Raw genomic sequence first — 115,343 nt, forward strand, 5'->3', positions numbered from 1 at the left:
ACGTGAATGCCCTTGATACCCACGGCGAAGATGGCCTTGGGGAGAGCTTTTTGCCTGATGTTCCAGAGCAGGATATTCCAGAGCAAAGCGCAGTGGAGTTTATGAGTAAAGCCCTTAAAGGGGGAGATGTTTCAGTTATAGCTCTTGGGCCACTTACAAACCTTGCGAAGCTTATCGATTCTGACCTCGATGCTTTTTTATCCATAGAAAGACTGGTGTCCATGGGCGGTAACTTTAGAAGCCATGGAAACTGTTCCCCGGTAGCTGAGTACAATTACTGGGAAGATCCCGACAGTGCAAAAGTAGTCTTTGATACTCTCTATGACCATCACCGCATGATAGAGATGGTGGGACTTGATGTCACAAGGCCTATCGTTTTAACACCGGAGATTCTTGAGGATATGAAAAAGAAAAATCCGGTAGTTGGAGATTTCGTCGAGAAGATCACAAAGTTTTACTTTAAGTTTCACTGGGAGTGGGAGCACATAAGAGGGTGCGTTATCAACGACCCGCTGGCTGTAGCTCATTTTATAACACCAGATATTCTTTCAGGAATCGAGGCCTTTACTGAGGTTGAGACAGGGGGAATATCCATGGGACAGACAGTTGTGGACTCCATGGGCTTTTACAGGAAAGATAGTAATGCCTGCATCTACACACAGGTAGATACAGCGGCGTTTTGGGATTTGTTTTTACCAAGAATATTAGAAATCAGGAGATAAATTAGAAATGAATAACAACACCAAGAAACTGACATTTATTGCACTTGCAGTAGCCATCAACATTGTGGGAAGTAAGCTGGCTCTTTTCCTTAACCTTCCAATCTTCCTTGACAGCATTGGAACTATCCTTGCAGCTATCGCTTTGGGACCACTTGCAGGAGGAGCAGCAGCTCTTATTGGAGGCCTCATTAACGGAGCCCTTGGAGATGTATATGCGATCTACTTCTCAGTGAGCGGAGTTCTCATGGGCGTTATAGCAGGATTTCTTTTCCATGATAAAAAGAACAGCGCTCCTTCACTTTTCTGGAAAGGTCTTATAGTTACACTTCCTGCATCAGCTCTTTCAGCCTGCATTGAGACTTTCCTCTTTGGCGGAATCACATCAGCTGTAGTAACTACCTTTATCATCCAGGCTCTTTCCCAGACAGCACTTAAACTCTTTGGAAGTGCATTCCTCACACAGGCTGTAACTGATTATGTAGATAAGATGGTTGCTATTTTACTTGTTGTTTTCAGCATGAAAAATCTGCCTTATGAGCTTACACATTTCGAGGAAAAGGAAAGCACTAAGGCAGTAGAAGTTACCAGATAAAATTGGATTTTAGCTGCTCGCCGTTATCGATGAGCAGGTCCTGACCAGTCATGGACTTGTTGACATTGGTCAGATAATAGGATAGATCAGCTATTTCTTCTGCAGATGCCCATCTGCCAAGCAGGGTCTCGTCAAGGCACTGCTGCATTAGCTTTGGATCATCCATAATATGAGCATTCAGGGGTGTGTAGACACCTCCTGCCGAGATGCTGTTAGAAGTTGCACCGTATTTCGCCAGGCGAAGTGCGGTGTTTTTCATATATGTGACCACGCCGCCTTTACTTGCTGCATACTCCGGGAATTCCGCACCATTTGAGGCACTGGAGGATGCCATGAAAAGCACTGAGTGAATACTGTCCTGAAAGGCATACTTTTCAGTAACGGCGATGGTTGCAGAAAGATTCGTCTCGATGACATCAGGTCCCTCCTGGATTCCGGCATTATTAATAAGGACATTAATACCGTCAAGGTCCGGGAGATCTTTTTTAATATCAACGATCATATGGGTGTAGGAAGGAGAGCTTAGGTCACTTTCTGCAACATCAAAGCCAATGACCTCGTGTCCCATCTCCAGGTATTTTTTTGCGCATGCAAGCCCGATTCCGCGGCTTGTTCCGGTAATTAGTATTTTCATGGGTCTAGTATAACACAGCTTGCTATATTACAATTAATTTATGACGGTATTTTTGGAGGGCTTATATGAACTACGGAGCACTGGAAGCTGGCGGAACCAAGATGGTTGTGGCAATTGGAGATGAGAATGGCAGGATTTTGGAGCAGCAGTCCATTCCCACAACGACCCCTGATGAAACCATGCCTAAGATAATAGAGTATTTTAAGGGAAAAGAGATAAGGACCCTTGGAGTTGCCTGTTTTGGGCCAATTGACCTGAACAAGTCTTCAAAGACCTACGGATATATCACTTCAACTCCAAAGACAGCCTGGAAGAACTTCAATATCGTGGGATGTCTTAAGGATGCCCTTAGGATTCCTGTGGGCTTTGACACTGATGTAAACGGCTCGATCCTTGGAGAGATCACCTATGGCTGTGCCAAAGGCCTTACCGATGCCATCTACCTTACAATCGGCACAGGAATTGGCGGAGGCGTGATGTCCAATGGAAGGCTCCTTCACGGAATGCTTCACCCGGAGCTTGGACATATCAGAATTGGGAAAAGAGCTGATGACAAAGGATCTTCAGTCTGTCCCTTCCACGATGACTGCCTTGAGGGCCTTGCTTCTGGAGTATCCATAGAAAAGAGATGGGGCAAAAAAGGAGTAGAGCTCAAGGATAATGAAGAAGTCTGGGAGCTGGAAGCAGACTATATCGCCACAGCTCTTGTTAACTACTGTCTTACCCTTAGCCCGCAAAAGATAATCCTTGGGGGAGGAGTTATGCACCAGGAGCAGCTCTTTCCACTGATAAGAAATAAGTTCAGGGATAAGATGGCAGGCTACATTCAGACAAAAGAGCTTGAAAACCTTGATGAATACATAGTTCCCGCAAGCCTTCATGACGACCAGGGAATCATGGGCGCCGTAAAGATAGCCATTGACGCGGACAAATAAGGGGGAAACATGAGCATTTTAAAACTTAAGCCCACCTGTAAGGACTACCTCTGGGGCGGTCACAGGCTGGTTGAGGAATATGGAATAGAATACGACGGAAGTGTCTGTGCAGAAGCCTGGGAGCTATCCTGCCATCCGGACGGGCCCTCTGTTATCGAAAATGGCCCATATAAGGGAAAGACACTTTTCGAGTACATAAAAGCTGAAGGACCTGACGCCCTTGGAAGTCACTGCAGGAGATTTCGCGAATTTCCTGTCCTTGCCAAATTCATCGACGCAAAAGAGAACCTCTCTGTTCAGGTGCATCCAGGAAACGGCTTTGCCCTTAAGAATGAGGGACAGTATGGAAAAACAGAGATGTGGTACGTCCTTGATGCTGAGGAAGGCGCATTTTTGTACTACGGCTTTAACAGGGAGATATCCAAAGAGGAGTTTGCGAAGAGGATAGCTGAGGACACACTTTTAGAGGTTCTTAACGCTGTACCTGTTAAGAAGGGAGATGCTCTTTTCATAGAATCCGGAACCCTTCACGCCATCGGCAAAGGGATCCTCATTGCTGAGATCCAGCAAAATTCAAATGTTACCTACAGAGTCTACGACTATGGAAGAGTTGGAAAAGACGGCAAAAAGCGAGATCTTCACATTGAGAAGGCGCTGGCTGTCACAAACACTGTGCCCATCGTAAGAAACGGCGCAGGTTACCCTCACATAGCGGACTGTGACTATTTTACTGTTGATAAGTTAAACCTTGACGGCGTTTTGACCTGCAGGATGCAGGGTAACGTGTCGGATAAGTCTTTTTTGTCCATACTGATACTGGACGGCGAGGGAAAGATCTCCAATGAAGGCCAGGAACTGTCCTATAGAAAGGGCGATTCATTCTTCCTGTCAGCAGGAAGCGGAGACTGGCAGATAGAAGGAGCCTGCGATGCTCTTCTTACAACCATAAGGGAGAAGGCAAGCCCTGTAAGGGTTGGAATAAATATCGGATCCTCCAACGTACAGATAGGTCTTGTAAATGACCAGCAGCACCTTATTGCTGAGCTGAAATACCCTACTGAAGCCAAAAGGCCAGCGTCTGAGATAATTAAAGAGGCAGCAAAAAAGACATTGAAGCTCCTTGATGAGAACAACATTCCACTGGATCAGTGCATAGGCGTTGGTGTCGGAGTGCCTGGAACTGTAGACAGAAAGAGCGGTACGGTCATCTATTCCAACAATATCCGCTGGGAGAACGTGCTCCTAACAAAAGAGCTTGAGAAGATAATCCCATGTCCTGTAAGGATAGCCAATGACGCAGACTGTGCTGCCCTTGGCGAAGCCATAGCAGGAGCGGGAAAAGAGTTTAGCGACGTTGTTATGTTTACCCTTGGAAACGGCGTAGGAGGCGGGATCATCCTTAATGGAAACGTCTTTGAAGGCGGTATGATGGGTGGAAGCGAAGTTGGCCACCAGGTGATAAAGGCTTCCGGAAGGCAGTGCACCTGCGGAAGGAAGGGCTGTCTTGAAGCTTACGTTTCGGTTCCGGCTCTTTTATCTAGTGTTTCAGAAAAACTGGGCAAGGAGCTAACTCTTGAGGAGATCTTTGAAAGAGGTGACTCCGGCGATAAAGAGATCAGTGAGATACTTGAGCAGTACTGTCAGATGCTTGGACAGGGCATAGTTAATATCGTAAACATGTTCAGACCTCAGCTTATCCTCATTGGAGGATGGATCTCAAAATATGGACAGAGCCTTATCCCAAGGCTTAAGGAGATCATGACAGATGAGGCCTTTGGCGGAGATCACGGAATGATCCCTGAAATAGCAGTGGCTGAGCTTGGCGAAGACGCCGGAATAATTGGAGCAGCAAACCTGTAAGGAGGAAATATAATATGTGGGCTTATGAAACTAACTTTTACCAGATCTATCCACTGGGCTTTTGCGGAGCACCCTTTGAAAATGACGGGAAGCTTGAGCACAGGATATTAAAGGTAATAGACTGGATACCTCACTTTAAGAAGCTGGGAGTTGGAGCGGTCCTCTTTAACCCTGTATTTGAGTCAGATACCCATGGGTACAACACCAGGGATTACAAGAAGATAGACGTTCGTCTTGGAACCAACGACGACTTTAAGAAGGTGTGCAAGGCTCTTCATAAAGAGGGGATAAAGGTTGTTTTAGACGGTGTATTTAATCACGCTGGAAGAGGATTCTTTGGATTTACTGATGTCCTTGAAAAGAAGTGGGATTCTCCATACAAGGACTGGTTTCACATAAGCTTTGACGGAAACAGTAACTACAACGACGGACTTTGGTACGAGGGCTGGGAAGGAAACTACGACCTTGTTAAGCTCAACCTTAGAAATCCTGCTGTTACTGACTATCTGCTTGAGAGCGTAAAATTCTGGATCGATGAGTTTGGCATCGATGGCCTTAGGCTCGACGTTGCATACTGCGTAGATACTGACTTTTTAAGACGCCTTCGCTACGAGACTGGGAACTGGAAAGAAGATTTCTTCCTGATGGGAGAGATGATAGGCGGTGATTACAACCGCATCATGGGAGATGACCTGTGTCATTCTACCACCAACTATGAATGCTACAAAGGAATGTTCTCAGCCCTTAACAGCATGAACTTATTTGAAATAGTTCATTCACTTCTTAGGCAGTTTGGACCTGAGAACTGGACGCTATATAAAGGGAAACACCTGTTATCATTCGTTGACAATCACGATGTTTCAAGGATTGCCAGCACCCTGGTCAATCCAAATCACTTAAAGCTCATCTACACTTTGATGTTTGGTATGCCTGGAATCCCAACTGTCTACTACGGAAGTGAGTGGGGCACAAAGGCTGATAAGTCCCAGGGTGATCCTGCGCTTCGTCCATGCTTTGATGAGCCGGAGTGGAACGAGCTTACAGATCATATAGCAGCCCTCTGCAAGGCTCAGAGCGGATCAAATGCCCTTAACTACGGCGGATTCAAGTCCCTTGTTCTCACCAACAGGCAGTGCATCTTTGAAAGAGAGACGGCAGAAGACAGAGTCCTTGTTGTGATAAACGCTGACGAGAATCCATTCCATGCCCACTTTGATGCAAGAGCTGGAAGAGCCACAGATCTTATCACGGGAGCTGATATCGATTTTGGCGGAGGCCTTGAGATACCTGGCTACACATCATATCTTCTTCAGATATAAGCACGAAATAATAATTTTTCTTTGACACTTCGTATGATTCTATGAGTTTATTATGGTCTGATGACATAGAATTGGTTTATCAGATCATGGAGGTGGCAAGTGAAGATTTATTTTGACAAGCTTTACAAGGATGACAGGATCAAGGAACTATGCGGAATCTGCGTTCCTTTTCCAAAGGGAGCTCTTTTTAAGCAGGATATTGATACAGTTACGATACTGGATGTGGACAGGAAGGTCCCAGCGCAGGTGCACTTAACTTCCAGCTGGGAGGACGGTTCTGTAAGATACATCTACACTCATTTTCTTGCTGACCTTCCAGGAAACGCCAGAAAAGAGATGCTTCTTACCTACAAGGGTGATGATGACTATGAACTTGCCAGAAGTGCCGCTGAAGATAAGGCTTTTACTGACAGGATCACTGTCTCCAGAGCCGGGGATGAGATCTCTTTAGATAATGGCAAGCTTAGATTCACTGTACGAGACGGGGGAAAAGAGCTTTTTACAACCTTTACTTATAACGGCGTATCCTTTACATCTGACAGGTTCGTTGGCCCATATGTGACTATAGGCGGCGAGAGATTAGATACTGTCTTTGATGAGTGGAAGACTGTTAAGGAGGGAGATATCTTTACAGTTCTCCAGGGAAGCGGAAGATGTATTCCCAAATCCCTTAAACTTACAGGAGATGGAATTAAGTTTGAGATGCGGATCTCTGTAACAGCGGGTAAACCCTGGATGGATATGGGATTTCGCTTCATAAATGCCACAGACGGCGATATAAAACCAGATGATATTGTATTTGCCCTGAAGGCTTCTGATGATGCGGATATGTCCTTTGAAAGTCCTAAGGTTATTAGTGAAGAAGTTGATTCCACAGGCTGCGGTGATACCAAAAAGACTGTGGAGTCTGGCGATATTGTCAGGACAACTGGCACTAAGGACCTTCCAAAATATGAATTTGAAGCAGGTAGTGACCAGGCTGGCTTCAGGACCATGGTTGGCAGCTCCAATTACAGGACTGATTTTGCCATCAGCATGAGCGGAAGCAGGCTTGAAAATACAATAACTGCGGAGACGCTCAAGAAGCAGGCCAATGAGCATTTTGCAGAGGTTTTCTATGGAACATTCTTTGCAGACTACACTGACTCTTCTGAGAATATAGGTGTTTGTGCCACTGTTTTTCAGGCTTTCCAGAACTACCCAAAGGCGGTAAGGAGCGATAGATCAGGCCTTTTGGTATTTCTTTTACCTGACCAGAACATAAACGCTGATAAGACAGCGGCTTCGCCAGTGGTATTCACATCAGGAATGGCGAGAGAGCAGAGATTCATGCTGCACTTCCACAGCGCAGATGAGCCTATATATGAGCTTGATAACAGGAGCATCATCTATCAGATGCCTGATGAGCCATGCCTTGACCCTATGGTATTTGAGAAGGCCGGGGTTATGCCAGAGGTTTTCCTACCTCTTGATGAGCAGGATGATTTTGTTGAGATGTCACTTATCGAGAAGGCTGATGGCCACGCAAGATGCTATGGAATGCTGAATTTTGGCGACGCTCCGGATCCTGGCTACACAGAGCAGGGAAGGGGAGCAGGTAATCTTGTCTGGACCAACAACGAATATGATTTTCCTCACGCCATGTACATGATGTATGCAAGGACCGGTATCAGAAGGTTTTTAGACTACGCCAATGTTGCTGCATGGCACTGGATGGATGTGGATGTTTGCCACTATTCAAGCGACCCATTAAGGATGGGCGGACAGTGGGAGCACACAAGGCGCCACACTGGAGGCTCAGAAGAAGGAAATGGCTGCAAGGGCGAGATGGTATGCAGCCACGAGTGGGTAGAGGGACTTCTTGATCTGTACCACTTTACCGGTGATGAGAGAGCTCTTTCTACAGCTATAGGAATTGGTGAAAATGTCCTCCGCCTTCTGGAAACACCAATGTACCAGGTGGCGGGAGAGAGCAGTGCCAGGGAGACTGGATGGGCATTAAGGACGCTGACAGCTCTTTTCCTGGAGACCCATGATGAGAAGTGGACAGCCAAGTGCCAGTGGATCGTGTCGCAGTTTAAGGCCTGGAATGGGAGATATGACAACTGGCTTGCACCATATACAGACAACACCACCATAAGAGTCGGCTTTATGATCTCTGTGGCAGTCGGTTCACTTATGCGCTATTACAGGGCCTTTCCGTCAGATGAGTTAAAAGAGATGATGCTAAGGGCAATAGATGACCTGACGGAGAATTTCATGACTCCCCAGGGAATATTCGTATATAAGGAGCTTCCAAGCCTAAGTAGGAATGGTACCAATACGCTTTTGCTTGAGGCAATGGCCATTGGCTACGAGCTTACAGGAGATAACAAGTACCTTGAGTTTGGCAAAAAGACCTTTAGAAGATCTTACGGCGAATCCCATTCTCTTTCAGGAAACAAGCGGATTGTGGAGGACGCGGTTATCGTAGGACAAGGCGCTACCAAGAGTTTCGCCCAGAGCTTCCTTCCAATTACCTATTTTTACGTTAAGCTTGCGAAGGCAAATATGTTGTTGTCATAGGGAAAATGTATTATAATCGGTGTATGGAAATCCGTACACCGATTATTGCAATATCAGTCTTAATAATTCTTATGGTTATGTATCTGAGGAAGAATATGCCGCAGGTTTTTTCGACGCGGATATTCTTCTGTTTTCTTGTTTCGGCAGCTGTATGCATGGTGGCGGAGATCGTCGAGTGTGCGGTATTTACCAAGCTTGATGCTTCTTTCAGGGTTCTTAGGCGAACTACCCAGGGACTCTATGTTGGAACTCTCATTTTCTGCGTATTCATGATAGTCATCTATGTATACGCCAAGCTTATGACTGGAAGAGTCGTGTCGAAGTCAATAATAGCTTTTTTAACTATTCCAGCTATCATCTCATTTTTTACCATTATCTTTGGAAAGATATATTATACAAGAAATGCTTCAGGTGAGTACTACAGCTATGGTGTGGCAGTGCTCATATGCTATCTTGTTGGTTTCTTTTATATTGCGTTTTCTCTTGTGCTGACCTTCATCCACAGACACAGGCTTAGAAGAGAAGAATTCAAGGCTATAGTTCTTGGACTTATTCTGTGGGTAGTATTTTCATTCTTCCAGTTCTTTTTCCATGGATATCAGGTATCTTCAGTTGCAGTCATGTTGATGGCGCTGGTTCTTTTCCTGTATCTGGAGAACCCCAATGAATATTATGAAAAGGCACTTCCAAATGTCAGAAACGATGAGGCCTTTAAGGTAACCCTCATCGATATGTTCGGATATAAAAAACATTTCTTTATTGCTTCAGTTATCTTTACAGGAAGGACATCGGTTCTTTCAGGAGAGGACAGACAGCACCTTATTTCTCTTCAGGCCGATATCTCAAATATGATCTCTCAGGATGTTGGAATAGATGCCTATCTTTCAGCCTGGAACACTCTGTCCTTTGTAGTAGTTGATCCCGAGAAGGTTGAGGCTCTCATGTCCATAGTAGCCAACTACAAGGATGACAGCAGTAACTACAAGCTCACCTATGCAGTCCTTGAGATTCCAAAATGTACACAGAATGTTGATGAGGCGCTTCAGATCTTAAGCTACGTATCCGGAGAATATGTATACACCCAGGCTGCACCTTATCTTGTTATCAATAAGACCATCGTTGATAAGATGGTATATAGAAACAGCGTAGAAGACGTGGTTAGACAGGCCGTTATCGACAAGGCCTTTGACGTATACTACCAGCCAATCCTTAGTGTCACAGAGGGCAGATTTACATCAACAGAGGCTCTTGTTCGACTTAGAAGGCCCCAGACAGAGAACTATATTTCCCCTGAGGACTTTATTCCTATTGCTGAGAAGTGCGGACTTATCAAGGATATCGATGATCTGGTGTTTGAAAAGGTATGTTCCTTCATTGCAAAAGAAAATCTCTCAAGCTACGGAGTAAAGACTGTAGAAGTTAACCTCTCAGGACACGAAGTAGTAGACAAACAGACCTATGCAAGACTTATGAACAAGATGGAGAAATATCATATTCCTCCTAAGTTCATCAACTTCGAGATCACAGAGACGGCCTATATCAACAACGACGATGCATTTAAAGAAAATGTTCAAAGGCTCAAAGAGATGGGAAGTACTTTCTCCATGGACGACTTTGGATCAGGATATTCAAATCTCTTAGAGCTTCTTAAGATGGATTATAAGCTTGTTAAGATGGACAAGGAATTCGTATGGAACTGTCTTGATAAGTCAAAACCTGAGAATATGAGAATGCTTGAGTATTCCATCAGTTTCCTTAAGGACTATGGACTCCATATCCTGGCAGAAGGTGTAGAAACTGTAGAACAGGCTGAAATTCTTGTTGAAAAAGGTGTAGAATATTTACAGGGATTCTATTATTCAAGACCGATCCCTGAAGATGAATATATTGAGTTTCTTAAGGCACAGAAAGGAGATAGGCAATGAACGAGGCTCTATATGATGCAGTATTTTCTTATGGTGAAGGTAAGGTTGATCCCTTTGCTCTATGTTACGTGGATTTTGACAGGATCATCTCAGATATGAGACTGGTAGGATATGAGATCAATTCTTTTAATATAGTTCAGCAGATCATGCTGGAACAGCTTGACACGCTCCTTAAGTTCAAAGGCCAGATCATCGAAGTGGCTATGGACCTTGATAACCGTGACCAGTTCTGCAGAGAAAAATATGGAGTTTCCTTTAAGGATATCGATGCCCTTGATCCAACTCACGACATCGAGTGGGATATTAAGAGCGGCCAGGTTATCTTTTACCTGACCCATGAGGCAAAACATAAAGAGGAAGCCTACATCACTCTGTTTAAGAAATCAATGGATCAGTTCACAGCTAGGACTGGATTTAACTACATTACCCTGTAATTCTGGTGAGAAGATGATCTTAGAGACAAGACGACTAATATTAAGAGGCTGGAGAGATGAAGATGCTTCCAGCCTCTTTAAATATGCTTCTGACAAAAGAGTGGGTCCCGCCGCAGGCTGGCTTCCTCACAAGGACGAGAACTACTCAAGGGCAGTGATAAGGACTATCTTTGCAGGACCTGAGATCTATGCCATCTGCTATAAGGGAAAAGAGGATGAGCCCATTGGCAGTATCGGCCTTACCCTTGAGGGAAGCCCTGAAAGACCTCTTGAAGAGGGGGCTGCAGAGCTTGGCTATTGGGTAGGAGTTCCGTTTTGGGGACAGGGTATAGCCACAGAGGCGTCAAAAGAGATGATCCGACACGGCTTTGAGGACCTGTCCATGCAGAAGATTTACTGCGCCTATTTTGATGGCAATGAAAGATCAAAAAAGGTGCAGCAAAAATGTGGCTTTACCTACCACCATACCAATCCTGAGTGCAAGGTTATAATGCTTGGTGAGACCAGGATTGAACATGTTAATTTAATGACATTTTTGGAGTGGGAGAACACAAAAAAGACATAAAAAATTCACGATAAAATATTACAAAAAAAGTAATATTGTGTTATAATCGATATGCTGAAAGCGCTTCCAAACAGGTAGTTTTTTGTTGTTTAAATAATATAAGGAGGAACATATGTTAAAAATTGGAGAATGCGTAATTTACGGCAGTCACGGTCTGTGTAGTGTAAGTGATATACTGGTTCCGTCTTTCCTTGAGAGGGGAAAAGAAAAACAGTATTATCAGATGGTTTCTGCAGTGGATGCAGGAAGTGTTCTCTATGTTCCCGTTGAAGGCGCTGAGTCCAAGATCCGCAAGGCTGTAAGTGCAAGGAAGGCACAGGGACTCATTGACGATATAGAAGATATGATGGAGCTTGAGCTTCCAGAGGGCAAGAAGGCTGAGCCTGCCATCATGGAAGTGATCAAGAGAAATGTAGCAGAAGAGATGATGAGTCTTGTTAAATCCCTTCGCAGGATCAAGGCTATGAGAGAGGCAGAGGGCAAGAAGTTTGCATCCCTCAATGAGAAGCATCTCCTTATGGCAGAGAAGCTCCTTTATACTGAGCTTGCATTTGCTCTTAAAACTGAAAAGGAAGATATAAGGAACAGAGTATTATCTGAACTTTCCGAGATACCATTAGAGACTGCATAATGCAGTCTCTTTTTTTATTGCAAGAAAGGTGCGAGTTTTGTAAAATGTAATCTATGGCGGATACTTTAGAACTTTACTATGAAGATGCATATCTTAAGGAATTTGAAGCTACTGTCACATCCTGTAAAGATGGCGGCGATGGCTCTTTTTTTGTGTGCCTTGACAGGACAGCTTTTTTCCCTGAGCAGGGAGGACAGAGCTGCGATCAGGGCAAACTCATAGATGACAGTGGCAAGGAACACACTGTTAAGTACGTATCCATCAGTGATGGAATAATAACCCATGTTATCGATGGGGCTATTTCAGAAGGCTCCAAGGTTCATGGAGTGATAGACTTTGACCACAGATTCAGCAATATGCAGCAGCACACAGGAGAGCATATCTTTTCCGGAATTGTTCACAGCAGGTTTGGATATGACAATGTGGGCTTTCATTTATCAGACAGCGAAGTGACCATGGATTACAACGGCCCTTTGACTGATGAGGATATTGCCAGAATAGAGCTTTCAGTAAATGAAGCTATCTGGGCTAACTTAGAGGTTAAGTGTGAGTTCCCTTCAGATACGGAACTTGAAACAATAGATTATAGAAGTAAAAAGGAGCTTACAGGAGCTATCAGGATAGTGACAATACCAGGCGTTGATGTATGTGCCTGCTGCGCTCCCCACGTGTTAAGAACTGGAGAGATAGGCCTACTTAAGGTTGTTAAGACCCAGAACTACAAGGGAGGCATAAGAGTCAGCATCCTGTGCGGCAAGAGAGCTCTTGAGTACATAAATGGAGAGCATGGTATAGTTGAGGACCTGGTTGGTATCTTTACCACCAGTCAGGACAAGATCGTAGAATCTGTAGGAAGACTTCAGAGCGACCTTGGTTTATTTAAGAGTCAGGTTGCCGAGCTTCAGGGAAGACTCCTTGACTATGAACTTCAGGAAATAGATAAGAGTTTGTCTTCAGTCTTTTTGGTAAAAGAGTCGTCCTTTGATCAGAACCAGATGCGCAAGACTGTTAATATGCTTGCAGCTGAGCATCCTGGCTTTTGCGGAGTTTTCGCAGGAGATTCTGATAAAGGCTATCGCTATATAGTTGCATCGGGAACAGATGGCGCAGAGGCCAGACTGTTACAGGGAATCTTACGTGAGGAGTTTGGTGCCAAGGGCGGTGGAAACAGCCCTATGATCCAGGGGAGCCTTGTTAGTGATGATATCGAGGCGGTCATTAAGAGGTGCCAGGAGTTTAAGGTATGAGTGGAAGCAGTAAACATGAGTTTTTTGAAGGGTGTCATGATGCGATCCCTATCTGTCTTGGATACATTGCAGTGTCTTTTGCCTTTGGAATTGAGGCTTCCAAGATAGGAATGACAACATTTCAGGCAGCGATAACCTCGCTCCTTAATGTCACAAGTGCAGGTCAGTTTTCTGCCCTTGATGTGATCGCGAGGAACGGAAGCTTTATAGAGCTTGCAATCCTTCAGTTTATTATCAACTTAAGATACATGCTTATGAGTACAGCTCTTTCCCAGAAGCTCTCTTCATCAGTGGGGACCATGAAGAGACTTGCCATAAGCTATGGTGTTACAGATGAGATCTTCGCCCTTAGCGTTTTGAGAAAGGGAGAGCTTAAGCCTCCTTACTCCTATGGCCTTATCGTGACATCAGTTTTTGGATGGGTATTTGGAACTGTTCTTGGAGCTTTTTCCGGACAGATCATGCCTCAGAGACTGATAAGCTGCCTTGGACTTGCCATTTATGGAATGTTCATCGCTATTATCATTCCGGACACCAGGACCAGCAAGGCTGTTCTTGGAACAGTAGTTTCTGCGATGGCTCTTAGCAGTATCTTTACCTATGTACCAGTTATTGCAGAACACATTTCATCCGGATTCAGGATCATCATTATTACAGTCATAGTTGCTGCGGCAGCTGCATATTTTGCCCCTATTAAAGAGGATGAAGGGGGAGATGTGGCATGAGCAGAGTATATCTTTATATCATCCTTATGGCTGTAGTAACATATATAATAAGAGCACTTCCTCTCACCCTTATCAGAAGAGAGATCAAGAGCAGGTTTATCAGATCATTTTTGCATTATGTTCCCTATGCGACTCTTGCAGCAATGACATTTCCTGCTATACTTAGTGCCACAGACTATCTTATTTCATCAGTGGTGGGATTTGCCATAGCTCTTTTACTGGCCTTTAATAAAAAGAGCCTTCTTACGGTTGCAAGTGTTTCCTGCCTTGCAGCGTTTATAGTGGAGCTGTTTTTACGCTGATGATGTTATGTAGAAAGGAATATTGATATGCGTATTGGAATGGGATACGATGTTCATAAGCTGGTAGAGAACAGAGACCTTATTATCGGCGGTGTTAAGATACCTTACGAGAAGGGACTTCTTGGACACTCTGATGCGGATGTTCTTCTCCATGCCATAATGGATGCGATTTTAGGAGCTGCGGCTCTTGGCGATATAGGTAAACACTTTCCGGACACGGACCCAAAGTATAAGGGAGCAGACTCTAGCGCGCTTTTAAAGGCGGTTGCGGATATGGTAGACAAAGAGCACTATGTTATCGAGAACATTGATGCTACAATAATTGCCCAGGCTCCCAAGATGAGACCTTATATAGATGAGATGAGGATCAATATAGCACAGGCCCTTCGTATCTCTTTATCCCAGGTCAATGTTAAGGCTACAACTGAAGAGGGCCTTGGATTTACCGGATCTGGAGAGGGAATCTCATCCCAGGCGATATGTCTTTTGACAAGCCCTATGGATGCCTTCAGTTCAGTCTACGCAGATGATGCCGAGCGATGTAGCAGGTGTCAGGGTTGCGACAGAGGCTGATAATATATAGATTGTGAGGAGTTTACAATGGCGGAGAAATTTAGTTTTTACAATTCATTAACAAGAAATATTGACGAGTTTGTCCCTCGTGAAGATGGCAAGGTTTCAATGTACACCTGCGGACCAACCGTTTATCACTATGCTCATATTGGTAATATCAGAACCTACATCATGCAGGACGTTCTTGTGAAGGCTCTTGGCTATGCTGGATACGACGTTAAGAGAGTTATGAACATCACAGACGTTGGACATCTTGCATCTGACGCTGATACAGGTGAAGACAAGATGCTTGCAGGAGCAAAGAGAGAGCACAAGTCCGTTATGGAGATCGCTAAGTTCTACACAGATGCGTTCTTTAAGGATTTTGAGGCAGTTGGCAATAAAAAACCAGATGTTATAGAACCAGCAACCAACTGCATTCCTGAGTTTATTCACATGGTAGAGGTCCTACTTGAGAAGGGCTATGCTTACCAGGCTGGCGGAAACATCTATTTTGACACAAGCAAGCTTGATGACTACTATGTTTTCTCTTCATCAATTGAAAAGGAACAGCTTGAAGTAGGCGTTCGTGACGATGTTGAAGAGGATACCAATAAAAAGAACAAGACAGACTTTGTTCTGTGGTTTACCAAGTCCAAGTTTGAGGACCAGGCTCTTAAGTGGGACAGCCCATGGGGAGTTGGTTACCCTGGATGGCACATTGAGTGCTCATGCATTTCCATGAAGCACCTTGGTGAGTACATCGACATTCACTGCGGTGGTGTTGATAACATTTTCCCTCACCATACCAACGAGATTGCACAGTCTGAGAGCTATCTTGGACATGAGTGGTGCAAATACTGGTTCCACTCCAATCATTTAAATGACAGATCAGGCAAGATGAGTAAGTCCAAGGGAGCAGTTCTTACAGTTTCTGTTCTTCAGGAGAAGGGCTACGATCCACTGGTTTACAGATTCTTCTGCCTCCAGTCACACTATCGCAAGCCTCTTGAGTTTTCTTATGACGCTCTTGATAATACAGTTCAGGTATTTGATAAGCTGGTTAAGCGTGTGGCTGAGCTTAAGAATGAAGGCGCTGTAGACGAAGCTGTTAAGGCAGAGTTTGAAGGTAAGTTCAGGGACGCTGTTTCAAACGACCTGAACACATCAATGGCTATCACAGTTCTCTATGATGCTCTTAAGGCTGACACTAACGATGCGACCAAGCTTGCTCTTGTAGAGAGCTTTGACAAGGTTCTTTCTCTGGATCTTATCGGACATGCCAGGAAGCTTTCAGAGGGCGGCGCAGATGTTGATCCTGAGCTTCTAAGGTACATTGAGGAGCAGATCGAGAAGAGAGCTGAGGCCAAGAAGGCTAAAGATTTTGCTACAGCAGATGCTATCAGAGATGAGCTTCTTAGTAAGGGTATTGAGATCAAGGATACCCGTGAGGGAGTTAAATGGCAGATAGTTTAAACGAATATATCAATGACAAATTTGGCATTGATTCCAAGGACATAAGGACCTATTCACCTCTTACTCTGGCCTATATCGGAGATGCAGTATTTGATCTGGTCATCAGATCAGTTCTGGTCAACAGAGGTAATACGGCGGTCAATAACCTTCATAAAAAAGCAAGTGCTATTGTTAAAGCGCCCACTCAGGCTGCTATTGCGGCGGCTATTATGGATGATATGACAGAAGAGGAAAGAGATGTTTTCAGAAGGGGAAGGAATTCCAAGCCCCACACCAAGGCCAAGAATGCTTCTACTATTGAGTACCTTGAGGCAACTGGTTTTGAGGCTGTTATGGGATATCTGTACCTTCTGGGCAATACTGACAGAGCCATGGAGCTTATCAAGCTTGGAATCGACAGAGCTGGTTTGAATGATATTTTGTAATTGAGGTTTAATCTATGGAAAAAGAAATGGTCAATCCCGGAAATGAAGAGAAGATCGAGGGCAGAAATGCCGTCATCGAAGCATATCGTTCTGGAAAGACAATAGATAAGTTATATATACTGGATGGCTGCCAGGATGGACCTGTTGCGACCATCAGAAGAGAAGCCAAAAAAAGCGGCACATTGATCAAGTTTGTGAGCCGTGAGAGGCTGGATCAGATGTCTGAAACAGGCAAGCACCAAGGCGTTATAGCTATTGCAGCTGCCTACAAGTACTCAGAAATGGAGGACATCTTTAATCTGGCTGAGCTTCGCGGCGAAGATCCATTTGTTTTTATTCTGGACAACATTGAGGATCCCCACAACCTTGGAGCTATCATAAGGACAGCTAATCTGTCTGGTGCACACGGAGTTATCATTCCTAAGAACAGAGCAGTTGGACTTACAGCCACAGTTGCCAAGGCTTCAGCTGGAGCCCTCAACTATACACCTGTTGTAAAAGTTACTAATATAGCCCAGACTATCGAGGATCTTAAGGATAAGGGACTTTGGTTTGCCTGCGCAGACATGGGAGGAACCAGAATGTATGACCTTAATCTTAAGGGACCAATTGGCCTTGTTATTGGCAATGAGGGCAGCGGAGTATCAAGACTTGTAAGAGAAAAGTGCGACATGATCGCATCTATCCCTATGAAGGGAGATATTGATTCCCTTAATGCATCAGTAGCTGCAGGTGTTCTTGCTTTTGAGGTGGTAAGACAAAGGAGCCTTTGATGAACGAATCCAAGTTTGACAGCATGGATGATGAACAGCTGATCATTCAGATACATGATGGTGGAAGCAATGAAACCATCGACTATATCATGAACAAGTACAAGGATCTTGTCAGGAAGAAGGCAGCATCCATGTACATCCTTGGAGCGGACAGAGATGATCTGATCCAGGAGGGGATGATAGGGCTGTTTAAGGCCGTAAGGGACTATGACAGTGGCAGAGATGCCAGCTTTTCTACCTTTGCGGATCTGTGCATCTCAAGACAGATGTACTCTGCCATCAAGGCGCTTTCAAGAAAAAAGCACACTCCGTTAAACAGCTACATTTCAATCTATGCAAGCCGAGAGGATTCTGAGCAGGGCTCAGATGTATCTCTTGAGGAGATATTGGAGTCTGATTCAAACCTTATCCCGGAGCAGTATGTTCTGGATCAGGAAAACCTTAAGATCTTAGAAGAAAACATAGACAAAGAGCTCAGCGAATTAGAGAGACAGGTCCTTGATCTGTACATCACAGGTATGAGCGTCAAGAATATAGCCAAGGTCCTTGGCAGAGATGAAAAATCCACAGATAACGCCATGCAGAGGGTCAGGGCCAAGCTCAAGAAGTACCTTAAATAAGTGATAAAAAATGTCTTGCTTTGCAGAAGATAGTATGCTATATTTATATAGCTGTTGTGAAACAGTGGTAACTATTGTTGATTTTTGCAAATCACAGCGTCAGGTACGATACGTACTGATGAGATATCTGTCGGAAACAGATATGATAATTTAGATATAGTGAGGTGAGAAGATATGAGACAGGACATCCAGCCAGAATTCCATCAGGCAACAGTTACTTGCAACTGCGGTAACACATTTACTGTTGGATCAACAAAGAGCGAGATTCACGTAGAAATTTGCTCAAAGTGCCATCCTTTCTACACAGGAACACAGAAGGCTACAGCTGCTCGTGGACGTATTGATAAGTTCAACAAGAAATACGGCATGGACAACAAGTAATTTCAGGTTCATAGTTTTAGAAGACAATTTAGAGGTTGAGGCAATAGCCTCGACCTCTTTTTTTACAACATGACATGAGTCGAGGAACAATATGAAGAAACGTAAGATTAGACATTATTCCGGAATCGGCGGACAGGCAGTTCTGGAAGGTGTAATGATGAAAAACAAGGATATGTATGCTGTGGCAGTCAGAAAGCCTAATGGCGATGTGGCTGTTGAGGTAGATGAGTATCACGGAATCGCTTACGGCAGCAAGCTCCTTAATATACCTTTTATAAGGGGAGTATTTGTATTTATTGATTCCCTTATCCTTGGCCTTAAGTCTCTGAACTATTCTTCTTCATTCTATGAGGAGACAGATGAGAAGCCCAGTAAGCTCGATGAAGGCATAGATAAGGTTTCTAGTGGCCACGAGGATACCTTCCTTATGGTTGTTACAACTCTTATATCCTTCGTGTTTGCGATAGCTCTTTTCATGGTACTTCCTTATGCTATTTCAGAGTTTATCTCCAAGTATGCAAGGAATGATTCCATAGTTGCTATTATCGAGGGCGTTCTCAGGATCCTTATTTTTATCCTTTATATCCTTCTTATCAGCAGGATCAAGGATATCAAGAGACTCTTCATGTACCACGGTGCAGAGCACAAGTGCATAAACTGCATCGAAAAGGGAAGACCTCTTACAGTCAAGAACGTTAAGCGCAGCTCCAGACTCCACAAGAGATGTGGAAGCAGCTTTATTTTGTTTGTAATGCTTATCAGCATAGTATTGTTCTTCTTTATCAGAGTTGATTCATATATCTGGCGCATTGTCATAAGGATTCTTCTGATCCCAGTTATCTCAGGTATTTCCTATGAGATAATAAGACTTGCGGGCAAGACAGATTTCTTTTTAATAAGACTTATCTCTGCTCCAGGCCTCTGGCTTCAGAGACTTACTACCAAGGAGCCTGATGAGGACATGATCCAGGTTGCGATCAAGTCGGTAGAGGCTGTATTTGACTGGAAGGATTTCCTTAAGGATTCCTTTGGCTATGAGATCGACGACAGCTGGCTCGATGATGGGGAAGAGAGCAAGGAGTGAATATTCCTTAGTATGAATTATAGAAGTGCCTATGAAAACGCAATATTAGAACTTGAAAAAGCCGGGATTGCTGAAGCTAAGCTTGACGCCCGGCTTCTTTTGGAGCGCGTTTGTAACACAGACCACAGCGCACTTATTGCTCACCCTGACAGAGAACTTACTGAAAAAGAGCTGTCCACCTACCAGGAGTTTATAGACAGGAGATCAAAGAGAGAACCTGTTGCCTATATTCTTGGAGAGTGGGAGTTCATGGGACTTTCCTTTAATGTATCAGGGGATGTGCTGATCCCTGAGCAGGACAGCGAATTCCTGGTGGAAGAGGCTCTTCGCCACTTCGAGGATGGTATGAAGGTAATGGACCTTTGCACAGGTTCTGGCTGCATTGGACTTAGTATCCTTAATTTTACCAATAATACAACTGCGGTTTGTACTGATATTTCCAGTGAGGCTCTTGTAGTAGCTAGGAGTAATGCAGAAAAGCTTGGGCTTTCTGACAGGGTGCAGTTTGTTGAAACTGATATCTTCCCCGAGGCGTGGGAGAAGGTAGACCTGATAGTATCAAACCCTCCCTATATTGCCAGCAGCGTAATAGAGACTTTAGCTCCCGAGGTAAAAGACTATGAGCCAAGACTTGCTCTTGATGGAGATGAGGATGGTCTTACATTTTATCGCAGGATAATAGATAAGGCCCCTGAATATCTCTTTTCCAGTGGCTATCTTATCATGGAGATCGGCTATGACCAGGCGGATGCTGTTACGGCTCTCCTTGAGGATAGTGGAAGATATCATGAGATTGAAGTGGTCAGGGACTTTTCAGGTAACGACAGAGTGATCAAGGCTTGCTTTTACTAGCGGCGCATAATTGCAGCTATAGTAAGTTTTGATTATTTTGGAGGAATGAAACATGGAAATGTTTGACAGATTAGAAGACGTTCTTAGACGTTTCGAAGATATAAATATGGAGCTCACCAATCCTGCGGTGGTTTCTGACCAGGACAAGTACAGAAGCCTTATGAAGGAGCAAAAGAACTTAGAGCCCCTCGTGGATTGCTACAGCGAGTATAAAAAGTGCAAGGAGACCATCGACGACAGTCTTGCTCTTCTTGATGAGGAATCTGATCCTGATATGAAGGAGATGCTAAGAGAAGAGCTCTCTGAATCCAAGGATCTGCTCCCACAGCTGGAGGAGAAGCTTAAGATCCTTCTTCTTCCCAAGGACCCCAATGATGAAAAGAATGTAATCGTTGAGATCAGGGCAGGAGTTGGAGGAGATGAGGCGGCTCTTTTCGCTGCTGATATGTACAGAGTCTACACCAGATACGCTGAGAGACAGGCCTGGAAGGTGGAGACCATGAGTGTCGAGGATATTGGAATTGGCGGCATTAAGGCTGTCAGCTTCATGATAAAGGGAAATGGCGCCTATTCAAGGCTCAAATTCGAAAGTGGAGTTCACAGAGTACAGAGGATTCCAGCCACTGAATCCGGCGGAAGAATCCATACTTCAGCAATAACAGTTGCTATTATGCCAGAGGTTGAGGACGTAGAGGTTGACATCGATCTTAACGACTGCAAGTTTGACGTGTTCAGGGCATCTGGAAACGGCGGACAGTGCGTCAATACCACGGACTCTGCTGTAAGACTTACTCATCTTCCTACAGGAATCGTGATTTCCTGTCAGGATGAAAAGAGCCAACAGCAGAATAAGGCTAAGGCTCTTAAAGTTTTAAGGGCCAAGCTCTACGAGATGGAGCAGGAGAGGCAGCACAACGAGGAATCTGAGCTTAGAAGGAGCCAGGTTGGATCTGGAGACAGATCAGAGAAGATAAGAACCTACAATTTCCATCAGGGAAGAGTTACAGACCACCGCATAGGTCTTACACTTTATAAGATCGATCAGATCATGGATGGGGATATTGACGAGCTTATAGATGGACTTATTGCCGCTGATCAGGCAGAGAAACTGCTGACAATGGCTCAGTGATGGAATTTTCTGTTGAAGCACAAAATTATATGTTGTAAAATCAATATATAGCTATTATTTTATGCGTTAATTCGACAGTAATACAGATGGAGGCTTATGGACGCTGGGTTTAAGTCAGAACTAATTGCATGGGGTGTTGACTGGGATGAGATATTAGACAGATTCATGGGCAATGAGGATCTGATCGCAAAGTTCATGTTCAAATTCCTCAATGATCAGAGCATGAGCAATCTGACTCAGTATCTTGCTGAAGGTAATGTGTCAGAGGCTTTTAAGGCTGTCCATACCCTTAAGGGAGTTGGAGCTAACCTTGGACTTAAGGGCTTTCTTACTCCGGTTTGCGAACTTACAGAGATCCTTAGAGCTGGTTCCATGGAAGGCTACAAGGAAAAATATGATCAGATCAAGCCCAAGTATGATGAGCTTATCGCGATCCTTAACAAGTACAATGGCTAGATCATAACAGATCTGTTTCTATACCGTTTGATTCTAAGAAGCTTGGGACGTAACTGTCCCAGGCTTTTTCTGCTTCTTTGTCCAAAGTAAAGATACTGTAGGACACTCCGGTTGTTATCACAACTTCTCCAGAGGAGAACTTAATATTTATACCAAAATCAGCCTGATCTTTGGAAATATCGCTGTCGATGTTATTAAACAGCTTTTCTTTTTGCTGAGAATTTAATCTTAGGATAAACTTGAAAGAAAGCGGAGTTTGCTTACCTTTTATCAGTTCAAGACATATGGGGCGGAGCTTTTCCCATTTGGAGAATTCTTCTGCTGGAACAGCCTCTCCGGCGCTTTCTGCATCTTTATAAAACTCCTTATGGATACGCCCGTCTATAGTAAATGTATTATAGGTATCTATGGAAATCTCCTCTACCAGGTACTCATCGAAAAGACCGGTAGTAAGAAGTTTTGCCATGAAATTTTTCTGTTTTTGTACTCGTATTGCTATCATTTTGTCCTCCTGACCGCATGGTTAATTATATGATAAAAAAGACTTTCCTGCACGCAAAATTAGTTGTATAATTATTCAAATTAATAGTCTATTATTAAATTGTAGGTTATTTAATCTACCAATAAATAATTATCATAAGCGGGGTATTTATGGCAAAGAGTGTAAGACTAAGGGACATTGCAGAGAAAATCGGTGTTAGTACAGTTACTGTATCCAAGGCTCTTTCAGGGCAAAAGGGTATGAGCGATGCACTAAGAGAGAGGATACATTCTCTTGCCAACGAGATGGGGTATATTCCTTCCATTTCTCGTAAGGCGGATAGCTCTAAAAAGAGCTATACCATCGGAGTAGTAATTGCTGAGCACTATATGAGTGAGTACAGCAACTATTATAACAGGCTCCATCAGCAGGTTTCACAGCTTGCCATGGAAAAGGGATGCTTTACCATGCTAGAAGTTATTTCTGACAAGGCTCAGGCAGACCTTCTGATGCCAAGACTTGTTTTAGATAACAAGGTGGATGGCATTTTGGTTATTGGCAGGATGAGTGAGGATTATCTCAAGGAGATCAAAGCTCAGTCCGGCATTCCAACAATATTCCTTGATTTCTGCAACCACACAGGGGATGAGGATGCAGTTATTGCTGACAGTTACAATGGTGCTTACTGCATTACCAACTATCTGTTTAATATGGGCCACAAGAAGATTGCTTATGTTGGAACTGTTCTGGCATCAGGACCTATTACAGACAGGTATTTTGGATATAGAAAGTCACTTCTTGAGCATGGCGTAGAGTTCAGACAGGACTGGATAATTGAGGACAGAGATCCAGAGACTGGAACCATAGATGGAAGCAGATATTTCAAGCTTCCCGATGATATGCCAACAGCGTTTGTATGTAACTGCGATCTTACAGCCAGTGTTCTTATCAAGAAACTTACTGAAAAGGGCTATAAGGTTCCTGAAGATTTTTCAGTTGTAGGTTTTGATAATTACATGTTCCCTGGAATGTGTGATGTTAAGATCACTACATACGGCGTTGATACTTATGAGATGGCAAGAAATGCAGTATTAAATCTTGTTCGCAAGATAAGCAAAGAACGCTACCGCCAGGGCATTATGATCCTTGAGGGTCACATGATCGAAGGCGAAAGCGTTCGAAGTCTGATCTGATATCCAAATAATAAGATTAGCAGGTAACCACGATACCACCATCGCCAGCGTAAGTAGTAGCAACACCAGCGGCATCTACGATGACAGCATCTTTAAATGGTACCTTGCTCATGATCATATCTTTTACTACAGAGGCTCTTTCGAAGCAGTTTACATGCGTGATGAAGAGCCTTTTATTTTCGGGATTTTTGATCTCGGCAGCTACAATCTCTGTCATTTTAACAAGGGCTTTTCTTATGCCAACGCCCTGGCTTCTCTGAACGATCTCGCCTCTTACGCCGCAGCATATAGGTTTGATGTTTAGAGTAGTAGCAACGAGGGCTTTCATTCCTGTGAGACGACCGTTTTTGCGAAGGGTCTCCAGAGAATCAAGCACAAAGTAGGTATTCATCTCATCTCGGAACTTCTCTATCTGAGTTACAACTTCCTCAAAAGGAAGTCCTTCCTCGCACAGTTCCATGATCTTTAAGGCTATCTGGGCTTCTCCACAGCAGGCCGATAAAGAATCGACGATGTGAATTTTCTTTTCCCCGTGTTCCTCTAAATACAGGTTCTTGCCAAGAAGCGCACTGTTATAGCTGCCACTTAAAGGTGATGAGAGAGTTACTACGTAAACTTCTTCAGCCTCAGTATCATAGGCGTTCATAAACAGCTCTGGTGATGGGCAGGCTGTCCTTGCGCAGTCTGAAGAAGCAGCGACCTTGGCCAGATAATCAGCCTGGTCAAAGGTATCATCATCCACGATAACATAGCTATCTATGCTAAGGATAAGAGGAACTACCTCAAATCTTGGATCCTTTCTGTATTCGGATGGCAGGTCACAACAGCTGTCTACTACGATCTTATATCGCATAAATTTCTCCTTGTTATTTCAATGGAATTTCTATATGTAAAAGATACTTTCAACGTAACGTTATTGTCCATAGTAACTTTCCCGAATGAGGTCTTTTTTATATGGTTAACATTTACGATACCGTAGTCGTTAACGGGGCAGAGCTGTGGGAAAATCTGGCACTGGTCATAGAAATTGACTATGTCCTCGATTATGGATATAACGCGCCCTCCTGTAAGGTGCACATCAAGCTCTGATTTGGTGGGCTTGGATCTGGTGACACAGATAATGTCGTCGCCTTTTGCGTATATGGTCTCTTTCTGGCCTCTAAGTTCAATAGTGGGGATCACAACTCCTGTGAGCTCCTTGATGGTATCCACCATGGCTGTGAGCTCTGATACCTTAAGGGGCTTTTCAAGGAAAAAGACATTGTCCCTATCAAGGCCAGCTTCCTGAGCCAGTTTCCTGTAGTCGATGGAAGAGGAGCACATGATGATTGGACGGACAATACCGACCTCCAGGAGCTTTTTTAGCACTTCAAATCCATTGGTGTCGCCATCTACCATGTCAATAAAAAGGCCGTGATACATCTGAGGACGCTGCATAAAGGCATCAACATTGCCATAGGAGTCAATGTAGATGCGTTCTCCAGTTTCCTTAAAGATGCGGTCGGACTGACGGCCAAGTAGTCTCTCTGTCTGCTTTCTGTCAGCTATATTGTCATCACAAACAGCTAAATGCATAGGATGCTCCCATTTACATGAACTTAAATTCTAAAGGACTAAAGTAGAGTAGTGCTACAACAGCGATCTGTAAAATAAGAATAAGTGGCATTCCAAACTTGAAATACCAGTGCTTGGTCTTGTGATGGAAAAGCCTCATACCAAGTATCGAGCCAAGGCTTCCTCCGATAATTGCGACAGCAAAAAGGGTTGCCTCAGGGATACGGAAGGCGCTGCGCTGCGCCCTCCGCTTATCTATTCCCATTAAGGCAAACCCTACAATGTTTATTATTATTAAAAATCCTGCAAGATAGAAGATGGATTTCATTATTTCTGATTCTTTTCAACTTCCTGCATCTTCATAGCGCGAACCTTGGATGAGAGACCAAACAGATTGATGAAGCCCTCTGCATCGTGGTGGTCATAAAGATCTCCAGTCTTGAATGAAGCGATGCTCTCATTGTAGAGAGAGTATGGAGACTTGGTACCAGCCTTGATGATGTTGCCCTTGTAGAGCTTGAATGTAACTTCACCTGTAACATACTTCTGTGTGGACTCGATAAATGCCTGCTCGGCTTCACGAAGAGGAGTGAACCATTTCCCTTCATATACTAGATCAGCAAACTTGTTGCCCATGTCCTTCTTCATTGTATAGGTATCACGGTCCAAAATCAACTCCTCAAGCTGCTGATGAGCCTCATAGAGGATGGTTCCACCAGGTGTCTCATAAACGCCACGGGACTTCATTCCAACTACACGATTCTCAACGATATCTACGATTCCAATACCGTTTTCACCTCCAAGCTTATTAAGGGTACGAATGATATCGGAAACCTTCATCTCTTTTCCGTTAACTGACTTAGGAACACCGCCTTCAAAGGTCATTGTTACGGTTGTTGGTGTATCAGGTGCATCTTCTGGAGTCTTGCCCAGAACTAAGAGGTGCTTGTAGTTAGGCTCAAGAGATGGATCCTCGAGCTCAAGACCCTCATGGGAGATGTGCCACAGGTTCCTGTCACGGCTGTAGCTTGAATCAGCTGAGAATGGAAGGTTGATTCCATGCTGTCTGCAGTATTCGATCTCGGACTCACGGGAATCCATTGTCCACTTGTCATTTCTCCATGCTGCGATGATCTTGATGTCTGGTGCAAGAGCCTTGATACCAAGCTCGAAACGAATCTGGTCGTTACCCTTACCAGTAGCACCGTGGCAGATAGCAACAGCGCCTTCTTTTCTTGCGATCTCTACAAGCTTCTTGGCAATAAGAGGACGGGCCATTGAAGTTCCAAGAAGGTACTTGTTCTCATATACAGCGTGAGCCATTACACATGGAACGATGTACTCATCGCAGAACTCATCAACTACATCAAGGATGTAGAGCTTGCTTGCGCCACAGCTCTTTGCTCTCTCGTCAAGACCATCAAGCTCTTCTTCCTGTCCACAGTCGATGCAGACGCAAACAACTTCATAATCGAAGTTCTCTTTGAGCCATGGGATGATAGCAGTAGTATCAAGTCCGCCGGAGTACGCAAGGATTACTTTTTCTTTAGCCATTTTTAAATTCCTCTTCTTTCTTTATGATGTGATTTCTGATTGTTGAAATATGGTATACTTTTGTGTGGCAGATTAAAAAACATCAAGTTTGCTGCCCTGAAACATAATATAAACCCAAAATGTATAAAATGCAATAGTTATTTGCATAAATATTTAAAAAAATATATTTTTCTGCATAAATATTTAGATTTCCTATTGCAATATTCATTTCGGAGTTTTATACTGAAACAAGTTATTAAAAGGCAGAAAGGCGAGATACTATGATAAAGGTAGGTATTATCGGAGCTACAGGCTACGCTGGAGCTGAGATCGTAAGACTTATTCAGGCTCATCCTCAGGCAGAGGTTGTGTGGTACGGATCCAGAAGTTTTATTGATGAAAAATACAGTAGTATATATGGAAATCTTTTTAAGCTTGTAGATGCAAAGTGTATGGATGACAACATGGAGGAGCTTGCGAAGGCTGCTGACGTTATCTTTACAGCAACTCCACAGGGACTGTGCGCATCACTTGTTAATGAAGATATTCTTAATAAAGTAAAGATCATCGATCTTTCAGCTGACTTCAGACTTAAGGATGTTTCAGTATATGAGAAGTGGTACAAGATCGAGCATAAGGCTCCTTCCTATATAGAAGAGGCTGTGTATGGTCTTTGTGAGATCAACAGAGACAAGATAAAGGGCGCAAGACTTATTGCTAACCCTGGTTGCTATACTACCTGCTCAATCCTTACAGCTTATCCTCTAATTAAAGAAGGTCTTATTGATCCGGATACACTTATTGTAGATGCTCTTTCAGGAGTATCCGGTGCTGGAAGAGGAGCCAAGGTAGCTAACCTCTACTGCGAAGTCAATGAGTCAGCTAAGCCTTACGGAGTTGCGACCCACAGACACACTCCAGAGATCGAGGAGCAGCTTTCATATGCAGCAGGAAAAGAGATGGTGATAAACTTTACACCTCATCTTGTTCCAATGAACAGAGGAATCCTCGCTACAGAGTATGCAACACTTGTTAAAAAGAATGGAGTTCTTCCTACTAAAGAAGACATCAGAGCTGCTTACGAGAAATATTATGGCAATGAGTATTTCATCAGACTTCTTGATGACGGTGTATATCCTGAGACCAGATGGGTTGAGGGCAGTAACTACGTTGATATCGGATTCAAGATTGATGAGAGGACAGGAAGAGTCATCATGATGGGCGCTATTGATAATCTTGTAAAGGGCGCTGCTGGACAGGCAGTTCAGAACATGAACATTCTGTTTGGTCTTGATGAAGCTACCGGACTTTCACTTGTTCCACTTTTCCCTTGATGAGGTATAGGGGAGGAGAAGTCTTTATATAAAGGGGAATTGATATGGTTAGGACAATGACATGTGAAGACTACGATGAAGTATATGCTCTGTGGATGTCCATTCACGGATTCGCCATGAGATCCATGGACGATTCCAGAGAGGGTATCGAGAGATTTATAAAGAGAAATCCTACCACAAGTGCAGTGTACGAGCAGGATGGAAAGATAGTGGGTGCTATTTTATGTGGCCACGATGGAAGAAGAGCCTGCCTCTATCACGTATGCGTAAGCGAAGAATACAGAATGCACGGTATTGGTAAAAAGATGGTGCAGTTTTGCTGCGAACAGCTTAAAAAAGAGAAGATCAACAAGGTCTGCTTAAATGCATTTGTCACCAACACTGTGGGAAATAAGTTCTGGCAGAAGATGGGATGGACTCTTCGAGATGACATGAACTATTACGATTTTGTACTTAATGATGAAAATCTGACTGTTTTCAATAAATAGGAGGCATTTATTATGAAGGCTATCGAAGGCGGCGTTACTGCTGCAAAGGGATTTGAAGCTGCCTGCTGCGCAGCAGAGATCAAGTATAAAGGCAGGACTGACATGGCTATGGTTTTTTCAAAAAAGCCATGTGTATGTGCAGGAACATTTACATCAAACGTTGTTAAGGCTGCGTGTGTGCAGTGGGATCAGAAGATCGTGGCATCTGGAGAGCCTATGCACGGGGTTGTTGTGAATTCTGGAATAGCCAATGCCTGCACAGGTAAAGAGGGTTTTGATGCCTGTGAAAAGACAGCGAAGGCAGTTGAAAAGAGCCTTGGCATACCATTTTCTTCTGTTGCTGTGGCATCAACCGGAGTTATAGGAATGCAGCTGCCTGTAGATAAACTTGTTAACGGCGTTGAGAGCATGAGTAAGACCCTTGATAGCAGCCTTGCAGCTGGAACAGATGCATCAAAGGCTATCATGACAACAGATACAGTTAATAAGGAAGTTGCTGTTACTTTTGAAGCTGGCGGAACTACTGTTACTCTTGGCGGAATGAGCAAGGGCTCAGGAATGATCCATCCAAATATGTGTACAATGCTTGCCTTCCTTACAACGGACCTTGCTATTGAGAAATCTCTTTTGCAGGAAGCACTTTCTGAGGTGGTTAAGGACTCTTTTAACATGATAACTGTTGATGGAGATACCTCCACCAATGATACCCTTCTTATTATGGCCAATGGAGAAGCTGGCAATGCGGTTATTGCTAGCAAGGGCCAGGATTATGACAACTTTAAGGAAGCTCTTTTCTATGTGTGCACCTTCCTTGCCAAGAAGATGGCAGCTGACGGAGAGGGTGCAAGTAAGCTCTTTGAGTGCAGGGTAGTAAATGCCAAAACTAAAGATGATGCGAGAGCTCTTTCAAGGGCTGTTGTAGGTTCAAACCTGTCAAAGGCAGCAATCTTTGGATGTGATGCAAACTTCGGAAGGTTCCTTTGTGCAATGGGATATTCAGGAGCTACATTTGACCAGAATAATGTAGAACTGTTCTTTGAGAGCGCTAATGGAAGACTTCAGGTCTTTGATAAGGGAACACCTATCGTATTTGATGAGGATGAGGCCCTTAAGATCATGAAAGCTGACGCTGTTACTGTATTCGTAGACATGCACGAGGGTACAGAGGCGGCTACAGCCTGGGGATGCGACCTTACATATGACTATGTGAAAATAAATGCAGATTACAGGAGCTAAGGAGAAGACCATGGACAAGGATATGCAGGATGTACTTAAGAAAGCGGAAGTATTAGTTGAGGCTCTGCCTTATATTCAGAAGTTCAACAGAAAGATCATCGTTGTCAAGTATGGCGGAAGTGCCATGAGCAACGAGGAACTGCAAAAGAATGTAATAACAGATGTTACTCTTTTGAAGCTGGTAGGCTTTAAGCCCATCATCGTCCACGGCGGTGGAAAGGCTATAAGCTCATGGGTTTCCAAGGTTGGAAAAGAGGCTGAGTTCGTAAATGGCCTTAGAGTTACCGACTCAGAGACTATGGAAATCGCAGAGATGGTCCTTGGAAGAGTCAACAAGCAGCTTGTTACCATGGTTCAGGAGCTGGGGGTTAAGGCTATCGGAATCAGCGGAAAAGACAGCGGACTTTTACATGTTACCAAGAAGCTTTCTGGTGGCAAGGATATTGGATTTGTTGGAGAAGTTGATAAGGTTGATCCAAAGGTTCTCTATGACCTTCTTGATAACGATTATCTTCCTATCATTGCGCCTATAGGCCTTGATGATAACTTTGATACCTACAACATCAACGCTGATGACGCTGCCTGTGCTATAGCTAAGGCAGTTGGGGCTGATAAGCTTGCTTTCCTTACAGATATCGAGGGTGTCTACAAGGATATCAATGATCCTTCAACCTTTATTTCAAGACTTACCTGCTCTGAGGCTGATGCACTTATCGCCAGTGGCAACATCGGCGGAGGAATGCTTCCTAAGCTTGGCAACTGCACAGATGCAGTAAGAGGCGGAGTTAACAGAGTCCATATCCTTGATGGAAGAATTGCACACTGCCTTCTTCTTGAGATCTTTACCAACAAAGGTATTGGAACCATGTTTATGGCTGACAATGATGACCTGGCAAGTGCCGCAGTATAACAGGAGATATATGCCATGAGTGAAATGATGAAAGAATACATTGACGAAGCGGAAAAAGCTCTTTTACATACCTATAACAGATATCAGATCGTATTGGACCACGGCGACGGAGTATACCTCTATGATATCGATGGAAAAAAGTACCTTGACTTCGTGTCAGGAATCGCTGTTTTCGCACTTGGATACAATAACAAGAGTTATAATAACGCTCTTAAGGAGCAGATAGACAAGCTCCTTCATACTTCAAATTACTACTACAATGTTCCAGCAATTGAGGCTGCCAAGAAGATCAAGGAAGCTTCGGGCATGGACAGAGTATTTTTCACAAACAGCGGAGCTGAAGCTGTGGAGGGCGCATTAAAGGCTGCAAAGAAGTATGCTTTCCTTAAGGATGGCACCACAGATCATGAGATCATAGCTATGAACCATTCCTTCCACGGAAGGACCTTTGGTGCTTTGTCTGTAACAGGTAACCCTCATTACAGGGAAGCTTTTGAACCTATGATCGGCAATATTAAGTTTGCTGATCTCAACGATTTTGACAGCGTTCTTAACTGTGTTACAGATAAAACCTGTGCGATCATCATGGAGACTGTTCAGGGTGAAGGCGGAATTCATCCTGCCACTGAGGATTTCCTTAAGAAGGTAAGGAAGCTGTGCGACGAGAAGGATATTCTTCTTATTCTTGATGAGATACAGTGCGGAATGGGCAGATGCGGATATATGTACGCATGGCAGAAATACGGAGTTAAGCCTGATATCATGACAACTGCCAAGGCCCTTGGCTGCGGAGTTCCTGTTGGAGCATTCCTTATGACTGAGAAAGTTGGCAGTAATTCACTGGTTGCAGGAGACCACGGAACCACCTATGGAGGCAATCCTTTTGCCTGTGCTGCTATCAGTAAAGTACTTGATTTATTCAAGGAGGACAATATAATAGAGAATGTGAATCAGGTGGCTCCATATTTGGAGAAACGCCTTGACGAGCTTAAGGACAAATATGACTTTATCGTAGACAGACGTGGTATGGGCTTTATGCAGGGACTTGTCTTTAACAGACCGGTTGCTGACGTGATAAATAAGGCTCTTGAAAAAGGACTTATCCTAATTAACGCAGGCTCTGATATAATAAGATTTGTTCCACCGCTTGTTATTACTAGGGAGAATGTTGATGACATGATATCCATTCTGGATTCATGTTTGGAGTCTTTATGAGATTAAGAGTCAGGATCATTTCTATAATACTTGTTGCTTGTGCCTTGGCGGGCACCTATGTGTATGCCCGCTCAGACAGGAGCATTTTCGAGGATTATTCTTTCTTTTCCCGCAATAAAACTACAGTAAGACTTTGGTATACAGATGATTCTTTGACACCATATCTTCAGAGTAAGGCCGTGGCCTATTCTGAGTCTAACAGCAAGGTTCGTGTAGAACCTGTTCTTGTTTCAGGTCTTGAATACCTTGAAGCAGTTAACAAGGCTTCGGTAGAAGAAGACAACTACCCAGATCTTTATATAATAACAAATGATTCTCTTGAAAAGGCCTATCTTGCTGGTCTTGCCAAGGAGATAACTGATGATGGATTTTTGACAAAGGGAGATTTCCCTGCAGCTGCGCTTAACTCTGTTACTTACAAGGATAAGCTGGTTGCCTATCCATTTTATTTTGAGACCAGTACTCTTTTGTACAACAGAACTTACCTGGAGAACATGGCAACTGAGAACCTTCAGTCTGAGATCGATATCCAGGAGGGAGAGGCTGCCCAGGCTGAGATAGATGCAGGGCAGGTACCTGTTGAAGAGGCTGAAGCTTCAGAGGATATTGATGAAGCTGAAGATGAAGATGAATATTATTACGAAGATGATGAGGAAGAAGCAGAGGATACAAGCTCTGTTATCACTCAGTTGATGATCGATGAGGCTGTTGCTGAGAGCCTTCCTCTTAATATTTCTGATATCCTTAAATTTGCGGAAGTTTATAACGCTCCAGAGCAGGTCGAGGCCGTGTTCCGTTGGGACGTTACAGATATTTTCTATAATTACTTTTTTGTTGGTAATTACATGAGCGTTGGCGGAGACGCTGGAGATGATCTTGATCAGTTTGATATCTACAACACAGACACCATCAGCTGTATGAAGATTTATCAGCAGCTCAATCAGTTCTTTGCTATTGACCCTGAGCAGATCGATTATGACAAGATCGTCCAGGACTTCATTGATGGCAAGATAGTATTTACCATTGCAACAACAGATATCATGAAGAAGATTGAAGAAGCCAAGGCTTCTGGTCAGTGCGAATATGAATTTGAAGTTGCAGATATGCCTGGTCTTACAGGCGATTTTGGATCAAGGACCATGTCAGTTACTGAGTGCCTTGTAGTCAACGGATATTCAGAAAATTCACTTGAGGCTGAGGATGTTGCAAGGTACTTCTGCAGTGATAACAGCGGAGACATCTACAAGCTCAGTGGTAAACTTGCAGCTCATGAAGGCGTAAACTACGAGGATACCAAGCTTAACACCTTTGTATCTGTTTACGCTGACTCAGTACCAATGCCCAAGACTATTGAGACCAGCAATCTTTGGATGGAACTTGAGATTGCATTTACCAATATCTGGAACGGAGCAGATTGTAACTCTACACTTAAGGCAGTATCTGAGAGTATCATGACTCAGATAACAGGAACACCTTATACAGAGACCACTATTCCTGATCCTGACGATAAGGCAATCACAGCCGGACTTGTAGAAGATAATGATTAAGCATTGAATTAATCATTTTAATCTAATAGAATAAATACGCATGGATGGGGTCCTTCGTTCGCGGAGGAAACATGCAGAAAAATTTGATCTTGAGTTTTATTTTGGCGCTTTTTCTATGGGGATGTGCGCCAGCTGGCAGGGATGTGGTCCTTGCAGATGTTGCTGATATGGCGGAGACTGCGAATACTGCTGTAGTAGAAGCGCAGGGTGATACGCCAGAGAGCAGTGCAGGTGATATGACACAGGAACCTGAAGTCAGAGAGCCTGTTAGTATTTATGTCTATGTTTGCGGAGCTGTTACAAGCCCCGGAGTCTACGAACTTCCTGAAGGTAGCCGCATAATTGATGCGATTAAGGCCAGTGGTGGCTTTTGCGATGATGCAGATGAGACCTTTGTCAATCAGGCAGCAAGATTATCGGATGGCGTCAAGCTCTTTATCCCTACAAGGGAAGAAGTGGCAAATGCAGTAGATGCAAGCGGGCAGATTCAATCCTTTGACACTGGAGAAACTTTTGTAAGCGAGGAGACTGGCACTTCAGGCAGCGGAGGACTTATCAATATCAACTCTGCCACCAGGGATGAGCTTACCAGTATACCTGGGATAGGGACTGTCACCGCAGATAAGATAGTAAGCTATAGAGAGCAACATGGCTCTTTTATGACAATTGAAGATATTAAGAACGTTTCCGGGATCAAGGAAAAGCTCTTTTCCAAGATCAGGGATTACATAACGGTTTGAGTTACGAAAGTGGTGATGTTATGAGTAAAAAAGCGCTTGTGGTAGATGATGAGAAGGCAATTGTAAAGGGAATCAAGTTCAGCCTTGAGCAGGATGACATAGTTGTTGACTGCGCCTATGACGGACAGGAAGCGCTGGATATGGCCAGAGCTACTGAATATGACATAATCCTTTTAGATGTTATGCTTCCAAAGCTTACTGGTTTTGAAGTATGCCAGCAGATCAGGGAGTTTTCAAACGTGCCTATCATCATGCTCACCGCTAAGGGCGATGACATGGATAAGATCCTGGGCCTTGAATATGGCGCAGACGACTACATCACCAAGCCCTTTAATATTCTTGAGGTAAAGGCTAGGATCAAGGCTATCATCAGAAGAACAGTCAGAACAACTGATGCTACCAAGGTTATGACCTATGGTGACCTTAAGCTCAACGAAGAGTACAGAAGAGTATTTGTTAAGGATAAAGAGATCAATGTTACAAGCAGGGAGTACGAGCTGCTTGAACTTTTGGCGTCAACACCAGGTAAGACTTATTCCAGAGAGGAGCTTCTTGAGACCATCTGGGGAACAGACTATCCTGGAGATGAGAGAACAGTTGACGTTCATATCAGAAGACTTAGGGAGAAACTTGAGAATAATCCCAGCGAGCCAAGATATGTCAGAACAAAATGGGGCGCTGGATACTACTTCCAGGCATAATTTATGGATAAAACAGGCAGTTTTAAGATAAAAGGCGTTTTAAAAAGTCTAAGAGTGCGATTCTTTGTCATAGTTTTCTTAACGGGGCTGATTTCATGCCTCGTTATGCATTCTGTCATTTTGGACAGCTATGAGAATCGTGCTGTCAATGTCAAATCAACTGAGGCACAGACGCAGCTGCGTATTCTTGCCAATCACCTCATTGTTTCCAATTACCTTCAGGACACTTCTTCTGAAGTTATTAATGCTGAGCTGGATATGCTGGCCAATCTCTATGATGGCCGTGTTATTGTTATCAACGATGATCTTAAGGTTGTTAAGGACACTTACAACATAAGTCAGGGCAAGACCATTATCTCTGAAGAGGTTGTAAACTGCCTTAAGACTGGATCTAAGGGCACAGTATCCAAGTACGACCAGGCAAATGGCTACATCGAGATCGTTACTCCTATCATCGAGAGTGAAGTTATCGAGGAAGAGGACGTATCAGTATCTGGCAAGGTCAGTGAGGTGGTAAGAGGAGTGCTTCTTACCAGTGTTTCAACAGAGACAATTGCTGTGACTCTGGATATCTTAAGCAGACGAGCTCAGATTCTTGAAATTCTTATTATTCTGATCATCCTTTTGTTTGCCGCTTGGGTTTCAATAATGCTCCTTAGGCCTTTCGACAGGATCACCACTGCCATCAATGACGTTAAGGCGGGATATACAGACGAGCCTATCGTTGGACCTAACTATCTTGAGACCGAGCAGATCATTAATGCGTTTAATGCGCTCCTTCGGCGAATGAAGGTTTTGGATGACTCCCGTCAGGAGTTTGTATCTAACGTCTCACACGAGCTTAAGACCCCTATCACATCAATGAAGGTGCTGGCAGATTCTCTTTTGGCCCAGGAAGACGTTCCAAATGAGGTTTACAGGGAATTCATGACTGACATCGGAGCTGAGATAGACAGAGAGGATAAGATCATCAACGACCTTCTGGCTCTTGTTAAGATGGACAAAAAAGCTGCTGGCCTTACCATCACTTCTGTAGATGTTGTCAATCTTACTGAGGTTGTGCTTAAGAGGATGAGGCCTATAGCAAGGAAACACAATATTGAGCTTACCCTTGAGAGTAAAAGAGCTATCACCGCGGAGATTGATGAGGTCAAGATCTCACTGGTTATCATGAACCTTGTAGAGAACGCCATTAAGTACAACAAGGACGAGGGATGGGTTCGCGTTGAGCTGGATGCAGACCATCAGTATTTTTATGTGAAGGTCATCGACTCTGGATATGGAATACCAGAGGATTCACTGGAACAGATTTATGAGAGGTTCTACAGGGTAGATAAGTCAAGGTCTCGAGAGATTGGCGGAACAGGCCTTGGACTTGCTATAGCAAGAAATGCTGTGCTTATGCACAGAGGAACCATAGATGTTAAGAGCGTTGTGGATGAAGGAACAACCTTTACGGTTAAGCTTCCACTCAGAAACGGATAAAGATATGATCTTAAGGAATATTCTTAAAAACAGAATAATCTCTTTTGCCTTAGCATCTGTGATGGTAGTTACTGCGCTTACAGGATGTCAGAGGAAAGAGCCAAGTGACCCGGACGCCTTCAAGATTTTCTATGTAAATAACAGCGAGACAGGTATCATGGCTGTGGACTATGAAATACAGAGCAGCCTGTCAGATACAGAGGCGGTTATTGCTGAACTTATCGAGCAGCTTGGAAGGATGAGTGAGAGACGTCAGTACGAAGCACCTCTTACAGGAGAGGTGAATCTTATAGGCTATTCCATAGCAGATAAGCTTCTTACTCTGAATTTTGATACCAGATATCTTGATATTGGAAGAACTGTGGAGGTTTTGGACAGGGCAGCTATCGTAAGAACCTTCACTCAGCTGGATGAAATTGAGTATGTGAGCTTCCAGGTTGAGGGAGCACCTCTTACTGATCACTACGGCAATATCATTGGTAATATGTCTGCAGATACCTTTATTTTCAATGTTGGTAACGAGATCAATACCTACGAGAAGGTTGAGCTTAAGCTGTTCTTTGCCAATGAGACAGGAGATAAGCTGGTTCCTGTGTACAGGTCAGTAGTCTATAACAGTAATATCTCCATGGAGAGACTTGCTGTTGAGCAGATCATAAGTGGTCCTAATACTGATATCTGTTATCCAACAATATCCAAGGACAGCAAGATCAACAGCGTAAATGTTAAGGACGGAGTCTGCTACATTGACTTCGACTCAGCATTTTTAAGTGAGCCCTATAATGTAACGGCTGAAGTTGCTCTGTACTCACTGGTTAACACAGTTGCTGAGTTTTCTGATGTTAACAAGGTGGCATTTTCGGTAAATGGTGAATCTGCCTTTACCTTTATGGATTTCTCAATTTCCGGACCTTATGAGAGGAATCTGGATATCATAGAGGGATCCAACTAATTTTTCAGGAGTTTTGTGCATAATTGAAACGACCGTTGGCCTTTTTGGCAATTCTGGTGACGGTGGCTGTTTTTGTCTATTTAAATGTCTTTTCATCTGCATTTGCGGATACCGATAGTGCTCTGGATAAGAGCTATGTGGAACTTTTTGGGAAGGTCCACAGTAAAGAGCTTAAAAAGAGCTCTACCGGTGAAACAAATTCTGTTATCTATCTGATTCCGACAGGAGAAGAGAATAGGGACTTTGAGATGGTTCAGTGCTATATTGAACCATCTTGTACTACCTGTCCGTCTATAGGGCAGTATGTGCTTGTTTCTGGCAAGGCCAGGACTTTTTCAAGGCCCACTAATCCTGGGGAATTCGACAGTCACCTCTATTATTCCACATTAAAAATTTCATACAGATTAAGTGATGCAAAGATACTGAAGATTGGAGGAAAGAAAAACTGGTACAGGGAGAGCCTTTATCAGGTCAGGATCTTTTTGGAGGATGTGCTGGATGGCGTTCTGCCATCTGAAGACGCAGGGGTGATGAAAGCAATGCTCCTTGGTGATAAGGCATATCTTGATGAAGAGACAAAGGATATGTATAAGAGTAGTGGGATCATGCATATCCTGGCGGTATCGGCTTTGCATATATCAATTATTGGAATGGGGCTCTATAAGCTTTTAAGGCGCCTTAGACTTAACAGCGTAGTGGCATCTCTTTTTGCCATTGTGTTTATGTACTCATACGGAGTAATGTGCGGTATGGGGACATCTTCCTTTAGGGCCATAAGTATGTTTGTATTAAGGCTTTTAGCGCCACTTGTTGGTAGGACTTACGACCTTATTAGTGGTCTTTCCCTGGCTGAGATCCTGCTATTACTGGATCAGCCTCTTTATCTGTACAACAGCGGGTTTTTGTTTTCTTTTGGAGCTGTGGTTGGAATTGCGGTGGTCAAGCCAAGTTTGCGCCCCATGTATCTTTATCTTTTTGGAAACAGGATGAAATTTGCCGATGATAAAGACAGGCAGCCACAGATGGAGATTATTAAGGGTGCTGGGCTTAAGGTGCTTGATGCATTGCAGACAGGACTTTCAATAGCTCTGGTGACCCTGCCTGTATATTCTCTGTTCTACTTCACATATCCTGTACATTCTCTTTTCTTAAATCTTATGGTGATTCCCCTTATGGCGACTTTGATGCTCTCTGGAATAGTTACAATGCTCCTTGGGGTGATAGCGCCTGTTCTTGGTTATCTTCCAGGTTTCCTGGTTCATCTTATCCTTTCCTTCTACAAGCTTATAAGCTCTGTAAATGAAGTAAATGGAAGCTTTACATGGTATATGGGACACTCTGAAAGCTCACAGGTCTTTGTTTATATGGTGTTGGTGCTGGCTTCCCTTTGGATGTCAAAGGAGAAGCGCGCTAAGAAGATAGTTAAGGAACATGTTATCAAATCCCCGGTGATTAAAGATGTCTGCCGATTTGGGGTTCTATTGTTGGCGGTTATCGCTCTGACATTTCATATACCACCAGAACTTGAAATAGACATGATAGACGTGGGCCAGGGAGATGGAATCGTAATATCTTCAGCAGGGCGAAGCATCCTCATAGACGGAGGCAGTACCTCAAAAAAGAACGTGGGAAAGTATCAGATCATACCATTTCTTAAGTACAAAGGTATTGGAAAGCTCGAAGCTGCCATTGTGACTCACGAAGATGAGGACCACATAAGCGGCCTTTTAGAGATCATGGATGATATGGAGAAGGGTGGGATACAGGTAAAAAAGTTGCTCCTGCCTGAAGTTGCTGAAAGCTCCAGAGGAGACAATTACCACCTTTTGGAAAGCAGGGCAAAAGAGCTGCGTATTCCGATACTGTATATCAATAAGGGTGAATCCTTTAGTCTTGGCAAGGCGCAGTTCACATGCCTGAATCCCCGGCTAAACATGACCACAGATGGAGCTAACGCATACTCTACAGTACTCTTTATGCGTTATGGGCAGTTCACAGCTCTTTTCACGGGAGATATGGAAGGAGAAGGGCTGGTGAATGTGAAGGATCAGTTGCGAAAGAACGCTGTTGAGATCAGTGACGGATTGGATCTACTTAAGGTTGCCCACCACGGCTCAGAGTACACAACTGATGAGGAATTCCTTGAATTGACCCGTCCCAGGATAGCTCTTATCAGCAATGGGCAGAATAACAAATATGGACATCCTCACAAAGCCTTAATAGAGCGCCTTGGCGCTTTTGGGGCTCAGATTTATCGTACAGATCAGCTGGGAGAGATCAGCATTATCGTTAAAAAGAGCAGCCTCCATATTGAAGGATATCGACATACGCTTTATCATTGAATTATCAGCAGAGTACATGCTAACTGGAGAGTAACTATGATAGATATCTTTGGAACATTAGGTCCAAAATGTGATAATGAGATAATGCTTAAAGAGATGTTTTTAAGGGGCATGACAGGGATAAGGATCAATCTGTCCCATGTTAAGCTTTTTGACTGCAAGGATAGCATTGACAGGATTAAGCAGGCGGCTAAGGAAGCTGGAACTACGCCTAAGATCCTTATTGATATGCAGGGGCCGGAACTAAGAGTTGGAGACTTTGACGGAGTTGTTTCGCTGGCTAAAGGCTATTATCAGACGCTGGGGGATGAGTGGATCCCTGTGGATGAGAAGATAATAAGGGCAATGGAGCCTGGAGATGAGATACTTCTGGATGACGGAAAGATCCTTGCGCAGGTAAAAGAGGTCAAGGGAACAACTGCTGAGATTTATGTTAAGAGAAGCGGTGGGCTGACAGGGAAAAAGAGCATAAGGATAGTAGGAAAAGAGGTACCGATGCCGGCTCTTACTGATGAAGACATTGAGAATCTGAAATTTGCTAGTGAATATGGAATTACTGGTATAATGCAGCCCTTTGTCAGAAATAGAGATGACCTTCTTGCCGTAAGAAATCAGCTTCAGATAAGTGGATGCCCTGACCTTAGGATCTATGCCAAGGTAGAAAGCATGGAGGGCGTAGAGAATCTGGAGAACTATATAAATGACTGCGATGAAATAATCATTGCAAGAGGAGATCTTGGAAATGCCATGCCACTGTGGGAACTTCCAGGAGTGCAGAAGAGAATAGCAAAAACCTGCAGAGAGCACAACAAGCCATTCATGGTAGTAACACAGATGCTATCTTCCATGGAAAAAAGTGCAGTCCCAACAAGGGCAGAAGTAAGTGACATATACAATGCAGTCCTTGACGGAGCTACATCTGTAATGGTTACGGGAGAGACTGCCATAGGTGAATATCCACATGAAGTAATAAAGTATCTGGTTAATACAGCCAATGAAGCTGATAAAAAAATTAAGCAAAATAAAACCGGGGAATGATCCCCGGTTTTTTTATTTTATCGTCTTATGATACCTGGCTGTTAGCGATCCAGGACTTGATGTCTGAAACACCAAGAACCTTCTCGAAGTTATCGCCGCTCTGGATTACAAGAGTAGGAGCCTGCATGATTCCAAACTTTTCAACGAGTTCAGGATGCTCATTAGCATCTAAAGTCTTGTAGATGACTCCGGCCTTATCAAGAAGAGAACCAGCTATCTTGCAGTTAGGACAGGTTGTTGTCTTAAAGAGCATTACTGATGCGCCTACATTAGAGCTGTTTTCGCTGGACTCTGTATTGGACTTCTTGACAGCAGCCTCTACAAAGCTGATCTTCTTGGGACCCTCGTGGGTCAGATGTGAATTGCCAATGTTGTAAACGCGTCTGTCCTTGTATTCCTGAGCCTTACCATCGTTCCAGTTAGCAACAGGGCGGTAGTAACCAGTGATACGGCTATAAACCTCTGTCTTAGCTCCGCAGTGAGGGCAGACAGCCTGCTCACCAACAAGGTAGCCATGCTCCTTACATACTGAGTATGTAGGGGACATTGTGTAGTATGGAAGCTTGTAGTTCTCAGCAATCTTCTTAACAAGACTAGCTGCGGACTTCCAATCTGGAAGCTTCTCACCAAGGAATGCATGGAATACAGTTCCTGATGTGTAAAGTGTCTGAAGCTCATCCTGAATATCAAGGGCAGAGAAGATATCCTCTGTATAGCCAACAGGAAGGTGCGAAGAGTTGGTGTAATAAGGTGTTCCATTCATATTGGCTGTTATGATATCTGGATAAAGTTCTTTGTCGTGCTTAGCAAAACGATATGTTGTAGATTCTGCTGGAGTAGCCTCAAGGTTGAAGAGCTCACCCTCGTACATAGCCTGGTAATCAGAAAGGCGCTCTCTCATGTGGTTAAGTACATTCTTGGAGAATTCTACAGTCTCAGAGTTAGTCATATCAACTCCAAGCCATTTTGCATTAAGACCAACTTCGTTCATACCAATAAGACCGATGGTAGAGAAGTGGTTAGCAAATGATCCAAGATATCTCTTGGTGTATGGGTAAAGACCCTGCTCAAGAAGCTTGTTGATAACCTGTCTCTTGGTGTGAAGGCTTCGTGCAGCCACATCCATGAGATGATCGAGTCTCTTGTAGAAGTCTTCCTCGTCTTTTGCAAGGTAAGCAATTCTTGGCATATTGATTGTAACAACGCCAATAGATCCAGTAGATTCGCCTGATCCAAAGAAACCACCTGATTTTTTACGAAGCTCTCTTAAGTCGAGACGAAGTCTGCAGCACATGGATCTTACATCGCTTGGCTCCATGTCGGAATTGATATAGTTTGAGAAGTATGGAGTACCATACTTGGCTGTCATTTCGAACAGGAGCTTGTTGTTCTCAGTCTCGCTCCAATCAAAATCACTTGTTATAGAATATGTAGGAATAGGATACTGGAAGCCACGGCCGTTAGCATCGCCCTCGATCATGATCTCGATGAAGGCCTTGTTGACCATATCCATTTCCTTCTGGCACTCGCCATAAGTGAAATCAAGCTCCTTGCCACCAACGATGCAGTTGAGGTTCTTGAGATCGTTAGGAACTGTCCAGTCCAGAGTGATGTTAGAGAATGGTGCCTGTGTTCCCCAACGGCTTGGTGTGTTTACACCATAGACAAAGGACTGGATGCACTGCTTAACCTCTTTATAGGTTAAGTTATCAACCTTAACGAAAGGTGCAAGGTAGGTATCAAATGAAGAAAATGCCTGAGCGCCTGCCCATTCATTCTGCATGATACCAAGGAAGTTAACCATCTGATTGCAAAGGGTAGAAAGGTGTCCTGCAGGTGAAGATGTGATCTTACCTGGAACTCCGCCAAGACCTTCCTGGATAAGCTGCTTAAGACTCCAGCCTGCGCAGTAGCCTGTCAGCATTGAAAGGTCATGGATGTGGATAGCAGCGCTTCTGTGAGCGTTTGCGATCTCCTCATCATATACTTCTGAAAGCCAGTAATTGGCTGTGATGGCACCAGAATTAGAAAGGATAAGTCCTCCTACAGAGTATGTTACTGTAGAGTTCTCCTTAACACGCCAGTCATTGATCTTAAGGTAATCATCAACTATGTCTTTATAGTTTAAGAGAGCAGAGTTGACGTTACGTACCTTCTCACGCTGTTTACGATATAAGATATATGCCTTGGAAACATCAGAATATCCAGACTCGGAAAGGACTTTCTCGACACTGTCCTGGATCTCTTCCACAGTGATCTTGCCATCCTTAACCTTGGATTCGAAATCTGAAGCTACACGAAGAGAAATAAGATCTATCACGCTAGAGTGATAATCTTTTTCAAGAGCGACAAATGCTTTAGTGATGGCGGCAGAAATCTTGGCGATATTAAAATCCGCAATAGCCCCATCTCGTTTAACAACCTGGTACATAAAAACCCCCTTACAATACTTACATTAGTGATAAATATAAGATATCATAAGAAGGGTTCAATAGTCAATATATAGATATTGTTATTTATACAAACACAATATATTGTGGTTTGGATTTCAAAAAACCATAGCTTATCATTATAGCGTTCGTTATTCCACGCCTCGAAGCTGAGTATTGTCTACATACTTTCTTGCAACCTCAGCGTAGACTTCCATTTCCTCCTGAGTAGGAGATGTGAGACTATCATCTGGAACGGTATCTCTTAGGGTAAACTGCTGAAGATAATAGGCTTTGGCGCCTTTTATAGCCTGTCCCATCTGCTCGAAATCATCTTTTTCGTGAAGGCCGCCTACTACAGTGGTCCTGAATTCATAGTCAATGCCGCTGTTCATGATGACGGATATGCTCTTTTCTATTATAGAAGTATCCATGTCCCTGACTCCGCAGGTTCTCACATACTTGGGAAAAGAGTTTTTGATATCCATTGCTATGTAATCAATTAATCCTTCATCTAGCAGCTCTTTTAACCTGTCAGGGTGATAACCATTGGTATCCAGCTTGACTTTGTAGCCCATCTGTCTGATCTTTCTGATAAAATCAGCAAGGTCCGGGCGCATCAAAGGCTCGCCACCTGTTATGGCGACTCCGTCTATGAGACCTTTTCTTTTCCCCAGAAATTCAAAGAATTCATCTTCATCGCAGTATGGACTGGCGCTCCCATCCACAAGCTCAAAATTGTGGCAGTAAGGGCATCTGAAATCGCACCCTGCAAGGAATACAGTGCAGGCCACCAGCCCGGGAAAGTCCAAAAGTGTCATTTTTTGAAGTCCGTGTATCAACATTTAGTGCCTCCCACTAAAATATTCATAGTTTATCAGGCAGATATAGTATATCAAAAAAGACTAATAATATGTTAACATATAAGTCGAGGTGCATTTTTATGGCTGTTAAAACATCAGATTTTCCTGCCAGGCAGAGACAATTTAATGAAGATATTGCTGCGGGAGCTTTTAAGCCCTGCTACCTTATATATGGCGATGAGGCCTACCTTCGTCTTCAGAACAGGGACAAAATAGTTAAGGCCCTTGGAGGCTCTGAGTCCTCTATGAACTTCAATAAGTATGAGGGCGATGGCTGTAATCCATTAGAGATCATCGATATGGCAGAGACCATGCCATTTCTTTCAGATAAGAGAGTGATTCTTGTTGAGAACAGTGGCTTTTTTAAGAGTGGATGCCCTGAACTTGCGGAGTATCTCAAGGCTTCCGCAGAATCCACCATCCTTATATTTGTAGAAAAGGAAGTGGATAAGAGAAAAGACATCTACAAGTCCCTCTCCAAAACGGGATTTGAAATAGAGTGCAGCACTCAGGATGAAGATATGTTAAAGCGCTGGGTGGTATCAAGGTTTTCAAACGAAGGTAAAAAGATATCTCCAAGAGCCCAGGCAGTTCTCCTTGACAGGGTGGGAACAGACATGTCAAACCTCACCACCGAGATTGAGAAGCTTGTATGCTACGCCATAGACAGGAACGAGATAACTGAAGAGGACATTTTTGCTGTCTGTGCCAATTATCTCACCAGCAGGATCTTTGATATGACAGATGCGATCTCATCTCAGAATCAGAGGCGGGCTATAGAGCTCTACTATGACCTTCTGGCTCTCAAGGAACCGCCAGCCAAGATCCTTGCACTTATTACAAGACAGTTTAACATCATGCTTCAGATAAAAGAGATGACGGATAACCGCAGGGATAAAGGCGAGATGGCATCAGCTGTCAAGATTGCGCCATTTCTTGTTGGCAAGTATCAGACCTGGGCCAGGAACTTTTCTTTTGAACAGCTAAGAGAGGCCTTAGAACTGTGTCTGGCCAATGACGAAGCCGTTAAAACCGGCAAACTTGACCACGTAATCAGTGTTGAGATGGTGATAATTAAATGTACATCAATTGGTAAGGCAGTGTAACAAATTTGAAATTATCTAAGTGTTGACTTATACTATACAAATGTCGCAGGACAGAGAAAGAGGATAATATGGCAGACAGACCAAGACCACAAGAGATATACAGACATTTCAAGGGCAATATGTATCAGGTCCTTACGATCGCTATCCATTCTGAGACTATGGAAGAGATGGTAGTTTACCAGGCTCTTTACGGAGACTACAAGGTATATGTGAGACCTCTTCAAATGTTCATGTCAGAGGTTGATAGAAACAAATACCCTGATGTTAAGCAGAAGATGAGGTTTGAAAAGGTTACTCCAAGTGCTGAGCGCATTGATGAGAGAGTTGTTACACCAGCGCCTTGCGCCACTGTAAGGACAGAAGCTCCATCTTCAGGTAAGCCTGTACGACTTGAGCTTGACGAGAGCAGCCTTAAAAAAGACTATTCAGAGTCATCTGCTGTTATGAGCAAGACCGTGGATGAGGAGGCGTCAGAATTAAACCTTGATCCACTTGTTATCCAGTTCATGGACGCAGATCTTGCTGTTGACAAGGGCGAGATATTATCCAAGCTTCGTCCTATAATAACAAATGATATGATTGATATTATGGCACTTTCAGTGGGAGTTGTAATAAATGAAGGTGATGTCTATGACAGATACAATGATCTTCGCAACTGCCTTGCCACAATGGAAAAATATGAAAGTACCAGATTAAGGAGTTAATAAATGAAACTATTATCAATTGCAGTTCCCTGCTACAATTCACAGGACTATATGAGTAAGTGTATCGACTCTCTGCTCGTTGGAGGAGAAGAGGTTGAGATCCTCATTGTCGATGACGGCTCCAAGGACAGAACAGCAGAAATTGCTGACGAATACGCTAAAAAGTACCCAACTATCTGCAAAGCTATCCACAAGCCAAATGGCGGACACGGATCAGCAGTTAACGCAGGAATTGAGAATGCTACAGGCCTTTATTTCAAGGTAGTTGATTCTGACGACTGGGTAAAAGAGATCGCATACAGGAAGATCCTCAGCACTTTGTCTGAACTTGCAGGCGGAGATGTACAGCTGGACCTTCTTATCAGCAACTTTGTTTATAACAAGGTAGGAGAGAAGCGCCATAAGGTTATGCGCTACAACACCATGTTCCCTATCGAGCAGATCTTTACATGGAAGGACGTAAAGAGAACTCCAAAGGGACATTACCTTCTTATGCATTCCGCGATCTACAGGACCAAGCTCCTTAGACAGTGCGGACTTAAGCTCCCTGAGCACACTTTCTATGTAGATAATATCTATGTTTTTAATCCACTTCCATTTGTTAAGAACATGTATTATCTGGATGTTAACTTCTATTACTACTACATTGGAAGAGAAGACCAGTCTGTTAACCAGCAGATCATGCTCTCAAGGATCGATCAGCAGCTTAAGGTCAACAAGCTGATGGTAGATTATTATGTAGAAAACTATGGAATGATCAGATCCCAGAAAGAGAGACATAAGTATATGTTCAACTATCTGGAGATCATCACAGCAATATCATCTGTTCTTTTAATTACTGAGGATACACCTGAGAACCTTGCAAAGCGCCAGGAACTTCTTAATTACATCAGGGAAAAGAACTTCCTTCTGTATGTAAAGATCAGATACAGCATTGAGGGAACTTATATCTATCTTCCTGGTAAGGGTGGACGCAAAATTACTCTTGCAGGCTATAAGCTTCTTCAGAAAATCTTCCATTTCAACTGATTATTTGGAATGGTTCAATAAAATTTAGCGGTAAAACGTCAATTTTTTGGGAACTATTGACATTTACTATATTTTTATCAGTGTTACAATATTTTTCAACATGAAGTGTTTTGTGCTTGAAAAATGAGGAATATTATGAAAAAGAGATATGAAAAATGGATTGGAAGGACAGCTGATGCCAGTCTTTTTAGGGATCTTCTGTGGCTTGCTGTACCAGTCCTGATTTATGCTCCAATCTACATGATCTGGTTCATGTTTTTGGAGAAACACACATTTGCGCATTATTCTGTGATCCACACAGCAATTGATGACATGATCCCATTTCAGGAAATATTTGTTATACCTTATTACACCTGGTTTTTGTACGTTTCAGTTGTTGTTTTGTTTTTCCTGATTTCGCTGGATATTGAAGATTACTACAAGAACTTTATTTTCCTGGCAACAGGTATGACAGTGTTCCTGGTTATATCCACCCTGTTTCCTAACATGCATATGCTGCGTCCTGCAGTAATGCCAAGGGACAATTTCTTAACAGGTCTGGTGCAGGTAATATACAGTCATGATACATCAACCAATCTTTGGCCAAGTATTCACGTATATAACTCTGTAGGAACCATGATCGCTGTACATCACAGCAAAAGATTTAATAAGCTTGGCAAGCTGATAAGTGATTTCATCGGACTTTCAATCATCTTATCAACCATGTTTATTAAGCAGCATTCTGTGTACGATGTGATAACTGCCCTTATCATGGCAATTGTTTTCTACATCATGTTCTATCACACATCAATGCTTGAGAATTTCTGCAAAGTACAGGAAGAGAAGCTTTCTCTTAGATACAATTAAATAGCAATGTGATATAATAAAAGAACCTCAATTACCAACAATAAAGGTAATTGAGGTTTTTGTGAGGTTGCGTATGTACTATTGTATTGTTAATCCGTCCGCAAGGTCGGGTAAGGGGAAAGAAATCTGGAATAAGCTTGAGTACAAGTTTCTGGAGAAGGGGATTGACTACGAGGTTCATCTGACACAGGGGCCCGGACATGCCACGAGGCTTGCCAAAAAGCTTACTTCGCTAAAGAAAGAGGAGAGCGAGCTTCCAATTAAGCTTGTGGTAATGGGTGGAGATGGAACTCTCAACGAAGTCATGAATGGTATTGCTGACTTCGAGAGAACGCTTGTTGGATATATTCCCATAGGATCCTCCAACGACTTTGCAAGGGATCTGGCTTACCCTAAGGACGTGGATGTTCTTATCGACAAGATAATAGAGGGTAAGAAGGTAAGATCTTTGGATCTTGGCAAGCTCACCTTTAATTCCATGACCAAGACCATGTCGAGGCTTCATGATGACAACATTAGTCTTACAAGGATATTTGATGTAAGCTCGGGAATAGGATTTGACGCCGCTGTGTGCGAAGAAGCCCTGGCTTCCGGAACCAAGAACTTCCTTAACAAGATAGGCCTTGGTAAGCTCACCTACGGAATGATCGCAATAAGGCAGCTCCTTAAAGCTGACAAGGTTCCCTGTGACATTGAGCTTGATGATGGAACCAAGATCCATCTGGACAGGTTCATCTTTATAGCAGCTATGATCCATCACTACGAGGGCGGCGGATTTAACTTTGCGCCAAAGGCTGATCTTACCGATGGTAAGTTTGATCTGGTCTTTGCGGGAGATATGCCTCCATCAAGGATGATGTTTGCGCTTCCACTTTCATTCTTTGGAAACTACTACTGGATAAAGGGAATTGGTCATTATGTCACCAGAAGAGTTACCATAAAAACCATGCTTCCTATGTGGGTACACACCGACGGAGAGGTATCAGTCAAGTCTGATAATATCACCTGGGAGTGCCTTAAAGAGAAATTACAGCTTATGAATTAAACACAAAGATGGGCAATATCATTTGAATGGAATTGTCCATTTTTTTCTCTAGATTTTTTTAGGGGTTTATGATACGATATGCGAAGTGTGTTGCTTTAATACATTAAATTGTAAATGTGTATTTATTTAGCAAATTCTCAGGAGGAAATGGTATGTATTCATTGGAAGAAGTAAGGAAGGTTGACCCTGAAATCGCTTCTCTCATCGAGGAAGAGGTTGAGCGTCAGAACAATCACATTGAGCTGATCGCGTCAGAGAACTGGACCAGCAAGGCAGTTATGTCTGCAATGGGAAGTCCACTGACTAACAAATACGCTGAGGGTCTTCCGGGGAAAAGATACTACGGCGGTTGCTACGTTGTTGACAAGGTTGAGAACATTGCAAGAGACAGAGCAAAAGAGCTGTTCCACTGTGATTACGCCAATGTTCAGCCTCACTCAGGTGCTCAGGCAAACCTTGCAGTTCAGTTTGCACTCCTTAAGCCAGGCGATACCATCATGGGTATGGACCTTGAGCAGGGCGGACACTTAACACACGGAAGTAGCGCAAATATCTCTGGAACATATTTCAACATCGTTCCTTACGGAGTAGATGACAACGGTGTTCTTGACTATGACAACATGTACAAGCTTGCATTAGAACACAAGCCTAAACTCATCATCGCTGGTGCTTCAGCATATTGCAGAACCATTGACTTTAAGAAATTCAGAGAGGCAGCTGATGCCTGTGGTGCAGTACTCATGGTAGATATGGCCCACATCGCAGGACTTGTAGCTGCAGGACTTCATCCAAGTCCATTCCCATATGCAGACGTTGTTACAACAACAACTCACAAGACTTTAAGAGGCCCAAGAGGCGGACTTATCCTTTGGAATCAGGAAGCTCAGGACAAGTTCAAGTTTAACAAGGCTGTATTCCCTGGAATTCAGGGCGGACCACTTGAGCACGTTGTTGCAGCTAAGGCTATCTGCTTTAAAGAAGCTCTTTCTCCTGAGTTCAAAGTATATGCTCAGAATATCGTTGATAATGCCAAGGCTCTCTGCGACGGTCTTATGAAGCGTGGTATCAAGATCGTATCTGGTGGTACAGACAATCACCTTATGCTTGTAGATCTTACAAACTTTGGTCTTACTGGAAAAGAAGTAGAAGCTTGGCTTGATGATGCACATATCACTGCCAACAAGAATACAATCCCCAATGAGCAGCAGTCACCTTTTGTAACCAGCGGTATCCGTCTTGGAACACCAGCTGTAACAACAAGAGGCATGAACACTGAAGATATGGGTCAGATCGCCGAGGCTATCGCAATTGTTATCAAGAACAAGGGCGAAAAGAACGACGAAGCAAGAGCAATCATAAAGAAGCTTACAGATAAATATCCTCTTGATTAATTAATAACAATATAAGGTTCAGTCATGAGTTTTTTAACTCAAATGGCTGAACCTTTTTTTAATGTGTATGAATTGTATTTTTGGTAATCCACATAAAATGAGGTCTCCCAAAAAGAGCTGTCGAATGTGCAGAATTGTATATAATGAATATACAATTAGAATTATTAACAGAAAACAGTTTAATTTATACATCATATTCAAAATAATCAAAAGAAAATCAAAAAATGTATTGACAAATCAACTTGCCCTAAATATAATAAAACCATCAAGAGATACTTATAAGATATCCAATTACTTCTCCACTTGGTATATAGACCAAACAGAGCCGGGGGAGAAAGAAAGGCAGGTACACTCCAAAGGGATAGGTAATTAAAAATATTCAGAGAAAGGATGGTACGGTCCACCAAACTAAGTAGATCAGTTCTATAAAAGTTTTAGAGTAATACCAGTTTTACAAGTTCTATAAGTATCAAAAATACAGCACTTCAAGTACATGATAAGTGGTTTGAACAAGTAAAAATTCGTGAACTTGCAACCACAGCATATGAATGCAAAAGTTAATGGAAAGATGGAGCTGAGAATTGGAGGAAGGTCCGTTGGACGTATTTTCAATTGAATTAGATGAGTACTCGGCATGAGGGCAGAAGCAGGTAATATCGATGAAGCTTCTGCCCTATTTGTATGCATATTTATTTATATTTGTGGTATTATAATTTCTAGAAAAAAGATTGATGGTGGGAATATAGATGGCACGATTAGAAGAACAGGATTTTGATGAAAAGAGGCTGGCTCGCAGACAGAGAAGGAAAAAGAGCCAGCTTATTGCATATATAATACTTGCTTCGATCTGTCTTGTGGTTTTTGGAGGCTGCGCAGCACTGATCATCTTCCTTAACGGTGTGCTTAAGGGGGATAAGAACGTAACTGCTGAAGCAGAGATCGCCCAGCAACAGGAAGAAGTAGTAGAAAGTGCAGTAATAGAGACTCCAGAGGTAGTCACAGAACCTGAGGAATATACCCAGGAGGACATGCTGGGAGATATAGTAAATAGCGTATTAGAGGAACAGACACTTGAAGATAAGGTGGCTGGACTGTTTATCATAACTCCAGAGCAGCTTACAGGTGTAGACACCGCTGTTAAGGCCGGTTCTGGAACCCAGGAAGCATTAAGCAACTACGCTGTGGGCGGTATTGTTTATTCATCCAAGAACATCAAGACAACAGAACAGATCAAGGAAATGCTGGATGCAACTGTTTCCATGAGCAAGTATCCTGTTTTCACTTTCCTTTCAGACCAGGGCAATACTTCTGATTCTGTTAAGGATACACTGGCTCTTTCTCCTGATATTGAGATAACAGATGGAGAGAGTGCTTACCAGGCTGGAACCCAGATAGGATCACAGCTGTTCAAATATGGATTCAACTGCAGCGTTGCTCCTTTTATTGAAATGACCGAGGAGAGCATGCTTGGAACTGATATAGATAACGCAAGAGATATTGCGGCAGGGTATTCTAAAGGCCTCGAGGAGTCTGGAATCTTATCCTGTAGTTACATGTTCCCTCTTAAGGGCGATACATTATCTGGAATGGGTACCAGCGACAAAAGCAAGGATGACCTGGTGCTTAATGAGTACGAGGTATTCAAGAACATTATAGATTCCGGATTTGCCGGAGCCATAATGGTTTCCAATGTATCACTTCCAAATCTTACACAGGACAACACGCCGGCTTCTCTTTCTGACAAGGTTATTACAGAGGAGCTTCGAGGAACTCTTGGATACGAAGGAATAGTTATTACAGCACCGCTAAGTGAAGGCGCCATCACAGAGTACTACACTGCTGGAGAGGCGGCTGTGGCAGCTATCAAGGCTGGGGCTGACATGATCTACATCCCTGAAGATTTTACCGAGGCTTACAACGCAGTCTTGGAAGCCGCATCAAGTGGCAGCATCAGTCAGGACAGGATCGATGAGTCCCTGCGCCGTATCTATGCTGTAAAGTATGCAGATCGTGTTGAGCAGATCTCAGATGGAAATTGATAAAACAAAAAAGGGCTTTGTTAAGCCCTTTTTTTATTTGCGTTTATTTAGTCTCTTGGTCTCATGTAGAAGGTTCCTGAGATTTCCTCGGTCCTTACTGAATTTATGAAGGCGCCTGGATCAAGCTCTTTTATCTTAGGAATGAGCTTTCTGGTATCTGAAGCGCTTACGATCGAATAGACGATCTTTTTGTTCTTGTGGGCAAAAGAGCCTTCTCCGTCGATAAGTGTTGCGCCATGTCCGCAGGTTTCATAGATCAGAGAGCAGACATCGTCAGGCATGTCAGTAATGATAAACAGCGTCTTTTGCTGATAGGTTCTATAGAGTGTGTGAAGAGCAGTTGTTGTCACATACTGGAATATCATGGAGTAGAGCGCCTTGTCCCAGCCAAAGAGAAGACCAGCTATGGTAAGGAGAACTATATTTCCGCCAAGGATATAGGGAAAGGCGTCGATACCTTTTTTCTGTGAGAGGAAAATAGAAATAAAATCTGTTCCGCCGCTGGTGGCGTCTACATTAAGGCACATGGTGATGGCTACGGCATTTAACAGACCGCCAAATACAGCTACTAAAAGCTCATCGTTGGTGAAGGTGTAGTAGGGCAGAAGGTCTACGAAAAGGCCGCTTGTCACAACCATTATCATGGAAAACAGTGTGAACCTCTTTCCGATGAACCTGAAGCCTATGTACACAGGAATGGCGTTTAGTACTACGTTGATCGGAGTAAATGGAATCTCAACAGCGAAGTACTTAAGGGCGATTCTCTGTATGATGATGGTAAGACCTGTGGCTCCGCCAGGATACAGGCCTCCGGCGTTTATGAAGGAATTGATGTTGAATGCCATGACAAAGGCTGCCAGAATGACAACCGCAAGGCGAACGGCATCTTTCTTGAGAGCTGCTTTCAGATTATACTTGCTACTATGTTCACTATCCATAATTACGCTCCTTCAAGGCTTGATTTCATATATTGATGGAGATATCTCGACCTTCAGGTAAAGATCTGCGTACTGTGAAGGGGACAGGTCCTCTATGTAATTGAGCTGAAAGTTCTTTTTGATCCCGTTCTTAAGTAAAACGTCGGCAGCTTTATTATAGGCGATGGCTGCTTCTGCCTCGGTGTTATAGTTGCCAACCACGTAGTTACTCTTTATATGGATCACTGACTTGTAGCGCACAAAACCTCTCCAGGTGAACTGCCTTACACCTCTGTATCTGTTTAAGATGACGATGTTTTCATATCTGAAGTCATTGTGATCATCATTGGCAAAAAAGTAATCCCTGCCCTCAACTGCATAGCTCTTTATCCCGTACCGGGAGGGAACTGAGATCTGGCTGCCATAGTCGGCTACAAACAGATGACTTCCTCTTTGCATGATCTTGTGAGATGAATAATAGAAGAGGTCATCGATATCAAACTTTAGAACCTTATTTGGAGACAGAAAATACAGGAAATATTTCTTTTCCAGATAAATTGGGTTTGAAATGTACATTCCCTTGTCTCTGAAGTTTATTAAGGTCACGAACTTGTCGAAGGGCAGCGACATTGTCTTTTTATATGAGGAAATATCTATGTTGTAGTCACATAAAACCTTGTCAGCGTCCTTGTAAACATTAGCTGCTTCTTTGATGTCGCTATAGCTTCCCAGTGAAATATGCTTGCCTAAATATGTGATAGATGCACGAAAAGATGGCGTTCCATCCTTTAAAGTTGTGGAATATACCCCAACATATTTTTTTTTGCTCATTTTTCTCCCAAACAAAGTGGTATTATGGTATACTTTATCAAAATTTACTTTTATACATTAACGTGTATAAGAGTATTGTATATGAAATAACTTACTAGTGTCAAAACGGAGGAGTAACAAATGTCTAAGGAAGTTTTGTATTCAAGCACCAGAGGAGATAAGGGACAGATCAGGGCGTCAGAGGCCATTTTAAGGGGCCTTGCACCAGACGGAGGCCTTTATGTTCCGGATCATATTCCCCATTTGGAAAAGACACTTAGAGAAATATCAGGTCTTTCATATCAGGAGACAGCTTATGAAGTAATGAAGCTTCTCTTTACTGATTTCACAGAGGAAGAGCTTAAGTACTGCATCTCACATGCATACGATTCAAAATTCGACACAGAGGAGATCGCACCACTTTCAGAGGCAGATGGCGCATTTTTCCTTGAGCTGTATCACGGAGCTACAATCGCGTTTAAGGATATGGCACTGTCTATTCTTCCTTATCTTATGACTACAGCAGCTAAAAAGAATTCTATCAAGAATGAAATAGTGATCCTCACCGCAACAAGTGGTGACACAGGTAAGGCTGCACTCGCAGGTTTTGCAGATGTTCCTGGAACAAGGATCGTTGTTTTCTATCCTAAGCATGGTGTCAGCCCAATCCAGGAGCAGCAGATGGTAACTCAGAAGGGTGACAACACCTGCGTTATCGCTATCGAAGGTAACTTTGATGACGCTCAGACTGGAGTTAAGAAGATCTTCACAGATCCTGAGCTTGCAAAGTATATGGATTCCAAGGGATTCCAGTTCTCATCAGCTAACTCCATCAACATCGGAAGACTTGTTCCTCAGATCGCTTACTATGTATATGCTTATGGCAAGCTCCTTAAAGAGGGCAGAATCGCTGAGGGCGATCCAATAAATGTAGTAGTTCCTACAGGTAACTTTGGTAATATCCTTGCAGCTTACTACGCTGGCAAGATGGGAGTTCCGATCGCTAAGTTTGTATGTGCATCCAACTCCAACAAGGTTCTGTTTGACTTCTTTAAGACAGGTGAGTACGACAGAAACCGTGAGTTTGTTCTCACAAGCTCACCTTCAATGGATATCCTTATCTCATCTAACCTTGAGAGACTTATCTATCACATCGCTGGAGATAACGCAGATGTTGATGCTGAGTACATGAAGAAGCTTGGCACAGAGGGCAAGTATGAGATAACACCTGCTATGAAAGAGGCTCTTGCTGACTTCTACGGCGGATTTGCTACAGAAGAAGAGACCTTTAAGACAATCAAAGATCTCTTTGAGAATTCTTCATATCTTATTGACACACATACAGCTGTTGCAGCTTCTGTATATAACAAGTACAAGAGTGAAACTGGAGATAAGACTGTAACAGTTATTGCTTCTACAGCAAGCCCATTCAAGTTTACAAGAAGCGTAATGAACGCGCTGTCAAAAGGGGATGACAGCAAGGATGACTTTGCTCTTGCAGACGAACTCAGCGCTATTTCTGGAGTTGCTATTCCAGAAGCTGTTACATCAATCAGAAACGCAGAGATCCGTCACAAGACTGTTGTAGAAAAAACCGAGATGGAAAGTGCAGTAAAGGCTTTTCTTGGCATCTGATTTGATGCTAAAATGGTTTTACGACTGACACGACAATTGGCATAAATAATGGAGGTGCGTATGGACTTAGGTAAGAGCGTTTACTCGGAAATCACACCGGAGATTGTTGAGCTTTCACAGCTTTCGGAAGAGGCCGACAAGATAGAGAACGAGCTTTTCCTAAAGTATGATGTTAAAAGGGGACTTAGAGACTTAAATGGTAAGGGTGTACTTACAGGCCTTACCAGAATTTCGGAGATCATTGCCAAGAAGGTAGTTGATGGCAAAGAGGTTCCGGCAGATGGTGAGATCTATTTCAGAGGATATGATGTCAAGGATCTCATCAGAGTAGCAGAAGAGGAGCACAGATTTGCTTTTGAGGAATGTGCATATCTGCTTTTATTTGACAAACTTCCTACGGGAAAAGAGCTACTTAGATTCGAAAAGTTATTGGAATTTTACAGGGCACTTCCCACAAGCTTCGTCAGAGACGTAATCATGAAGGCACCCAGCCGTGACATGATGAACACTCTGGCCAGAAGTGTTCTTACTATGTATTCTTATGATGAAATGGCAGACGATGTTTCACTTCCCAATGTGCTTCGTCAGTCACTTCAGCTTATCAGTATGTTTCCGCTTCTTTCTATCTACGGATATCAGGCATACAATCACTATCATGAGGGCAACAGCCTTATAATCCATCCACCCAAGGAGGAACTCTCAACTGCAGAGACCATCCTGTACCTGCTTCGCCCGGACAGCCAGTACACAGAGCTGGAAGCTAAGCTTCTTGATATCTGTCTTGTGCTTCATATGGAGCATGGCGGTGGTAATAACTCATCATTTACAACCCACGTTGTAAGCTCCAGTATGACAGATACTTACTCTGTTATTGCAGCTGCTATCGGATCCCTCAAGGGCCCAAGACACGGCGGAGCCAACATCAAGGTTGTGCACATGTTTGATGACATCGAAGAACATGTTAAGGACTGGAAGAATGAGGATGAGGTCAAGGCTTATCTTAAGAAAATCCTCAACAAGGAAGCTTTTGACAAAGCAGGACTTATCTACGGAATCGGACATGCTATTTATTCCAAGTCAGATCCTCGTGCTGTGATCTTAAAGAGTTTTGTCGAGAAACTCGCTGCAGAGAAGGGCAGAGAAGATGAGCTTGCGCTCTACGAACTTGTAGAAAAGCTTGCTCCAGAAGTTATCAGCGGTGAACGCACCATGTACAAGGGTGTATCTGCAAACGTTGACTTCTACTCAGGTTTCGTATACAGAATGCTGGATCTTCCAGAAGAACTCTATCCAACAATCTTTGCCATGGCAAGAATCGTCGGCTGGTCAGCCCACAGAATGGAAGAGCTAGCCAACAACGGCAAGATCATCCGTCCTGCTTACATGGCAATTGAACCTCGCAAAGAGTATGTCCGCATGGATGACAGAACTTAACTGTAATTTCCAAGAAAATATAAGCATAAAAAAATCCCTTTTGACGAGGTTAAGCGCTAGCCTCGAGGAAAAAGGGATTTTTTTGCTTGATTATTTCTTGGAATTACAGGTTGTATTTCTGTGCGATGAGTGGAGCAACCTTTGAGGAGCCGATGCGGCTGCAGCCTGCCTCGGCGTATGCAAGGGCGTCCTCAATTGTGCGGATTCCGCCAGCTGCCTTGATCTTAACGTCTGGTCCGATGTGCTCTTTGAAGAGCTTGATGTCTTCCAGTGTTGCACCAGCTGATCCAAAGCCTGTTGATGTCTTGATGTAGTCAGCCTTAACCTCTGTGATGATTTTGCAGAGCTCGATCTTCTCGTCCTCTGTGAGGTAGCATGTCTCGATGATGACCTTAAGGAGCTTGTCGCCGCAAGCCTTCTTGATCTCAGCGAGCTCTTTTCTTACTTCGTCATATCTGTGATTCTTGACATCACTGATATTTACAACTGTGTCGATCTCAGAAGCACCGTCTGCGATTGAATCCTGGGCCTCAACAACCTTTGAATGTGTGCTGTTGTAGCCAAGAGGGAAACCAATAACAGTGCAGAGCTTTAAGTTATCGCCGTATTTGTCGTGTACTCTCTTTAAATATGTCTGTGGAATGCAGACTGTAGCTGTTCCATACTTAACAGCCTCATCACAAAGGGAAACGATTCCCTCCCATGTAGCGTCTGCAGTAAGAAGTGTGTGGTCTATAAGGCCAAGTATCTCTTTTTCTTCCATATCAATAATCTCCTTAAAATAAATACAATAAATAGTGCTCCATAATTATATCACAGGGCCATGAAATATGTGGTACAATTCTTCTGGTATTATTTTCGGACAAAGGAGAACCATGTAAAAATGGAAAACATAGTTATCAAAGAAAGACTACTAAGACTCAGAGAAGAGATGGCTAAAAATGGTATTGATTACTATATGATGCCAACTTCTGATTTTCATAATTCAGAGTACAGCGCAGATTTCTTTAAGGTAAGAGAGTACTTTTGCGGGTTTGACGGATCAAACGGAACCCTCGTTGTAAGCCAGGATGAAGCTGGCATGTGGACAGATGGCAGATATTTTATCCAGGCAGAGAACCAGATGGAGGGCACAGGTGTTAAGCTCTTTAGAATGCTTGAAGCCGGTGTTCCAACAATTTCAGAGTACCTCCTTGCCAATATGAAAGAGGGCCAGGTTCTTGGCTTTGACGGAAGGGTTATCTCAACCAGTATCGGAGAGGACCTTGAAAAGAAACTTGCAGCAAAAAGCGTAACTCTTAAGATCGACAGGGATCTTGCTGAAACTGTCTGGACTGACAGACCACTTCTTCCATGCCACGACATGTACGTGCTTCCAGATGAGCTTTGTGGCAAGAGCTTTAACGAGAAAATCTCTCAGGTAAGAGAGCATATGAATAAGCTTGGCACCAAGGCGTATCTTCTTAGTAAGCTGGATGACATCATGTGGCTTACAAACCTTCGTGGTAACGACGTGGAGTGCAATCCTGTAGCTCTTTCCTATGCGCTTATCACAGCGGATTCATTCACTCTCTTTGCTCAGGAAAAAGAGATCACATCAGAAGTCAGAGCATACTGCGACAAGGTGGGAATTGCTCTTAGAGGATATGACGACGTTGTTTCTTTTGTTAAGAAGATGAATGTTACTGGAAACATACTTTTCGATAAGAGAAATACCAACTTCCTTACATTCAAGGTGCTTCTTGAGAAGGCGAAGGCTGCTGATATTAAACTTGTAAATGCCAAGGATCCTACAGAGGACCTCAAGGCAAGCAAGAACGAAGTAGAGCTTAAGAATATCAGAGAGGTTTACCTTAAGGACAGCGCCAAGCTCACAGAGTTCATCTACTGGGTTAAGAACACAGTTGGAAAAGAGCCTATGACTGAATACACTGCTGCTGAGAAACTTGATGGCATGAGAGCAGAGATCCCTGGATTTATAGAGCTCAGCTTCCCAACCATCAGTGCATATAACGCCAATGCAGCTATGGCTCACTATGAAGCAACAAAAGACAACGCCGCAGAAGTCAAGAAGCAGGGACTTCTCCTTGTGGATTCAGGCGGAACATATATGGGCGGAACAACTGACGTTACAAGAACCATCGTTGTAGGCGACATCTCAGATGAGATCAAAAAGCATTACACTCTAACAGTGTGTGGAATGCTCCGTCTTGCTAACGCCAACTTCCTTGAGGGATGCACTGGTAAGAACGTTGACATCCTTGCAAGAGGCCCACTTTGGAATGCCGGTATCGACTACAAGCATGGCACAGGTCATGGAATCGGATATATCTTAAACGTACACGAGGGACCACAGAACATCAGATGGCGCTTTACTCCTGGACAGAATGAAGCTCCTCTTGTTCCTGGAATGATAGTGTCAGATGAGCCTGGCGTTTACATCGAGGGAAGCCATGGTATCAGGATTGAGAATATTCTTGAGGTAGTGGCAGGAGAAACAGGAGAGTATGGACAGTTCCTTCATTTTGCTCACCTTACTTATGCGCCAATTGACCTTGAAGCTATTGACACCACATACATGGATAACAGTGATATCAAGGCTCTTAACGACTACCACAAAATGGTCTATGACAAGTTGTCTCCGCTTATCGCTGATGAGGCTGTTCTTAACTGGTTAAAAGAAGCTACAAGAGAAATAAAATAAACGTAAAAAGAATCTTAAAATATGCTAGAATGCTTGAAAATATGCACTTTTGAGATATAATAAGTATAGAACTACAGGGTAGTTCTCTCCTGGGATGACCGACACCTCCTGTGTAATTTGAACCTACATTACTTTAAACGGGATTCCTACATTACCTACTTAAATGTCACGCCTTCGGCCCTGCGTATACGCAGACCAGCTACGGGAGAGGAAGACAGGATCTTAGGTTGCGGTGACCCACCTGGCGTTAGCTAGGAGTCAAATAACAGGAAACGGCATTTTGGGATTAACTTAGGAAATAAAAGCAGTCATCAATGGTGGCTGCTTTTTCCGTATGAGGAGAATTGTATGACCATCAAGCAGCAGCTAATAGCGCTGGCAAGAGACTTCGCTTTTAGAATGCAAAAAAAGAATATTGCTGCCTATGCTGGAAGCTGTGCTTACTTCTTTATGATCTCAATAGTACCTCTTCTCATTTTTGTGTCATCTCTTTTGCCCTATACAGCACTTACTGCTGATGATCTCTCAAGGGCGCTTACTGAGATTACCCCTGATTTTGCTGATGATATCGCCTTAAGGCTCATTCGTGAGACCTATGAACAGTCTGTGGCAGTGTTCTCCATATCTGCCCTTGCAACTATATGGTCCGGAGCACTTGGCATGTTGTCCATTATAAGAGGACTTAATATAATTTATGATGTGGAGGAGCGAAGAAACTATTTTCGCTTAAGGTTCATAGCAGCTCTCTACACCCTGGCAATGATCGTTATCATGATGGTAATGCTTCTTTTCATGGTATTTGAGAATCTTGTTAAGACCATTGCCATAAGCCATTTTCCAAAGATCATGTTTTTGATCTCATTGTCAGCTTACTTTAAATTTATTGTGGTCATCCTGGTGGCAACCTTTGCATTTGCCATGGTTTATACCTATGTACCAAGTGCCAAGATGACCTTTGTATATCAGCTTCCTGGAGCGATCTTTTCAGCGGTTGTATGGTATATCTTTTCATGGCTCTTTTCACTGTATGTGGATCTGACCGGATACTTTTCAATCTACGGAAGCATCGCTACACTTCTTGTCATGATGATCTGGCTGTACTTCTGTATCTACATCTTCATGATAGGAGCATTTATCAACAGATTTTTCCATCCTGCAGTTAAGGTTTTGTATGATGATCATCACCAGAACAAGATTAAAAAGAGGGTAAGGAAAAAGAGTACACAGCAGCTTCGTAAGCCTAGAAAATACAGCGAGTTTGGCTAAAAAGGGGGAAAGGAAATGAAGTTTAGCAAAAAGATTTTAAAACAGAAGTGGGTTTCATACACAATCGCCACCTGTTCGGCGGTGGTTCTTTACCTGTTATTGTCCAATCAGAGTTTTCTGTCTGGAACAATATCGGGAATTGTTAAGATAATTAAACCAGTTCTTTCTGGAATGATAGTAGCTTATATTTTCAATCCGTTAGCTAATCTTTTCGACGGAAAAGTGTTTAAAAACATGAAAAATGAGAAGACCAGATGGAAGCTGTCTGTTGCCTTTGCACTGATAGTTCTGGCGCTCTTCATAACTTTGTTGTGTGTTGCACTTATTCCTCAGCTGGCAGAGAGTATTTCAACTCTTGTTGGTAACATGGGAATGTATGTAGATTCTCTCCAGCAACTTTTAAAGGATATTGAAACAGGAAGCACGGGCAAGCTCTTTGGCCTTGATTTCTCTGGCCTTGCTTCCTATGGAGATAAGCTTCTTGATAGTATCGGCGAATACTTCAAGAATAATATGGATTCTGTTGTGACCACCAGCTCATCAATTGGCCAGGGCCTCTTTGATGCAGTCATTGCGCTGATCCTGGCAATCTACTTCCTTCTTGACAAGCGTAGGATAACAGATGGTGTTAATAAGTTTTTCTCACTGCTCATGAAGGATGAATCCTATCATAAATGGGGAGATTTCCTTAACAGATGCAATGATATCCTTATCAGATACATCGGCGTTGATGTGGTTGACGGAATCGTGGTTGGTATAGTCAACTTCCTGTTCATGATCATTATGAGAATGCCTTATGCAGCCCTTATTTCAGTTATAGTTGGTGTAACCAATTTAGCACCTACCTTTGGTCCTATCGTCGGTGCAGCTATTGGCGGATTTATCCTGGTTCTGATAAACCCCTGGCAGGCATTGTGGTTCCTTATCTTTACTATCATCCTGCAGACCATTGACGGATATGTACTAAAGCCAAGGCTCTTTGGCGAAAGCCTTGGAGTGTCAGCTCTGATGATCCTTATCTCCATCATCATTGGAGGAAGGCTCTTTGGTGTAATCGGTATTTTGTTTGCGATTCCTTTTGCAGCTATCATTGATTTTGTCTGGAAAGATTATGTGATAAAAAAACTTGAGCAGCGCAAGGCAAAGAGGTACAATATATAGTATGAGAAGGGGGTAGCAATATGGATATCATGAGTTTTGTAGATACAGCGATCGAGTTTTCAAAAGACAAGATCGACAAAGTCTTAGACTTCTGGAACGGCCTTGAGGACGAGAAAAAGAAACTGCTCATTGGTTGTGTGGCTGCAGCCTTTTGCGTAATAGTTGTGGCTGGCATAGCTTATGGCATTGGAAAGGCTAACGGCGAGAGACTTGCCTTTGAGGAAGAAGATTTTTAAGACAAAATGCACTTACTTGGGAGCCTCTTTTTACAGAGGCTCCTTTTTTGGGGGATTTACATGAAAAAAGTTATAAGCATAATCTGCGTAATCATTGTAATGATTGCAGTTGTGGTGGGGACACTTCTTGGTTTTCTTACAATGGATGAGTACAAGCCTAAGGATATAGAGAGCCTCGAGATTATTGGCAATTCCGTTGACAGAGTCAAGAAACAGGAAACCACTAGGCTCCTTTCCTGGAACCTGGGCTATGGCGCCCTTGGTGACAATGCTGATTTCTTTATGGATGGCGGTAAGATGGTTTATACCGCCGACGAAGACAGGGTAGTATATAACCTTGAAGGTTTTATTTCTGAATTTGAAAAGATATCACCTGATATTATTTGCACCCAGGAGACAGACAGGAATTCAGACAGGTCCCATTTCATAGATGAAGTGGATTACTTTTTTTCAAATTCAGGACTTCGTGTTCTTCACGGGAATTCTGTATTTGCTCCAAATCTCAAAGTTTCTTTTATCCCACTTCCTGTTCCTCCGATCGGGAAAGTATATAGTGGTCTTATGACCTTTAGCAAGTACAATATTTCTTCTGCTCAAAGGCTTCAGCTTCCATGCCCGTTTAAGTGGCCACTCAGGACCTTTAATCTAAAGAGATGTCTTGAAGTTGTTAGATTTAATGTGGTGGATACGGATAAGGAACTTGTTGTCATAAACCTTCATCTTGAGGCCTATGATTCTGGCGAAGGCAAGATTGCACAGGCCAATATGCTTAAAGAAGTTCTGGATGCTGAGGTGGAAAAGGGCAATTATGTGATTGCCTGCGGAGATTTTAACCAGGTATTCTCAAATATTGATGTAAGTGCTTATCCGGTTCTTGAGGGTAAATGGGAAGCTGGCAGGATTGATGTTTCAGATTTCAGCAGCGACCTTACCTTTAGCGCTGACAATTCTGTTCCAAGCTGCAGATCTCTTGATCAGCCTCTTGATAAGGCTAGTGAGAAGGATCCAGAGCATTTTCAGTACTATGTGATAGATGGATTTATCACCTCTTCAAACGTGGAAGTGGAGTCCGTTTATACTGATGATCTTTCTTTTGTCCACTCGGATCATAACCCTGTAATTTTGGAATTTAAGCTGAAGTGAAATGTGTGCGACTTGTAGTTAAAAAAATGACTGCAAGTCGCTTTATTTTTCGTGACAGTAAACGTTTAATTGAATATAATAAAAGATAAGGTATTTCAAAAAAGAACTTTGAAAGGGGACAGTAGTTAAAATGGTACACAAGGTAAAACGTAATGTAATTGTGGGACAGTCGGGAGGTCCTACTGCAGCAATCAACTCTTCACTTGCAGGCGTTTACAGAACTGCTATCGACCGTGGATACAAGAAGGTTTACGGAATGATCCATGGTGTTCAGGGCCTTATGGAAGGAAGATACGTAGATCTTTCTGATCATATCCAGTCCGGACTTGATATCGAGCTTCTTAAGAGAACACCTTCAGCTTATCTTGGTTCATGCAGATACAAACTTCCTGAGATTTTTGAGAACAAAGAAGTTTATGAGAAAATCTTCGAGATTTTGAATAAGCTTGAGATAGACTGCTTTATCTACATTGGTGGTAATGACTCAATGGATACCATCAAAAAGCTCTCTGACTACGCTATAATCTCTGGCTCAGCAATCAGATTCGTTGGTTGCCCTAAGACAATTGATAACGACCTTGCTCTTACAGATCACACTCCTGGATACGGCTCAGCAGCTAAGTACATCGGAACATCTGTAAAAGAGATCATCAGAGACAGCTGGTCCCTTGAGACAACAAGCGGACAGGTTATCATCGTTGAGGTTATGGGAAGAAACGCTGGATGGCTTACAGGCGCAACAGCTCTTGCAAAGGGCGAGGACTGTGACGGACCTGATGCTATCTACCTTCCAGAGCTTCCATTTGATATGGATGCATTCATCAAGAAGATCAAAGGTCTTCTTAAGAGCAAAGCTTCTATCGTAGTTGCTGTATCTGAGGGTATCAGAACCAAGGATGGCAAGTACATCAGTGAGCTTGGCTCAACTATCGAATACGTAGATGCATTCGGACACAAGCAGCTTACAGGAACAGCTAGATACCTTTGCGACGTTGTTGCTAAGGAGTGCGGATGTAAGACACGTCCTATCGAGCTTTCAACACTTCAGAGAGCTGCCAGCCACTGCGCATCCCGTGTAGATATTCTTGAGGCTTATGAGGTTGGTGGTGCTGCCATGAAGGCTGCTGATGAAGGCGATAGCGGAAAGATGGTAGTTATCGAGAGACTTTCAGATGATCCTTACCAGGCTGGAACAGAGGTTAAGGACGTTCACAAGATCGCTAATGATGAGCGTGTGGTTCCTAGAGAGTGGATTAACAAGGATGGCACATATGTAACTAACGAGTTCATTACATATGTAAGACCTCTTATCCAGGGTGATGTTGGACCTATCATGGTTGATGGTATTCCTAGACACCTTTACAGACCAGGTTTCCAGGATATTCTGTAATTCATTTAAAGGAATAATATGACAATTCTCAATAATGGATTAGTTACAACAGATAAAGAATTAAATATAATTTCTGCTGATGAAGGATATCGAGAGTATGTATGCGAAGATGGTGCAAGCACCATCTTCGCTAATATACATCCTGATGATCAGCATCTTTTGTATGAGATGGTAGAGGGATTAGAGATGGAAAATGCTTTAACCCTCTGTTTTCGTGTTTGCGACAAAAACAAGGAATACAACTGGTTTAAAGCTGAGTGCATCAGAACCACTGATGACAATGTAAGTATACTATTCCTTGACATTGAAGGAACTGAAACAGAAAACAAGGCCATAGAGACAGATTATTTAACTGGCCTTTACAATAAAAAAGCCATTACTGATTATGCAAGAAAGGCAGTGGCTAAAAAATCTGACGTAGTTAACCTTTGTTTAATTGATATTGATAATTTTAAGCAGATCAATGATACCTATGGCCATTCCTATGGCGACAAGGTGCTTAAGGAAGTATCAAACATCATCTTAGAGGTCCTTGGCAAGGATGGAAAGGCCGGCAGAATAGGCGGAGATGAGCTCATGATGATCATTGAGAACGTGGAAGAGAAGACTGATCTTCGCGTTTATCTCAAGGCCATTAGAGAAAGAGTCGAGGCTTCTCACATTGATCAGAACGGATTCCCGCAGGTGACTGTATCAATGGGAGTCGGAACATTCCCAATATATGTGGATAACTACGAAGACTTGTTTAACCTTGCAGGAAGAATGCTGAGCAGGGCCAAGAACAGAGGAAAGAACAGATACGTTATCTATAATCCCGAAATACACGGTAAGCTCATAGATGGCGAACTTGTCGAGAATATGCTCTCGCTAAATCGCGCCACAGCAATGGATAAGACCAAGCTTGTCCTTGAAACCATTGATGGCTTGTTTGGAAGTATGAATGAAGCCATTACTACGCTTCTCTTAAAGATGGTGGCAACCTATGATCTTGATGAAGCCTATGTGTTCTACAAGGATATAGAAAAGAGCTTTTGCGGATACAAGCGCATCGCCCAGTCTGGAAACATCATGGAAAAGAATGTTCATCAGATAGCTGACAATTCTTCAAGCATTTCCTATGTGGTGGAGCCAGGGTTTGAGACCAGATTTAACTCCAATGGAGTGCTTGTTATAGATGCACCTCAGACGCAGCTTGATAAAACTGCTATGCCAAAGAGGTTCTTCTTTGAGAACGGAGTAAGACAGGCATTTCTGTATAAGATGCAGGATGTACCTTATGAAGGCTTTATTGCTCTGTACAGAACCAGGGAAATGGCAGGAAAGTTACCGCAAACGGACATTACAGACCTGACATATTTGAGCAAAATGATAGAAATTGCCATGAAATCTAGATAATATCGCACGTTTTTTTAATTTTTTTAGAAAAAATCCCATTTTTTCGGCATTTTTAGGTTGTTAAGTGACGGAAATAGTAGTAGAATAGGCAATGTAGTAAATAATTTCTTTTTGGAGGGAAAACCAAATGAATAAGACAGAACTTATCGATGCAATCGCAAAGGAAGCTGGACTTTCTAAGAAGGATGCGGCTGCAGCACTGAACGCTTTCACAGACACAGTAACTAAGGAGCTCAAGAAGAAGGGCAAAGTTCAGCTTGTTGGTTTCGGTACATTCGAGACAACTAAGAGAGCTGCTAGAACTGGTAAGAATCCTCAGACTGGCGCTGCTATCAAGATTCCTGCTTCTGTAGCACCTAAGTTCAAGGCTGGTAAGGCTCTTAAGGATCTTGTTAACAAGAAATAATTTAACTATATGAAAAGGCTGCGTTTTCACGCAGCTTTTTTCATGCCCCTTTTTATGATTGAAAAAATGATAAATATTTTATAAAATAAAATTACTCTAAACATTTTGAGGGCGCCATGACTTTTGATAGAAGCTTTGAAAACTTTGTTCAAATACTGTCTGAAGAAGAGGTAACTCCTGAGATTTCTCCCAGTGCGCTGGCAGATCTTTCCAAGGAGTTTTTTGTGCGCTCAATTTTCTCTATAGTCACTTTCAGACCTGGTTCAGATAAGGCATCAGAGCCTCCAAAGATCATTCCACTGTGCGGACCTGTAATTACAGAAGGCAAGCCATCTTATGTATTTAAGAGCAATATGTCCGGTGACAGGGTTATCATGTACCACGTGTATCTCCAGGATGACAAGAGATGGAATGATGAAGAGTACAAGTTTTTTTCCATTATTATCGATGTATTGTCTTTCCACATGGAGAGATTTCTTTTGCTGAATGTGGTTAAGACCAGTGCTATGACTCAGTACCTTACTGGTCTTCCCAATTCCGGCGGATTTATCTCTTTTGTCACACAGAAGTTTGAGAGCGGTGAGATCATGAAATATGATTCCATCTGCTTCAACTTAAAGAGCTTTGGCCTTATCAGCAGGCGCTATGGTGGTCCTGAAGGCGATGAGATCATGAAGAGATATGCCAACACCATCAAGAATTTTGCAGAGGATGATGAGATCATCTCACACTTTGGTGGAGACAATTATACTGCTCTTATCAAAAAGGACAGAACCAAGAAATTCCTGAAGTTCATTTCTGCTGTGCCTGTTTATGGAATGAAGAATGACAAAAAAGACGAGTTCAATATTTCGGCTGTAGCTGGAGTTTATGCTATTGATGAATCCATGAAGAACCCTGGACAGGCAATATCCAGAGCTTCAATGGCATGCAACTACGCCAAGAATATAGCCAATAAGCCTTATGTATTTGTAAATAAGGCTATGAGTACCAGAATATACAGACAAAAGCAGATAGAAGACAGATTTGAAGAGGCTTTAAGTGGCGATGAGTTCAGAATCTATCTTCAGCCCAAGGTTGATACAGTTACCGGTAAGATAGTGGGAGCAGAATCTCTTGCCAGATGGTTCTGTAATGGTCTGGTTCTTTATCCCACAGAGTTTGTTCCTATCCTCGAGAGGGAAGGAATGGTTGTACATCTTGATCTGTACATCCTTAAAAAGACCTGTGAATTCATAAGATCATGGATGGATAAGGGTATAGAACCCGTTCAGGTTTCAGTCAACTTCTCCCGCAAGGACCTTGAGTACAAGAATCTTGCAAAAGAGATAATGGATATAATAGACAGCTATGGCATAGACAGAAACCTCATTGAGATCGAGGTTACTGAGACCGCAAGCGAGGGTGAGAGGGTGCTTATGACAAGCTTCCTTTCAAATCTCAAGGAGGCGAGCATTGCTACAGCTATAGATGATTTTGGAACAGGCTATTCATCTCTTTCTACACTGAGAGATTTCCCTGTTTCAGTTATTAAGATTGACAGATCCTTTATCAATAACGAGGAGCTCAACAAGAGCGATGAGATAGTGTTAAAGAGCATTGTTGCTATGGCCAATGAACTTGGAATAAGTGTTGTCTCAGAAGGTGTTGAGAGACCGGATCAGACTAAGCTCCTTCAGAGCGTGGGTTGTAATGTTGTACAGGGATTTTTGTATGACAATCCAATGCCGATGGAAGATTTTGAAAAGAGGCTCGAGAAGGGCTCATATAATTAAAAAAGAAGCATCCGCAGTTTAAATGCGGATGCTTTAATTTTTTATCAGTCGATTCTCTTTGAACCCCAGAAGAACAGTGCCACGGTTCCTGGACCTGTGTGACTTCCGATTGTAGTTCCGATGCTTACGATCTTTACCCTGCCCTTGAGCTTAGGGAATTTGGACTCGATCAAGTCTGCAACAGCTTTTGCCTTATCATAACAGTCAGAGTTTGAAATGTAGCAGTCTCCATCGTAGTCAAGACCACCCGCTGCGAGTTCCTCCATCTTGGCAACCTGTGCCTTGATGACTGCATTAAGACCACGGTGCTTGGCTCTGTTGATAAGTCTTCCCTGGTAGTCTACGTTAAGAAGTGGGCAGATATTTAATGCTCCGCCGATGATACCAGCTGCTTTGGAAACACGTCCACCTCTGATGAGGTAAGTGAGGTCTGTTACAAAGAACCAGTGCTGACACTCGAGTCTGTGCTCGATAACCCATGCATAGAGGTCGTCAATTCCCATGCCCTCATCGCGAAGGTCTGCAAGCTTGTTCATAAGAAGACCATAGCCGGCAGAAGCAGCAAGGGAATCTACAACGTAGAGCTTTCTGTCCGGATATTTTTCAAGAAGCTGATCTCTTGCGATGGTAGCAGAGTTAAGGGTTCCAGAAATACCAGAACTAAGTGTAAGGTGAAGGACGTCTTTTCCATCCTTTAAGAATTCTTCAAAGTATGCGATGTATTCACCGACGCTGACCTGTGACGTCTTGGTCATAGCACCTTTGGCCATATCAGCGTAGAATTTCTCAAATGGATATGAAACTCCAAGGTCATCAGGGTAATCTTTTCCGTCGATGGTAAAGTGAAAACAAATATAGTTGATATCTCTTTCTTTAAAGTGCTCTGCAGTAAGATCTGCAGTAGAACAGCAGCTTAATACGTAATTCATTTAACAAAAATCCTCTCTTTTCCCAAATTACAACATGTTTATAATAACATTTATTGACAGAAGGTAAAAGATTTTTATTATAATAACTAGTATTTATTAACTGATGAAAGGTTTATGGAATGGACTTTTTACTTATTTTTAATAGCATACTGCTTGGATTTGGTCTTGCTATGGATGCTTTTTCTGTGTCCCTGGCCAACGGCTTTGCTGAGCCCGACATGAAGAAAAAGCGCATGGTATATATATCTGGAATATACGCAGTGTTCCAGTTTGTTATGCCAATAATCGGATACATTCTGGTTCATTTTGCGGTATCTTTTTTCAATGGTTTTAGCAGATTCATTCCATTCATATCCCTCATTCTTCTTGGATATATCGGAGGAAAGATGGCACTTGAAGGCATTAAGTCCAGAAAGTGCAAGAACAACGGGAACTGCGAAAATTGCCCAAATGGTGACTGTGATGTAAAAGAAGCGGTTTCAAAGGGCAGGATCACCACAAGGATGCTTCTTCTTCAGGGCGTTGCAACATCAATCGATGCGCTGTCAGTAGGATTTACCATAGAAGGTTACAGCGCTTTAATGGTTTTTGTAAGCTGCCTTATCATCGGAATAGTGACTCACATTACCTGCTTTATCGGTCTTATGACTGGAACCAGATTCGGAACTAAATTTGCCGGAAGTGCCAAGATCATCGGCGGAATTGTTCTCATTGCCATAGGCATTGAGATATGTATCAAGGGACTTATTTTTGGTTGACAAAAGAGCTACCGGTAAATACAATTAGTAAAAGTAATTATATACATGCATTGAAGGTGTAAGGCTTGTCCTTAAGATGCTATAGGCTGCTTAAGATTTAATTAGAGAATTGGAGTCATGGGCTGGAAGCTCCATAAGATCAGGCTATAAGCGGAAATTTCGCACTGGAGCATACTTTTAAAATGAGTGTTCGGCTATTATGGCCGGGAATAAGGGTGGTACCGCGGTTAATTCGTCCCTTGTGTAGTTTTGTGCTACACAAGGGATTTTCTATTATTAAAAGAACCAGGAGGAAGGAATTTTGGAAAACAGCGCATTACGTCAGCAGATTGAAGCGATCCGTGAAGAAATCAGAGAAAATTCTGAAAAGCTTGACAGCTCTAAGCTTGTTTATGAGCTTAGAAAGAGCTTTTTGGACAACAAGACCGGCAAGATCTCAGCTCTTATGAAGGAGATGAAGAATATTGCCGCAGAGGATCGTGCAGAATACGGTAAAAATGTAAATGAACTTAAGGCATGGGCTCTTGAGCAGTTTGAAGAACTGGACAGGAAGATGAAAGAGAAAGAGCTCAAGGCAAGATATGAAAAAGAGAAGCAGGATGTAACCATGCCTGCCAAGATGCGTTATCAGGGCAATCTTCATCCTGTAACACAGATGAGAGAGACTCTTATAGACATTTTCGCCGGAATGGGCTTTGAGATCTACGAGGGCACAGAAATTGAGAATGACTATTACAATTTTACTGCTCTTAATACTCCTAAGGATCACCCTGCAAGAGATATGCAGGATACATTCTACCTCAGCCCTGAGTTCCTTCTTAGAACTCAGACTTCATCAGGTCAGATCCACGTAATGGAGAACAAGAAGCCACCTATCAAGATCTTATCACCTGGTAAGGTTTTCCGTTCAGATGATGATGCAACTCATTCGCCTATGTTCTCACAGATGGAGGGCCTTGTAGTAGATAAGAAGGTTTCTCTGTGCGACCTTAAGGGTGCTTTAGAGCTCTTTGTTCAGAAGATTTATGGTGAGGGAACCACAACAAGGCTTCGTCCTTCATACTTCCCATTCACAGAGCCTTCTGTAGAAGTTGACTGCAGCTGCTTCGCATGTGGAGGAAAGGGCTGCAGCCTCTGTAAAGGTACAGGCTGGATCGAGGTACTCGGTGCTGGTGTTGTTAACAAAAAGGTTTTGGAGAACTGCGGAATAGATTCAAATGAATACAGCGGATTTGCATTTGGTATCGGTATTGAGCGTACAGCAATGCTCAAATACGGCATCAATAACATCAAGCTTTTGTTTGAATCAGATTTAGATGTTCTTAAGCAGATCGATCATTACGAGTAAATTTAGGAGGAAACCGAAATGTTAGTACCTTTAAGTTGGCTTAAAGATTTTGTTGATATAGATATTGAACCCAAGGAACTTGAGAAAAAGCTCTTTGACTGCGGGTTTGAGGTTGAAGAGTGCTGGGAAGTGGGAAAAGACATTTCTAATGTTGTAGTTGGACAGGTAGAGACCTGTGAACCTATTCCAGAGACACATCTTCATGTATGTACTGTTAATGCAGGTGAGCATGGTACATTCCAGGTATGCTGCGGCGCAGACAACGTTAAGGCAGGAGGCAAATATCCTCTGGCTCTTGTTGGCGCTACAGTTATTGAAACTGAGAGAGACCATGTGACAGTTATTGGTGTTGCAACCATCAAGAAGGGCAAGCTTCGCGGCTACGATTCAGAGGGTATGCTCTGCTCAGGTGTTGAGCTTGGTGTATCTGAGGATATGTATCCAGGCGCTGGTTATAACGGACTTCTTGTTTTCCCTGAGGATACAGAAGTAGGTATCGATGTTAAGCCACTCCTTGGCCTTGATGACTGGATCTTTGATGTTTCGATCACAGCTAACAGACCTGACTGTCAGAGCATTTATGGCCTTGCAAGAGAAGTAGCAGCTGCTCTTGATAAGCCATTAAAAGAGATTGACCTTTCCTACACAGAGACAGATGTAGAAAATGAAGGCTTTAGCGTAACTGTTGAAGATCCTGACCTGTGCCCAAGATATATCGGACACTATGTATATGATGTAAAACTTGGCGAAAGCCCTCTCTGGATGAAGAGAAGACTTGCCATGGTAGGCAATAACGCCATCAATAATATTGTTGATATCACCAACTATATTATGAGAGAGCTTGGTCAGCCAATGCACGCCTTTGACGGTAACTTCCTTGAAGGCAATATGATCGTAGTAAGAAGAGCTAAGCAGGGAGAGAAGATCGTAACTCTCGATGAGAATGAGTTTGAGCTTACAACAGACAATCTTGTTATCTGCGATGGTGTTAAGCCAGTAGCTCTTGCAGGTATCATGGGAGGTCTCAACTCTGAGATCCGTGATACAACAACTACAGTTACCTTCGAAGCTGCCAAGTTCATGCGTGACAACATCCGTAAGAGCTCAAGAGCTCTGGGACAGGCATCTGATTCATCCGCAGCTTTTGCAAAGGGTGTTTACGAGTACACAACTGTTATTGCCATGAAGAGAGCCCTTCATCTTATCGAGCAGCTTGGTGCTGGTAAGGTGTCTAAAACTCACGTAGATGTTAATACTGGAAACAACCTTGAAAAGAAGGAAATGAAAGCTTCAATCGAGAGAGTAAATGGTGTTCTTGGAATTGAAGTTCCTGAAAATGAGATAAAGAGAATTCTCACAAATCTCAATTTCGAGCCTGAAATAAACGGGGATGAGCTCACTATTAAGATTCCTGCATACCGTGAGGATATGGAAGATTATCCTGATATTGCAGAAGAGCTTATCCGTATGTATGGATATGACCATGTTAAACCTACATTCCTTAAAGACTGCGGCGTAACAATGGGAGGCAGAAACCTTAAGCAGAAGACTGAGCTCAGGATAAAGAGAGCTCTTTGCGCTCAGGGTGCTTATGAGTGTATGCATTACTCATTCTTCTCACCAAGTGATCTTGATCTTCTTGGTTTTGCAGAGGACGCACCTGAGAGAACAGCTATCAGGATCCTTAATCCAATCAATGAGGACCTCTCACTTATGAGAACAACTCTTGCTGCACAGATGATCCACGCTATTGCAAGAAACCAGAAGAAGGGAACTTTAGAGGGAAGATTATTTGAACTTGGAAACAGATTTGTTCCTAAGGCACTTCCACTTACTGAGTATCCTGAGGAGAAAGCTACTCTTTGCATTGGTATCTTTGGAGAGGATGAAGACATCTTCACATTAAAGGGTCTTGCTGAGAATGTTGCAGATACACTTCATATCAGCTTCAAGTATGAGGCAGCAACAAGGACTTTCTTACATCCATACAGAACAGCTAAGATTGTATGCGAGGGTGAAGAGGTTGGATACCTTGGACAGATCACATATGAGATCCAGGATGAGACTGATATGAGAATTCCTGCTTATATCTGTGAGATCGATCTTTCAATGCTTGATAAATACTATGGCAAGACTCCTGTATTTGAGCCACTTTCCAAGTTTGCAACAGTTAAGAGAGACCTTGCTCTTATCATGGATAAGACAGTTACCTGCGGTGAGGTTGAGGATGCGATCTACAGCTCATGCAAGTATGTAACCGATGTTAAGCTCTTTGACGTATACGAGGGACTTCCAATTCCTCCTACCAAGAAGAGTATGGCATACACCATCACCTTCACTCCTAAGGAAGAAGAGCTTACTGATGAGATGATAAGCGGATTTGTAGATAAGATGCTCAGGAAGCTTTCATTCACCATGGGAATTGAAATCCGTAGCTGATTGATTGAAAACGTAGCTAGTGATAGAATAGTCATTGCTTTTAACAGCAATGACTATTTTTTCTCGAAAGGAGTTAATATGAATAGAAAAAATGCATGGACAACATACAATGCCACTCAGCTAAAAGCAGTTGAGAAGCTCTCAGATGAATACAAGGCTTTCCTTGATAATTCCAAGACTGAGCGCGAGGCTATCGACACTATCGTTAATGAGGTAGAGGCTGCTGGATACAGAGAGCTTAATACTCTTATTGGCAGCAAGACCAAGCTTAAGAAGGGCGACAAGATCTACAGCGTATGGATGAACAAGTCAATCATCATCTTCCAGATGGGATCAGAGCCTTTAGAGGCTGGACTTAACATCCTTGGTGCACACATTGATTCACCACGTCTTGATGTTAAGCAGAATCCTCTCTATGAAGATTCAGGAATTGCTTACCTTGACACACATTACTACGGCGGTATCAAGAAGTATCAGTACGTTACTATTCCTCTTGCTATTCACGGTGTTATTGTCAAGAAGGATGGCACAACAGTTCAGCTTAATGTAGGTGAGGATGAGGATGATCCGGTATTCTTCATCTCAGATCTTCTTATTCACCTTGCGCAGGATCAGCTTGGCAAGAAGGCTTCTAATGTTATCGAGGGAGAGGCCCTTGACCTTATCGTAGGTAACAGACCTTTCGTAATCGAGAGCGATGAAAAAGAGAAGGCAGAAAAGAAAAACTCAAAGCTTTCAGCAGGTGAGCAGTATGCTATCAAGGCAGAAAAAGATGAGAAGGCAGCAAGTGGCAAGGTTTCTGGTGCTGTTAAGCGCGGAATCATGGCTATCCTCAACGACCTTTACGGAATCGAGGAGGAGGACTTCCTTTCAGCTGAGCTTGAGATAGTACCTGCTGGTAAGGCAAGAGATGCTGGTTTTGACAGGTCAATGATCCTTGGCTATGGCCATGATGACAGAGTATGCGCATTCCCTTCAATGAAGGCTATTTTAGAGGCCAAGAACCTTAAGAGAACAGCGTGCTGTATCCTTGTTGACAAGGAGGAAATCGGTTCTGTAGGAGCAACTGGTATGCAGAGCAGATTCTTTGAAAATGCAGTAGCTGAGCTTATGAACCTGACTAAGGAAGGCTTTAATGATCTTGCTCTTAGAAGATGTCTTGCAAATTCCTGCATGCTTTCTTCAGATGTAAGTGCTGCTTTTGATCCTTCTTATGCAGGCAGCTTTGAGAAAAAGAATGCTGCATTCCTTGGTGGCGGACTTGTATTTAACAAGTTTACAGGAGCTCGCGGAAAGAGCGGATCTAACGATGCCAATGCTGAGTATATCGCTGAGATCAGAAAGGCATTTGATAAGGACGGAATCGTATACCATACATCAGAGCTTGGTAAGGTAGATGTTGGTGGCGGCGGAACTATCGCTTACATCCTTGCACTTTACGGAATGAACGTAATTGATTCTGGTGTAGCAGTTCTGAACATGCATGCTCCATGGGAAGTTATCAGCAAGGCTGACCTCTATGAAGCTAAGAGAGGATATGTATCCTTCCTTCAGAACATGGATTTTAGAAACGAGTGATCATGGAAATAGGACTTAGTACTTCTGATTATTACTTTGATCTGCCACAGGAGCTCATCGCTCAGGATCCTATGGAGAAAAGAGATGAGTGCAGACTCCTTGTAGTAGACAAAGAAAGTGGAGCTATAGAGCACCACAGGTTTAATGAAATAATAAACTACTTAGAGCCAGGCGATTGCCTGGTTCTAAATAATACCAAGGTTATTCCCGCAAGACTCCTTGGTGAAAAAGAGGAGACTGGAGCGGCAGTTGAGATCCTTCTTTTAAAGAGGAAAGAAGCTGACGTTTGGGAGACTTTGGTTAAGCCTGGTAAAAAGTTAAGACCGGGAGCCAGAGTATCTTTTGGCGGAGGGATCCTTAAGGCAGAGATCCTGGACATAGTAGAGGAGGGCAATCGCCTTGTTAAGTTCTACTATGACGGTATTTGGGAAGAGGTTCTTGATAAGCTTGGAGAGATGCCACTACCTCCATATATTACCCATAAGCTTCAGGACAAGAACATGTACCAGACGGTATATGCCAAGTTTGAAGGTTCAGCTGCAGCACCAACTGCAGGTCTTCACTTTACCAACGAACTTTTGGAGAAGATAAAGGAAAAAGGCGTGGACATGGCCTTCGTGACACTTCACGTTGGACTTGGAACCTTCAGACCAGTTAAGGTTACCAATGTGAAAGAGCACCACATGCACACTGAGTGGTATCAGGTAACCCAGGAAGCTGCTGACAAGATCAACAAAGCCAAGGAAAATGGCCACAGGGTAATCTGTGTTGGAACCACCAGCTGCAGGACCATAGAAAGTGCTGCTGATGAAAACGGAAGACTAACAGAGTGCAGCGGAGATACTTCGATCTTTATCTACCCCGGATATAAGTTCAAAGTATTGGATCAGCTTATCACCAACTTCCATCTTCCTGAGTCAACGCTGGTAATGCTGGTTTCAGCTCTTGCTGGAAGAGAGCATGTACTTAATGCTTATGAGGAAGCGATAAAGGAACGCTATAGATTCTTTTCCTTCGGAGATGCTTGTTTTTTTAAATGATATTTAGTGTATAATTAAGAAAACAAATAATTTTCTGGAGGTGCATTCTATGCATTTATTTGGAGAACCCGTATTTGATCTACTGAGCTTTATCGTAGGAGCCGCTGCTCTTTTAATTGCCGCCTGGCAGTTTGTGGCCTGGTTCAGGGATCGCAAGAAAGATGCGAAAAAGGATAAAAATATCCTTCAGGCTCACGAATCCGCAAATGATTATCTCAAGGAGATGAAAGAGGATATCAGGGAAGCCTCAAAAGCTACAAAAGATATCCACAAAATCTTAAGTGATGGTACTGAAGTTCTTCAGCAAAGCTTTAATAAGCTTGGCGAAATAAATGGAGATGCTTCTCTTTCAGAAGAGAAACGTATAAGCGAAAACGACAAATACTTAGCCAAGATCACAGATGTTGTATCGAAGCTTGCTCAGGCAGAGGGTCTTGATAAGATCCAGAAATTTATTGCCAAGGATGATTCTATACTGATAAGTAACATTGCTTCATTTCCTGAAGCTACACAGAGCATCATTTTAAAAATGGTAGATATCAAGAAGGGCTGTGTTTCAGATTATAATTCTTTTGTTACCCATCTTAAGGGAACAACAGAAGCTTATAACAGCTTGAAATATACTGGCGGTCCAGGGCTTATGAAGCTTGGAGAACAGTATAACGATGCCATTAACGACATGAACAAGCTTACTTCGGGAATGGGCGATTTGGCCAGCTGTTATGATACAATAGACCAGATAATACAGTGATGATTCAAGGTAATGAGCGGGGTGAATTATGGAAGATAGAAGAAGAAGCAAAAGACTTGAGCTTACAGGTGAGATCCTTATCAAGGAACTTGGCACCAGTGCAGTAGAATCCTGTGATATTCACATTTCTGACTGTTCCAGTGCTGGTATTGGTTTTACAACTGACAAGCAGCTTACTATTGGAGATATTTACGAGGCTAATCTGACTATCTGGACAAGGGAAACACTTCCAGTGTTCATTCAGATTGTCCGCGCTGATAAGCTTGAAGATACATTCCGTTATGGCGGATCCTTCATCGGAATGCCTGAGGATGTAAAAAAGAGAATAGACGTATATGAGCTTGTAGAAGACGAAAAAGCAAAGCTCGCAGGAGACAATTAATGAAAATAGCAGTAGTAGGAACTGGATACGTTGGATTATCCAATTCCATCCTTTTATCCCAGTACAATGATGTGGTATGTGTTGACGTTATACCTGAGAAGGTTGAGATGATCAACAACAGAAAGTCCCCCATCGTTGATAAAGAGATAGAGGAGTACCTTAAAAAAGATTCCCTTAGGCTGGAAGCTACACTTGATGCTTCCTATGCCTATAAAGACGCTGATTTTGTAATAGTTTCAACACCAACTAACTACGACGAGAAGCTAAACTATTTTGATACATCATCAGTTGAGAGCGTTATTGATCAGGTAAGAACAGAGAATCCTGATGCATTCATCGTGATCAAATCTACAATTCCTGTAGGATTCACAGAGGAGATCAGCGACGAATATGAGACAGACCACATCATGTTCTCACCTGAGTTCTTAAGAGAGGGACACGCTCTTTATGACAATCTCTATCCATCAAGGATCATTGTAGGCTTTGATGTAGAGAGCTCTGAGGCAAAAGAGAAGGCTGAGATGTTTGCAGGACTCCTTAAACAGGGAGCAATAAAAGAGAACATCGATGTTCTTTTCATGAATTACACTGAGGCTGAGTGTGTTAAGCTCTTTGCCAACACATTCCTTGCCCTTAGAGTTTCATACTTTAATGAGCTTGATACCTACGCTGAGGTAAGAGGCCTTAACACAAGGAACATCATTGATGGAGTATGCCTTGATCCAAGAATTGGTAACTTCTATAATAATCCATCCTTTGGATATGGCGGATATTGCCTTCCTAAGGATACCAAGCAGCTTCTTGCAAACTATGAGGATGTGCCAAACAACCTCATAACAGCTATTGTAGATGCCAACAGAACCAGAAAAGATTTCATCGCAGACAGGATCTGGGCTCTTCATCCCAAGAAGGTGGGAGTTTACAGACTTACCATGAAGGCTGGTTCTGACAACTTCCGTCAGTCAGCTATCCAGGGTATCATGAAGAGGATCAAATCCCGCGGCATTGAGTGCGTTGTTTACGAGCCTACACTCAAGGACGATGATTTCTTCAATTCAAGAGTTGAGAGAGATCTTGATAAGTTCAAAAAGGAGTGCGATTTCATCATCGCCAACAGACTTACAGAGGATCTTGAAGACGTGGTAGATAAGGTATATACAAGAGACCTGTTTAGAAACGAATAAGCAAATAAAAAGTGCAGCCCTTTAAGGCTGCACTTATTTTTTTACAGTAAACTCTGGAAATCTTTAAAGAAACTCGGGTAGGAGATACCTACGCATTCATCGTCAAGGATCCTTGTGGTTCCATCTGCCACAAGAGACGCTACAGCAAAGCTCATGGCAAGGCGGTGATCAGCGTGGGAGTTTATATCAGCTCCGTGAAGAGGCTTGCCACCATGAATGATCATTCCGTCATCTGTTGCCTCCACATCGCATCCCATTTTGGTAAGGCCTTCAACAACAGTATCAATTCTGTTGGACTCCTTGATCCTTAGCTCCGCAGCATCCTTGATAATGGTATCAAAGCCGGCGGTAGCTGCAACAACAGCTACAACAGGCAGTTCATCTATCATGGTAGGGATTACTTTGCCACCAATAACAAACTGGTTGTTGTCTGCGCCGTGGAGTTCTGAGTACTTAACAAGGATATCTGCCTTTGGCTCACTTGTCTCATCAACGTTAAGGAGAGTTATATCAGCTCCCATCTGCTGAAGAACAGCAAGAATTCCAGACCTTGTATTGTTTATTCCCACATTTCTTATGAGAAGCTCTGAACCTGGAACAATAAGGGCTGCAGCTATGAAATATGCTGCAGATGAGATGTCTCCAGGAACATTTACTTTCTGACCAATAAGTGGCATTCCAGGATGGAGGATAGCAGCAGCGCTTCCGTCTCTTGCCACTTCATTGTGTATATCAGCGCCAAAGGCTGAGAGCATGATCTCTGTGTGATTTCTTGAAAGAGCAGGCTCATAGACTACAGTATCTCCCTCAGCATAAAGGCCAGCCAGCATGACGCAGGACTTAACCTGGGCTGAAGCCACAGGACTTCTGTAGTTGATACCACGAAGAGTCTTGCCTCCTGTAAAGGAAAGAGGTGCACAGTCATTGCCCATAACTGAAATGACTTCTGCTCCCATCTGTGAAAGAGGAGTCATTATGCGCTTCATTGGTCTTTTTTCAATGGAGTTATCTCCGGTTATCATTGAGTTGAAAGGCTGAGCTGCCAGAATACCTGACATAAGCCTTGTGGTGGTTCCGCTGTTTCCGGTATAGAGAGTAGAATCAGGGGCTTTAAAGTTCCTAAGGCCACGGCCGTGAACGGTAATGGTCGGAACACCATTGGTGGGGCGAAGAGAGTGCTCGATCTCAACTCCAAGCTTTCTAAAACAGTCAATGGTTGAGAGGCAGTCTGCGCTCTGAAGAAAGCCTGTTACTTCTGTGGTGCCTTCAGCTAGAGCACCAAACATGATGCTCCTGTGGGAGATGGATTTATCTCCAGGAACGAATATATCGCCTTTTAAGGGGCCTTTAGCTTTTTCTAATGCGATCATATAATCTGTGTCTCCGATTGGTGCGATTTATTTGACGTAGAGGGTATAGCCCTTCTCGGTAAGTAGCTCTTTTGCCTTGTCCTGACCATCCTGGCTGTGGAACTCGATCCTCAAGGTTCCGCGCTCATACTCTCTGTTGTGCATGATTCCGATGTTCTTGATGTTGATCATGTTGTCGGACAAAAGAGTCGCAACCCTGGCAAGGTTACCTGGCCTGTCGTCAATCTCAACATGGATAGTGTAAACCTTTTTGATAGGACCAGAAGAGCTGTCTATGAAGGACTCTCTGTACTGCCTTGCGCTGTCAAAAAAGTCCATCACCTTGTCTTCATCATGTTCATCTATGGCCAGTTTGATATCAAGAAGGCTGTCTATATAGTTTCCAAGAAGCTCAGATATGTTGTAGGAGTTGGTCATGCAGATCTGCTTCCACATGATTGGTGAAGAGGAAGAGATCCTGGTGATGTCCTTAAAGCCTCCGGCAGCTATTGTCTTCATGAGCTGCTGTTCATCGTCGCTGTTTTTAACCAGATTAACAAGGGAAGCGGAGATGACATGTGGAACGTGGCTTATGGCAGCTGTGATATAGTCGTGCTGCTCATATGGAACCACCAGAGGAATGGCCTTTATCATCCTTACAAGTTCTGTGTAGGCATCAAGCCTTTCCTGGGATGAATACTCTGTTTTAGTGATTATGTAGTAGGCATTTTCAAGAATGCCTGGTTTTGAGTTGTTGTATCCGATGCGCTCAGTTCCAGCCATTGGATGTCCGCCAATAAACTGGGTTTCCAGTCCAAGCTCTTTTACCACCTCGTGGATACTGGACTTGACGCTGCCAATATCAGTGATAGTCGTCCTTGCACTAAGGTGTGGCAAAAGAGTGCGCAGGTTCTCGTTATTGAGCTCAACAGGGGCGCACAGGAAAATAAAATCACAGTCCTTGAACTCGTCGCCAATCTCGTAAAGAGGCTGGTCCACGATGCCCTCTTCAAAGGCTTTGTCTACGGTCTGTCTGTGAGGAGTATATGCCATGATCCTGGAATCTTTGTCAGCGATTTTGATCGCCTTGGCGATTGAACCGCCAATGAGTCCAAGACCTATAAAGCCATAAGTTAAACTGTCCATGGGAAATCCTTCCAAATAAGCATTATTAGTAACACTATATCACTTTAATGTGCGAAAAACAACCTTCCAGATTTTTGTGCAATTAGCCCTAAAAAGCTTGTGTGAGTGCATTGTTTTTAGTAAAATGTTGTTATGAGATTTTTGGGGGACCTAGTCAGTCTTATCAAAAATACCCAATAAGTTGCGACTGGAGGACTAGATATGAACGTTTACACGACTGACAAGATTAGAAACGTAGTACTGCTAGGACATGGTGGAGCTGGAAAGACTACCCTTGCCGAAGCAATGGCATACCTCGCAGGCATTACGTCACGTATGGGCAAGGTAGAGGATGGAAACACCTTAAGCGACTTTGATAAAGAGGAGCAGAAGAGGCACATTTCTATCAGCACTACCTCAATTCCTCTTGAGTGGGATGGACACAAGATCAACCTGCTTGATACACCAGGTTTTTTCGATTTTGTTGGTGAAGTAGAAGAGGCGATCAGCGTTGCTGATGGTGCGATCATCGTTGTTTCAGGTAAGGCTGGAATAGAAGTTGGAACAGAGAGAGCATGGGACCTTTGTGAAAAGTATAAGATTCCTCGTATGTTCTTCGTATCCGATATGGATATCGACGATGTTTCATATAGACAGGTAGTTCAGGATCTTACTGACAAGTACGGCAAGAAGATGGCTCCATTTAATCTTCCTATCCGTGAGAACGAGAAGTTTGTTGGATATGTAAATGTTATCCAGGAGAAGGGATTTAGATGGGAAGGAAAAGAGGTAGTTGAGTGCCCTGTTCCTGAGTACAACCAGGCTAACCTTAAGCTCTTTAAGGATACTCTTCTTGAGACAGTTGCTGAGACTTCTGAGGAGTTCATGGACAGATACTTCAATGGAGATACTTTCTCAGAGGCTGAGATCAGAGCAGCTGCTCGCAGCAACGTATGTGATGGCTCTATTGTACCTATCGAGATGGGATCCAGCACACTTTGCCAGGGTATCTACACAGTCCTTGATGATATCGTAAAATACATGCCAAGCCCAGAGAACCGCAAGATGGCTGGTATCAATACTAATACAAATGAGATTTTCGAAGCTGACTTCGATTTCTCAAAGCCTAAGACAGCATTCGTATTCAAGACCATGATCGATCCATTCATTGGTAAGTACTCACTTATCAAGGTTCGCTCTGGTGTTATTAAGAGTGATGACCAGATGTTTGTAGCTGGCAAGGATATGGATGTTAAGCTTGGTAAGCTCTATGTTCTTCAGGGCAACAAGGCTACAGAAGTTCCTGAGCTCCACGCAGGAGATCTCGGTGCTCTTCAGAAGCTTGATATTGCTACAGGAGATACTCTTTCAACCAAGGCTACTCCTGTACAGTACGCTAAGATGGATATTTCTCAGCCATACACATATATGAGATATCACGCTCAGAACAAGGGAGATATCGATAAGATCGCTCAGTCTCTGGCTAAGCTTTGTGCTGAGGACCAGACACTTAAGGTTGTTAACGATGCTGAGAACAGACAGACACTTCTCTATGGTATGGGCGACATGCACCTTGAGGTTGTTCAGAGCAAGCTCCAGAATATCTATAAGGTAGCTATCGATCTTACTAAGCCTAAGGTTGCATTCAGAGAGACAATCCGTAAGAACTCTGATGTTGAGTACAAGTACAAGAAGCAGACTGGTGGACATGGTCAGTATGGACACGTTAAGATGCGCTTCGAGCCTTCAGGAGAGGATACAACACCTTACATCTTCGAGCAGGAGGTTGTAGGTGGAGCAGTTCCTAAGAACTATTTCCCTGCTGTTGAGAAGGGACTTGCAGAGTCAGTTCTTAGAGGCCCTCTTGCTGCTTACCCTGTAGTAGGCGTTAAGGCTACTCTTTACGACGGATCATATCACCCAGTAGATTCTTCCGAAATGGCATTTAAGGTTGCTGCATCAGGAGCCTTCAAGGATGGCTTCATGAAGGCATCTCCAGTTCTCCTTGAGCCTATCGTTTCTCTTAAGGTTACAGTGCCTGACAGCTTTACAGGTGATGTAATGGGTGACCTCAACAAGAGAAGAGGACGCGTACTTGGAATGAATCCTTCTCTTACAGGCAAGCAGGTTATCGAGGCAGAGGTACCTATGATGGAACTCTTCGGTTACTGCACACAGCTTCGTTCCATGACTGGAGGAGCTGGTGATTTCGAGTATGAGTTTGCAAGATATGAGCAGGCTCCATCTGATATTCAGGCCAAAGAAGTGGAAGCAAGAAAAGATAAGGTTGCTGCTGCTAATTCTGAGGAATAAATGTAAACTATGTAGAAACTCCTTCGGGTCAAACCGGGGGAGTTTTTACGTGCCCAAATTTAATAATGATTTTATGAAAAAATAAACGGTTTTGTGATAACATGATTGTATGCTGACAAATACTTTTATTCCTTATAATTACACAGGCGAATATGCCAGTATTCTGATATGCATAATGGCATTAGTAGCTATTTCCTATTCAAAGCCCAAGATGACCTACGTGTTCAGATTTATTGTGGCTGGTCTTTTTTGGTCAATTCTGACTTCGTTTTTCCAGATAGTGATCCTGAAAGTCGCTAATTATCCAGACCAGCTCTATAACAGACACTTGCTTATTTTGCTTATCATTGGCTTTCTTATTGCATATAATGCAGTACTGTTTCTTATTTTTTCATATGTGAACATGATGTCCATGCACAGGCGCGAACAGAGAAGAGAGTTCTATATGATGTACACTGTTTTGGCGCTTATGTACACTGTTGGCTCGATCTTTGAGATAGCATCCGGCAGGATTTATATCGTTGAAGTTGGAGGAATAGATGTTACCCACTTTATCAGGTACTATTCCTTTGCGGGAATGGTATGTGCAGTAATCTGCTTCTATGCATCTGTTACAAACAGAAAGGATATTTCCAGGATCGTATGGAGAACTGTCTGCATTATAGTTCCACTTGAGATAGTACTTCTTGGAACACAGATATTATTTCTTTCATCCCATGTGGTTTATACAGGGCTTTCCTATTCCCTTGTTTTTGTCTTTGCTTACCTGTTATTCCATGCCGAGACCTATAATGAGTTATCCGGCTGTCAGGGCATGAATGCACTGGATCAGTATATTGGCAAGATGTGTGGAAAAAAGAAATTCCATGTCCTTTACGTCTTTTTCATGTTTCCTACCAGTGAGAGCTTTGTGGCTGAGGGAGCAAATATGGTCCAGAAAGGGATACAGGCCTGCAGAAATGTTGAGGCCATAAGTTCCAACATCAGGATGTTTCAGGTGGCGGAAGACCGCTACGTTGACGTTATCATCAACAGCAGCGACAAAGAAGCCAGAAACTACGTGAATCAGATAAGAGGTGTGTTTGACTGGCTCAAGGCTGATGTGAATATTCCATTTAACTATGTGATGATATTTGGAGAAGCGTATAAAGAGCTTGATGATCACATTAAGATCAGACAGTTCTACGATTATATCGCCAACAGATTTAACGATCAGAACAGCAGTTATTCATATACAACTACAAGAGAAGATCTTGAGGAGTTCCAGGAATACTACGAGATCAGCAAGGTATTAAAGGATATCAGAAACGCTGTTGACGAAAATGATGAAAGAATATTGGTTTACGCTCAGCCTATTTACAGTGTTGAGAAGGATTCCTTCAGAGGAGCGGAAGCTCTTATGAGGCTTAAGATCGGAGATCGCATCATAACTCCGGACAGATTTATCCCCATTGCGGAGCAGACAGGATGCATCCATATTCTGTCCTGTATCATGGTAAATAAAGTATGTCAGGCCATAGACCATCTTGCTGAGTTCTATGACTTTGACTCCATTTCAGTAAATATTTCATCAAAAGAGCTGTCTAATCCCAACATGTATCAGGACTTTTTGGACATCATTGAAAGATATGACATTGATGTGACCAAGATCCGTATGGAGATCACAGAGACAGCCATGTTTGAAAACTACGATATGGCCAACAGGAATATGGAGATCCTGGATAAAGAAGGTATTCATCTCTATCTCGATGACTTTGGAACAGGCTATTCATCCCTTGAGAGAGTTATCAACTGTCCTGTTAAGACCATCAAGTTTGATAAGACTCTTTTGTATAAGTCACTTGATGACAACCGAATGGATGACATCTTAACTTATATGATAGAAGTTTTCAAAAAGAATGGTTTTGTAACTTTGGTAGAAGGAGTAGAGGATGAGTCCCAGAAACAGTTCTCTGTTGAAAAGGGATTTGAATACCTGCAGGGTTATCATTACGCAAAGCCAGAGCCTATCGAAGAACTAAAAAATTATTTCATAAGAAAGAGCAAATTCTGACGTTATACAATATGGCCCTTCTTACATTCCAGGTAAGAAGGGCTTTTTTGTTGCCTTGACACTGGTAGTATGATTGTATACAATTATACCAAAGTGTTTTTTTATGAAAGAAAGAAGGCCCTTAAATGAGTGATCAGACAACTTTCCAAAATCGACCGGTGACAATGAATGAAAAGAATAACCTGCTCAAGATCGAAGAGCATATGTATATTCTTGATGACGTTGTCAAACCCAATGTATTTAGGAATATGTTTCCCTACGAGGAGATCCCAAAGATCCCATTCAATGACAGGATCGTTCCTCACAACATGCCAAAAGAAATATGGATAACTGACACAACTTTTAGAGACGGACAGCAGTCCAGAGCGCCATACACCACAGAGCAGATCGTAAGGATATACGATATGTTCCATGAGCTTGGCGGTCCAAATGGAATGATCCGTCAGAGCGAATTCTTTTTATACTCTAAGAGTGACAGAGATGCAGTCTACAAATGCATGGAGAGGGGCTATGAGTTCCCTGAGGTCACCAGCTGGATAAGAGCCAGTGAAGAGGATTTTAAGCTGGTAAAAGAGATCGGAATGAAGGAGACAGGTATTCTGGTTAGCTGCTCTGACTACCACATCTTCTTAAAGCTTAAAATGACCAGAAGACAGGCCCTTGAGCATTACCTTAGTATTGTAAGGTCCTGCCTCGAAGAGGGCATCAGCCCAAGATGTCACCTTGAGGACATTACAAGAGCAGATATTTACGGATTTGTAGTTCCTTTCTGCATCGAGCTTATGAAGCTTAAGGAGGAGTACAAGATCCCTATCAAGATAAGAGCCTGCGACACAATGGGATATGGCGTCAATTTCTCAGGTGCCGTTATTCCAAGAAGTGTGCAGGGTATCATTTATGCCATCAACACCAACGCTTCAGTTCCAAGTGAGCTTATTGAGTGGCACGGACACAATGACTTTTATAAGGCTGTTACCAATTCTACTACTGCCTGGATCTATGGCTGTGCTTCAGTCAATACTTCACTGTTTGGAATTGGCGAGAGGACCGGTAATACACCTCTCGAGGCTATGGTATTTGAGTATGCCCAGCTTAAGGGCCATCTCAATGGAATGAATACTCAGGTCATCACAGACCTTGCTGAATACTACGAGAAGGAGATCGGCTTTACCGTTCCTGCAAACACACCATTTGTAGGCAAGAACTTCAATGTTACAAGAGCCGGTATCCACGCAGACGGACTTCTTAAGAACGAGGAGATCTACAACATCTTTGATACTGAGAAGTTCCTTAGAAGACCTCCTGTAAGCGCTGTTTCCAACACGTCAGGCCTTGCAGGAATAGCACACTGGATCAATGTCCACTACGGACTTAGAGATGATCATGCCCTGACCAAGCATTCAGAGCTTGTAATAAAGCTCAAGGACTGGGTAGATAAAGAGTATGAAAATGGTCGTGTAACAGTAATGACTGACGGGGAGCTCGTTTCCAAGATTGAAGAAGTAGGAAAAGAGCTTGGCATTGTTGTTAAGGAAGGAGAAGTGGTTACAGAGGGGTAACTACAAAGCTTTATGGACAATCGCGATTTAAAGCAGGAAGTAACTGACAAATATTCCTTAAGAGGAAGAGTATTTAACAGGATCAGGGAAGATATCTTAAATGGCAAGTACAAGGACCATGAGGAACTGAAAGAGGTTGCTATTGGTAATGAACTTGGCGTCAGCAGAACCCCTGTAAGAGAAGCCTTCAGGCAGCTTGAACTGGAAGGTCTTATTCAGATCATTCCAAACAAGGGAGCCTATGTAACAGGAATTAAGGCTAAGGATATACAGGACATCTACATGATAAGGTCCAAACTTGAGGGACTTTGTGCAAGATGGGCCTGTGACAATATTACTGATGAGCAGCTTGAGGAAATGGAGGAAGTAATCTATCTTGCAGAGTTTCATGCTGCAAGAGGACACATGGAGCAGATGGCGGAGCTTGATAACAGATTCCACACCATTCTTTATGAGTCATGTAATTCCAAGATGCTTGAGCACCTGTTAAAGGACTACCACCAGTATGTATGGCGCGTTCGCCAGCAGACTCTTTCAAGCGGAAGAGGTGCTGTATCAAACGTAGAGCATAAGTACATCATGGAAGCCATCAGGGAAAAGAATGCAGATAAAGCAGAAGAGCTTGCCAACCAGCACATGGTAAATGCCTATGAGAACATGGTAGACAAGGGCCTTCTTGAGATGTACGACTGATAAAAATATTTAGCATAAGGAGAAAAGCAATGAGCAAAGTAGTGATGACCACCCCTATAGTAGAGATGGACGGAGATGAGATGACAAGAGTCCTCTGGCAGATGATCAAGGACAAGCTTATCCTTCCATTCATCGATTTAAAGAGCGAGTATTATGATCTTGGTCTTAAGCACAGAGATGAGACTGATGATCAGGTAACTGTAGATAGTGCCAACGCTACTTTGAAGTATGGAGTTGCCGTAAAGTGTGCAACTATTACTCCAAACAATGAAAGAGTTGAGGAATACGGCCTTAAGAAGATGTGGAAGAGCCCAAATGGAACCATAAGGGCTATCCTCGATGGAACAGTATTCAGAACTCCTATCATGGTTAAGGGCATTGAACCAAACGTAAGAACCTGGACAGAACCTATCACTCTTGCAAGACACGCTTATGGTGACGTCTACAAGAATGTTGAGATAAGAGTTCCTGGACCTGGTAAGGCTGAACTGTTATTTACAGGAGCCGATGGAACAGAGATCAGACAGACCATACATGAATTCGACGAGCCAGGAATCATCCAGGGCGTTCACAACAAGGATTCATCAATAAAGAGTTTTGCAAGAGCATGCTTTAAGTACGCTCTTTCTGAGAAAAAAGAGTTGTGGCTTGGAACCAAGGATACTATCTCAAAGACCTACGACAGGAGATTTAGAGAGATCTTTGATGAAGTATATGAGGCAGAGTTCAAGGCTGACTTTGAGAAGGCAGGTATTACTTATTTCTACACCCTTATCGATGACGCAGTTGCCCGTGTTATGAAGTCAAAGGGCGGATTTATCTGGGCCTGCAAGAACTACGACGGAGATGTAATGAGTGACATGGTATCATCCGCATTTGGCTCACTTGCCATGATGACATCAGTTCTCGTTTCTCCAACCGGTGTATATGAGTACGAGGCTGCTCACGGAACAGTTCAGAGGCACTATTACAAGTACCTCAAGGGGGAGCCAACATCAACAAATCCAGTGGCAACCATCTTTGCATGGACAGGCGCTCTTAGAAAGAGGGGCGAGCTTGATAACATTCAGGGACTTGTTGAATGGGCTGACAAGATGGAGAAGGCTACTCTTTCAGTTATCGAGTCCGGTCGTATGACAGGAGATCTTGCACTTATCACATCTATCAAAGACCCTGTTAAAATGGGCAGTGAGGAGTTTTTAGACGCAATTGCGGAAGAATATGCTATACTTTGAGACGTAAGATTATAGCTTTGGAGTTTTAAGATGATTCTTTCGGTACACGGAATAAATAAAAGTTTTGATGGAAAGGACATCCTTAGGGATGCCTCTTTTCATGTGGAAAAAAATGAGAAAGTAGCCATAGTTGGAATAAACGGAGCTGGTAAGACAACACTTATCAAGCTCATTGTGGGGCAGCTTCATTCTGATGACGGAGAGGTTACTTTTTCCAAGGATATTACCTGGGGATATCTTGCCCAGAACCAGAACGTAGACACAGAGAATACTATCTACGATGAACTTAAAGAGGTTAAAAGAGATGCCTGGGAGCTTGAGGAAAATATAAGAGCTGCAGAGCATGACATGAAGCACCTTGAAGGTGAAGAGCTTGAAAAGCTCCTTGACAGATACACCCGCATGAATGAGGAGTATCAGAGGATGTCTGGTTACGCCTGGCAGAGTGAAGTCACAGGAGTTCTTAAGGGTCTTGGCTTTTTGGAAGAGGAGTTTGATAAAAAGATAAGTACCCTGTCCGGAGGTCAGAAGACAAGAGTTGCCCTTGGTAAACTTCTTTTACAGAGTCCTGACCTTATCATCCTTGACGAGCCTACCAACCACCTTGATATGAATTCCATCAGGTGGCTTGAGAACTATCTTCTCAACTACAAGGGAGCAGTCATGATCGTATCCCACGACAGATACTTCCTTGATAAGATTGCAGACAAGGTAGTAGAGGTTGAGAACTGCAAGGTATCTACCTTTATGGGTAACTACAGCGACTACGCTGTGAAAAAAGAGCAAAAGAGAATAGTGGAGTGGAACGCCTACATCAAACAGCAGGCGGAGATCAAGCACCAGGAAGAAGTTATTGCCAAGCTCAAGTCCTTTAACAGGGAGAAATCCATTAAAAGAGCTGAGAGCAGAGAGAAGATGCTTGATAAGATCGAGGTTTTGGATAAGCCTGTAGAGATTGACGACAGCATGAAGATCAGCTTAAAGCCAATCTGCGAAAGTGGTAATGACGTCCTTACAGTGGAGGGACTTTCTAAAGCCTTTGGAGAGGAAAAGCTCTTTTCCGGCCTTGACTTCGAGATCAAAAAGGGAGAGCACGTTGCTATTATCGGTGATAACGGAACTGGTAAGACTACTCTTCTTAAGATCATCAACAACGTAGAGAAGATGGACGAAGGCAGGATTACTCTTGGGACTAAAGTCCACATAGGATATTACGATCAGGAACATCACGTTCTTCACGACGAGAAGACTTTGTTTGAGGAGATATCTGACGCATATCCAACTCTTAATAATACAGAGATACGTAATACTCTGGCAGCATTTCTTTTTACTGGAGATGATGTGTTTAAGAGGATCGGAGATTTATCAGGAGGTGAGAAGGGAAGGGTATCCCTTGCCAAGCTAATGCTATCAGATGCCAACTTCCTGATCCTTGATGAGCCCACAAACCACCTTGACATTACCAGCAAGGAGATCCTTGAATCTGCAATTTCAGGCTACGAGGGCACGGTCCTTTATGTAAGCCATGACAGATACTTTATCAATAAGACAGCCACAAGGATCCTTGACCTTACAAGGGGACAGCTTGTAGGATATATTGGTAACTACGACTATTATCTTGAGCATGTGGATGACAGGATGGCCAGGCTCTTTGGAGACGGCGCTACAGTGGATAACAGTGGAAGCAGTCTTGTTTCTGGAAGCTACAAGTATGAATCTGGCGCCGCTATTTTGGATACTGACAGTACTCCAGCCAAGACCGGTGCAGATGACTGGAAGGCCCAGAAGGAAGCACAGGCTTTAAAGAGAAAACAGGAAGCAGCTCTTAAGAAGTGTGAGGATGAGATTGCAGAACTCGAGAAAAGAGATGCTGAGATAACAGAGGCTCTTTCGGATCCATCTATAGGAACAGATCTTGCGAAACTTCGCGCTCTTTCAGATGAGCAGAGCGTAATTCAGGATAAACTGGCTGTGCTATACGATCAGTGGGAGGAATTGTCAGTTAATTAAGCATTGACCGAAATAGTACGCGAATATATAATATATGAGATTCGTTAACAATAAGAGGAGACGGCCTTGAATCGTTTATATATACCCTTTTTATGGGAGCTGATGTTTATCATAGCGACTATCCATTGGCCAAAATACACCCTTTATCTGTTCTTTGTCTTCTATTTGGGAATCCTGTATTACTTTTATTATTTCTACAAGCAGTTCTCATTTCGTAAGCTCAAAAAGAACCTGGGGCGTGTGGTGACCTTTTGGATACCGGTGGTGCTCACCTTCTTTGGCTTGTACCTTGCAAATTATATTAAAGTTCAGGTTTTGCCATATGTGTTCCCCGGAGTAAAAGATGGCACAGTTCAGATAATCTATCACAATGAACTATTACCTACACTGATGTATGCCACCATGATGATCGTTCTTAAGCCCGTGGCTGAAGAGCTCTTTTTCAGAAAGGCTATCATCAAGTTTGGCAGTACCAAGAAGGTAATCGTATTTACCATACTAAGTCTTTTGCTCTGTGCACTTTCAAGAGCCAACGGACTTTTGGGAATAGCAGAGTGGATGCTCATGGCTCTTCCTGTGACAATAGCGTATGTAGCAACCAGGAATATCTACATTTCACTAATGGCCCATGTGCTATTCGAGTTTTATGACAATATATACTCAGTTGTTTACTCCATCGCCAGAATATTCAGCAGGTGATGATAACAAAAATAATTTTGCCGGTGCCTTCGCGTACCGGCATTGTTTTATGGAGGAATGTGTATGGCAGCTTTTATGAAAAAGCAGACAGTATTTACCCAGGGAGAGAATCCCATTAAAAAGGGTAAGAAGGTGATAATAACAGCTATCATCGTTATCTTTGCCCTGATCTTTGTCAATAACTGCTACTATCAGGTCAAGGAGCAGGAACAGGCAATACTTACAATGTTTGGTAAGGTCCTTAGAGTGGACACAGCGGGACTGTATTTTAAGATCCCATTTGTACAGAGCGTCCACAAGGTGGATATGACAACCCATGGCATCGGAATTGGTTACACAATTCAGAACGGCCAGAATATCACAGTTGAAGACGAGGGTATCATGATCACATCAGACTTCAACTTTGTTGATATTGATTTCTATCTGGAGTACAAGGTAAGCGATCCTGTTGCAGCTTATTATAATTCAGAGAATCCTGACCTTATCATGAAGAATATGGCTCTTGCCAGCATCAGAAACACAGTAGTCAATTATCCTGTTGATGATGTTATCACTACAGCCAAGGGGCAGATCCAGTCTGAGGTAAAAGAGAAACTCCAGCAGGAACTTACATCCAACAACATTGGTCTTACGGTTGTAAACCTGTCTGTGCAGGACGCTGAGCCACCAACAGCAGAGATTGTTCAGGCCTTTAAGTCAGTTGAGACCGCCAAGCAGGGAAAAGAGACTGCTGTTAACAATGCCAAGAAGTACCAGAGTGAGGAGCTTCCTAAGGCAGAGGCTACAGCTGACAAGATCGTTCAGGATGCTGAGGCTAAAAAGGAAGCCAGAATAGCCGAGGCTGAGGGACAGGTCGCCAGATTTAATGAGATGTATGAGCAGTACAAGCTCCAGCCCTATATCACCAAGAAGCGTCTCTTCTATGAGGCAATGGAGGATATTCTTCCAGATCTTAAGGTGATCGTAACTGATGGCAACACCCAGCAGCTACTGCCGCTGGAAGGCTTTAACAACTAAGGGAGGGGCATATGGAACAGAATAAAAAGGGAAGTTTCCTTAAAGGATTTATCATTGTTTTATGCGTGATAGCTATCGCAGTTATCGGCTCAGGATTTTATGTAGTTCATCAGAATGAATATGTTACTGTAAGGCGTTTCGGTAAGATCATAGCAATCGAATCAGAACCTGGTATTCACTTTAAGACTCCGGTCATCGACGACACTCAGTCTATTAGTGCCAAGATCGTTCTTTATGATATTCCGGCTTCAGATGTAATCACCAAGGACAAGAAGTCAATGATCACAGACACTTATGTTCTTTGGAAGGTATCAGATCCTCTTAAGTACGTTCAGACCATAAATGCAATCGAGGCGAGAGCTGAGGAGAGAATTGAGGCCTCTGTTTATAATGCCACTAAGAATGCTATTTCATCCATGACTCAGGACGAGGTAATTGAGGCGAGAGGAGAACAGCTCACAACTCACATTACAGAGGAGTCTGATTCTGATATGGCTGGCTATGGTATAACTATCGTCCAGGCGCAGATCAAAGCCCTTGATCTTCCAGATGACAATAAGCAGGCTGTCTATGACAGAATGATCTCTGAGAGAAATAACATTGCAGCTTCCTATACAGCTGAGGGTGAGGCTGAGGCTCAGAAGATCCACAACCAGACAGATAAGCAGGTGGCCATCGTGACAGCTAAAGCTCAGAAGGATGCTGCTGTCCTTGAGGCAGAGGGAGAGGCTTCTTACATGGAGACACTTGCAAAGGCCTATGACACAGAGGAGAAGGCTGAGTTCTACAGCTACATAAGAGGTCTTGATGCCCTTAAGGCTTCAATGGTAGGAGATAAAACTATAGTTCTTGACAAGAGTTCAGAGCTTGCAAAGATACTGATGGGGAATTTTAATTAAGAGTTGATTTTTTTGAAAGGATGTTGTATTTTTCTTATGTAAGTTTATTTTTGTGTATTAGTTCTTTTAAACAAAGCATTTTTGCAGTCGTTTACTAATTCCCACAGATTATCAATTACATTTATATAAGAGTTTTTTACGTGCCCAAACTGGGTACAGAACAGGAGAACTATTTGAGAGAAAAATACGAGACATTAAAATTAAATGATCTTCGTGACATTGCGAAGAAGAGGGGCATCAAGGGAGCATCAGGCATGAAGAAGTCTGAGATCATTGATCTTATGTGCGAGCTTGACGAAAAAGAGGCTGCTGCTAAAGCTGCTCCAGAGGCTGAAGCTGAGAAAAAGCCAGAAGGTAAGCCCAAGAAAAAGATAGTTATGACATCTGGCAATGTGCCAAAGGCTGATAACAATAAGAATCCCAGAGACAGAAAAGAGACTTCTGGTAAGGCTGATGGAGAACAGTCTAAGGAAACAGCTACAGCCCCTGCTTCCAAGGAAGAAACAGCAGAAGCAGAGGTTGTTGAAGGCGATACAGCATCCGGAATTCTTGAAGTTATGCAGGATGGCTATGGATTCATCAGATGTGAGAACTACCTTCCTGGTGAGAATGACGTATATGTTGCACCATCTCTTATCAGAAAGTTCAACTTAAAGACTGGTGATATCTTAAAGGGCCTTTGCAGAGCCAAGAAGGAGACAGATAAGTTTGCAGCACTCCTTCGTCTTGACACAGTCAATGGATACAAGCCGGAAGTTGCTATGGGAAGATGGGACTTTGAGAAGATGACCCCTATTTTCCCTAATAACAAGATCAGACTTGAACAGCCAGGATGCTCGGTTGCCATGAGAATCATGGATCTTATAAGTCCTATTGGTAAGGGACAGAGAGGTATGATCGTATCACCTCCTAAGGCTGGTAAGACCACACTTCTTAAGGATGTTGCCAAGTCAATTCTTAAGGGAAGTCCTGATATCCATCTAATCATCCTTCTTATCGATGAGAGACCTGAGGAAGTTACAGATATCAAGGAAGAGGTAGAGGGACCAAATGCAGAGGTAATCTACTCAACCTTTGATGAGCTTCCAGAGCACCACAAGAGAGTAGCAGAGATGGTTATGGAGAGGGCTAAGCGCCTCGTTGAGCATGGTAAGGACGTAGTTATCCTTCTTGATTCCATCACAAGACTTACAAGAGCTTACAACATTGTTGTTCCTCCTTCAGGAAGAACACTTTCAGGTGGTCTTGATCCTGCAGCTCTTCACATGCCAAAGAGATTCTTTGGTGCAGCGAGAAACATGAGAGAGGGCGGAAGCCTTACAATCCTTGCTACAGCACTTATCGAGACTGGTTCCAAGATGGATGATGTTATCTACGAGGAATTTAAGGGAACTGGTAACATGGAGATGGTTCTTGACAGAAAGCTTCAGGAAAAGAGAATCTTCCCTGCTATCAATATTCCAAAGTCCAGCACAAGAAGAGAGGACCTTCTGCTTATTCCAGAGGAGCTGGCTGCTATCAACAGCCTGAGAAAGGGCTTCAACAGCATGAAGGCAGACGATGCAGTAGATCAGTGCATCAACCTTTTCTCCAAGACAAGAAACAATGTGGAATTTGTCCGCATGGTAGAAAAACAGATAAGATTCTAAAAAATTCCCCCGCTGCAGTGCAGTGGGGGATTTGTTTTATACGTCTCTTAGGTCTAACAGATTCTCGATTTCTCTGGCCTGTTGAGCCATCTGTTCCTCTTTTTTGGCCTGACGGATGGTTGGCCTGTCTATGTGTTCCAAATTGCTTGGATCAAAAGGATTACCTGAAATAGTAATAGTTCTTGGTCTTTCCGGGATCTCTTCTTTTGCGATATCTTCTTCCACCTCTCTGATCTGTTCCTTCTGAGATATAGAAGGATTAAGGTTGGTCTCAGGTATCTTATCAAGCTCTGTATGCTGTTCTTTTCTCTTAGAATCAAGAAGGCCGATAAGGTCAACATTCAGATTAGATATGCTACAGCCAACAGCTCTTTTCCCATCAACTTCGAAATGTCTTACTACAACGGTTGAGACCTCGTAGTTGTGGAGAGTGGCTCCGTATCTGAACATTACGTCAAGAGAATCGCCTATCTTAAGCTTGGTGTAGTTATCAAGGATAAGGGAGATACCTCTCATTGAAATATCGTAAATGATACAGTTCCTGAGGTTCTGGTTGTCGCCGTTTACAGACATAAGACCGAGTTTTTCAATGTAGAAACGCTGGGCACGTCTTGTGTTTTCTGGCTCTAACTTGGAAGAACTTCTGATAAGGTGGAAGTTGCCATATCTGGTCTTGACGGGAGTAATAGTGGTTGACATGAACTTGTAGACTCTGCCGTCTCTTTTATTGCGAATTTCAACGTTGGATGGCTCTAAAAACTGCATGTACTTGCCAAAGTATTCCATTGGCTTTACTAAAAGTCCCACAGATACGCCAAATATTGCCTCAGTCATAAGAACAATATTGTGGCCACCTATAGCTGCATGAATTTTAACTGCTGAACCATTAGATATTTCGCTGACTTTCATCAGATACTACCCCCAGAGCCTTCTATTTATAAGCTTTATTTTATGATATACTACACGTGAAAAAAAATCTACATGGGAGAAACCTATGATCAAAGAAAACATAGAGATAGTACAAAAGAACATTGAAGAGGCTTGCAAAAGGGCTGGAAGAGACAGAAGCGAAGTTACGCTTATCGCAGTAAGTAAGACCAAGCCCGTATCTGACCTTAGGGAAGCCATGGACGCCGGGATGACTGTCTTTGGTGAGAACAAGGTTCAGGAGATCAGGGAAAAAACTGAAGAGATTAAAGGTGTGGATTTCCATATGATAGGACACCTTCAGGCCAATAAGGTCAAGTATCTTCCAGGTAAGGTTGTCATGATCCATTCTGTTGACAATGTTAAACTTGCCCAGGAGATTGAAAAGCAGTTTGCCAAGGCTGACATAAAGATAGATGTCCTCATTGAAGTAAATATGGCTGCGGAGGATACCAAGTTTGGCCTCTCTCCGGAGGAAGCACCTTCATTTGTATCAGAGATAAGCTTGCTTCCACACTTAAATATCCGCGGACTTATGACTATTGCGCCATATACAGATGACCCGGAGAGCAACAGAGTGTATTTTAAGGGGCTTAGGGAGCTTAAGGATAAGATCAATGCCATGAATATCCCAGGTGTCAATATGGATACCCTTTCAATGGGCATGACTGGAGACTATGAAGTGGCCATAGAAGAGGGTGCAACCTTTGTCAGAGTCGGCACTGGAATATTTGGAGAGAGGAATTATAACACGAAAATCTAAAATAAATATAAACGAATTTACACTAAAAAAAGTAGATAGTATAATTGATTCTATAGGAAAGGGAAACTATGTTAAAAACAGTGTCTTTATCCAAAAACTTATCTATAGATCAATTGAATCATCTGATAGACACTGGGCATGTATTTGTTACTCCCTTTGGTCTAAACAGAACCTGTTATATTGTGGTTAACCACAAACCATTCATGGTAATTGCGACAGATGTATCAATTAAAGGAGTTCAGCTATCTGGTTCCTGGTACACCTGGGAAGAAGTTGAGGCCATGGGCGGTGTTTATGATTCAGAATTTGAAGCTCTGAAAGCCATAGCAGGCGGGGCTTGATAAAAAGGAAGCGTTGGGCTTCCTTTTTAATTTGCTGTAAATTATTAATTATTCATAAACTATCGCAAACCCTTAGTTTTTCTATGGTTTTTATGGTACAATATTTTTCGCTTAGTCAAATTGGGGAGGCGAAGAGCTTTGACATACGTCTTTTATTATGTTCAGGCACATATAGCTTGTATCCTTCTTCTTTCTATCGTTTTTTACAAGATCGTAAGAGGTGTTAACAAGCAGGCATCGCAGATATATCTGGGTAATCTGGTCATTACCCTTATGCTGTATTACATGGCAGAGATATTCTGGGCGGTTGTTGATGGCGGCATTATCACTGCGACCCCCTCGATGCTTTATCTTTCAAACATTTTCACCTATATCTTAATAAGTGTTGCTGCCTACTACTGGTATATCATCTCTGAGGCTCTGCAAAGGGACAAGCTCATAGAGAATACCGTTATCAGGAGGCTTCTTGCTGCACCTGTACTTGTATCCGCACTCTTGGTTATTACCGCGTACAGAACAGGGCTTGTTTTTTATGTGGATGAAACCGGTAAACTTGTAAATGGTAATTTCTACGTTATTCTTGTCATCGTTCCATTTGCTTATCTTATTGCTGCATCTATCAAGGCCTTTAGCAGATTTGCCAACAAGGACAGATATGTAGACAGAAATATCTACTTCATGATCGGTGTATTCCCATTTGCGCCTATTATTCTGGGTGCTCTGCAGGCTGTTTACTGGAGGATACCATTCCTTTGCTATGGTACTGTTGCAGCTGTTTATTATGTTTATCTCACTACTTTGGATAACCTTATCTCTATTGATCCTCTCACACAGACCAATAACAGGAATCAGCTCTATAAGTATCTTGTTCAAAAGATGAGATCAGAGGAACAGGGCATGAGCCTTTTCCTTATCATGGTGGACATAGACAGACTCCGTGACATCAACGAATCTTATGGACATGCTGAGGGTGACAGAGCTCTAAACAGAGTTGCGAGAGCTATCAAGGACGCCTGTCAGGGCTCCCGCAGCAGGATGTTTGTATCAAGATATGGAGCAGATGAATTTGTGGTTGTTGCCGAGATGGCTTACAGAGCTGAGGCAGCATGGCTTGCTGATCAGATCAAGAATGAAGTCAAGAGGGCCACAAATGTTGATGCGGCTCCCTGTGACATTCATGTGAGTGTTGGAATAGCCCAGTACGACTATCAGTCACCTATCTCCATTCAGGCGTTTATCGCAAGGGCTGATTCAGACCTTTATCAGAACAAAAAACTCAGTGCTATTTAAAATAGCGATGATATGAGATTAATTAGCAATCCTGCCAGTAGAAATGCTGCCAGGATTGCTATTGCGTATATGAATTTCATTCTTCCCATTTCTTTTTATCTCCCCATTTCAAAATTTAGCGCAGGATACGCCAAAAACACGTAACTGTGATAATATTATATTATAGCTTGATTTTGCAAATGTGCACAGCACAAGGCAGATTGGAGGTTACGGGTATGCAGATTTATGTGTCGGGGAATGTGCGTAGAAGTGGTGACGGCTCCATGGAGCATCCTTTCAGGACAATCCAGGAAGCAGCGGCTATAGCACAGCCTGGAGATGATGTACTTGTTGCTCCAGGTATTTACAGAGAATGGGTACGGCCTAAAAACTCAGGCACAGAAAAAGAACGTATCAAATATGTGAGCATGTCAAAGGGTGAAGCCATCATTACAGGCGCCGAGCGTCTGTCTGGATGGGAGAAGTTTGAAAACCTGTGGCGTGTCCGCATTCCTAATAGTTTCTTTGGGGATTATAATCCCTATACTGATGTAGTCGCTGGCGACTGGTTTTCTGCATCAAACAACAATCCACATACAGGCGATATATATCTTGATAACAAATCCATGTACGAGGTCTTTGACCTTTCTGTTTGCATGCATCCGGAAATCGATAAAAGATCCTGGGACCCTGATTTTACCAGGTACGTATGGTTCACTGCTCAGGAAGATGGCAATACTGTGATCTATGCTAATTTCCAGGGGAAGGATCCCAATGAAGAAAATGTAGAGTTCTCTGTACGCCGTGCCTGCTTTTATCCAGAGGAAACAGGTGTTAATAACATAACCCTGCGAGGCTTTACGGTAAGGTGCGCAGCTACTCAGTGGGCTCCTCCGACTGCACTTCAGACCGGTATGATAGGACCACACTGGTCCAAGGGCTGGATCATAGAGGACTGTGATATCTATGAATCCAAGTGCTGTGGTATCTCCCTTGGCAAGTACTTCCAGAAGGGCAGCAATAACAAGTGGACTACTGCCTATATCAAAGAGGGAAGTCAGACTCAGAGAGATGCTGTATGTCAGGCAGTTAATGAGGGCTGGGATAAAGAAACTGTGGGCTCCCATATAGTCAGACGCTGTGATATCCATGACTGCGGACAGACAGGTATTGTTGGCCATATGGGCTGTGCTTTCTCAATCATTGAGGACAACCATATCCACCACATCAACAACAAGCATAACCTTGCAGGAGCTGAAATTGGTGGTATCAAGTTCCATGCAGCAATAGATACAATAATAAGGCGGAATCACATTGACCACTGCACAAGGGGTATCTGGCTTGACTGGCAGGCTCAGGGTACAAGAGTAAGCCAGAACTTTATGCATGATAATGTTCCTCCAAAGGGCACCATCATAGATGATGGACTGTCTCTTGGCGAGGATATCTTTATCGAGGTATCCCATGGACCGACTCTTGTGGATCACAATCTACTTCTGTCTGAGATGGCAGCAAGGCTCAGTACTCAGGGAATTGCCTTTGTGCACAACCTGATCACAGGATCCTTTACCTGGGTTGGCAACGGAACAGGTTATTTTTCTAAAAAGAATCCTCAGGAGAGATTTACTCCATATCACCTGCCACATTCTACAAAGATCGCAGGTTTTATGATCATTCTTCATGGTGATGCCAGATTCTATAACAATATCTTTATACAGAAAGAGGTTCGGCAGGACCTTTTGGATTACTGCGTCAAGGAGAATATGGACACCATAGATGTTGGCAACTTTATCGTTGGAACATGCCCATATAACAAGTATCCTACGCCTTCAGAGTATTTCTCTCAGTTCAATAAGTCTATACTGACTGAAGAGGGCGGTGGAGACAAATTCTTTGGACGTCTTCCTGTCTATACAGGAGGTAATGCATATTATAACGGAGCCCGCCCCTGTGACCACGAGCTGGCTGCCCATGTTGATAAGGACCACAAGATATCTCTGTATCTGGATCAGGAGGATGGAAGATATACTATTCACACTAATCTCTATGAGTATCTTCCAAGGAACTTTACTATGCCTATCAACACAGAGGTGCTGGGAGTTGCCTTTGAGCCCGAAGAGAGATTTGAAAATCCTGATGGCAGTTCCATCATGTTTGACAGAGACTACTTCGGAAGGAAAAGAGGTATCCACCCGGTTGCAGGACCTTTCGAGGAGTGCAATACAGACAGATTCACAGTTACTGAAGGTTTTGGCTCATACAGGATAAGCCATGCCGAGAGTCCAAGGATTGAAGGCCCATGGGAAGAACCAGCAGAAGATACTGAAGATGAAATAAATCACGATACTGGATTTTCAGAGCCTGTTGAGGAAGAAAAGGAGAAAGAACGCCCCGACATTCCGGAGCCTGGCGATGACCCTGAAGTAATAAATGCCAATATCCTTCTGACAGGCTGTGACAGCGTTGGAATATCCTTCCCTTATGAGGAAGCTCTTTTCCAGGTGAGTGATATGTTTGTTAAGGGTAATGAAGTATGGCTCTATGACAGACACAGTGACAAGCTGGTTGAGCTTGACTGCGAGTACGGAATATACAGAAGCCTCAAGAAGTGGTCCGTGGGAGCACTGCAGTCACTGGATGTATCTGATGACCCTAACTGTGAGGGCTTTGTTAGGACAGCTGGAACCCTGCTTTGTATCCTTAGTAAGAACATGGCCCATGACCCTGCTGATACCTGCAGCACCATTCAGGATAAGGTCAATTCCGGTATAGAGCCAAAGGGCATCAAGATGCGCTTTACTACCAAATACCTTAAGTTCATCCGTAACAAGAAGTTCATATCCCTTGAGGATGTTATCTACAGGATGAGCAAGGCCAGTATGGATATAGTCACAGAGAGACTTGAAAAACTCTGATAAATTAAATGCGTTAGGGAACTATTGTTTATGGAGAAAAGAGCTAACTGGTACGAGCTTGATAATGCGGCCAAGATCGTACCATCTACAGCAAAAGGGGCAAATACAAGAGTATTCAGGCTCACTTGTGAGCTTACAGAAAATGTGGACGAGGATATCCTTCAGAGAGCACTGGATGATACGGTTTCAGAATTCCCATTCTTTAACTGCGTGCTCCACAGAGGTATATTCTGGTACTACTTAGAGGACAGTAATCTCAAGGCAGTTGTGGAGGAAGAACACACACCTGCCTGTCTTCCTTTATACATCCCAGGTAAAAAGAACTTACTCTACAGGGTAAACTACTACAAAAAGAGGATAAACCTTGAGATGTTCCATGTGCTTGCAGATGGGACTGGAGCGTTTATGTTCTTTAAGTCCCTGATAATAAGGTATCTTCAGATCAAATACAACTTAAGTCAGGATATTAAGCCTGTTGATGAGTTCTCTGTAGAGGAGAAGAATGAGGACGCCTTTACCGGTAACTACAACAAGCAAAAGGGCCTTGAACAGCTGGGACAGATGAAGTCAGTTAAGGCTTACCAGGTAACTGGAGAGCTGGATGATAATCTTTTGCCACATCTTCTTGAAGGAAGTGTATCTTCCAAAAAGTTTGTGGAGCTGGCACACAAGTATGATGCTACAGTTGGCGTTTTGTGCGTTGCTCTATATATTAAGGCCATTATCCTTGGCATGAGCAGATTCCAGAGAAAGCGCAAGATAGTTGTCAGTGTTCCGGTTAATCTTCGACAGTTCTATAAGAGCGGAACAGCCAGAAACTTTTTTGGCGTTATCAATATAGAGTATGACCCTAAGGACTACACGGGAGAACTTAAGAGCATAACAGAACCTGTTGCCAGGGACTTTAAGGATAAGCTGTCTGCAGAGAACATTGAAAAGACAATGAACTCATACTCATCACTTGAGCACAATCTGGCCATAAAGATGGTTCCACTTCCTATCAAGGATCTTGTTATAGGCTACTTTGACAGGGCGGCTAAAAAGGGCGTCACAACGTCCATGTCAAACCTTGGACAGATCAAGATGCCAGCTGAGGTTTCTGATTATATCGAGGGCTTTAGCGCCTTTATGACAGCTTCATCCCAGCAGGTGTGCGTATGTTCTTTTAAGGACAAGATGGTCTTTGGAGAGGTTTCACCCTTTAAGACCCATAAGTCCATGCTGAATTTCTTCAGGTGTTTAACCCAGGAGGGACTTGAAGTAGAGCTTGCTACCAACGACTACGATCTGTACGAGCATCAGAAGAATAAGAAGGAGTGAGGACAATCCTATGCAGGTTTGTAATAAATGCATTATAAAGATCAGAGGAAGAAAAGAGTGCTGCCCCCTTTGCCAGGGTAAGCTCACAAACACAGAGGGCATTGAGAATCCCGCTTTTCCTGTGCTTGAAAAGAGAAGAGTCACCAGCATAACTTTCTTTAAGATCTGCACATTCATATTCATATCCCTGGAGATAATATTTGGGACCATCAATATCATGACAGGCGGCGAGTATTCTTTTATCGGACCCATCATGCTGGGGGCGCTGGTTGCATGGATAGACATATATGCCACCATGTACCTAAGGAACAACCTGATAAAGGTCATAACTTTTGAGGTTTTAGTAGCTATAGTTGTGGACTTTTATATCGACATCAAGACAGGATTCCACGGCTGGAGCGTCAACTGGATGATTCCTATGACACTTATCGGTCTTGCCATAGTGACAATTGCAACAGCTCTGATACTTAAGCTTCGTCTTGATGAGTATATTCTCTATATTGTCTTTGATTTTATTATGGCGCTTCTTCAGATAATCACCATCAGAAATGGCATGAACAGCCTTCCATGGCCTGCTGCCAGCAGCATCATGTTTTATCTGATCCTTATAGCAGCCCTGGTGATCTTCAGATTCAGGGATCTTAAGAACGCATCGGAGAAAATGTTCAATATATGAGTTTGAAAGACAGACATAACAGGAGAAACTTAAAAGCAGGTATCGTCTTTGCTTCAAGGGCAGGAGACTTTGTTGAGAACAGGATCGGAAAGGCTATCGAGAATTCTGGAAGAAAAGCTGAAGATCTTCCAAAGGATCCTGCAAAGCACACATGGTACCGTGTCCCCTTAGAGAGGGGCCTATCTGGAGATGGATCTGAGTATTACATCTATGTGAGCTTCGGAGATCCTGATAAGCTCTGTGTATTTTTCTCGGGCGGGGGAGTTGCCTGGAATGAGTACACTGCTGCAAGGCCTGTGACAGGCGGAAAAGTTGCTGCAGGACAGCCAAACTTTTATTGGAACAATCTAAGACCTTTTACCCAGATCATGAATATAAACGTGGGCATCACTGATATTGCCAGTGAGAAGAACCCATTTAAGGACTGGAGCTTCGTGGTTATCACTTATGCCACGGGGGATTTTCACGTGGGCAATAACGACTACCCATACAAGGCAGAAGATGGAAGTGATGAAGTCTTGCACTTCCATGGATACGTCAATTTTCTTCAGAGCATGTCTGTGGCAAAAGAGCTTTTCCCAAATCCAAAGACTCTCTTAATAGCCGGCAATTCTGCCGGAGCCTTTGCAGTACCGGCCCTTGCAGGAGAAGTTGTAGATAACTACTATCCAAAGGCAAGAAACATCACGCTTTTTTCAGACTCAGGACAGCTCCTTTACAAGAACTGGAGAAAGACGGCGAAAAACATCTGGCAGTGCAAGGAGTCTATCTGGAAGCCTATCCATTCAGACAATATTACCCTGGACTGGTACAGGGATCTGCATGCAAAATATGGTGACAGATTCAGATATCTGTATTCAAGTTCAATAAGGGATTATCTGCTCAGTGCGTATTATAACGACATTATCAGCAAGAGATATGTAAGTGATTCGCTGGTTCAGGAAGAATACTATCGCCAGCTAAAAGAGATGATAGCAGAATTAAAGAGTTTAACTCCACATTTTGGAATATTCTTAAATGAATGGAAGATACCTTTAATAACCATGGGTGGCACTGTCCACACAAGTGTGAGAGAACCTCATTTTACGCTCTTTACACAAAATGGCATCTCTATGGCAAAATGGCTTAAAGATGCCACCGATGGTAAGGTTTATGACGTTGGACTGGATCTTATTAAATGATCTCAGTCGATGAAGCACTGTTCAATGCGTTCTTCGTACTCGCCTCTGAGTTCTTCGGGAATATCGTACTCATCAAGAGCTTCGGATACTGACCAATGCTCGTTGACCATTGAGCGAAGAATGTTGCGGATGACACTATAATCAAGGGCTTCAATAGTGCTGGCAGTCATATTTTCATACCTCCTCATATCACTTAACCGTTAAAAAACATCTTTAACTACAATATATTGTAGTTTATAATTTTTAATATACAAGTATTGACATTTAATATTAAAGTGTTTTTGTAAAATGTGCACAGAAATACGAGGGGATTTTCATGCATATAACTATAATAGCTCTGCTATTATCGATACTGGGCCTTGTGACGAGCCTTTTTCTTGTGGGAGGTCTTTTATCCCTGGCAGCACTGGGACTTGGCATATATCTGTTTATCAATGACAGGACCATTGCCCATGCGAGGATCATTGCTATCTCCGCAGCGGGGGTTATCCTTCCTGTCATCATGTACTTAAACACCTATGGACTTCACCTTCCCTACGACGATGGAAGCGGAAGGAGCCCGTATTACACCATCCTTGCTACCAACTATGCCAACCTTGGGATAGATCTTTTTGGAAAAGAAAAGACTGTTGACGGAGAAAAAGAGCCGATAGTCCACCCTGTGGAGAGTACGGATATAGAGGAGTCTCTGGCAAAGGTAAAGGAAAAGAACAGTGGGAAAGCGCAGGAGAGCGCTTCATCTGATGCGCAGGCACCTGAGTCTTCGGAAGGAAGTATCTTTGAGAGTCTGGACAGTATCAGGAAAGAAGACAGAAACAAGGGCGGAATTGTAAGTATTGCAGCCTCAGATGACGACATGCCATCCTACGGTGGCCTTCCTGTTGGAACACTCCTTATAGCCCAGTATTTCAGAGAAGATGACCACAACTGTAATCCTGTTCTGGTTCTGCAGAATAAGACAGGAGATCTGGTCAGGTATGAGTGCAGATTCATTGCAAGGGATGCAGAGGGCGAGGAACTTGCCATCTCAGAAAAGACCGTGGAGGTTGTAAGGGACGGAGCGCTGTTTGTTTTTGAAGGGCGCTTTGACAAAAGAGATCTCGGAGGCAATATACCTGACTCCTACGAGTTTTCAATAACCAAAAGGCAGCCTTACGAAGATGATATGGCAGATATGGTTTCAGTTTACACCGCCACAGAAGGAGCTTCAGCACTTCTTACTGCAGAAAACAAGAGCGACAAAAAGGTAAAGGTCGATGCCTACGTTTTATTCTTTGACGGGGCAGAGCTTGTTGACTGCATGTGGATGATACCCCAGAACACTGATGAAGTCTGCCTTGATCCGGGAAGTGCAGCAACCATTAAGGGCGATGCCTACTACAGATTCGATAGGGTTGAGACATTCTACACAGCCTATGAGGCGGTGGGAGAATAAAATAGATAGTCTTTTGCTCATTTCTGAGCTATACTAAACATAGTTGTAAGATAGTACACTAATGCGGGAGGTTACTATGACAATAGGCAGAGAAGATCTAATTCATTCACTTGCAAAATCCATGGGAGTTGGCGGAGATGCACAGAAATCTCAGTATGCGCCCAGCAAGTACAACGCTGACAGCGGTACTATTTTTACCAATGGTCATGTTATAACCAGAACAACTATAGAGCAGGCCAAGGCATACTTTAATGCTCAGTACAGAAAGCTTGCAGAACGTGACGACGAAGGTGCAAAAGATATGGCCTCCATCTACGAAGTCGCAATGGAAGCCATTAATATGATGGTTGAAACAGGTCCAGCTCCTGGTGGTACTCCAGGCCAGTCCTGATCTCTAACCTATATTTAGTCTACAAGGCTCTCGGGAACTTTAAAGTCCTCTGAGAGCTTTTTCTTTTGGGCATGAGTCAGCTCCTTCAAATGATACTCCCGGCTCATAGCCTCCTCCTTACTCTCAAATTCCTCAAAATAAATGAGCCTGACCGGAAGCCTGGCCCTCGTATACTTAGCCCCTTTCCCGTCATTATGGGTCTTCATTCTCTTTTTCAGGTCATTGGTGTATCCGCAGTAGTACGTCCCATCTGCGCATTCCACAATATAAGCATAATGTTTCATGGCACAATTATAGCATATTCCCGAAACCCGCGCCGATCCCAGCCGCCCCCATCCCAGCCAGCGCCCACGCCCTAAGGGAATTTACTTTTGAGTCTTGCGAGAGAGCTGTTCGTTCATGAGCTGCGTAATCTTGCTCTGCCGTTCTTCTTCAGGTCAAATGTCTGAGGCCCCATGCAGCACCGCCACTGTATCTCCCCGTTTTCTCACTACCTGCAAACGAAACTTTTCCATGATGCTCAGGTCGCTTTTCTTTGATTGCGCATGCTCATGGCGAGCAGGCTTAGACTTGGTTTTATTACAGTGGTCATAGCTCGCTATGCGAGCGTAACAGAAAAATGTAAAAGCCATAGGCAAGCTCAAAGAGTTTGCCTATGGCTTTTAGCATTTCCTGTAGGTGCAAGGCACCTATGACCACTGACATTGAAATAATCTTAACCGCCTGCTTTCGCCTCTATTATTCGCATACGCCTAAAAAACGACCTATGAGCATCAGGAAAATGGCGTTTGCAGCTAAAGATTCGAAAACAGGGAGATACAGTGGCGGCGCTGAATGTGACCGAGTTTTTTGACCGCAGAACGACAGGGCGAAGGTACGTAGCCATGAACGCCAGCGATGGAGCGACGAAAAAGAGATTTCCTTAGGGCGTGGGCGCTGGCTGGGGTGGGGCGGCTGGGATCGGCGCGGGTGCCGGGAGGATATATTCAAGTAGAGCTTGAATTAATTGTTGAAACATAAATTTGTACTCGCTAGAATGGAATTAGACTTCTCGTTATGATATGGACATAAGGAGGGTAAGGAAATGAGCGTTGGAACAAATATTAAGGGACTTCGTGAGGACAGGGGGCTGACTCAGGAGCAGATTGCTGATGCTTTGGGGATTAGCTTCCAGGCGGTTTCTTCCTGGGAGAGGGATGAGTACAAGCCGGATACGGATAAAGTGATAAGGCTTGCGGAACTGTTTGATGTATCGGTTTCAGCTATCCTTGAGGAGAAACATAAGGCCTTTAAGACCAAGGAGGCCATATATAACTGGGAGCACATGAAGACCTATGTTAAGACTACCGCCAAGAATTTTAAGATGGATAATACGGCGGTAGCAGTAGACTTTGCGGTAAATGCCCATGAGGGGCAAAAGAGAAAGCGGTCGGTGATTCCATATATCTACCACCCGCTGAATCTGGCCTGCCACGCACTTTCCATGGATATCAGGGAAGATGATGTGATAGCGGCCTGCATGCTTCACGATGTGGTTGAGGACTGCGGAGTTAAGCTTGAAGAGCTTCCTGTGGACGATGAAACCAAGGAAATAGTGAGGCTTGTTACCAGGAGAAAATGCTCTGACGAAGAGCGTGATGCGGTAAATATAGCCTACTACAATGAGATAGAGAAAAATCCAAAAGCCTGCCTTGTTAAGTGTCTGGACAGATGCAATAACTTAACTACAATGTCCTTTGGACTTAGCAGAGACAGGATCTACAGGATGATCAAGGAAACAGAAGAGTACTACCCAAGACTAATAGCGGTACTAAAGGCTACACCAAGATACAACAGCGCAGCATGGCTCCTTCGCTACCAAATGGAGAGTATGCTGGATATCTACAAGAGACTTATGTAACTTAACGCTGCGCCAGATGGGCGCGATAGGAGTATTGTTATGCCAGGTGGACATGGCCCGGGGGGACCTTTTGGAAGAGCGTATATGACAGAAGAGGAAAAAGCTAATCAGCCTAAGGTTACGCCTGAGCTGATAGGTCGTGTACTGTCGTATTTAAAGCCATACATATTACAGCTTCTGCTGGTTCTTTTATGCATTCTTATATCATCGATCTTAAAGCTTCTGCCTTCGATCCTTACAGGTAAGATCGTGGATGAGGGACTTATTGGAAGGAGTGTTAATGCTCTTTTGACCTATATTGTCCTGTCCCTTGCTGCGACATTTGCAGGGAATCTTATCGGAGTAGCAGAGAGCTATCTGAATAACTGGATTGCCCAGCACATAACCTTCGACATGCGAAATCAGATGTTCAAACACCTGCAGTCCATGTCCCAGAGGTTTTTTACCAACAATAATCAGGGCGATATCATAACCCGAATGACCAGCGACATCGACGGCGTCGAGAGGGTCATTGGTAACACTTTTACATCCATTATTTCAAACATAATGACCCTTCTTGTGGCACTCATTGCCATGTTCAGAAAGAACTGGCTTATGGCCATAATTGGGATCATTATAGTACCTCTTTTTACCATACCCACAAGAAAAGCAGGAAAGACCAGATGGAGCCTCACAAGGGAGTCTCAGGCCTGCAACGACGAGATAAATGGCATCCTTAACGAGACCATGTCTGTAAGTGGTCAGCTCCTTGTTAAGCTCTTTGGAAAAGAGAAATATGAGTACGACCGCTACGCTGCAGCCAACAGGAAGATGGTGGCTTTAAATGTAAAAGAGAAGCTGGCTGGCCGGTGGTTCTTTGTTGTGCTTTCGACTTTTGCCAGCATTGGACCTATGCTTATATATCTGGTGGGCGGCATTCTGATGATCAATTACGGCGCTGACATGACAGTTGGTGATATCACAGTGATGGTGGCACTTCTTGGACAGATGTACATGCCCGTCAATTCACTTTTGAACATTCAGGTAGACTGGATGCGGTCCATGGCTCTTTTCTCAAGGATATTTGAGTACTTTGATATGCCGGTGGAGATAAGGAACTCAGAGAACCCTGTAAAGCCTGATCTTAAGGGTGGAGATGTTGTCTTTGAAGATGTATGTTTTTCCTATGAGGCTTCAAAGCCTATCCTTAAGAACGTGAGCTTTACGTTAAAATGCGGAGACTGCGTGGCGATAGTAGGACCATCAGGATCTGGTAAGAGCACCATAATAAACCTTATCCCAAGGCTCTACGATGTGGGAACAGGTTCTATTTCCTGGAATGGCACGGATATTCGGAAGATTGAGCTTGAATACCTCCGCTCTGGCATTGGGGTGGTATCCCAGGAGAATTATCTTTTTAATGGAACCATCAGAGAGAACCTTTTATATGCAAAAGAAAATGCCACTGAGGCAGAGATGATAGATGCCCTTAAAAAGGCCAACATCTATGAGTTTGTTGAAAAGCAGGCAGAGGGGCTTGATACCATGGTTGGAAACAGGGGCCTTAAGCTGTCTGGCGGCGAGAAACAAAGGATTGCCATAGCGAGGGTACTCCTTAAGAACCCAGCTCTGTTTATATTTGATGAAGCAACCTCGGCTCTTGATTCAATTTCTGAGAGCAAGATACAGGAAGCTATTGAACCTATCATTGAAACAAGAACCAGTATCCTTATTGCCCACAGACTTTCAACGATCCTGTCTGCAGATGAGATCCTGGTTGTAGATGATGGGCGCATTGTAGAGAGAGGACAGCATTCAGACCTTGTAAAGGCTGGTGGTGTATATCAGAAATTGTATGAAACTCAGTTTTCTAAAGTGACGGAAAATCAATAAGTGTGATATTATGGATATACCGCACCTAAAAATTCGTATGTTTCAAGGAGAATATTATGCGACGCAAGTTACTTATGGCAGTTTTATCAAGTGCTATATGCACAATGATGTTTTCTTCAACAGTGTTTGCTGCAACCAACGAGCTTACAGGACTTCCTGTAGATGATTCAATTGCAGCCCAGAGACCAGTTGCTATCATGGTCGACAATGAGAAGAAGGCTCTTAAGCACTATGGAACAGGAGAGGCAGATGTTGTTTATGAGATGATGAACAGCACAGCAAATGGCCGTGTTACAAGACTTATGTGCCTCTACAAAGACTGGCAGAACCTGAACCAGACTGGAAGCATCAGAAGTGTACGTACAACAAATATCATGGTGGCTGATGAGTACAACGCTGTTCTTATCCATGACGGCGGTCCATTTTACATCAACTCTTATCTGGCTCAGCCATACGCAGCGCACTTAAGCGGCGGATTTAGCAGAATTAAAAATGGTAAGCCAACTGAGTTTACAGAGTACTGCTTTGGTTCTGAGCTTGTAAACAGATTTGCCAAGGCTGGCCTTCCAACAACATATACACAGGGGCTTGAGAGAGGAACACACTTTGTATTTGCTGATGGAGAGGTTGATCTTGGAGCAGGAGCTGTTGCAAACATCGTAAATCTTGCACCGGTTTTCCCACACAACAACAGTATGCTGATCTTTAATGGCGAGACAAGAACCTATGACTACTCTGAGTATGGATCAGTTCACCAGGATGCAGAGGATGGACAGGTATTGTCATTTAAGAACGTAATTCTTCAGAATGTTCCATTTACTCAGCTTGATAAGAATGGATACCTTACATACCATGTTGTAGGATCAGGAAGCGGCTATTATGTTACTAATGGTAAGTTTGTTCCTATCACATGGAAGAAGGGAAGCGAGACTGGTTTTACACACTATTATGACGCCAGCGGGGCAGAGATTAAGTTAAACAGAGGTAAGACCTATATTGGTATTGTTCCATCAGATACATGGGGAACCTTAGGAATTGGTTGATAAGCTAATATTAATTAGGGCTATGTGCATAGTTGCATAGCCCTATTTTAGTACAATTTGACTGTTAAAATATTATCGACAGTACTGGGCTTGACATGTTATTATCTTAACGTACGTTGTTGCAAAAACAGCGGATGTATTGAGGGTAAAAAATATTTTATAAAGGAGAAGGTATATGAAAGGTTTTGCAATGCTCAAAATCGGGGAAGTAGGCTGGATCGAGAAGGAACGTCCTGCTTGCGGACCAAACGACGCGATCTGTCGTCCACTGGCTATCGCTATCTGCACATCTGATGTGCACACAGTATGGGAAGGTGCTGTAGGCGATCGTCACAACATGATCCTCGGACACGAAGGTTGTGCTGAGGTTGTAGAAGTTGGTAGTGAAGTTAAGGATTTCAAGCCTGGCGATAAGGTTTTAGTTCCTGCTATCACTCCTGACTGGAATTCACTTGAGGCTCAGGCTGGTTATTCAATGCACTCAGGCGGAATGCTTGCTGGATGGAAGTTCTCAAACTTCAAGGATGGTCTTGATTCAGAATTTTTCCATGTTAATGATGCAGATGGTAACCTTGCTCACATGCCAGAGGGAATGTCACTTGAAGATGCTTGTATGCTTTCAGACATGGTTCCTACAGGATTCCATGGTGTAGAGCTTGCAGACGTTCAGTTTGGTGATACAGTACTTGTTATTGGTATCGGACCTGTAGGTCTTATGTCAGTAGCTGGTGCAAGACTTCGTGGTGCATCACGCATCATCGCAGTTGGTACACGTCCTGTATGTGTAGAGGCTGCTAAGTTCTATGGAGCTGACGAGTTCGTAAGCTACAAGAACGGAACAATTGAAGATCAGGTTCTTGCTTTGACAGATGGCAAGGGCGTTGACAAAGTAATCGTTGCTGGTGGCGGAGTTGAGACTTTCGAGTCAGCATTCAAGGCACTTAAGGCCGGCGGTAAGATCGGTAACGTTAACTACCTTGGAAGCGGTGACTACATCAACATCCCTCGTGTAGAGTGGGGCGTAGGTATGGGTCACAAGCAGCTCCTCGGCGGACTTATGCCAGGTGGAAGACTTCGTATGGAGAAGCTTGGAGCACTTGTTTCTTCAGGCAAGCTCGATGTAAGCAAGCTTTCAACTCATGTATTCCATGGATGGGAGCATATTCCAGAGGCACTTCAGCTTATGAAGGACAAGCCAGCTGATCTTATCAAGCCAGTTGTTATTCTTGACAACCAGCCTTGATAGAATAGGCAATCTTTTATAGAATTAGAAGGACGGTCTTTGACCGTCCTTTTATAATAGTTATAGTTGGGAGTAATGCCATGAAGATTTTACTGATTTCCGGATTCCTCGGAGCAGGTAAAACCACATTTATAAAAGAGCTCATAAGGCAGACAGGAACCAAGGCTGTCATTATGGAAAACGAGTACGGTGACAATAACCTTGACTCTCTGGATATTCAAAATGCAGCGCAGAAGAAGGACGAGGTCAAGGTTTTAGAGTTTATGGAAGGGTGTGTTTGCTGTACCATGAAGGACAGCTTCGTCAACTCGGTATTTGCCATTTATTCATCTCTTTCACCTGAATATCTTATTATCGAGCCAACAGGAGTTGGTAAGCTAAGCAACATCATCAATAACTTAAAGCCTCTGCTTGGAGAGAATGTATCACTTCTTAAGCCCTGCGTAGTAATCTCACCAGAGGGCTATGAAGAAAATATGAGGCAGTGGCAGGCTCTTTATGAAGACCAGATAAAGAGCGCTCAAACAGTTATTTTTTCAAAGTGCGAAAACACAGATCCGAACATTCTTGAGAGTGTTTCGGATAAGGTAAAGAAACTCAATCCTAATGCGAATATTATCTCAAGGCACTATACCACTATGGACACCACCTGGTGGAACAGCCTTCTCGATATCGGAGCAGATGAGCTGGCCAAAGGGGATGGAGCTTTAGGCGGTGATATTTCTTTTTCAGAAGTCAGCATTACAGAAGGTGGACTTCACAATGCAGGGGAACTCATAGTGTTCCTGGAGGACTGTCTTCATGGAGAATTTGGTAAGGTTGCAAGAGCAAAGGGAACCTTGTGGGTGGATACTGAATTTGTGAGATTTGATCTGGCAGACAGGATGTACATCATGTCTGACTCACCAGATGATAAATGTCAATGCGTGGTGATCGGGCAGGGGCTTGATGAAAAGAAAATAAGGGAAAGACTTAGCCCGGGCAGGAAATTTCTTAGACGCTAACAAAAGAGGTGATGGATCATGAGCGTAGAAGCGTATTTGAATCCGGATTTTACGATATTTAAAAAGCTGATATTTCTTTTGGTTACACTTGCTTTAATAGGCATAGGCCTTGGTTTTATCTATCTCGTTTCCATGATGGTCCTTGATAAGGATATTCCATTAAGAGACAGAAAATGGGCGCTTATGGGAGCGTTTGAAGATAAGTCCCAGCGCCTGTTTGAGATGATAATTGCAGGTACTTCTGTTATGTCTTTTTCCTGCGCATACGTAATCATCAATCATGTATATACTCTGGTACAGACGGGAGTAGCGGGTTCGCTGACACCTTTTGAAGAGAATCTTGTAAGGCTCTGGACTGACAGTAAGGACTTTGTTCTGCTGTTCCTTATCTGTATGAGCTGCGTTATCAATACCATTTTAGATTCTCTTATCATTCCTCTTAAGAAGCTCTCCAAGCAGGAGAAAGCTACCATGAGGATGCTGGCTATGTTTTATGTCATCATCCTTTTGATGTACCTGAATTATATTGGCGATGAGAGTCAGTACAGCCCTGTAATGATGTACTACTTTGGCCTTATGGTGGGTAGATTTGTGTATTTTGATGCGTCCTTTAAGGATTTCCTGGGGGCGCTTAAGAACATGTTCTTCAACCTTCCATACATGGCGCTGAACCTGATACTAACAGGGCTTCTTTGCTGGTTTGGCTTTTCTGCAGGGTACTTCCTTGAGAGAAATTACTTTATCATGGGAATTTTCTATACTCATTTGTTCCTGCTTATCTGCATCTTCCTGATCCACATCGTGTGGATGATTGCAAGGTGCGCATCTGATAGAAAAAGAGATAATTATTGATGGAGGCTTATACAAATTATGAGAAAACTGCTGGTTGTAATTGACATGCAAAAGGATTTTGTGGACGGAGCACTTGGAACAAAAGAGGCAGTAGCCATTGTCCCAAACGTTGTTGAGAAGATTAAGAGCTATGATCCGTCAGATATTTTTGCCACAAGAGACACACATCAGGAAAACTACATGGAGACTCAGGAAGGCAAAAATCTCCCAGTTTCTCACTGCATTGAGGGGACAGAAGGATGGGAGATAGACAAAGAGGTTGCGAAGGTCCTTGAGGGCGCAACCATTATCAACAAACCTACCTTTGGTTCGACAATACTTGCGGATGAGATCATGCAGATTGCTGGCAAGGAGGAGATAGAGATTGAGCTTATCGGCCTTTGTACTGATATTTGCGTAGTATCTAATGCGCTTATCCTAAAGGCTTGCATGCCAGAGGTTAAGATCTCTGTGGATTCAAAGTGCTGCGCTGGAGTTACTCCAGAAAAGCATGAAGCAGCTCTTGAAACTATGCGTTCCTGCCA

Annotated in this window: 105 protein-coding genes (2 of these 105 only partly in view); 88 read left to right on the forward strand and 17 right to left on the reverse strand. The window is 43.2% G+C overall.

Features of this window, described 5'->3' with window-relative positions; genetic code table 11:
* Positions 1-722, forward strand: the 3' portion of a protein-coding gene (locus D6855_RS02040) for a nucleoside hydrolase (protein WP_120738129.1). The gene continues 220 nt to the left of window position 1, outside the view; 722 of the gene's 942 nt are visible here — the last part of the coding sequence; its start codon lies off the left edge, out of view; the stop codon is at positions 720-722.
* Between the two features lie 7 nt (positions 723-729).
* Positions 730-1,314 carry an ECF transporter S component gene (locus tag D6855_RS02045; RefSeq protein WP_120737520.1) on the forward strand — a complete coding sequence of 195 codons (585 nt, stop codon included), beginning with the start codon at positions 730-732 and terminating at the stop codon, positions 1,312-1,314.
* Here the strand turns inward: D6855_RS02045 and D6855_RS02050 are convergent.
* Positions 1,304-1,948: an SDR family NAD(P)-dependent oxidoreductase gene (locus tag D6855_RS02050; protein ID WP_120737522.1), complete on the reverse strand. Its 645-nt coding sequence runs from the start codon at positions 1,946-1,948 to the stop codon at positions 1,304-1,306. The two genes, D6855_RS02045 and D6855_RS02050, sit on opposite strands and share 11 nt — an antisense overlap.
* Positions 1,949-2,013: 65 nt before the next feature.
* Here D6855_RS02050 and D6855_RS02055 point away from each other — a divergent pair, with 65 nt between their 5' ends.
* The 21 genes from D6855_RS02055 (at position 2,014) to D6855_RS02155 (ending at position 22,204) form a co-directional block, all read left to right on the forward strand.
* Positions 2,014-2,883, forward strand: a complete 870-nt coding sequence (locus D6855_RS02055) for an ROK family protein (protein ID WP_120737524.1) — start codon at positions 2,014-2,016, stop codon at positions 2,881-2,883.
* Positions 2,884-2,892: 9 nt separating this feature from the next.
* Entirely contained in the window at positions 2,893-4,743 is a 1,851-nt protein-coding gene (locus D6855_RS02060; RefSeq protein ID WP_120737526.1) for a type I phosphomannose isomerase catalytic subunit, read from the forward strand.
* 14 nt (positions 4,744-4,757) lie between these two features.
* On the forward strand, positions 4,758-6,062 hold the full coding sequence (locus tag D6855_RS02065) for an alpha-amylase family glycosyl hydrolase (protein ID WP_120737528.1): 1,305 nt from the start codon (positions 4,758-4,760) through the stop codon (positions 6,060-6,062).
* Between the two features lie 99 nt (positions 6,063-6,161).
* Positions 6,162-8,627: a hypothetical protein gene (locus D6855_RS02070; protein ID WP_120737530.1), complete on the forward strand. Its 2,466-nt coding sequence runs from the start codon at positions 6,162-6,164 to the stop codon at positions 8,625-8,627.
* A gap of 95 nt (positions 8,628-8,722) precedes the next feature.
* Positions 8,723-10,552 carry an EAL domain-containing protein gene (locus D6855_RS02075; protein WP_158589445.1) on the forward strand — a complete coding sequence of 610 codons (1,830 nt, stop codon included), beginning with the start codon at positions 8,723-8,725 and terminating at the stop codon, positions 10,550-10,552.
* Positions 10,549-10,986 carry a hypothetical protein gene (locus D6855_RS02080; RefSeq protein WP_120737533.1) on the forward strand — a complete coding sequence of 146 codons (438 nt, stop codon included), beginning with the start codon at positions 10,549-10,551 and terminating at the stop codon, positions 10,984-10,986. Before D6855_RS02075 ends, D6855_RS02080 begins: the two co-directional genes overlap by 4 nt.
* A 13-nt stretch (positions 10,987-10,999) precedes the next feature.
* Positions 11,000-11,551, forward strand: a complete 552-nt coding sequence (locus tag D6855_RS02085; protein ID WP_120737535.1) for a GNAT family N-acetyltransferase — start codon at positions 11,000-11,002, stop codon at positions 11,549-11,551.
* A 112-nt stretch (positions 11,552-11,663) separates the two neighbouring features.
* Positions 11,664-12,182: a CarD family transcriptional regulator gene (locus tag D6855_RS02090; RefSeq protein WP_120737537.1), complete on the forward strand. Its 519-nt coding sequence runs from the start codon at positions 11,664-11,666 to the stop codon at positions 12,180-12,182.
* 53 nt (positions 12,183-12,235) lie between these two features.
* Positions 12,236-13,429 (forward strand): alanyl-tRNA editing protein, encoded by a 1,194-nt coding sequence (locus D6855_RS02095; protein WP_120737539.1) that lies wholly within the window; start codon positions 12,236-12,238, stop codon positions 13,427-13,429.
* Positions 13,426-14,154 (forward strand): AzlC family ABC transporter permease, encoded by a 729-nt coding sequence (locus D6855_RS02100; RefSeq protein WP_120737541.1) that lies wholly within the window; start codon positions 13,426-13,428, stop codon positions 14,152-14,154. Before D6855_RS02095 ends, D6855_RS02100 begins: the two co-directional genes overlap by 4 nt.
* Positions 14,151-14,456, forward strand: a complete 306-nt coding sequence (locus D6855_RS02105; protein ID WP_120737543.1) for an AzlD domain-containing protein — start codon at positions 14,151-14,153, stop codon at positions 14,454-14,456. The genes D6855_RS02100 and D6855_RS02105 overlap by 4 nt, the downstream gene beginning before the upstream one ends.
* Before the next feature lie 27 nt (positions 14,457-14,483).
* Positions 14,484-15,029, forward strand: a complete 546-nt coding sequence (gene ispF, locus D6855_RS02110) for a 2-C-methyl-D-erythritol 2,4-cyclodiphosphate synthase (protein WP_120737545.1) — start codon at positions 14,484-14,486, stop codon at positions 15,027-15,029.
* A 27-nt stretch (positions 15,030-15,056) separates the two neighbouring features.
* On the forward strand, positions 15,057-16,484 hold the full coding sequence (cysS, locus tag D6855_RS02115) for a cysteine--tRNA ligase (RefSeq protein ID WP_120737547.1): 1,428 nt from the start codon (positions 15,057-15,059) through the stop codon (positions 16,482-16,484).
* On the forward strand, positions 16,469-16,909 hold the full coding sequence (locus D6855_RS02120) for a Mini-ribonuclease 3 (RefSeq protein ID WP_120738131.1): 441 nt from the start codon (positions 16,469-16,471) through the stop codon (positions 16,907-16,909). Before cysS ends, D6855_RS02120 begins: the two co-directional genes overlap by 16 nt.
* A gap of 14 nt (positions 16,910-16,923) precedes the next feature.
* A complete protein-coding gene (gene rlmB / locus D6855_RS02125; RefSeq protein WP_120737549.1) occupies positions 16,924-17,682 on the forward strand; it encodes a 23S rRNA (guanosine(2251)-2'-O)-methyltransferase RlmB in 759 nt (252 codons plus the stop codon).
* Complete coding sequence (gene sigH, locus D6855_RS02130; protein ID WP_120737551.1) at positions 17,682-18,302, forward strand: RNA polymerase sporulation sigma factor SigH; 621 nt, start codon at positions 17,682-17,684, stop codon at positions 18,300-18,302. The genes rlmB and sigH overlap by 1 nt, the downstream gene beginning before the upstream one ends.
* Positions 18,303-18,476: 174 nt before the next feature.
* Positions 18,477-18,683, forward strand: a complete 207-nt coding sequence (gene rpmE / locus D6855_RS02135; protein ID WP_022765874.1) for a 50S ribosomal protein L31 — start codon at positions 18,477-18,479, stop codon at positions 18,681-18,683.
* A 91-nt stretch (positions 18,684-18,774) separates the two neighbouring features.
* Entirely contained in the window at positions 18,775-19,767 is a 993-nt protein-coding gene (locus tag D6855_RS02140; protein WP_120737553.1) for a DUF1385 domain-containing protein, read from the forward strand.
* A 12-nt stretch (positions 19,768-19,779) separates the two neighbouring features.
* Positions 19,780-20,619: a peptide chain release factor N(5)-glutamine methyltransferase gene (gene prmC / locus D6855_RS02145; RefSeq protein WP_120737555.1), complete on the forward strand. Its 840-nt coding sequence runs from the start codon at positions 19,780-19,782 to the stop codon at positions 20,617-20,619.
* A 58-nt stretch (positions 20,620-20,677) separates the two neighbouring features.
* Positions 20,678-21,748, forward strand: a complete 1,071-nt coding sequence (prfA, locus tag D6855_RS02150) for a peptide chain release factor 1 (protein ID WP_120738133.1) — start codon at positions 20,678-20,680, stop codon at positions 21,746-21,748.
* 96 nt (positions 21,749-21,844) lie between these two features.
* The gene (locus D6855_RS02155) at positions 21,845-22,204 is read left to right on the forward strand and encodes an Hpt domain-containing protein (protein ID WP_120737557.1); all 360 of its coding nucleotides are present in this window, start codon (positions 21,845-21,847) and stop codon (positions 22,202-22,204) included.
* 1 nt (position 22,205) lies between these two features.
* Here the strand turns inward: D6855_RS02155 and D6855_RS02160 are convergent, their stop codons facing one another.
* Positions 22,206-22,706 carry a DUF5721 family protein gene (locus D6855_RS02160; protein ID WP_120737559.1) on the reverse strand — a complete coding sequence of 167 codons (501 nt, stop codon included), beginning with the start codon at positions 22,704-22,706 and terminating at the stop codon, positions 22,206-22,208.
* A 149-nt stretch (positions 22,707-22,855) separates the two neighbouring features.
* Between D6855_RS02160 and D6855_RS02165 the strand changes: the two genes are divergently transcribed.
* Positions 22,856-23,878 carry a substrate-binding domain-containing protein gene (locus D6855_RS02165; protein WP_120737561.1) on the forward strand — a complete coding sequence of 341 codons (1,023 nt, stop codon included), beginning with the start codon at positions 22,856-22,858 and terminating at the stop codon, positions 23,876-23,878.
* 16 nt (positions 23,879-23,894) lie between these two features.
* On the opposite strand, the gene D6855_RS02170 is transcribed toward D6855_RS02165, so the two are convergent.
* Genes D6855_RS02170 through D6855_RS02185 form a run of 4 tightly spaced genes read right to left on the reverse strand, consistent with a single transcriptional unit; the run spans position 23,895 to position 26,986 of the window.
* Positions 23,895-24,731, reverse strand: a complete 837-nt coding sequence (locus D6855_RS02170; protein WP_120737563.1) for a DegV family protein — start codon at positions 24,729-24,731, stop codon at positions 23,895-23,897.
* The gene (locus D6855_RS02175) at positions 24,713-25,453 is read right to left on the reverse strand and encodes a response regulator (RefSeq protein WP_120737565.1); all 741 of its coding nucleotides are present in this window, start codon (positions 25,451-25,453) and stop codon (positions 24,713-24,715) included. Before D6855_RS02175 ends, D6855_RS02170 begins: the two co-directional genes overlap by 19 nt.
* A gap of 13 nt (positions 25,454-25,466) precedes the next feature.
* Positions 25,467-25,760: a DUF1294 domain-containing protein gene (locus D6855_RS02180; RefSeq protein WP_120737567.1), complete on the reverse strand. Its 294-nt coding sequence runs from the start codon at positions 25,758-25,760 to the stop codon at positions 25,467-25,469.
* Positions 25,760-26,986 (reverse strand): argininosuccinate synthase, encoded by a 1,227-nt coding sequence (locus D6855_RS02185; RefSeq protein WP_120737569.1) that lies wholly within the window; start codon positions 26,984-26,986, stop codon positions 25,760-25,762. The genes D6855_RS02180 and D6855_RS02185 overlap by 1 nt, the downstream gene beginning before the upstream one ends.
* A gap of 260 nt (positions 26,987-27,246) precedes the next feature.
* On the opposite strand from D6855_RS02185, the gene argC reads away from it, so the two are divergent.
* The 12 genes from argC to pyk all read left to right on the forward strand — a co-directional run bounded on the left by argC (position 27,247) and on the right by pyk (position 40,953).
* On the forward strand, positions 27,247-28,299 hold the full coding sequence (gene argC, locus D6855_RS02190) for an N-acetyl-gamma-glutamyl-phosphate reductase (protein ID WP_120737571.1): 1,053 nt from the start codon (positions 27,247-27,249) through the stop codon (positions 28,297-28,299).
* A gap of 44 nt (positions 28,300-28,343) precedes the next feature.
* Entirely contained in the window at positions 28,344-28,787 is a 444-nt protein-coding gene (locus D6855_RS02195; RefSeq protein ID WP_120737573.1) for a GNAT family N-acetyltransferase, read from the forward strand.
* 12 nt (positions 28,788-28,799) lie between these two features.
* The gene (gene argJ, locus D6855_RS02200; RefSeq protein WP_120737575.1) at positions 28,800-30,023 is read left to right on the forward strand and encodes a bifunctional glutamate N-acetyltransferase/amino-acid acetyltransferase ArgJ; all 1,224 of its coding nucleotides are present in this window, start codon (positions 28,800-28,802) and stop codon (positions 30,021-30,023) included.
* Positions 30,024-30,033: 10 nt separating this feature from the next.
* Positions 30,034-30,933: an acetylglutamate kinase gene (argB, locus tag D6855_RS02205; RefSeq protein WP_120738135.1), complete on the forward strand. Its 900-nt coding sequence runs from the start codon at positions 30,034-30,036 to the stop codon at positions 30,931-30,933.
* A gap of 24 nt (positions 30,934-30,957) precedes the next feature.
* Positions 30,958-32,148, forward strand: coding sequence for an aspartate aminotransferase family protein (locus D6855_RS02210; protein WP_120738137.1), 1,191 nt, complete (start codon positions 30,958-30,960; stop codon positions 32,146-32,148).
* Positions 32,145-33,695, forward strand: a complete 1,551-nt coding sequence (locus tag D6855_RS02215; RefSeq protein WP_120738139.1) for a sugar ABC transporter substrate-binding protein — start codon at positions 32,145-32,147, stop codon at positions 33,693-33,695. Before D6855_RS02210 ends, D6855_RS02215 begins: the two co-directional genes overlap by 4 nt.
* 71 nt (positions 33,696-33,766) lie before the next feature.
* Positions 33,767-34,435 (forward strand): helix-hairpin-helix domain-containing protein, encoded by a 669-nt coding sequence (locus tag D6855_RS02220; RefSeq protein WP_158589446.1) that lies wholly within the window; start codon positions 33,767-33,769, stop codon positions 34,433-34,435.
* 20 nt (positions 34,436-34,455) lie between these two features.
* Positions 34,456-35,136, forward strand: coding sequence for a response regulator transcription factor (locus D6855_RS02225; protein WP_120737579.1), 681 nt, complete (start codon positions 34,456-34,458; stop codon positions 35,134-35,136).
* 105 nt (positions 35,137-35,241) lie between these two features.
* The gene (locus D6855_RS02230; protein ID WP_330546806.1) at positions 35,242-36,621 is read left to right on the forward strand and encodes a HAMP domain-containing sensor histidine kinase; all 1,380 of its coding nucleotides are present in this window, start codon (positions 35,242-35,244) and stop codon (positions 36,619-36,621) included.
* Positions 36,622-36,625: 4 nt separating this feature from the next.
* Complete coding sequence (locus D6855_RS02235) at positions 36,626-37,573, forward strand: GerMN domain-containing protein (protein ID WP_158589447.1); 948 nt, start codon at positions 36,626-36,628, stop codon at positions 37,571-37,573.
* Positions 37,574-37,596: 23 nt separating this feature from the next.
* Entirely contained in the window at positions 37,597-39,915 is a 2,319-nt protein-coding gene (locus D6855_RS02240) for a DNA internalization-related competence protein ComEC/Rec2 (RefSeq protein ID WP_120737585.1), read from the forward strand.
* A gap of 36 nt (positions 39,916-39,951) precedes the next feature.
* A complete protein-coding gene (pyk, locus tag D6855_RS02245) occupies positions 39,952-40,953 on the forward strand; it encodes a pyruvate kinase (RefSeq protein WP_120737587.1) in 1,002 nt (333 codons plus the stop codon).
* Between the two features lie 25 nt (positions 40,954-40,978).
* Here pyk and D6855_RS02250 read toward each other — a convergent pair whose 3' ends face one another.
* The gene (locus D6855_RS02250; RefSeq protein ID WP_120737589.1) at positions 40,979-43,384 is read right to left on the reverse strand and encodes a ribonucleoside triphosphate reductase; all 2,406 of its coding nucleotides are present in this window, start codon (positions 43,382-43,384) and stop codon (positions 40,979-40,981) included.
* Between the two features lie 150 nt (positions 43,385-43,534).
* Entirely contained in the window at positions 43,535-44,227 is a 693-nt protein-coding gene (locus D6855_RS02255; protein ID WP_120737591.1) for an anaerobic ribonucleoside-triphosphate reductase activating protein, read from the reverse strand.
* A gap of 98 nt (positions 44,228-44,325) precedes the next feature.
* On the opposite strand from D6855_RS02255, the gene holA reads away from it, so the two are divergent.
* The 7 genes from holA to D6855_RS02295 all read left to right on the forward strand — a co-directional run bounded on the left by holA (position 44,326) and on the right by D6855_RS02295 (position 52,405).
* Positions 44,326-45,351, forward strand: a complete 1,026-nt coding sequence (gene holA / locus D6855_RS02260; RefSeq protein WP_120737593.1) for a DNA polymerase III subunit delta — start codon at positions 44,326-44,328, stop codon at positions 45,349-45,351.
* Between the two features lie 68 nt (positions 45,352-45,419).
* Positions 45,420-46,055, forward strand: coding sequence for a DUF1653 domain-containing protein (locus tag D6855_RS02265; RefSeq protein WP_120737595.1), 636 nt, complete (start codon positions 45,420-45,422; stop codon positions 46,053-46,055).
* A gap of 3 nt (positions 46,056-46,058) precedes the next feature.
* Positions 46,059-47,084 carry a glycosyltransferase family 2 protein gene (locus D6855_RS02270; RefSeq protein WP_120737597.1) on the forward strand — a complete coding sequence of 342 codons (1,026 nt, stop codon included), beginning with the start codon at positions 46,059-46,061 and terminating at the stop codon, positions 47,082-47,084.
* 135 nt (positions 47,085-47,219) lie between these two features.
* Positions 47,220-47,930, forward strand: a complete 711-nt coding sequence (locus D6855_RS02275; protein ID WP_120737599.1) for a phosphatase PAP2 family protein — start codon at positions 47,220-47,222, stop codon at positions 47,928-47,930.
* 73 nt (positions 47,931-48,003) lie between these two features.
* Positions 48,004-48,975 (forward strand): diacylglycerol/lipid kinase family protein, encoded by a 972-nt coding sequence (locus D6855_RS02280; RefSeq protein ID WP_120737601.1) that lies wholly within the window; start codon positions 48,004-48,006, stop codon positions 48,973-48,975.
* Between the two features lie 152 nt (positions 48,976-49,127).
* Positions 49,128-50,366 carry a serine hydroxymethyltransferase gene (gene glyA / locus D6855_RS02285; protein WP_120737603.1) on the forward strand — a complete coding sequence of 413 codons (1,239 nt, stop codon included), beginning with the start codon at positions 49,128-49,130 and terminating at the stop codon, positions 50,364-50,366.
* A 746-nt stretch (positions 50,367-51,112) separates the two neighbouring features.
* On the forward strand, positions 51,113-52,405 hold the full coding sequence (locus D6855_RS02295) for a glycoside hydrolase family 3 N-terminal domain-containing protein (protein ID WP_120737607.1): 1,293 nt from the start codon (positions 51,113-51,115) through the stop codon (positions 52,403-52,405).
* A 47-nt stretch (positions 52,406-52,452) separates the two neighbouring features.
* Here D6855_RS02295 and D6855_RS02300 read toward each other — a convergent pair whose 3' ends face one another.
* Both D6855_RS02300 and D6855_RS02305 read right to left on the reverse strand, forming a co-directional pair.
* Entirely contained in the window at positions 52,453-53,343 is an 891-nt protein-coding gene (locus tag D6855_RS02300) for a YitT family protein (RefSeq protein WP_243111761.1), read from the reverse strand.
* Positions 53,344-53,355: 12 nt separating this feature from the next.
* Complete coding sequence (locus tag D6855_RS02305) at positions 53,356-54,153, reverse strand: hypothetical protein (RefSeq protein WP_120737609.1); 798 nt, start codon at positions 54,151-54,153, stop codon at positions 53,356-53,358.
* A 120-nt stretch (positions 54,154-54,273) separates the two neighbouring features.
* On the opposite strand from D6855_RS02305, the gene thrC reads away from it, so the two are divergent.
* Together thrC and D6855_RS02315 are read left to right on the forward strand one after the other, a co-directional pair.
* Entirely contained in the window at positions 54,274-55,767 is a 1,494-nt protein-coding gene (gene thrC / locus D6855_RS02310) for a threonine synthase (protein WP_120737611.1), read from the forward strand.
* Between the two features lie 60 nt (positions 55,768-55,827).
* On the forward strand, positions 55,828-57,201 hold the full coding sequence (locus tag D6855_RS02315) for a citrate/2-methylcitrate synthase (RefSeq protein ID WP_120737613.1): 1,374 nt from the start codon (positions 55,828-55,830) through the stop codon (positions 57,199-57,201).
* 103 nt (positions 57,202-57,304) lie between these two features.
* Here the strand turns inward: D6855_RS02315 and deoC are convergent, their stop codons facing one another.
* The gene (gene deoC / locus D6855_RS02320; protein ID WP_120737615.1) at positions 57,305-57,964 is read right to left on the reverse strand and encodes a deoxyribose-phosphate aldolase; all 660 of its coding nucleotides are present in this window, start codon (positions 57,962-57,964) and stop codon (positions 57,305-57,307) included.
* 120 nt (positions 57,965-58,084) lie between these two features.
* Between deoC and D6855_RS02325 the strand changes: the two genes are divergently transcribed.
* The 9 genes from D6855_RS02325 to D6855_RS02365 all read left to right on the forward strand — a co-directional run bounded on the left by D6855_RS02325 (position 58,085) and on the right by D6855_RS02365 (position 68,677).
* Positions 58,085-59,905, forward strand: a complete 1,821-nt coding sequence (locus tag D6855_RS02325; RefSeq protein ID WP_243111762.1) for an aminopeptidase P family protein — start codon at positions 58,085-58,087, stop codon at positions 59,903-59,905.
* A 348-nt stretch (positions 59,906-60,253) separates the two neighbouring features.
* Positions 60,254-61,171, forward strand: a complete 918-nt coding sequence (locus D6855_RS02330; protein WP_243111763.1) for a YihY/virulence factor BrkB family protein — start codon at positions 60,254-60,256, stop codon at positions 61,169-61,171.
* 15 nt (positions 61,172-61,186) lie between these two features.
* Complete coding sequence (locus tag D6855_RS02335) at positions 61,187-62,332, forward strand: AI-2E family transporter (protein WP_120737620.1); 1,146 nt, start codon at positions 61,187-61,189, stop codon at positions 62,330-62,332.
* 20 nt (positions 62,333-62,352) lie between these two features.
* On the forward strand, positions 62,353-62,568 hold the full coding sequence (locus D6855_RS02340; RefSeq protein ID WP_120737622.1) for a hypothetical protein: 216 nt from the start codon (positions 62,353-62,355) through the stop codon (positions 62,566-62,568).
* A gap of 60 nt (positions 62,569-62,628) precedes the next feature.
* Positions 62,629-63,711 (forward strand): endonuclease/exonuclease/phosphatase family protein, encoded by a 1,083-nt coding sequence (locus D6855_RS02345; protein ID WP_120737624.1) that lies wholly within the window; start codon positions 62,629-62,631, stop codon positions 63,709-63,711.
* Positions 63,712-63,841: 130 nt separating this feature from the next.
* On the forward strand, positions 63,842-65,101 hold the full coding sequence (locus tag D6855_RS02350) for a 6-phosphofructokinase (RefSeq protein ID WP_120737626.1): 1,260 nt from the start codon (positions 63,842-63,844) through the stop codon (positions 65,099-65,101).
* A gap of 18 nt (positions 65,102-65,119) precedes the next feature.
* Positions 65,120-66,496 (forward strand): GGDEF domain-containing protein, encoded by a 1,377-nt coding sequence (locus D6855_RS02355; RefSeq protein ID WP_120737628.1) that lies wholly within the window; start codon positions 65,120-65,122, stop codon positions 66,494-66,496.
* Between the two features lie 127 nt (positions 66,497-66,623).
* Positions 66,624-66,902, forward strand: a complete 279-nt coding sequence (locus D6855_RS02360; protein WP_013280467.1) for an HU family DNA-binding protein — start codon at positions 66,624-66,626, stop codon at positions 66,900-66,902.
* Between the two features lie 116 nt (positions 66,903-67,018).
* Positions 67,019-68,677 carry a GGDEF domain-containing phosphodiesterase gene (locus D6855_RS02365; RefSeq protein WP_120737630.1) on the forward strand — a complete coding sequence of 553 codons (1,659 nt, stop codon included), beginning with the start codon at positions 67,019-67,021 and terminating at the stop codon, positions 68,675-68,677.
* Positions 68,678-68,721: 44 nt separating this feature from the next.
* Here the strand turns inward: D6855_RS02365 and D6855_RS02370 are convergent, their stop codons facing one another.
* A complete protein-coding gene (locus tag D6855_RS02370) occupies positions 68,722-69,606 on the reverse strand; it encodes a DegV family protein (RefSeq protein WP_120737632.1) in 885 nt (294 codons plus the stop codon).
* Positions 69,607-69,725: 119 nt separating this feature from the next.
* Between D6855_RS02370 and D6855_RS02375 the strand changes: the two genes are divergently transcribed.
* The 8 genes from D6855_RS02375 to D6855_RS02410 all read left to right on the forward strand — a co-directional run bounded on the left by D6855_RS02375 (position 69,726) and on the right by D6855_RS02410 (position 79,086).
* Entirely contained in the window at positions 69,726-70,364 is a 639-nt protein-coding gene (locus D6855_RS02375) for a manganese efflux pump MntP (RefSeq protein ID WP_120737634.1), read from the forward strand.
* A gap of 301 nt (positions 70,365-70,665) precedes the next feature.
* A complete protein-coding gene (gene pheS, locus D6855_RS02380) occupies positions 70,666-71,712 on the forward strand; it encodes a phenylalanine--tRNA ligase subunit alpha (protein ID WP_120737636.1) in 1,047 nt (348 codons plus the stop codon).
* 18 nt (positions 71,713-71,730) lie between these two features.
* Positions 71,731-74,151 (forward strand): phenylalanine--tRNA ligase subunit beta, encoded by a 2,421-nt coding sequence (gene pheT, locus D6855_RS02385; protein WP_120737638.1) that lies wholly within the window; start codon positions 71,731-71,733, stop codon positions 74,149-74,151.
* 78 nt (positions 74,152-74,229) lie between these two features.
* Positions 74,230-75,729, forward strand: coding sequence for an aminopeptidase (locus tag D6855_RS02390; protein WP_120737640.1), 1,500 nt, complete (start codon positions 74,230-74,232; stop codon positions 75,727-75,729).
* Between the two features lie 2 nt (positions 75,730-75,731).
* On the forward strand, positions 75,732-76,769 hold the full coding sequence (gene queA / locus D6855_RS02395) for a tRNA preQ1(34) S-adenosylmethionine ribosyltransferase-isomerase QueA (protein WP_120737642.1): 1,038 nt from the start codon (positions 75,732-75,734) through the stop codon (positions 76,767-76,769).
* Positions 76,770-76,818: 49 nt separating this feature from the next.
* Positions 76,819-77,520, forward strand: coding sequence for a hypothetical protein (locus tag D6855_RS02400; RefSeq protein ID WP_120737644.1), 702 nt, complete (start codon positions 76,819-76,821; stop codon positions 77,518-77,520).
* Positions 77,521-77,548: 28 nt separating this feature from the next.
* Positions 77,549-77,902 carry a PilZ domain-containing protein gene (locus D6855_RS02405; RefSeq protein WP_120737646.1) on the forward strand — a complete coding sequence of 118 codons (354 nt, stop codon included), beginning with the start codon at positions 77,549-77,551 and terminating at the stop codon, positions 77,900-77,902.
* Positions 77,902-79,086, forward strand: coding sequence for a nucleotide sugar dehydrogenase (locus D6855_RS02410; protein WP_120737647.1), 1,185 nt, complete (start codon positions 77,902-77,904; stop codon positions 79,084-79,086). The genes D6855_RS02405 and D6855_RS02410 overlap by 1 nt, the downstream gene beginning before the upstream one ends.
* A 41-nt stretch (positions 79,087-79,127) precedes the next feature.
* Here D6855_RS02410 and aroA read toward each other — a convergent pair whose 3' ends face one another.
* Entirely contained in the window at positions 79,128-80,456 is a 1,329-nt protein-coding gene (gene aroA / locus D6855_RS02415) for a 3-phosphoshikimate 1-carboxyvinyltransferase (RefSeq protein WP_120737649.1), read from the reverse strand.
* A gap of 27 nt (positions 80,457-80,483) precedes the next feature.
* The gene (locus D6855_RS02420) at positions 80,484-81,581 is read right to left on the reverse strand and encodes a prephenate dehydrogenase/arogenate dehydrogenase family protein (protein ID WP_120737651.1); all 1,098 of its coding nucleotides are present in this window, start codon (positions 81,579-81,581) and stop codon (positions 80,484-80,486) included.
* 201 nt (positions 81,582-81,782) lie between these two features.
* On the opposite strand from D6855_RS02420, the gene D6855_RS02425 reads away from it, so the two are divergent.
* From D6855_RS02425 to rho, 10 genes are all read left to right on the forward strand, one after another.
* Positions 81,783-83,873, forward strand: a complete 2,091-nt coding sequence (locus D6855_RS02425; RefSeq protein WP_120737653.1) for an elongation factor G — start codon at positions 81,783-81,785, stop codon at positions 83,871-83,873.
* Between the two features lie 175 nt (positions 83,874-84,048).
* Positions 84,049-85,926: an EAL domain-containing protein gene (locus tag D6855_RS02430; protein WP_158589448.1), complete on the forward strand. Its 1,878-nt coding sequence runs from the start codon at positions 84,049-84,051 to the stop codon at positions 85,924-85,926.
* Between the two features lie 125 nt (positions 85,927-86,051).
* Positions 86,052-87,485, forward strand: coding sequence for a 2-isopropylmalate synthase (locus tag D6855_RS02435; RefSeq protein ID WP_120737657.1), 1,434 nt, complete (start codon positions 86,052-86,054; stop codon positions 87,483-87,485).
* 12 nt (positions 87,486-87,497) lie between these two features.
* Entirely contained in the window at positions 87,498-88,178 is a 681-nt protein-coding gene (locus tag D6855_RS02440) for a GntR family transcriptional regulator (RefSeq protein WP_120737659.1), read from the forward strand.
* 29 nt (positions 88,179-88,207) lie between these two features.
* Positions 88,208-89,413, forward strand: coding sequence for an NADP-dependent isocitrate dehydrogenase (locus tag D6855_RS02445; protein ID WP_120737661.1), 1,206 nt, complete (start codon positions 88,208-88,210; stop codon positions 89,411-89,413).
* Positions 89,414-89,443: 30 nt separating this feature from the next.
* Positions 89,444-91,423: an ABC-F family ATP-binding cassette domain-containing protein gene (locus D6855_RS02450; protein WP_120737662.1), complete on the forward strand. Its 1,980-nt coding sequence runs from the start codon at positions 89,444-89,446 to the stop codon at positions 91,421-91,423.
* A 102-nt stretch (positions 91,424-91,525) separates the two neighbouring features.
* Positions 91,526-92,122, forward strand: coding sequence for a CPBP family glutamic-type intramembrane protease (locus D6855_RS02455; protein WP_120737664.1), 597 nt, complete (start codon positions 91,526-91,528; stop codon positions 92,120-92,122).
* A 63-nt stretch (positions 92,123-92,185) separates the two neighbouring features.
* Positions 92,186-93,139, forward strand: a complete 954-nt coding sequence (gene hflK / locus D6855_RS02460) for an FtsH protease activity modulator HflK (protein ID WP_243111764.1) — start codon at positions 92,186-92,188, stop codon at positions 93,137-93,139.
* Between the two features lie 11 nt (positions 93,140-93,150).
* Entirely contained in the window at positions 93,151-94,038 is an 888-nt protein-coding gene (gene hflC / locus D6855_RS02465) for a protease modulator HflC (protein ID WP_120737666.1), read from the forward strand.
* 173 nt (positions 94,039-94,211) lie between these two features.
* Positions 94,212-95,687, forward strand: coding sequence for a transcription termination factor Rho (gene rho / locus D6855_RS02470; RefSeq protein ID WP_120737668.1), 1,476 nt, complete (start codon positions 94,212-94,214; stop codon positions 95,685-95,687).
* 36 nt (positions 95,688-95,723) lie between these two features.
* Here the strand turns inward: rho and D6855_RS02475 are convergent, their stop codons facing one another.
* Positions 95,724-96,596: a PilZ domain-containing protein gene (locus D6855_RS02475; RefSeq protein ID WP_120737670.1), complete on the reverse strand. Its 873-nt coding sequence runs from the start codon at positions 96,594-96,596 to the stop codon at positions 95,724-95,726.
* 85 nt (positions 96,597-96,681) lie between these two features.
* Between D6855_RS02475 and D6855_RS02480 the strand changes: the two genes are divergently transcribed.
* The 7 genes from D6855_RS02480 (at position 96,682) to D6855_RS02510 (ending at position 105,079) form a co-directional block, all read left to right on the forward strand.
* Positions 96,682-97,377, forward strand: coding sequence for a YggS family pyridoxal phosphate-dependent enzyme (locus D6855_RS02480; protein WP_120737672.1), 696 nt, complete (start codon positions 96,682-96,684; stop codon positions 97,375-97,377).
* Between the two features lie 68 nt (positions 97,378-97,445).
* Positions 97,446-97,718 carry a hypothetical protein gene (locus D6855_RS02485; RefSeq protein ID WP_120737674.1) on the forward strand — a complete coding sequence of 91 codons (273 nt, stop codon included), beginning with the start codon at positions 97,446-97,448 and terminating at the stop codon, positions 97,716-97,718.
* A 138-nt stretch (positions 97,719-97,856) separates the two neighbouring features.
* Complete coding sequence (locus D6855_RS02490; protein ID WP_120737676.1) at positions 97,857-99,008, forward strand: GGDEF domain-containing protein; 1,152 nt, start codon at positions 97,857-97,859, stop codon at positions 99,006-99,008.
* Positions 99,009-99,223: 215 nt separating this feature from the next.
* Entirely contained in the window at positions 99,224-101,902 is a 2,679-nt protein-coding gene (locus tag D6855_RS02495) for a right-handed parallel beta-helix repeat-containing protein (RefSeq protein ID WP_120737678.1), read from the forward strand.
* Between the two features lie 30 nt (positions 101,903-101,932).
* A complete protein-coding gene (locus D6855_RS02500) occupies positions 101,933-103,222 on the forward strand; it encodes a hypothetical protein (protein WP_120737680.1) in 1,290 nt (429 codons plus the stop codon).
* Between the two features lie 10 nt (positions 103,223-103,232).
* Complete coding sequence (locus D6855_RS02505; protein WP_120737682.1) at positions 103,233-103,898, forward strand: DUF6320 domain-containing protein; 666 nt, start codon at positions 103,233-103,235, stop codon at positions 103,896-103,898.
* Positions 103,895-105,079, forward strand: a complete 1,185-nt coding sequence (locus D6855_RS02510) for a pectin acetylesterase-family hydrolase (RefSeq protein ID WP_120737684.1) — start codon at positions 103,895-103,897, stop codon at positions 105,077-105,079. The genes D6855_RS02505 and D6855_RS02510 overlap by 4 nt, the downstream gene beginning before the upstream one ends.
* 2 nt (positions 105,080-105,081) lie before the next feature.
* Here D6855_RS02510 and D6855_RS16660 read toward each other — a convergent pair whose 3' ends face one another.
* On the reverse strand, positions 105,082-105,249 hold the full coding sequence (locus D6855_RS16660) for a hypothetical protein (RefSeq protein WP_158589449.1): 168 nt from the start codon (positions 105,247-105,249) through the stop codon (positions 105,082-105,084).
* Between the two features lie 146 nt (positions 105,250-105,395).
* On the opposite strand from D6855_RS16660, the gene D6855_RS02515 reads away from it, so the two are divergent.
* Both D6855_RS02515 and D6855_RS02520 read left to right on the forward strand, forming a co-directional pair.
* Entirely contained in the window at positions 105,396-106,514 is a 1,119-nt protein-coding gene (locus D6855_RS02515) for a hypothetical protein (protein ID WP_120737686.1), read from the forward strand.
* A gap of 76 nt (positions 106,515-106,590) precedes the next feature.
* On the forward strand, positions 106,591-106,905 hold the full coding sequence (locus tag D6855_RS02520; protein ID WP_120737688.1) for a hypothetical protein: 315 nt from the start codon (positions 106,591-106,593) through the stop codon (positions 106,903-106,905).
* Positions 106,906-106,919: 14 nt separating this feature from the next.
* On the opposite strand, the gene D6855_RS02525 is transcribed toward D6855_RS02520, so the two are convergent.
* Positions 106,920-107,189, reverse strand: a complete 270-nt coding sequence (locus D6855_RS02525) for a GIY-YIG nuclease family protein (RefSeq protein ID WP_120737690.1) — start codon at positions 107,187-107,189, stop codon at positions 106,920-106,922.
* An 800-nt stretch (positions 107,190-107,989) separates the two neighbouring features.
* Between D6855_RS02525 and D6855_RS02530 the strand changes: the two genes are divergently transcribed.
* From D6855_RS02530 to D6855_RS02560, 7 genes are all read left to right on the forward strand, one after another.
* Positions 107,990-108,805 (forward strand): helix-turn-helix domain-containing protein, encoded by an 816-nt coding sequence (locus tag D6855_RS02530; protein WP_120737692.1) that lies wholly within the window; start codon positions 107,990-107,992, stop codon positions 108,803-108,805.
* A gap of 39 nt (positions 108,806-108,844) precedes the next feature.
* Positions 108,845-110,677, forward strand: coding sequence for an ABC transporter ATP-binding protein (locus tag D6855_RS02535; RefSeq protein WP_120737694.1), 1,833 nt, complete (start codon positions 108,845-108,847; stop codon positions 110,675-110,677).
* A 56-nt stretch (positions 110,678-110,733) separates the two neighbouring features.
* Positions 110,734-111,720 carry a DUF3048 domain-containing protein gene (locus D6855_RS02540; protein WP_120737696.1) on the forward strand — a complete coding sequence of 329 codons (987 nt, stop codon included), beginning with the start codon at positions 110,734-110,736 and terminating at the stop codon, positions 111,718-111,720.
* Positions 111,721-111,895: 175 nt separating this feature from the next.
* Complete coding sequence (locus tag D6855_RS02545; protein ID WP_120737698.1) at positions 111,896-112,963, forward strand: NAD(P)-dependent alcohol dehydrogenase; 1,068 nt, start codon at positions 111,896-111,898, stop codon at positions 112,961-112,963.
* Between the two features lie 80 nt (positions 112,964-113,043).
* Entirely contained in the window at positions 113,044-113,967 is a 924-nt protein-coding gene (locus D6855_RS02550; protein ID WP_120737700.1) for a CobW family GTP-binding protein, read from the forward strand.
* Positions 113,968-113,985: 18 nt separating this feature from the next.
* Positions 113,986-114,819 carry a hypothetical protein gene (locus tag D6855_RS02555; protein WP_120737702.1) on the forward strand — a complete coding sequence of 278 codons (834 nt, stop codon included), beginning with the start codon at positions 113,986-113,988 and terminating at the stop codon, positions 114,817-114,819.
* Between the two features lie 18 nt (positions 114,820-114,837).
* Positions 114,838-115,343: the 5' portion of a cysteine hydrolase family protein gene (locus tag D6855_RS02560; RefSeq protein WP_120737704.1), read on the forward strand. It continues 16 nt past the right edge of the window; 506 of the gene's 522 nt are visible here — the first part of the coding sequence; its start codon is at positions 114,838-114,840; its stop codon lies beyond the right edge, outside the window.

It is taken from the genome of Butyrivibrio sp. CB08 (assembly GCF_003625485.1).
Lineage (GTDB): Bacteria > Bacillota > Clostridia > Lachnospirales > Lachnospiraceae > Butyrivibrio.

Coding starts and splice junctions, on each gene's coding strand:
- D6855_RS02045 (WP_120737520.1), top strand. CDS start 730: ATGAATAACAACACCAAGAAACTGACATTTATTGCACTTGCAGTAGCC.
- D6855_RS02050 (WP_120737522.1), bottom strand. CDS start 1,948: ATGAAAATACTAATTACCGGAACAAGCCGCGGAATCGGGCTTGCATGC.
- D6855_RS02055 (WP_120737524.1), top strand. CDS start 2,014: ATGAACTACGGAGCACTGGAAGCTGGCGGAACCAAGATGGTTGTGGCA.
- D6855_RS02060 (WP_120737526.1), top strand. CDS start 2,893: ATGAGCATTTTAAAACTTAAGCCCACCTGTAAGGACTACCTCTGGGGC.
- D6855_RS02065 (WP_120737528.1), top strand. CDS start 4,758: ATGTGGGCTTATGAAACTAACTTTTACCAGATCTATCCACTGGGCTTT.
- D6855_RS02075 (WP_158589445.1), top strand. CDS start 8,723: ATGCCGCAGGTTTTTTCGACGCGGATATTCTTCTGTTTTCTTGTTTCG.
- D6855_RS02080 (WP_120737533.1), top strand. CDS start 10,549: ATGAACGAGGCTCTATATGATGCAGTATTTTCTTATGGTGAAGGTAAG.
- D6855_RS02085 (WP_120737535.1), top strand. CDS start 11,000: ATGATCTTAGAGACAAGACGACTAATATTAAGAGGCTGGAGAGATGAA.
- D6855_RS02090 (WP_120737537.1), top strand. CDS start 11,664: ATGTTAAAAATTGGAGAATGCGTAATTTACGGCAGTCACGGTCTGTGT.
- D6855_RS02095 (WP_120737539.1), top strand. CDS start 12,236: ATGGCGGATACTTTAGAACTTTACTATGAAGATGCATATCTTAAGGAA.
- D6855_RS02100 (WP_120737541.1), top strand. CDS start 13,426: ATGAGTGGAAGCAGTAAACATGAGTTTTTTGAAGGGTGTCATGATGCG.
- D6855_RS02105 (WP_120737543.1), top strand. CDS start 14,151: ATGAGCAGAGTATATCTTTATATCATCCTTATGGCTGTAGTAACATAT.
- ispF (WP_120737545.1), top strand. CDS start 14,484: ATGCGTATTGGAATGGGATACGATGTTCATAAGCTGGTAGAGAACAGA.
- cysS (WP_120737547.1), top strand. CDS start 15,057: ATGGCGGAGAAATTTAGTTTTTACAATTCATTAACAAGAAATATTGAC.
- D6855_RS02120 (WP_120738131.1), top strand. CDS start 16,469: ATGGCAGATAGTTTAAACGAATATATCAATGACAAATTTGGCATTGAT.
- rlmB (WP_120737549.1), top strand. CDS start 16,924: ATGGAAAAAGAAATGGTCAATCCCGGAAATGAAGAGAAGATCGAGGGC.
- sigH (WP_120737551.1), top strand. CDS start 17,682: ATGAACGAATCCAAGTTTGACAGCATGGATGATGAACAGCTGATCATT.
- rpmE (WP_022765874.1), top strand. CDS start 18,477: ATGAGACAGGACATCCAGCCAGAATTCCATCAGGCAACAGTTACTTGC.
- D6855_RS02140 (WP_120737553.1), top strand. CDS start 18,775: ATGAAGAAACGTAAGATTAGACATTATTCCGGAATCGGCGGACAGGCA.
- prmC (WP_120737555.1), top strand. CDS start 19,780: ATGAATTATAGAAGTGCCTATGAAAACGCAATATTAGAACTTGAAAAA.
- prfA (WP_120738133.1), top strand. CDS start 20,678: ATGTTTGACAGATTAGAAGACGTTCTTAGACGTTTCGAAGATATAAAT.
- D6855_RS02155 (WP_120737557.1), top strand. CDS start 21,845: ATGGACGCTGGGTTTAAGTCAGAACTAATTGCATGGGGTGTTGACTGG.
- D6855_RS02160 (WP_120737559.1), bottom strand. CDS start 22,706: ATGATAGCAATACGAGTACAAAAACAGAAAAATTTCATGGCAAAACTT.
- D6855_RS02165 (WP_120737561.1), top strand. CDS start 22,856: ATGGCAAAGAGTGTAAGACTAAGGGACATTGCAGAGAAAATCGGTGTT.
- D6855_RS02170 (WP_120737563.1), bottom strand. CDS start 24,731: ATGCGATATAAGATCGTAGTAGACAGCTGTTGTGACCTGCCATCCGAA.
- D6855_RS02175 (WP_120737565.1), bottom strand. CDS start 25,453: ATGCATTTAGCTGTTTGTGATGACAATATAGCTGACAGAAAGCAGACA.
- D6855_RS02180 (WP_120737567.1), bottom strand. CDS start 25,760: ATGAAATCCATCTTCTATCTTGCAGGATTTTTAATAATAATAAACATT.
- D6855_RS02185 (WP_120737569.1), bottom strand. CDS start 26,986: ATGGCTAAAGAAAAAGTAATCCTTGCGTACTCCGGCGGACTTGATACT.
- argC (WP_120737571.1), top strand. CDS start 27,247: ATGATAAAGGTAGGTATTATCGGAGCTACAGGCTACGCTGGAGCTGAG.
- D6855_RS02195 (WP_120737573.1), top strand. CDS start 28,344: ATGGTTAGGACAATGACATGTGAAGACTACGATGAAGTATATGCTCTG.
- argJ (WP_120737575.1), top strand. CDS start 28,800: ATGAAGGCTATCGAAGGCGGCGTTACTGCTGCAAAGGGATTTGAAGCT.
- argB (WP_120738135.1), top strand. CDS start 30,034: ATGGACAAGGATATGCAGGATGTACTTAAGAAAGCGGAAGTATTAGTT.
- D6855_RS02210 (WP_120738137.1), top strand. CDS start 30,958: ATGATGAAAGAATACATTGACGAAGCGGAAAAAGCTCTTTTACATACC.
- D6855_RS02215 (WP_120738139.1), top strand. CDS start 32,145: ATGAGATTAAGAGTCAGGATCATTTCTATAATACTTGTTGCTTGTGCC.
- D6855_RS02220 (WP_158589446.1), top strand. CDS start 33,767: ATGCAGAAAAATTTGATCTTGAGTTTTATTTTGGCGCTTTTTCTATGG.
- D6855_RS02225 (WP_120737579.1), top strand. CDS start 34,456: ATGAGTAAAAAAGCGCTTGTGGTAGATGATGAGAAGGCAATTGTAAAG.
- D6855_RS02230 (WP_330546806.1), top strand. CDS start 35,242: ATGCATTCTGTCATTTTGGACAGCTATGAGAATCGTGCTGTCAATGTC.
- D6855_RS02235 (WP_158589447.1), top strand. CDS start 36,626: ATGATCTTAAGGAATATTCTTAAAAACAGAATAATCTCTTTTGCCTTA.
- pyk (WP_120737587.1), top strand. CDS start 39,952: ATGATAGATATCTTTGGAACATTAGGTCCAAAATGTGATAATGAGATA.
- D6855_RS02250 (WP_120737589.1), bottom strand. CDS start 43,384: ATGTACCAGGTTGTTAAACGAGATGGGGCTATTGCGGATTTTAATATC.
- D6855_RS02255 (WP_120737591.1), bottom strand. CDS start 44,227: ATGTTGATACACGGACTTCAAAAAATGACACTTTTGGACTTTCCCGGG.
- holA (WP_120737593.1), top strand. CDS start 44,326: ATGGCTGTTAAAACATCAGATTTTCCTGCCAGGCAGAGACAATTTAAT.
- D6855_RS02265 (WP_120737595.1), top strand. CDS start 45,420: ATGGCAGACAGACCAAGACCACAAGAGATATACAGACATTTCAAGGGC.
- D6855_RS02270 (WP_120737597.1), top strand. CDS start 46,059: ATGAAACTATTATCAATTGCAGTTCCCTGCTACAATTCACAGGACTAT.
- D6855_RS02275 (WP_120737599.1), top strand. CDS start 47,220: ATGAAAAAGAGATATGAAAAATGGATTGGAAGGACAGCTGATGCCAGT.
- D6855_RS02280 (WP_120737601.1), top strand. CDS start 48,004: ATGTACTATTGTATTGTTAATCCGTCCGCAAGGTCGGGTAAGGGGAAA.
- glyA (WP_120737603.1), top strand. CDS start 49,128: ATGTATTCATTGGAAGAAGTAAGGAAGGTTGACCCTGAAATCGCTTCT.
- D6855_RS02295 (WP_120737607.1), top strand. CDS start 51,113: ATGGCACGATTAGAAGAACAGGATTTTGATGAAAAGAGGCTGGCTCGC.
- D6855_RS02300 (WP_243111761.1), bottom strand. CDS start 53,343: ATGGATAGTGAACATAGTAGCAAGTATAATCTGAAAGCAGCTCTCAAG.
- D6855_RS02305 (WP_120737609.1), bottom strand. CDS start 54,153: ATGAGCAAAAAAAAATATGTTGGGGTATATTCCACAACTTTAAAGGAT.
- thrC (WP_120737611.1), top strand. CDS start 54,274: ATGTCTAAGGAAGTTTTGTATTCAAGCACCAGAGGAGATAAGGGACAG.
- D6855_RS02315 (WP_120737613.1), top strand. CDS start 55,828: ATGGACTTAGGTAAGAGCGTTTACTCGGAAATCACACCGGAGATTGTT.
- deoC (WP_120737615.1), bottom strand. CDS start 57,964: ATGGAAGAAAAAGAGATACTTGGCCTTATAGACCACACACTTCTTACT.
- D6855_RS02325 (WP_243111762.1), top strand. CDS start 58,085: ATGGAAAACATAGTTATCAAAGAAAGACTACTAAGACTCAGAGAAGAG.
- D6855_RS02330 (WP_243111763.1), top strand. CDS start 60,254: ATGACCATCAAGCAGCAGCTAATAGCGCTGGCAAGAGACTTCGCTTTT.
- D6855_RS02335 (WP_120737620.1), top strand. CDS start 61,187: ATGAAGTTTAGCAAAAAGATTTTAAAACAGAAGTGGGTTTCATACACA.
- D6855_RS02340 (WP_120737622.1), top strand. CDS start 62,353: ATGGATATCATGAGTTTTGTAGATACAGCGATCGAGTTTTCAAAAGAC.
- D6855_RS02345 (WP_120737624.1), top strand. CDS start 62,629: ATGAAAAAAGTTATAAGCATAATCTGCGTAATCATTGTAATGATTGCA.
- D6855_RS02350 (WP_120737626.1), top strand. CDS start 63,842: ATGGTACACAAGGTAAAACGTAATGTAATTGTGGGACAGTCGGGAGGT.
- D6855_RS02355 (WP_120737628.1), top strand. CDS start 65,120: ATGACAATTCTCAATAATGGATTAGTTACAACAGATAAAGAATTAAAT.
- D6855_RS02360 (WP_013280467.1), top strand. CDS start 66,624: ATGAATAAGACAGAACTTATCGATGCAATCGCAAAGGAAGCTGGACTT.
- D6855_RS02365 (WP_120737630.1), top strand. CDS start 67,019: ATGACTTTTGATAGAAGCTTTGAAAACTTTGTTCAAATACTGTCTGAA.
- D6855_RS02370 (WP_120737632.1), bottom strand. CDS start 69,606: ATGAATTACGTATTAAGCTGCTGTTCTACTGCAGATCTTACTGCAGAG.
- D6855_RS02375 (WP_120737634.1), top strand. CDS start 69,726: ATGGACTTTTTACTTATTTTTAATAGCATACTGCTTGGATTTGGTCTT.
- pheT (WP_120737638.1), top strand. CDS start 71,731: ATGTTAGTACCTTTAAGTTGGCTTAAAGATTTTGTTGATATAGATATT.
- D6855_RS02390 (WP_120737640.1), top strand. CDS start 74,230: ATGAATAGAAAAAATGCATGGACAACATACAATGCCACTCAGCTAAAA.
- queA (WP_120737642.1), top strand. CDS start 75,732: ATGGAAATAGGACTTAGTACTTCTGATTATTACTTTGATCTGCCACAG.
- D6855_RS02400 (WP_120737644.1), top strand. CDS start 76,819: ATGCATTTATTTGGAGAACCCGTATTTGATCTACTGAGCTTTATCGTA.
- D6855_RS02405 (WP_120737646.1), top strand. CDS start 77,549: ATGGAAGATAGAAGAAGAAGCAAAAGACTTGAGCTTACAGGTGAGATC.
- D6855_RS02410 (WP_120737647.1), top strand. CDS start 77,902: ATGAAAATAGCAGTAGTAGGAACTGGATACGTTGGATTATCCAATTCC.
- aroA (WP_120737649.1), bottom strand. CDS start 80,456: ATGATCGCATTAGAAAAAGCTAAAGGCCCCTTAAAAGGCGATATATTC.
- D6855_RS02420 (WP_120737651.1), bottom strand. CDS start 81,581: ATGGACAGTTTAACTTATGGCTTTATAGGTCTTGGACTCATTGGCGGT.
- D6855_RS02425 (WP_120737653.1), top strand. CDS start 81,783: ATGAACGTTTACACGACTGACAAGATTAGAAACGTAGTACTGCTAGGA.
- D6855_RS02430 (WP_158589448.1), top strand. CDS start 84,049: ATGGCATTAGTAGCTATTTCCTATTCAAAGCCCAAGATGACCTACGTG.
- D6855_RS02435 (WP_120737657.1), top strand. CDS start 86,052: ATGAGTGATCAGACAACTTTCCAAAATCGACCGGTGACAATGAATGAA.
- D6855_RS02440 (WP_120737659.1), top strand. CDS start 87,498: ATGGACAATCGCGATTTAAAGCAGGAAGTAACTGACAAATATTCCTTA.
- D6855_RS02445 (WP_120737661.1), top strand. CDS start 88,208: ATGAGCAAAGTAGTGATGACCACCCCTATAGTAGAGATGGACGGAGAT.
- D6855_RS02450 (WP_120737662.1), top strand. CDS start 89,444: ATGATTCTTTCGGTACACGGAATAAATAAAAGTTTTGATGGAAAGGAC.
- D6855_RS02455 (WP_120737664.1), top strand. CDS start 91,526: ATGTTTATCATAGCGACTATCCATTGGCCAAAATACACCCTTTATCTG.
- hflK (WP_243111764.1), top strand. CDS start 92,186: ATGGCAGCTTTTATGAAAAAGCAGACAGTATTTACCCAGGGAGAGAAT.
- hflC (WP_120737666.1), top strand. CDS start 93,151: ATGGAACAGAATAAAAAGGGAAGTTTCCTTAAAGGATTTATCATTGTT.
- D6855_RS02475 (WP_120737670.1), bottom strand. CDS start 96,596: ATGAAAGTCAGCGAAATATCTAATGGTTCAGCAGTTAAAATTCATGCA.
- D6855_RS02480 (WP_120737672.1), top strand. CDS start 96,682: ATGATCAAAGAAAACATAGAGATAGTACAAAAGAACATTGAAGAGGCT.
- D6855_RS02485 (WP_120737674.1), top strand. CDS start 97,446: ATGTTAAAAACAGTGTCTTTATCCAAAAACTTATCTATAGATCAATTG.
- D6855_RS02495 (WP_120737678.1), top strand. CDS start 99,224: ATGCAGATTTATGTGTCGGGGAATGTGCGTAGAAGTGGTGACGGCTCC.
- D6855_RS02500 (WP_120737680.1), top strand. CDS start 101,933: ATGGAGAAAAGAGCTAACTGGTACGAGCTTGATAATGCGGCCAAGATC.
- D6855_RS02505 (WP_120737682.1), top strand. CDS start 103,233: ATGCAGGTTTGTAATAAATGCATTATAAAGATCAGAGGAAGAAAAGAG.
- D6855_RS02510 (WP_120737684.1), top strand. CDS start 103,895: ATGAGTTTGAAAGACAGACATAACAGGAGAAACTTAAAAGCAGGTATC.
- D6855_RS16660 (WP_158589449.1), bottom strand. CDS start 105,249: ATGACTGCCAGCACTATTGAAGCCCTTGATTATAGTGTCATCCGCAAC.
- D6855_RS02515 (WP_120737686.1), top strand. CDS start 105,396: ATGCATATAACTATAATAGCTCTGCTATTATCGATACTGGGCCTTGTG.
- D6855_RS02520 (WP_120737688.1), top strand. CDS start 106,591: ATGACAATAGGCAGAGAAGATCTAATTCATTCACTTGCAAAATCCATG.
- D6855_RS02525 (WP_120737690.1), bottom strand. CDS start 107,189: ATGAAACATTATGCTTATATTGTGGAATGCGCAGATGGGACGTACTAC.
- D6855_RS02530 (WP_120737692.1), top strand. CDS start 107,990: ATGAGCGTTGGAACAAATATTAAGGGACTTCGTGAGGACAGGGGGCTG.
- D6855_RS02535 (WP_120737694.1), top strand. CDS start 108,845: ATGCCAGGTGGACATGGCCCGGGGGGACCTTTTGGAAGAGCGTATATG.
- D6855_RS02540 (WP_120737696.1), top strand. CDS start 110,734: ATGCGACGCAAGTTACTTATGGCAGTTTTATCAAGTGCTATATGCACA.
- D6855_RS02545 (WP_120737698.1), top strand. CDS start 111,896: ATGAAAGGTTTTGCAATGCTCAAAATCGGGGAAGTAGGCTGGATCGAG.
- D6855_RS02550 (WP_120737700.1), top strand. CDS start 113,044: ATGAAGATTTTACTGATTTCCGGATTCCTCGGAGCAGGTAAAACCACA.
- D6855_RS02555 (WP_120737702.1), top strand. CDS start 113,986: ATGAGCGTAGAAGCGTATTTGAATCCGGATTTTACGATATTTAAAAAG.